At 71.1% G+C, this 113473-nt stretch carries 103 protein-coding genes, 1 tRNA gene and 4 pseudogenes (1 of these 108 cut by a window edge); 44 read left to right on the top strand and 64 right to left on the bottom strand.

Annotated features, from left to right (window positions below; all coding sequences use genetic code 11):
* Both ACZ7M2_RS05740 and ACZ7M2_RS05735 read right to left on the bottom strand, forming a co-directional pair.
* Positions 1-1125, bottom strand: the 5' portion of a protein-coding gene (locus ACZ7M2_RS05740) for a glycosyltransferase (RefSeq protein ID WP_471594256.1). The gene continues 72 nt to the left of window position 1, outside the view; 1125 of the gene's 1197 nt are visible here — the first part of the coding sequence; its start codon is at positions 1123-1125; its stop codon lies off the left edge, out of view.
* 41 nt (positions 1126-1166) lie between these two features.
* Positions 1167-1418, bottom strand: a complete 252-nt coding sequence (locus tag ACZ7M2_RS05735; RefSeq protein WP_471594255.1) for a hypothetical protein — start codon at positions 1416-1418, stop codon at positions 1167-1169.
* Positions 1419-1698: 280 nt separating this feature from the next.
* Between ACZ7M2_RS05735 and ACZ7M2_RS05730 the strand changes: the two genes are divergently transcribed.
* The 9 genes and pseudogenes from ACZ7M2_RS05730 (at position 1699) to ACZ7M2_RS05690 (ending at position 6925) form a co-directional block, all read left to right on the top strand.
* Positions 1699-1938, top strand: a complete 240-nt coding sequence (locus ACZ7M2_RS05730) for a chaplin (RefSeq protein WP_471594254.1) — start codon at positions 1699-1701, stop codon at positions 1936-1938.
* Between the two features lie 294 nt (positions 1939-2232).
* Complete coding sequence (locus ACZ7M2_RS05725; protein WP_471594253.1) at positions 2233-2988, top strand: hypothetical protein; 756 nt, start codon at positions 2233-2235, stop codon at positions 2986-2988.
* Between the two features lie 204 nt (positions 2989-3192).
* Positions 3193-3495 carry a hypothetical protein gene (locus tag ACZ7M2_RS05720; protein WP_471594252.1) on the top strand — a complete coding sequence of 101 codons (303 nt, stop codon included), beginning with the start codon at positions 3193-3195 and terminating at the stop codon, positions 3493-3495.
* Positions 3496-3598: 103 nt separating this feature from the next.
* Positions 3599-3838 carry a chaplin gene (locus ACZ7M2_RS05715; protein WP_471594251.1) on the top strand — a complete coding sequence of 80 codons (240 nt, stop codon included), beginning with the start codon at positions 3599-3601 and terminating at the stop codon, positions 3836-3838.
* Between the two features lie 186 nt (positions 3839-4024).
* Positions 4025-4522, top strand: a complete 498-nt coding sequence (locus ACZ7M2_RS05710; RefSeq protein ID WP_471594250.1) for a DUF5949 family protein — start codon at positions 4025-4027, stop codon at positions 4520-4522.
* Positions 4522-5106, top strand: a complete 585-nt coding sequence (locus ACZ7M2_RS05705; RefSeq protein WP_471594249.1) for a vitamin K epoxide reductase family protein — start codon at positions 4522-4524, stop codon at positions 5104-5106. The genes ACZ7M2_RS05710 and ACZ7M2_RS05705 overlap by 1 nt, the downstream gene beginning before the upstream one ends.
* A gap of 99 nt (positions 5107-5205) precedes the next feature.
* Positions 5206-5595, top strand: a pseudogene (locus ACZ7M2_RS05700) (hypothetical protein); the annotation flags it as partial.
* A gap of 54 nt (positions 5596-5649) precedes the next feature.
* A complete protein-coding gene (locus tag ACZ7M2_RS05695; protein ID WP_471594248.1) occupies positions 5650-6075 on the top strand; it encodes a tyrosinase family oxidase copper chaperone in 426 nt (141 codons plus the stop codon).
* Positions 6059-6925, top strand: a complete 867-nt coding sequence (locus tag ACZ7M2_RS05690; RefSeq protein ID WP_471594247.1) for a tyrosinase family protein — start codon at positions 6059-6061, stop codon at positions 6923-6925. The genes ACZ7M2_RS05695 and ACZ7M2_RS05690 overlap by 17 nt, the downstream gene beginning before the upstream one ends.
* A gap of 135 nt (positions 6926-7060) precedes the next feature.
* Here the strand turns inward: ACZ7M2_RS05690 and ACZ7M2_RS05685 are convergent, their stop codons facing one another.
* Positions 7061-7345 carry a chaplin gene (locus ACZ7M2_RS05685; protein ID WP_471594246.1) on the bottom strand — a complete coding sequence of 95 codons (285 nt, stop codon included), beginning with the start codon at positions 7343-7345 and terminating at the stop codon, positions 7061-7063.
* A gap of 250 nt (positions 7346-7595) precedes the next feature.
* Positions 7596-8480, bottom strand: a pseudogene (locus ACZ7M2_RS05680) (D-2-hydroxyacid dehydrogenase family protein); the annotation flags it as partial.
* 138 nt (positions 8481-8618) lie between these two features.
* Between ACZ7M2_RS05680 and ACZ7M2_RS05675 the strand changes: the two are divergent.
* From ACZ7M2_RS05675 to ACZ7M2_RS05660, 4 genes are all read left to right on the top strand, one after another.
* Positions 8619-9206 (top strand): hypothetical protein, encoded by a 588-nt coding sequence (locus ACZ7M2_RS05675; RefSeq protein WP_471594526.1) that lies wholly within the window; start codon positions 8619-8621, stop codon positions 9204-9206.
* Between the two features lie 30 nt (positions 9207-9236).
* A complete protein-coding gene (locus ACZ7M2_RS05670; protein WP_471594245.1) occupies positions 9237-9995 on the top strand; it encodes a YcnI family copper-binding membrane protein in 759 nt (252 codons plus the stop codon).
* Between the two features lie 247 nt (positions 9996-10242).
* The gene (locus tag ACZ7M2_RS05665; protein ID WP_471594244.1) at positions 10243-10953 is read left to right on the top strand and encodes a hypothetical protein; all 711 of its coding nucleotides are present in this window, start codon (positions 10243-10245) and stop codon (positions 10951-10953) included.
* 120 nt (positions 10954-11073) lie between these two features.
* Positions 11074-11706: a sigma-70 family RNA polymerase sigma factor gene (locus tag ACZ7M2_RS05660; RefSeq protein ID WP_060901944.1), complete on the top strand. Its 633-nt coding sequence runs from the start codon at positions 11074-11076 to the stop codon at positions 11704-11706.
* A gap of 122 nt (positions 11707-11828) precedes the next feature.
* On the opposite strand, the gene ACZ7M2_RS05655 is transcribed toward ACZ7M2_RS05660, so the two are convergent.
* From ACZ7M2_RS05655 to ACZ7M2_RS05640, 4 genes are all read right to left on the bottom strand, one after another.
* Positions 11829-13238 (bottom strand): Cys-Gln thioester bond-forming surface protein, encoded by a 1410-nt coding sequence (locus ACZ7M2_RS05655; RefSeq protein WP_471594243.1) that lies wholly within the window; start codon positions 13236-13238, stop codon positions 11829-11831.
* A gap of 275 nt (positions 13239-13513) precedes the next feature.
* Entirely contained in the window at positions 13514-13981 is a 468-nt protein-coding gene (locus ACZ7M2_RS05650) for a single-stranded DNA-binding protein (protein ID WP_471594242.1), read from the bottom strand.
* A 180-nt stretch (positions 13982-14161) separates the two neighbouring features.
* On the bottom strand, positions 14162-16267 hold the full coding sequence (locus ACZ7M2_RS05645) for a YfjP family GTPase (RefSeq protein WP_471594241.1): 2106 nt from the start codon (positions 16265-16267) through the stop codon (positions 14162-14164).
* Complete coding sequence (locus ACZ7M2_RS05640; protein WP_471594240.1) at positions 16264-17871, bottom strand: dynamin family protein; 1608 nt, start codon at positions 17869-17871, stop codon at positions 16264-16266. The genes ACZ7M2_RS05645 and ACZ7M2_RS05640 overlap by 4 nt, the downstream gene beginning before the upstream one ends.
* Positions 17872-18181: 310 nt before the next feature.
* Between ACZ7M2_RS05640 and ACZ7M2_RS05635 the strand changes: the two genes are divergently transcribed.
* A tRNA-Arg gene (locus ACZ7M2_RS05635) sits at positions 18182-18257 on the top strand.
* Positions 18258-18432: 175 nt separating this feature from the next.
* On the opposite strand, the gene ACZ7M2_RS05630 is transcribed toward ACZ7M2_RS05635, so the two are convergent.
* From ACZ7M2_RS05630 to ACZ7M2_RS05595, 8 genes and pseudogenes are all read right to left on the bottom strand, one after another.
* Positions 18433-19839, bottom strand: a complete 1407-nt coding sequence (locus ACZ7M2_RS05630) for a tyrosine-type recombinase/integrase (RefSeq protein WP_471594239.1) — start codon at positions 19837-19839, stop codon at positions 18433-18435.
* On the bottom strand, positions 19839-20036 hold the full coding sequence (locus ACZ7M2_RS05625) for a helix-turn-helix transcriptional regulator (protein ID WP_471594238.1): 198 nt from the start codon (positions 20034-20036) through the stop codon (positions 19839-19841). Before ACZ7M2_RS05625 ends, ACZ7M2_RS05630 begins: the two co-directional genes overlap by 1 nt.
* Positions 20033-21400, bottom strand: coding sequence for a replication initiator protein RepSA (gene repSA, locus ACZ7M2_RS05620; protein WP_471594237.1), 1368 nt, complete (start codon positions 21398-21400; stop codon positions 20033-20035). The genes ACZ7M2_RS05625 and repSA overlap by 4 nt, the downstream gene beginning before the upstream one ends.
* Positions 21401-21531: 131 nt before the next feature.
* Entirely contained in the window at positions 21532-21870 is a 339-nt protein-coding gene (locus ACZ7M2_RS05615) for a SpdD-like protein (RefSeq protein WP_471594236.1), read from the bottom strand.
* Between the two features lie 190 nt (positions 21871-22060).
* Positions 22061-22252 (bottom strand): mobile element transfer protein, encoded by a 192-nt coding sequence (locus tag ACZ7M2_RS05610; protein WP_471594235.1) that lies wholly within the window; start codon positions 22250-22252, stop codon positions 22061-22063.
* A 19-nt stretch (positions 22253-22271) separates the two neighbouring features.
* The gene (locus ACZ7M2_RS05605) at positions 22272-22916 is read right to left on the bottom strand and encodes a DUF2637 domain-containing protein (RefSeq protein ID WP_471594525.1); all 645 of its coding nucleotides are present in this window, start codon (positions 22914-22916) and stop codon (positions 22272-22274) included.
* Positions 22917-22961: 45 nt separating this feature from the next.
* On the bottom strand, positions 22962-23165 hold the full coding sequence (locus tag ACZ7M2_RS05600) for a hypothetical protein (protein WP_471594234.1): 204 nt from the start codon (positions 23163-23165) through the stop codon (positions 22962-22964).
* Positions 23166-23245: 80 nt separating this feature from the next.
* Positions 23246-23554, bottom strand: a pseudogene (locus ACZ7M2_RS05595) (plasmid transfer protein); the annotation flags it as partial.
* A gap of 37 nt (positions 23555-23591) precedes the next feature.
* Here ACZ7M2_RS05595 and ACZ7M2_RS05590 point away from each other — a divergent pair.
* Positions 23592-24005: a hypothetical protein gene (locus tag ACZ7M2_RS05590; protein WP_471594233.1), complete on the top strand. Its 414-nt coding sequence runs from the start codon at positions 23592-23594 to the stop codon at positions 24003-24005.
* 234 nt (positions 24006-24239) lie between these two features.
* Here the strand turns inward: ACZ7M2_RS05590 and ACZ7M2_RS05585 are convergent, their stop codons facing one another.
* The 3 genes from ACZ7M2_RS05585 to ACZ7M2_RS05575 form a co-directional block, all read right to left on the bottom strand.
* Entirely contained in the window at positions 24240-24467 is a 228-nt protein-coding gene (locus ACZ7M2_RS05585) for a hypothetical protein (protein WP_471594232.1), read from the bottom strand.
* Positions 24468-24796: 329 nt separating this feature from the next.
* Positions 24797-25258, bottom strand: a complete 462-nt coding sequence (locus tag ACZ7M2_RS05580; protein ID WP_471594231.1) for a hypothetical protein — start codon at positions 25256-25258, stop codon at positions 24797-24799.
* A gap of 399 nt (positions 25259-25657) precedes the next feature.
* Entirely contained in the window at positions 25658-25951 is a 294-nt protein-coding gene (locus ACZ7M2_RS05575; RefSeq protein WP_471594230.1) for a hypothetical protein, read from the bottom strand.
* Positions 25952-26348: 397 nt separating this feature from the next.
* Between ACZ7M2_RS05575 and ACZ7M2_RS05570 the strand changes: the two genes are divergently transcribed.
* Complete coding sequence (locus ACZ7M2_RS05570; RefSeq protein ID WP_471594229.1) at positions 26349-26930, top strand: IS5 family transposase; 582 nt, start codon at positions 26349-26351, stop codon at positions 26928-26930.
* Here the strand turns inward: ACZ7M2_RS05570 and ACZ7M2_RS05565 are convergent, their stop codons facing one another.
* From ACZ7M2_RS05565 to ACZ7M2_RS05550, 4 genes are all read right to left on the bottom strand, one after another.
* A complete protein-coding gene (locus tag ACZ7M2_RS05565) occupies positions 26931-27554 on the bottom strand; it encodes a hypothetical protein (RefSeq protein WP_471594228.1) in 624 nt (207 codons plus the stop codon).
* 782 nt (positions 27555-28336) lie between these two features.
* Complete coding sequence (locus ACZ7M2_RS05560) at positions 28337-31534, bottom strand: FG-GAP repeat domain-containing protein (RefSeq protein ID WP_471594227.1); 3198 nt, start codon at positions 31532-31534, stop codon at positions 28337-28339.
* A 1404-nt stretch (positions 31535-32938) separates the two neighbouring features.
* Positions 32939-33889 carry a nucleoside hydrolase gene (locus tag ACZ7M2_RS05555; protein WP_471594226.1) on the bottom strand — a complete coding sequence of 317 codons (951 nt, stop codon included), beginning with the start codon at positions 33887-33889 and terminating at the stop codon, positions 32939-32941.
* Positions 33890-34133: 244 nt separating this feature from the next.
* Positions 34134-34442 (bottom strand): DUF1876 domain-containing protein, encoded by a 309-nt coding sequence (locus ACZ7M2_RS05550; RefSeq protein WP_352050979.1) that lies wholly within the window; start codon positions 34440-34442, stop codon positions 34134-34136.
* Positions 34443-34763: 321 nt separating this feature from the next.
* Between ACZ7M2_RS05550 and ettA the strand changes: the two genes are divergently transcribed.
* The 3 genes from ettA to ACZ7M2_RS05535 are packed head-to-tail and all read left to right on the top strand — an operon-like array spanning position 34764 to position 37537.
* Positions 34764-36428, top strand: coding sequence for an energy-dependent translational throttle protein EttA (gene ettA / locus ACZ7M2_RS05545; RefSeq protein ID WP_470045830.1), 1665 nt, complete (start codon positions 34764-34766; stop codon positions 36426-36428).
* Between the two features lie 6 nt (positions 36429-36434).
* Entirely contained in the window at positions 36435-36845 is a 411-nt protein-coding gene (locus tag ACZ7M2_RS05540; RefSeq protein ID WP_329534131.1) for an acyl-CoA thioesterase, read from the top strand.
* A gap of 2 nt (positions 36846-36847) precedes the next feature.
* Positions 36848-37537 (top strand): DUF8010 domain-containing protein, encoded by a 690-nt coding sequence (locus ACZ7M2_RS05535; protein WP_471594524.1) that lies wholly within the window; start codon positions 36848-36850, stop codon positions 37535-37537.
* Positions 37538-37568: 31 nt separating this feature from the next.
* Here the strand turns inward: ACZ7M2_RS05535 and ACZ7M2_RS05530 are convergent, their stop codons facing one another.
* Complete coding sequence (locus tag ACZ7M2_RS05530) at positions 37569-37973, bottom strand: globin (protein WP_190168926.1); 405 nt, start codon at positions 37971-37973, stop codon at positions 37569-37571.
* A 122-nt stretch (positions 37974-38095) separates the two neighbouring features.
* On the opposite strand from ACZ7M2_RS05530, the gene ACZ7M2_RS05525 reads away from it, so the two are divergent.
* The gene (locus ACZ7M2_RS05525; protein ID WP_471594225.1) at positions 38096-39109 is read left to right on the top strand and encodes a methyltransferase domain-containing protein; all 1014 of its coding nucleotides are present in this window, start codon (positions 38096-38098) and stop codon (positions 39107-39109) included.
* Between the two features lie 69 nt (positions 39110-39178).
* Here ACZ7M2_RS05525 and ACZ7M2_RS05520 read toward each other — a convergent pair whose 3' ends face one another.
* The 14 genes from ACZ7M2_RS05520 to ACZ7M2_RS05455 form a co-directional block, all read right to left on the bottom strand.
* The gene (locus ACZ7M2_RS05520) at positions 39179-40600 is read right to left on the bottom strand and encodes an FHA domain-containing protein (RefSeq protein ID WP_471594224.1); all 1422 of its coding nucleotides are present in this window, start codon (positions 40598-40600) and stop codon (positions 39179-39181) included.
* A 73-nt stretch (positions 40601-40673) separates the two neighbouring features.
* A complete protein-coding gene (locus ACZ7M2_RS05515; protein ID WP_471594223.1) occupies positions 40674-42020 on the bottom strand; it encodes a vWA domain-containing protein in 1347 nt (448 codons plus the stop codon).
* A 117-nt stretch (positions 42021-42137) separates the two neighbouring features.
* Positions 42138-43571, bottom strand: a complete 1434-nt coding sequence (locus tag ACZ7M2_RS05510) for a PP2C family serine/threonine-protein phosphatase (protein WP_471594222.1) — start codon at positions 43569-43571, stop codon at positions 42138-42140.
* Entirely contained in the window at positions 43572-46163 is a 2592-nt protein-coding gene (locus tag ACZ7M2_RS05505; RefSeq protein ID WP_471594221.1) for a serine/threonine-protein kinase, read from the bottom strand.
* Between the two features lie 19 nt (positions 46164-46182).
* Positions 46183-47508: a hypothetical protein gene (locus ACZ7M2_RS05500; RefSeq protein WP_352050986.1), complete on the bottom strand. Its 1326-nt coding sequence runs from the start codon at positions 47506-47508 to the stop codon at positions 46183-46185.
* Positions 47509-47590: 82 nt separating this feature from the next.
* Positions 47591-48610, bottom strand: a complete 1020-nt coding sequence (locus ACZ7M2_RS05495) for a glutamate ABC transporter substrate-binding protein (protein WP_471594220.1) — start codon at positions 48608-48610, stop codon at positions 47591-47593.
* A gap of 29 nt (positions 48611-48639) precedes the next feature.
* A complete protein-coding gene (locus ACZ7M2_RS05490; RefSeq protein WP_471594219.1) occupies positions 48640-50148 on the bottom strand; it encodes a hypothetical protein in 1509 nt (502 codons plus the stop codon).
* A gap of 363 nt (positions 50149-50511) precedes the next feature.
* Positions 50512-51525 carry an N-acetylglucosamine kinase gene (locus tag ACZ7M2_RS05485; protein WP_471594218.1) on the bottom strand — a complete coding sequence of 338 codons (1014 nt, stop codon included), beginning with the start codon at positions 51523-51525 and terminating at the stop codon, positions 50512-50514.
* Complete coding sequence (locus ACZ7M2_RS05480) at positions 51522-52787, bottom strand: 6-phospho-beta-glucosidase (RefSeq protein WP_471594217.1); 1266 nt, start codon at positions 52785-52787, stop codon at positions 51522-51524. Before ACZ7M2_RS05480 ends, ACZ7M2_RS05485 begins: the two co-directional genes overlap by 4 nt.
* Positions 52788-52794: 7 nt before the next feature.
* A complete protein-coding gene (locus ACZ7M2_RS05475; RefSeq protein ID WP_067370324.1) occupies positions 52795-53688 on the bottom strand; it encodes a carbohydrate ABC transporter permease in 894 nt (297 codons plus the stop codon).
* A 5-nt stretch (positions 53689-53693) separates the two neighbouring features.
* Positions 53694-54635 (bottom strand): carbohydrate ABC transporter permease, encoded by a 942-nt coding sequence (locus tag ACZ7M2_RS05470; protein ID WP_099941407.1) that lies wholly within the window; start codon positions 54633-54635, stop codon positions 53694-53696.
* A gap of 15 nt (positions 54636-54650) precedes the next feature.
* Positions 54651-55988 carry an ABC transporter substrate-binding protein gene (locus ACZ7M2_RS05465; RefSeq protein ID WP_471594216.1) on the bottom strand — a complete coding sequence of 446 codons (1338 nt, stop codon included), beginning with the start codon at positions 55986-55988 and terminating at the stop codon, positions 54651-54653.
* Between the two features lie 82 nt (positions 55989-56070).
* Positions 56071-57282, bottom strand: a complete 1212-nt coding sequence (locus ACZ7M2_RS05460; RefSeq protein ID WP_471594215.1) for an ROK family transcriptional regulator — start codon at positions 57280-57282, stop codon at positions 56071-56073.
* A gap of 295 nt (positions 57283-57577) precedes the next feature.
* Positions 57578-58414, bottom strand: a complete 837-nt coding sequence (locus ACZ7M2_RS05455; protein WP_471594214.1) for a hypothetical protein — start codon at positions 58412-58414, stop codon at positions 57578-57580.
* Between the two features lie 356 nt (positions 58415-58770).
* On the opposite strand from ACZ7M2_RS05455, the gene ACZ7M2_RS05450 reads away from it, so the two are divergent.
* Positions 58771-59346, top strand: coding sequence for a hypothetical protein (locus tag ACZ7M2_RS05450; protein ID WP_471594213.1), 576 nt, complete (start codon positions 58771-58773; stop codon positions 59344-59346).
* Positions 59339-59647, top strand: coding sequence for a hypothetical protein (locus ACZ7M2_RS05445; RefSeq protein WP_471594212.1), 309 nt, complete (start codon positions 59339-59341; stop codon positions 59645-59647). The genes ACZ7M2_RS05450 and ACZ7M2_RS05445 overlap by 8 nt, the downstream gene beginning before the upstream one ends.
* Positions 59648-59715: 68 nt before the next feature.
* Here ACZ7M2_RS05445 and ACZ7M2_RS05440 read toward each other — a convergent pair whose 3' ends face one another.
* A complete protein-coding gene (locus tag ACZ7M2_RS05440) occupies positions 59716-60306 on the bottom strand; it encodes a Uma2 family endonuclease (RefSeq protein WP_471594211.1) in 591 nt (196 codons plus the stop codon).
* 242 nt (positions 60307-60548) lie between these two features.
* Positions 60549-61658 carry a mechanosensitive ion channel family protein gene (locus tag ACZ7M2_RS05435; RefSeq protein WP_471594210.1) on the bottom strand — a complete coding sequence of 370 codons (1110 nt, stop codon included), beginning with the start codon at positions 61656-61658 and terminating at the stop codon, positions 60549-60551.
* Positions 61659-61931: 273 nt separating this feature from the next.
* On the opposite strand from ACZ7M2_RS05435, the gene ACZ7M2_RS05430 reads away from it, so the two are divergent.
* Positions 61932-62468 carry an HNH endonuclease gene (locus ACZ7M2_RS05430; protein WP_067370302.1) on the top strand — a complete coding sequence of 179 codons (537 nt, stop codon included), beginning with the start codon at positions 61932-61934 and terminating at the stop codon, positions 62466-62468.
* 62 nt (positions 62469-62530) lie between these two features.
* Here ACZ7M2_RS05430 and ACZ7M2_RS05425 read toward each other — a convergent pair whose 3' ends face one another.
* From ACZ7M2_RS05425 to ACZ7M2_RS05405, 5 genes are read right to left on the bottom strand one after another with little or no spacing between them, the layout of a single operon-like run.
* Positions 62531-63160, bottom strand: a complete 630-nt coding sequence (locus tag ACZ7M2_RS05425; protein ID WP_471594209.1) for a hypothetical protein — start codon at positions 63158-63160, stop codon at positions 62531-62533.
* The gene (locus ACZ7M2_RS05420; RefSeq protein ID WP_471594208.1) at positions 63157-64551 is read right to left on the bottom strand and encodes a hypothetical protein; all 1395 of its coding nucleotides are present in this window, start codon (positions 64549-64551) and stop codon (positions 63157-63159) included. The genes ACZ7M2_RS05425 and ACZ7M2_RS05420 overlap by 4 nt, the downstream gene beginning before the upstream one ends.
* On the bottom strand, positions 64548-65327 hold the full coding sequence (locus ACZ7M2_RS05415; protein WP_471594207.1) for an ATP-binding cassette domain-containing protein: 780 nt from the start codon (positions 65325-65327) through the stop codon (positions 64548-64550). The genes ACZ7M2_RS05420 and ACZ7M2_RS05415 overlap by 4 nt, the downstream gene beginning before the upstream one ends.
* Positions 65328-65368: 41 nt before the next feature.
* The gene (locus ACZ7M2_RS05410; protein ID WP_471594206.1) at positions 65369-66400 is read right to left on the bottom strand and encodes a zf-HC2 domain-containing protein; all 1032 of its coding nucleotides are present in this window, start codon (positions 66398-66400) and stop codon (positions 65369-65371) included.
* Positions 66397-66987, bottom strand: a complete 591-nt coding sequence (locus tag ACZ7M2_RS05405; RefSeq protein WP_471594205.1) for an RNA polymerase sigma factor — start codon at positions 66985-66987, stop codon at positions 66397-66399. Before ACZ7M2_RS05405 ends, ACZ7M2_RS05410 begins: the two co-directional genes overlap by 4 nt.
* A gap of 326 nt (positions 66988-67313) precedes the next feature.
* On the opposite strand from ACZ7M2_RS05405, the gene ACZ7M2_RS05400 reads away from it, so the two are divergent.
* The 3 genes from ACZ7M2_RS05400 to ACZ7M2_RS05390 all read left to right on the top strand — a co-directional run bounded on the left by ACZ7M2_RS05400 (position 67314) and on the right by ACZ7M2_RS05390 (position 70143).
* Positions 67314-67553 carry a hypothetical protein gene (locus tag ACZ7M2_RS05400; protein WP_067370291.1) on the top strand — a complete coding sequence of 80 codons (240 nt, stop codon included), beginning with the start codon at positions 67314-67316 and terminating at the stop codon, positions 67551-67553.
* The gene (malQ, locus tag ACZ7M2_RS05395; protein ID WP_471594204.1) at positions 67554-69722 is read left to right on the top strand and encodes a 4-alpha-glucanotransferase; all 2169 of its coding nucleotides are present in this window, start codon (positions 67554-67556) and stop codon (positions 69720-69722) included.
* 181 nt (positions 69723-69903) lie between these two features.
* Positions 69904-70143, top strand: coding sequence for a hypothetical protein (locus ACZ7M2_RS05390; protein ID WP_054231770.1), 240 nt, complete (start codon positions 69904-69906; stop codon positions 70141-70143).
* 129 nt (positions 70144-70272) lie between these two features.
* Here ACZ7M2_RS05390 and ACZ7M2_RS05385 read toward each other — a convergent pair whose 3' ends face one another.
* A complete protein-coding gene (locus tag ACZ7M2_RS05385) occupies positions 70273-70866 on the bottom strand; it encodes a TetR/AcrR family transcriptional regulator (protein ID WP_471594203.1) in 594 nt (197 codons plus the stop codon).
* Positions 70867-70979: 113 nt separating this feature from the next.
* On the opposite strand from ACZ7M2_RS05385, the gene ACZ7M2_RS05380 reads away from it, so the two are divergent.
* Both ACZ7M2_RS05380 and ACZ7M2_RS05375 read left to right on the top strand, forming a co-directional pair.
* Entirely contained in the window at positions 70980-72497 is a 1518-nt protein-coding gene (locus tag ACZ7M2_RS05380; RefSeq protein WP_471594202.1) for an FAD-dependent monooxygenase, read from the top strand.
* 565 nt (positions 72498-73062) lie between these two features.
* The gene (locus ACZ7M2_RS05375; RefSeq protein WP_471594201.1) at positions 73063-73560 is read left to right on the top strand and encodes a hypothetical protein; all 498 of its coding nucleotides are present in this window, start codon (positions 73063-73065) and stop codon (positions 73558-73560) included.
* A gap of 38 nt (positions 73561-73598) precedes the next feature.
* Here the strand turns inward: ACZ7M2_RS05375 and ACZ7M2_RS05370 are convergent, their stop codons facing one another.
* Entirely contained in the window at positions 73599-74096 is a 498-nt protein-coding gene (locus ACZ7M2_RS05370) for a MarR family winged helix-turn-helix transcriptional regulator (protein WP_471594200.1), read from the bottom strand.
* 170 nt (positions 74097-74266) lie between these two features.
* On the opposite strand from ACZ7M2_RS05370, the gene ACZ7M2_RS05365 reads away from it, so the two are divergent.
* From ACZ7M2_RS05365 to ACZ7M2_RS05350, 4 genes and pseudogenes are all read left to right on the top strand, one after another.
* Positions 74267-75238, top strand: a complete 972-nt coding sequence (locus ACZ7M2_RS05365) for an EamA family transporter (RefSeq protein WP_471594199.1) — start codon at positions 74267-74269, stop codon at positions 75236-75238.
* Positions 75222-75487, top strand: a pseudogene (locus ACZ7M2_RS05360) (DMT family transporter); the annotation flags it as partial. The gene ACZ7M2_RS05365 and the pseudogene ACZ7M2_RS05360, both read left to right, overlap by 17 nt.
* A 73-nt stretch (positions 75488-75560) precedes the next feature.
* Positions 75561-76952 carry an RNA polymerase subunit sigma-70 gene (locus tag ACZ7M2_RS05355; RefSeq protein ID WP_471594198.1) on the top strand — a complete coding sequence of 464 codons (1392 nt, stop codon included), beginning with the start codon at positions 75561-75563 and terminating at the stop codon, positions 76950-76952.
* An 88-nt stretch (positions 76953-77040) separates the two neighbouring features.
* Positions 77041-77817 carry an SDR family NAD(P)-dependent oxidoreductase gene (locus ACZ7M2_RS05350; RefSeq protein ID WP_471594197.1) on the top strand — a complete coding sequence of 259 codons (777 nt, stop codon included), beginning with the start codon at positions 77041-77043 and terminating at the stop codon, positions 77815-77817.
* 22 nt (positions 77818-77839) lie between these two features.
* Here ACZ7M2_RS05350 and ACZ7M2_RS05345 read toward each other — a convergent pair whose 3' ends face one another.
* A complete protein-coding gene (locus tag ACZ7M2_RS05345; RefSeq protein WP_471594196.1) occupies positions 77840-79000 on the bottom strand; it encodes a hypothetical protein in 1161 nt (386 codons plus the stop codon).
* On the bottom strand, positions 78997-80268 hold the full coding sequence (locus ACZ7M2_RS05340; RefSeq protein WP_471594523.1) for a HesA/MoeB/ThiF family protein: 1272 nt from the start codon (positions 80266-80268) through the stop codon (positions 78997-78999). The genes ACZ7M2_RS05345 and ACZ7M2_RS05340 overlap by 4 nt, the downstream gene beginning before the upstream one ends.
* Before the next feature lie 382 nt (positions 80269-80650).
* Here ACZ7M2_RS05340 and ACZ7M2_RS05335 point away from each other — a divergent pair, with 382 nt between their 5' ends.
* On the top strand, positions 80651-82042 hold the full coding sequence (locus tag ACZ7M2_RS05335; RefSeq protein ID WP_471594195.1) for a M14 family zinc carboxypeptidase: 1392 nt from the start codon (positions 80651-80653) through the stop codon (positions 82040-82042).
* Positions 82043-82131: 89 nt separating this feature from the next.
* Here the strand turns inward: ACZ7M2_RS05335 and pepN (ACZ7M2_RS05330) are convergent, their stop codons facing one another.
* Positions 82132-84711 carry an aminopeptidase N gene (pepN, locus tag ACZ7M2_RS05330; RefSeq protein WP_471594194.1) on the bottom strand — a complete coding sequence of 860 codons (2580 nt, stop codon included), beginning with the start codon at positions 84709-84711 and terminating at the stop codon, positions 82132-82134.
* A 111-nt stretch (positions 84712-84822) separates the two neighbouring features.
* On the opposite strand from pepN (ACZ7M2_RS05330), the gene ACZ7M2_RS05325 reads away from it, so the two are divergent.
* Positions 84823-85347: a DUF1203 domain-containing protein gene (locus ACZ7M2_RS05325; RefSeq protein ID WP_471594193.1), complete on the top strand. Its 525-nt coding sequence runs from the start codon at positions 84823-84825 to the stop codon at positions 85345-85347.
* A gap of 51 nt (positions 85348-85398) precedes the next feature.
* Here ACZ7M2_RS05325 and ACZ7M2_RS05320 read toward each other — a convergent pair whose 3' ends face one another.
* Entirely contained in the window at positions 85399-86415 is a 1017-nt protein-coding gene (locus ACZ7M2_RS05320; RefSeq protein WP_352051014.1) for an aspartate-semialdehyde dehydrogenase, read from the bottom strand.
* A 294-nt stretch (positions 86416-86709) separates the two neighbouring features.
* On the opposite strand from ACZ7M2_RS05320, the gene ACZ7M2_RS05315 reads away from it, so the two are divergent.
* Positions 86710-87231, top strand: coding sequence for a sigma-70 family RNA polymerase sigma factor (locus tag ACZ7M2_RS05315; RefSeq protein ID WP_382117810.1), 522 nt, complete (start codon positions 86710-86712; stop codon positions 87229-87231).
* A gap of 1 nt (position 87232) precedes the next feature.
* Positions 87233-87970: a hypothetical protein gene (locus ACZ7M2_RS05310; RefSeq protein WP_471594192.1), complete on the top strand. Its 738-nt coding sequence runs from the start codon at positions 87233-87235 to the stop codon at positions 87968-87970.
* 110 nt (positions 87971-88080) lie between these two features.
* On the opposite strand, the gene ACZ7M2_RS05305 is transcribed toward ACZ7M2_RS05310, so the two are convergent.
* Together ACZ7M2_RS05305 and ACZ7M2_RS05300 are read right to left on the bottom strand one after the other, a co-directional pair.
* Positions 88081-91383, bottom strand: a complete 3303-nt coding sequence (locus ACZ7M2_RS05305; RefSeq protein WP_471594191.1) for a S8 family serine peptidase — start codon at positions 91381-91383, stop codon at positions 88081-88083.
* Between the two features lie 254 nt (positions 91384-91637).
* A complete protein-coding gene (locus ACZ7M2_RS05300) occupies positions 91638-92174 on the bottom strand; it encodes a CGNR zinc finger domain-containing protein (RefSeq protein WP_470045865.1) in 537 nt (178 codons plus the stop codon).
* 127 nt (positions 92175-92301) lie between these two features.
* Here ACZ7M2_RS05300 and ACZ7M2_RS05295 point away from each other — a divergent pair, with 127 nt between their 5' ends.
* The 5 genes from ACZ7M2_RS05295 (at position 92302) to ACZ7M2_RS05275 (ending at position 97459) form a co-directional block, all read left to right on the top strand.
* Positions 92302-92754, top strand: a complete 453-nt coding sequence (locus ACZ7M2_RS05295) for a VOC family protein (protein WP_352051019.1) — start codon at positions 92302-92304, stop codon at positions 92752-92754.
* Positions 92755-92778: 24 nt separating this feature from the next.
* Entirely contained in the window at positions 92779-93660 is an 882-nt protein-coding gene (locus ACZ7M2_RS05290; RefSeq protein WP_471594190.1) for a pyridoxamine 5'-phosphate oxidase family protein, read from the top strand.
* A gap of 36 nt (positions 93661-93696) precedes the next feature.
* The gene (locus tag ACZ7M2_RS05285) at positions 93697-94161 is read left to right on the top strand and encodes an NUDIX hydrolase (protein WP_352051021.1); all 465 of its coding nucleotides are present in this window, start codon (positions 93697-93699) and stop codon (positions 94159-94161) included.
* Positions 94162-94414: 253 nt separating this feature from the next.
* Positions 94415-96205: a TIGR03767 family metallophosphoesterase gene (locus ACZ7M2_RS05280; protein ID WP_471594189.1), complete on the top strand. Its 1791-nt coding sequence runs from the start codon at positions 94415-94417 to the stop codon at positions 96203-96205.
* Between the two features lie 114 nt (positions 96206-96319).
* A complete protein-coding gene (locus tag ACZ7M2_RS05275; RefSeq protein WP_471594188.1) occupies positions 96320-97459 on the top strand; it encodes a serine hydrolase domain-containing protein in 1140 nt (379 codons plus the stop codon).
* A gap of 166 nt (positions 97460-97625) precedes the next feature.
* Here ACZ7M2_RS05275 and ACZ7M2_RS05270 read toward each other — a convergent pair whose 3' ends face one another.
* Together ACZ7M2_RS05270 and pepN (ACZ7M2_RS05265) are read right to left on the bottom strand one after the other, a co-directional pair.
* Positions 97626-98702 (bottom strand): hypothetical protein, encoded by a 1077-nt coding sequence (locus ACZ7M2_RS05270; RefSeq protein ID WP_471594187.1) that lies wholly within the window; start codon positions 98700-98702, stop codon positions 97626-97628.
* A gap of 212 nt (positions 98703-98914) precedes the next feature.
* Entirely contained in the window at positions 98915-101494 is a 2580-nt protein-coding gene (gene pepN / locus ACZ7M2_RS05265) for an aminopeptidase N (RefSeq protein WP_471594186.1), read from the bottom strand.
* A gap of 173 nt (positions 101495-101667) precedes the next feature.
* Here pepN (ACZ7M2_RS05265) and ACZ7M2_RS05260 point away from each other — a divergent pair, with 173 nt between their 5' ends.
* The gene (locus ACZ7M2_RS05260; RefSeq protein WP_471594185.1) at positions 101668-102324 is read left to right on the top strand and encodes a mycothiol-dependent nitroreductase Rv2466c family protein; all 657 of its coding nucleotides are present in this window, start codon (positions 101668-101670) and stop codon (positions 102322-102324) included.
* Between the two features lie 13 nt (positions 102325-102337).
* Here ACZ7M2_RS05260 and ACZ7M2_RS05255 read toward each other — a convergent pair whose 3' ends face one another.
* A complete protein-coding gene (locus ACZ7M2_RS05255) occupies positions 102338-102574 on the bottom strand; it encodes a hypothetical protein (protein WP_168508690.1) in 237 nt (78 codons plus the stop codon).
* Positions 102575-102731: 157 nt separating this feature from the next.
* On the opposite strand from ACZ7M2_RS05255, the gene ACZ7M2_RS05250 reads away from it, so the two are divergent.
* Positions 102732-103388, top strand: coding sequence for a histidine phosphatase family protein (locus ACZ7M2_RS05250; RefSeq protein WP_471594184.1), 657 nt, complete (start codon positions 102732-102734; stop codon positions 103386-103388).
* 119 nt (positions 103389-103507) lie between these two features.
* Here the strand turns inward: ACZ7M2_RS05250 and ACZ7M2_RS05245 are convergent, their stop codons facing one another.
* The 8 genes from ACZ7M2_RS05245 to ACZ7M2_RS05210 all read right to left on the bottom strand — a co-directional run bounded on the left by ACZ7M2_RS05245 (position 103508) and on the right by ACZ7M2_RS05210 (position 112244).
* Complete coding sequence (locus tag ACZ7M2_RS05245) at positions 103508-104149, bottom strand: superoxide dismutase (RefSeq protein ID WP_471594183.1); 642 nt, start codon at positions 104147-104149, stop codon at positions 103508-103510.
* Between the two features lie 117 nt (positions 104150-104266).
* A complete protein-coding gene (locus tag ACZ7M2_RS05240; RefSeq protein WP_471594182.1) occupies positions 104267-105661 on the bottom strand; it encodes an amino acid permease in 1395 nt (464 codons plus the stop codon).
* A gap of 150 nt (positions 105662-105811) precedes the next feature.
* The gene (locus tag ACZ7M2_RS05235) at positions 105812-106702 is read right to left on the bottom strand and encodes a TauD/TfdA dioxygenase family protein (RefSeq protein WP_352051029.1); all 891 of its coding nucleotides are present in this window, start codon (positions 106700-106702) and stop codon (positions 105812-105814) included.
* 11 nt (positions 106703-106713) lie between these two features.
* Entirely contained in the window at positions 106714-108048 is a 1335-nt protein-coding gene (locus ACZ7M2_RS05230; RefSeq protein ID WP_471594181.1) for an LLM class flavin-dependent oxidoreductase, read from the bottom strand.
* The gene (locus tag ACZ7M2_RS05225; RefSeq protein ID WP_471594180.1) at positions 108045-108782 is read right to left on the bottom strand and encodes an ABC transporter ATP-binding protein; all 738 of its coding nucleotides are present in this window, start codon (positions 108780-108782) and stop codon (positions 108045-108047) included. Before ACZ7M2_RS05225 ends, ACZ7M2_RS05230 begins: the two co-directional genes overlap by 4 nt.
* Positions 108758-109609 carry an ABC transporter permease gene (locus ACZ7M2_RS05220; RefSeq protein ID WP_471594179.1) on the bottom strand — a complete coding sequence of 284 codons (852 nt, stop codon included), beginning with the start codon at positions 109607-109609 and terminating at the stop codon, positions 108758-108760. Before ACZ7M2_RS05220 ends, ACZ7M2_RS05225 begins: the two co-directional genes overlap by 25 nt.
* A gap of 5 nt (positions 109610-109614) precedes the next feature.
* Positions 109615-110700 (bottom strand): ABC transporter substrate-binding protein, encoded by a 1086-nt coding sequence (locus ACZ7M2_RS05215; protein ID WP_471594178.1) that lies wholly within the window; start codon positions 110698-110700, stop codon positions 109615-109617.
* A 338-nt stretch (positions 110701-111038) separates the two neighbouring features.
* The gene (locus tag ACZ7M2_RS05210; RefSeq protein ID WP_471594177.1) at positions 111039-112244 is read right to left on the bottom strand and encodes an ROK family protein; all 1206 of its coding nucleotides are present in this window, start codon (positions 112242-112244) and stop codon (positions 111039-111041) included.
* Positions 112245-112752: 508 nt separating this feature from the next.
* Between ACZ7M2_RS05210 and ACZ7M2_RS05205 the strand changes: the two genes are divergently transcribed.
* Complete coding sequence (locus ACZ7M2_RS05205; protein WP_101405161.1) at positions 112753-113343, top strand: biotin transporter BioY; 591 nt, start codon at positions 112753-112755, stop codon at positions 113341-113343.
* Positions 113344-113473: the final 130 nt, after the last annotated feature.

The following is a 113473-nucleotide window of genomic DNA, read 5'->3' as shown; positions in this document are numbered from 1 at the left end:
CAGCTCGCGGTACACCTCGGCGACCGCGGCGGTGGCGCGCCGTACGTCGTGCGCGGCCAGTACGTGGCGGCGCCCCTGGTGCCCGAGTGACGCGCGCAGTGGCGGATCGGCGAGCAGGGCGCGGATCGCCCGGGCCAGCGGGCCCGGTGCCCGCGCGGGGACCAGACAGCGGGTGTCGAGGCCCGGCGGCAGACTTTCCCGGGCGCCGTCCACGTCCGTCAGCACGACCGGACGCCCGCAGGCCATGGCCTCCAGCGGGGCCAGCGCCATGCCCTCCCAGCGGGACGGCAGCACCACCAGATCGGCGGCCTGGTACCAGGGCAGGGCGTCGGGGGCCGCCCCGGCGAACAGGACTCCCTCGGGCGCCGTGGCCCGTAGGCGCCCGGTGTCCGGCCCGTCGCCGACCAGCACGAGCCGGGCGCCCGGCACCTGCCGGACCACCGTCCGCCAGGCCTCCAGCAGGACGTCCTGGCCCTTCTGCGGGCACAGCCGCCCGACGCAGACGACCAGCGGAGCCGCCGGATCGCCACCGGCTCGGGTGAGCAGAGGGATTCCGGCCCGTACGGTCGCCACGGCCGCCGGGTGGAAGTGCTCGGTGTCGATGCCGTTGGGGATCACGGCCCAGTGGGCCCTGATACCGGCGCGCACGCCGGTCGTACGCTCCGCTTCACTCACACACACCACCCGGGACGCCCAACGCGCCCCCCACCGCTCCCACTTCAGCGCGAGGGCCGCTGTGACCCCGTCGACCGCCTCGAAGGACCAGGCGTGCGGCTGGAACACGGTCGGCACCCGGCCGCGCACGGCCAGCCGCCCGGCGAGCCCCGCCTTGGCACTGTGCGCGTGCACCACATCGGGCCGCGCCCGCGCGACGACCGGGGCGAGCCGCCGCACCTCCCGTGCCAGTCGCGGACCCGGCGCACGCGTCGCGGACCAGTGCCGTACGTCGCTGCCCAGGGCCCGCAGCGTGTGCGCGAGGTCGCTGTCCCGCGGGCAGGCCACCGTGACGTGCGCTCCGTCGGCGAGCTGTGCCTTCACCAGGTCGGTGAGCACTCGGGCGACTCCGCCGTCGACCGGCTGGGTGAGGTGCAGGACCCGTGGGGGGTCGGTCGATGGCAGGTGCATGCGCGGGTTCCTCGCTAACGGGCTGCGCTCACGGGCGCGCGTCACTGCTGCGCGTCGACGGCGGCGAGCAGCGCTCCGACCCAGGCCGCGTCCCGCTGCGAAACGAGCCGGACGCCCAACTGGTCACCCCTGCCTCGGATTTCACTCCCGAGATCGAGGAGGTCGGCGTCGCGGCTGGGAGTGTTCGAGTGGGCGGGCGCGCGTTCGATCAACAGGGTCAGGTGCCGCGGTGGCTCCGTCCACTTCTCGTGCGCCGTCGCGCGGCGCGGCAGCGGGCCCGGGGAATGACGCATGACCGGCGTTGCCCTTTCGGGAGAAAAGGTTCGGGACCTGCGGACGGGCGGATATCTGCGGATCTGATTCCGGCGTCTGATGCCAAGCAGCCTCAGGAGGTGGCCGACTCTAGTCGCTATCCGTATTAATTCGGAGAAACCTCACAAGTGTGTCGGAATAGTGAAGTCCGGTGGTCACGGGATCACTCCTTTGGAGGCACAACCCGCGCGTGTGCCGCGCGTTGATTCCAGCGCCGGGCATCCCGCCCGGAGGTTGGACAACTCCAAGGAGCACTTCTCCATGTCGCGTATCGCGAAGGGCCTGGCCCTGACCTCCGTTGTCGCCGCCGCCGTGGCGGGCACCGCCGGCATCGCCGCCGCCGACAGCGACGCGCACGGCGCGGCCGCCCACTCGCCGGGCGTCCTGTCGGGCAACGTCCTGCAGCTTCCGATCAACATCCCCGTCAACCTCTGCGGGGACACCGTCGACGCGGCCGGCCTGCTGAACCCCGCGTTCGGCGACCGGTGCGCCAACGACTGACGTCGGACCGGACCCTTCCGCCGGCCGTCCTCCCCCACGGGAGGGCGGCCGGTCCGCGTCTGCCCCGAGCGGCGGGAGGGCGCCATCGGGCGGCGGGAGGGCGCCCTCGAATGGAGGGACGGCGGCCCCGAATGGAGGGAAGGGGCGCCAAGGGCCCGGCATGGCTTCCCACCAGCGACGACGGCGGTGGCGCAGGGCCCAGGTCGTTACACGGGGCGTTCGATCGGTTGCAGGCGGCGACCGGTACTTCCACGGTGGGCATCAAGATCCGACGCACCATCGAAGGGAACATCCATGCGTGCTCTGCCCGCACGGCGCCTCGCGTCCTCCGTCCTCTGTGCCTCGCTCCTGCTCGGGATATCCGGGCCGGTCGCGCTGGCGGCCGACAGTGACTCGGCGCGTGGTCGCACCCATGCGGCGGCACCCGTCCCCGGTGCGGACGCGTTGCTGGCACAGGTGAAGTCGCTGGGCGCCATCGCCGGCGTCCTCGCCCCCGTCACCGATCTGCTCGATGCCGCGCTCAAGGCGGACAACGGCCAGCTCTCCGCCGACCAGGCGGCGAAGCTCGCCCAGGCCGTGAAGGACGCGATCGCCAAGGCCGCGGCGGCCGCTCCGGTCACCCCGCCGGCCACGACGACGCCCACGTTGCCCACTCTGCCGGCGCCGCCGACGCTGCCCGCCGTACCCACGCTGCCCTCGGTGAAGAAGAGCGCCGAGGCGCACGACGACAGCGCGGTCGCCGGGGACCAGGACAACAAGGCGCCGCGCGACAAGGGTTCGCGCGCCCCGGCCGCCCGGGACCTCGCGGGCGACGCGCTCACCGCCCTCCAGAAGGCGGTCGACGCGCTCGTCGCGGCGGCCACCTCGGGCGACGCCATCAAGGTGGTGCCCGCGGCCACGGCCGTGCTGACGAGTCTCGTCAACTTCGTGGTCGCGGTGGTCCTCGGTGGCGGCCTGCCCGCGGCGAACCTGCCCGGTCTGCCGCCGCTCCCCGCCTTGCCGACGCCCGCGCTGCCGACTCCTGCGCTGCCGAGCCTGCCGGCGGTCTGACCTCCGAGTCGCCACCCCGCCGTCGTGCCGATCCCAGCGGTCGGCACGGCGGCTGTTTTGTGTGGGTGCACGACGGCTGTTTTGTATGTGTGTATGTGCGCAGGAAATTTCTGCACACAGGGTTTCCGCCGCGTCCGGGGCTCGTTAGCCAGGGCAAAGCGAAATCTCTCTCTGGTGACTCGAGTTGCCGATGAAAGGAACACGATGAAGTCCCTGAAGGCTGCCGCTGTCGTTGCGGGGTCCCTGGTCATCGCCGGTGCCGCCGCGCCCGCCTTCGCCGCCCAGGCCCCCGACCTCACGCCCACCAGCCTCAACGGCGCCCTGGAGACCCTCACCAGCCAGCGCTCGCTCGACCTGGAGGATCTGCAGCCTCTGCGGCACCAGTCGGACGCCCTGGACACCGAGAACAAGAACTCGGTACTCAACACCGTGAATGGCGCGACGAAGGCGATCAACTCGGCCGGTGGCCCCGCAAAGCTTCTCGGCGGACTTCCCCTCCAGAACTGAACGGGTTCGGTGTGGAGTCCCGTTCCATTTCATCGCGTGTCTTTCCGGGAGACGGTCGGACGCATCCCTAGGCTGAAGCGCACCGCCAAGGAAAGGACGGACGATGAACACTGCCAAGAAGGCCGCACTGCTTTTCGCCACCGCCGGAATGGCCGCGGGTGCCGCGGCGGGCAGCGCCGTCGCCGACACCGGCGCCCAGGGCGCAGCGGCCCACTCCCCCGGTGTCGCCTCCGGCAACGTCATTCAGGTACCCGTGGACATTCCGGTGAACGTCTGCGGCCTCGGCGTCAACGTGATCGGTGCGCTGAACCCGACGGCCGGGGACAAGTGCGCCAACCGGTGACGCCGTACGGGGGCTGAGCCGAAAGTGACGCCGTACGCGGGCTGAAAGGGCCGATTCCGCACCGTGCGGAGTCGGCCCTTCGCATTGTTCGAGACCGTCCCTCGTTCGTGTGGTCGCCCGCCCGGTTGTCGCCCGTCCGGGTGATAAAGGGGCGGGGCCTTTCGGGTGCGTCGATAGGGTTCCGCGGTGACCTCAACCTCAAGCCAAACGCGCCCTTTCCGGGCCGCCGATCTCGGCACGCTCGCCGTCATGGCGTTCAGTGGTGAAGCCCCCGACGGAGACATGCCCTACCTCCTCGCCTACTCCCTGGGCGACGGCGCAGGCGGCCCGGAGGCCTCCAGGGTCGCCATCGAGCAACTGCTGCGCGACAACGGTCTGCCCGTCGGTGACACGCTCCTCGACGGGGCCAGGCAGCCCAGCCTGCCGCTCACCCTCCTCGTCGAGGCGGGCCAGGCCGTCGTCACCATGCCGTACCTCAACGCCCAGTGCCTCGTGCCGCCCGAGTGGCTCGTGGCGGTCGGCGAACGCGGCTACGCCTACTTCCTGTTCGCCACCCGCGCCTGGCCCGGCGCGGAGCCCGGCAAACCCGTCGCGCCGGAGGACCTGGCCGCCTTCGCGGGTGACGAGGGGACTCTGCTCAGCGCGGCGCACGTGCTCCTGCCGGCGCGCAGTCTGCGCGGCTGATGACACGGACCGCCGGTGGCAGCCGTGCGCTCGCCGTGCTGCTGGTGATCACCGGTGCGGCCGGTCTGCTCGCCGCGTGGGTCATCACGATCGACAAGTTCAAACTGCTGGAGAACCCGAACTTCGTGCCGGGGTGCAGCCTGAACCCGGTCGTCTCCTGCGGCAACATCATGAAGAGCGACCAGGCCTCGGCCTTCGGATTCCCCAACCCGATGCTCGGTCTCGTCGCGTACGGCATCGTGATCTGCGTCGGTATGAGCCTGCTGGCGGGCGCCGGATTTCCCGGCTGGTACTGGCTGACCTTCAACGCCGGCATGCTCTTCGGCGTCGGATTCTGCACCTGGCTGCAGTTCCAGTCGCTGTACCGGATCAACTCGCTGTGCCTGTGGTGCTGTCTTGCCTGGGTCGCCACGATCATCATGTTCTGGTACGTGACGTCATTCAACGTACGAAATGATTTCCTGCCCGCGCCCGATTGGCTGAAGAGATTCCTCGGTGAGTTCACCTGGGTTCTGCCGATTCTGCATATCGGGATCATCGGGATGCTTATTCTGACCCGATGGTGGGATTTTTGGACGAGCTGACTATTGGGCTCGTCGGGGGAATCTTGAACTGAAGGCGTTCTCAGGATCGTTACCCGGTACGGACGCAGACCCCGAATCCTGAAAGGGACCGTGCCTGAGATGAAGCCGACCACTCGAGGAACTCTTGCCGCCGTCGTCATGGGCGTCGTGGCAGTGATGGGCGCCGCCGCCGCGACTCCGGCCGTCGCGGCCGAAACGGTCCCCGTCCGCGTGCCTCTGGACGGTGCGAAGCGTGCCCTCGACCCGCAGACGCCCAAGATCGCCGGGGAGTTGCCGGTGCCCATGCCGGGCGGACCCGCGGGTGCCCGGCATGTCGAGGGACGGATGCTTCCGGAGCGGGCCGTTCCGCAGCTGCCGGTCGGCGCCGGACTGCCCGGGGCGGACTTCGAGGCGCCTCTTCCACACCTCTTCGGGCACGGCTTCGAGCACCTCGGGGTCGAGGCGCCCGCGGTCACTCTGCCCACGCTGGCACCCGGGCTGTCCTCGGACCCCTCCTGAAGACGCGTCATCATCACCGTCACCGCATCCGTTTGAGGAGAGAACATGTTCGTCGGCAGAGTGTCGAGCGGAGTTCCGGTGACCCGGCGGGGCGTGCTGCACGGCCTGCTGGTGTCGGCCGCCGTCGTGGCGCTGGCCCCGGTCGTCGCGGCCTCGCTGCCCGCGCGGCCACCCCGCCCCGAGGACCTCACGTTCGACGAGATGTACCACGGCCGCCACCTGATCGGCGCGAGGACCGGCAACGGCGTCCGGGCCGGAACCGGCGGCGGTCAGTGGCAGGTCACCGTGGACGGCCGCCCGCTGCACCTGATGCGCCGCGCGGACGGCAGCTACCTGAGCATGCTGGACCACTACCAGTCGTACCCGACCGCGCTCGCGGCCGCGCGCGCGGCCGTCGACGAACTGGGCCCCTCGGAGCAGCTGCGCGACACGGAAGCGGAGGGGAGCCCCCACCATGGCGTACACGCGTAAGGACGTCAGCACACTGACGGCCGCCGAGCGACGCCGCTTCGTCGCCGCGATGCTGGAGGTCAAACGCCGGGGCGAGTACGACGAGTTCGTGCGGATGCACATCAAGTACTACGTCGCGGACGGCGACAGCGGACTGCGCGCGGCCCACATGGCGCCCTCCTTCCTGCCCTGGCACCGGCAGTTCCTGCTCGAACTGGAACGGGCGCTGCGCCGCGTGGACTCCGGGGTGAGCGTGCCGTACTGGGACTGGACGCGGGACCGGACGCCGACCTCCGCGCCGTGGACCAAGGACCTGCTCGGCGGCAACGGGCGGCGCTCCGACCGCCAGGTCACGACCGGGCCCTTCGCCTACGCGAACGGGAAGTGGGCCATCACGGAGGGGGTGACCGACGGCGAGTACCTCACCCGCGACTTCGGCCGCCCCGGCAACCCGATCGAACTGCCCACCCGCCGCGAGCTGGACTCGGCGCTCGCGGACCCCGTCTACGACACGTCCCCCTGGAACTCCACCTCCTCCAAGGGATTCCGCAACAGGCTCGAAGGCTGGGGGAGCGGGTCCGGTGCCGCGTCCTGGCGCAACCACAACCGCGTGCACCGCTGGGTGGGCGGGGCCATGCTCGGCGGCGCCTCCGTCAACGACCCCGTGTTCTGGCTGCACCACGCCTTCGTGGACCTGCAGTGGTCCCGCTGGCAGCAGCGGCATCGCGGCGCCCGCTATCTGCCCGCCCGGCCGCCGGGTCCCGGCGACTCGCAGCACGGAAGGATCGTCGCGCGGCACGAGAAGATGCCGCCGTGGGGCGTGACACCGGACAAGCTGGAGGATCACAGCGGGATCTACCGGTACGTGTAGAGATGTACGCGTAGATATATGCGCGTAGTGATACCAGTACGCGTCGAGGCTGTGGCGAGGCCCCCGGCAGTGACCACTGCCAGGGGCCTCTCGCCCGCCTGCGTCGGCTGTCGACCTACGACCGCTGAGGGCGTGTCACTTGCCGTAGCCGCCCGAGCCGGGGTTACCACTGTCGTGGTCGCTGACGTTGGCGCAGGCGCTGCCGAAGGTCGGGTTGAGCAGTCCGGCGATGTCGACGGTGTCGCCGCACACGTTGACCGGCACGTGGACCGGGACCTGGATGAGGTTGCCCGACAGGACACCGGGCGAGCCGACGGCGGCACTCTGAGCGCCGGCGTCCGCCATGGCCAGACCGGCCCCGCTGAGCACCACGGCCCCCGTGCCGAGAGCGACACCGGCTGCCTTCGCGATGCGAGACATCACGTTCTCCTTTGACTCGGTGAGTGCGGCTGCTCGGACGCGACCGCACTCACCTTCAACGCGCCCGACCACGGCTGGTCACGGCGTTCACCGGGGGATCACCCTCTACGAACAGGGCTTTCGCCACGGCTCGCGGTGCGCCTTTGCCCGGCCCGGTCCGGCCCGGCCGCGAGGCTCAGCCGAGGCGGCGTACGGGGGCGCCCGCCAGGAAGGCCCGGATGTCCTCGACCGCCCCGCCGTAGTACGCCTCGTAGTTGGCCCGCGACACGTACCCGAGATGCGGGGTGGCGAGGAGGCGCGGGGCCGAGCGCATCGGATGGTCGGCCGGGAGCGGCTCGATGTCGAACACATCCACGCCCGCTCCGGCGATCCGGCCCTCGCGCAGCGCGGCGAGCAGCGCGTCCTGGTCGACGATCGCCGCGCGGGAGGTGTTGACGAGGTAGGCGGTCGGCTTGAGGAGGGCCAGCTCGGCGGCGCCGATCAGACCACGGGTGCGCTCCCCGAGCGCGAGGTGCACGGAGACGAAGTCGCTGCTCGCGAGCAACTCCTCCTTGGAGGCGGCCAGTTCCACCCCGACCTCTTCGGCGCGCTCCTTGGTGAGGTGCCGGCTCCACGCGCCGACCCGCATCCCGAACGCGAGACCCACCTGCGCCACCCGGCCGCCGATCTTCCCCAGCCCCAGCAGGCCGAGCCGCCGACCGTGCAGATCGGCGCCCACCGTGCTCTGCCAGGGGCCGCCCGACCGCAACGCGTCGTTCTCCGCGACGAGACCCCGTGCAAGCCCCAGCAGCAGCGCCCAGGTCAGCTCCACCGGCGGCGTCGAGGCACTCGGGGTGCCGCACACGGTCACGCCCCGCGCCTCCGCGGCCGCGTAGTCGATCACCGTGTTGCGCATCCCGGAGGCGATCAACAGCCTCAGCCGGGGCAACCGGGCCAGCAGCGACGCGGGGAAGGGCACCCGCTCCCGCAGCGTGACGACGATGTCGAAGTCCGCGAGTGCGGCGGCCAGCGCGTCCTCGTCGCCGAAGTGCTCCCGGAAACCGACGACCTCCACGTCGTCCGCCACCGGCGACCAGTCGGCGACCTCGGTCGCCACGCCTTGATAGTCGTCGAGCACGGCACAGCGAAGTGGCATGTCAGTTTCCTCCCGTCCTCTCTGGTTCGAACGGACCCTACCCGAGCGGCGTTTCGACGCTCCGGGGCGGCCTCGGAGGAAGCGGCTGCTCCGGAAGCCGCGACGGCCGTTCGCCCGCCATGGCAGTATCTGGGCTCCATGAGTGCGTCCCCAGAGGTACGGAGCCTGCGCGCGGCGGTGTTCGCCGTGCTGTGCGTGCTGCTGGCCGCCGGGGGGCACGGGCTCGCCACCGGTCAGGCCCCGCCGCTGTGGGCGGACAGCGCCGGGCTCCTCGCCGTCTTCTCGGCCGGCTGGCTGCTGGGCGGACGCGAACGCTCACTCGTCGGGATCGGCGGCGGCATGCTGGCCGCCCAGGCCGGGCTGCACCTCGCCTTCGAGGCGGCCGGCCCGCGGATGGCGATGGACATGCACGGCGCGCACATGGCGAACCCAGCAGGGCACGCCATGACATCGCACGCCACCGCCGCCCACGTGGTGGCCGCCCTCCTCGCGACCTGGTGGCTGCGGCGCGGTGAAGCCGCGTTCTGGTCCCTGCTGCGGCGCGCCGCGGCGCTCGTACCGGGGCTCGCCGCCTGGTGGCGGGTGCGCGCGGGGTGGTCCGCCGTACCGACCCGGCCGGCCGTCGTACGCCGGACCGCGCGGGAACCCCGGCCGCTTCGGCAACTGCTGCTGCGCCACGCCGTCTCCCGTCGGGGACCGCCGGCAGGGCTCGCGTACACGCCCTGACCGCATCCCCACCAGTACGGAGTTCCCCTGATGTCCCCGATTCGCACCACCCTGCGCCGCGCCGGCCTTGTCGCCGCCCTCACCACCGCCGGTGTCCTGGCCGCCGCGGGCGCCGCCTTCGCGCATGTGACGGTCCACCCCGAGACCTACGCCAAGGGAGCCACGGACGGTGTTCTCACCTTCCGCGTCCCCAACGAGGAGGACACCGCGAGCACCACGAAGGTGCAGGTCTTCCTGCCGACGGACCACCCGGTCCTCGGTGTGCTCGTCACCCCTCAGGAGGGCTGGACGGCGCAGGTGACGACCACGAAGCTCAAGACCCCCGTCAAGACCGACGACGGCACCATCACCGAGGCCGTCTCGGAGATCACCTGGACCGGCGGCCGGATCCGGCACGGCCAGTACCAGGACTTCAACGTCGCCTTCGGCCAACTGCCGGACGACACCGATCAGTTGAGCTTCAAGACCCTGCAGACCTACTCGGACGGCAACGTCGTCCGCTGGATCGAGGAGGAGAAGAAGGGCGCGGAAGAGCCGGAGAACCCGGCGCCGGTGCTCACCCTGACCGCCGAGGACGCGGAGACGGGTTCCGACGGGACCTCGGACTCGGCGTCGGGCTCCGCCCCGTCCTCGTCGTCGAGCTCGACGCCGGCCGCCGCGGCCGACTCGACGTCGAGCAGTGACTCCACGGCCCGTGGCCTGGGCATCGCCGGACTGGTCGTGGGCGTCCTCGGCCTGGCCGCGGCCGGCTACGCCCTCGCGCGCGGCCGGGGTGCCCGCTCAGAGTAGGCGAGCGGCCTCTCACCGGTTCTCGCCGGGTCTCACCGGTTCCCATCGGCTCTCACCGGCCGATGACCTCCGCTGAGCGGTTGCCGTCCCGCCGACCTCCTCCTCTGTCGGCGGGACGGAATCCCTCACCAGCCCGTTCGTGAACACCGCGCGTCCGGCGCGAGTTGAGCCCGCGCATGAGTGGGGGGTGAGAAATTTCCGTACCCTCCCATGAAGCCTGTTGCCCGGATGCGAGGATGAGCCCGCCATGACTGCTGGGTGGTGTTCTCGCACGGTACGGGCCGCGGTGTTCGCGGTCGTCTGTGTGCTGCTCGCCGCCCTGGGGCACGTGATGATGTCCGGCGGCACGGTGCCCTGGTGGGCGTTGGGCGCCTCGGGCGCGGTGATCGGTGGCGCGGGCTGGTGTCTGGCCGGCCGGGAACGCGGACTGCCCCTGATCGTGTCCGCCGTGGTCGCGGCGCAGGCGGCACTCCACTCGGTGTTCTCGCTCGCGCAGTCGTCGGGATCCCTTGGAGTGTGGGGCGCGGCGGCCTCGGTCTTCACCGGCCACGACATGAACTCCATGCCCACGGGTCCCATGTCCATGGGTTCCATGTCCCCGGACTCCGTGCCCATGGACTCGACCCGCATGGACGCCATGGACATGGGCGCCATGGACCACCTGGGGCACGCGGCGGACGGGACGTCGTCCTCGCTCGGGATGCTCGCCGCCCACCTGCTGGCCGCCCTGCTCTGCGGCCTCTGGCTCGCGCACGGAGAGCGCGCCGTCTTCCGTGTCCTGCGGGCCCTCGCCGGCCTGCTGGCAGCCCCGCTGCGGCTGCCGCTCGCACTGCCCGCGCCGGTGAGCCGCCCGCGTCCGCGCGTCCGCCGCGACCGCTCCGCCCGCGTGCCGCGCCGGCTCCTTCTCGTCCACGCGATCACTTCTCGAGGTCCGCCCGCCGGGACCGCTGTCGTCTGAAGACAGCCGGTTCCCCGAGGCCGCCCCTGTGCGCCCCGGGCCTCGGCCGTACGCCCTCGTGCGGCCGGTTTCGCTCACCGGACCCTCGGGCCGCCCTCGCGCGCCGGGTCCGGATCCCGGATGACCCGAGAAGGACACCAGGTGACCACTCCTGCCCTGCCCACCTCACGTGACGCCTCGCTGACGGCCTGGGCGCTGGCCGCCCGTGCCGGTGACCCCGACGCCGTCGACCAGTTCGTGCGCGCCCTGCACCGTGACGTACGCCGTTACGTCACCTATCTGGGCGCGGACCCGCAGACCGCCGACGACCTGGCCCAGGACACCTTCCTGCGCGCCCTCGGCAGCCTGCACCGCTTCGAGGGCCGCTCCTCGGCCCGTACCTGGCTGCTGGCCATCGCGCGCAGGGCCGTGATCGACAGCTTCCGCACCGCGGCGGCCCGGCCCCGGCTGGCCGACTCCGACGACTGGCAGCTCGCCGCCGAACGCGCCCAGCCGCGCGGCCTGCCGGGCTTCGACGACGGCATCGCACTTGACGAACTCCTGGCCGAACTGCCCGAGGAGCGCCGCGAGGCCTTCGTGCTGACCCAGCTCCTCGGACTGCCGTACGCGGAGGCGGCCCTGGTGAGCGACTGCCCCATAGGTACGGTCCGCTCACGCGTGGCCCGTGCCCGCAGCGCCCTGATCGCCTCGTTGTCCGACGCCGAACGCTGTGGACTGCCCGAGCGGCGCGAGCTGGTCGGCGCCATGGCCTGACGGGCGCGGCCGGAAAGGGGCGCGGCCCCGGTCGCCTGGGGGGCGGGCCGGGGCCGCGACTCACGGAGTCACCGTGCTGCGGTCACTCACTGTTGAGTTGCCAAGGTGCGGTGCCACAAGGCTCAGTTCTGCGCCGGTGCCTTCTTCTTGCGGAGGAGGAACACGGCCGCGCCGCCGATCACGAGCAGGGCGACGGCGATGCCCGCAATGACCGGGGTCGCGCCGGAGCCACCGGTCTCGGCGAGGTTGGTGCCCCCGGTGGAGTCGGCGCTCGCCAGGGCCGGGCTCGGCTCACCGACGGTCTGGGTCGTGATGTCGCTCGCGCTGCCCTGTGTCTTGCAGTCGAGCATGCCGGTGAAGTGCTTCTCGAAACCGTTCGGACCCGTCAGCGTGAAGTCGTACGCCTGGTCCTCCTGCAGCGGGACCGTCACCGTCAGCGACTTGCCTGCGGCGACGGTGTGCTCGGCCCCCTTCAGCTCGAAGGTGAACGGCGCGTCGCCCGTGACGGTCGCCGTGACGTCCACGCCGCCCTTGGCGCAGTTCGTCGTGGCGGACAGCGCCGGTATCGCGCCTTCCTTCGCCCAGTTCGCGGTCGCCGTCGCCGAGACCGTCGACTCGCTGGAGCCCGCGAGGATCTGTGTCTGGCTGCGGGTCCCCGAGGCGAAGGCCCGGCCGACCGGCACGGTCGTCGACGCCTGCACGGTCAGCGCCGCCGAACCGTCCGTGGCGTCCTTCGGCACGTCGAAGTAGAGCCGGCTGCCGTTCGTCGCCGAGGTGATCGCCTTGCCGTCCTTGCCGACGACCTTCACCCCACTGGCGGCGGCGTCCGCGGGCGGCGTCACCGTCACGCTGTCCGCGTCGGTGTGCACCGTGATCGGGCCGAGCCTCTCGCCGGCGTGACCGGAGACCGCGGGAGGGTCGAGGGTCAGCGAGGCCTTGGGCTCCGCCACGTTCCGCGCGTTCTTCTGCAGGTAGTCGGCGAGCTTCTCCGCCTTCGGGTCCACCGCATCCACGTCGGCGCCGTCCGAGTACCGCCAGATGGCCACCTGGGTGCCGGCCGCCGCGTCCTGCTCGGTGAGGCCGTGCGCACCGGCCATGTCTGCCAGCGCCGCGAGGTCGTTCACCTGTGGGTAGGAGTGCTGCAGGATCCAGCGGATCTTGCCGGCGTCCTTGTTGCCGTTCAGCGAGGTGCCGCTCCAGGAGGTCTCCCGGTACTGGGCGTCCCGCTGGGTCGGGTTGTGGAGGTCGATGCAGTACGTCTGCAGCATGCCGCCGCCGTCGACGGACATCTCGAACAGACCGGCGGACACCTGCTGGTCCACGCCGTTGTCGTGGACCACCGCGGCCCCGTACGTCTTCAGACCGCCGATCGTCGCGGTCGCGCCGCCCTCACTCTGCGGGGCATCGTCGGCGGCGGCCACGCCGGCGGTGGCCAGCGCCCCCGCGGCGACGAGCCCCGACACCAACGTCGCGGCGGCGAGGCGAGCGGCCCCTCGCCTGCGCGCGGACCACGCAGAGAACGAAGAAAACACAGAATTCCCCTTCGAGCAGGACCCGTTGACATGGGGGGACGGTCCCGCCAGCAGAATCAGAAGCCCCGTGAGCTATGCCCGGCATCCTAAGGACGTGGGCGCACCGCACTTCCCGGTCCTGCCGTCGGATAACCGATCCGAATCGGAATCGTTATCGGTCGGCGAGTCCGTGAGCTGCGCTTATCGACAAATCAATGGAGGCTGTCCGGAACGGATTTGTCGATAAGCCGCAGTTCGGTCAGGTTCGCCCGGCCAGGGCGATTCCATACCTGACGTCAGGTCACTCCGACGGGCTCAGGCTGCTGTTGGGAGGCATCGAGGGAACGACTCTCCGGCTCCGTCTCCCAGCTGGGCTCGGGCCGGGGGGACGCGGTCGTGTCCCCTTCCTTGTTCGGGCGCCGGAAGGCCGAGGTGCCGCGCGAGAGGTCGTGGCCGATGGCCACCGCGTCGATGTCCGCCGACGTCCAGCTCTGTCCTTCGCGTACCTCGGTACGCACCTTCAACCTGCCCTGCACGATGACGGGATCGCCCACCGACAGCGATGCGCCCACGTTGGTGGCGAGCGCGCGGTTCGCCCACACGGTGAAGAAATTGGTGTGCCCGTCCGTCCAGGCGCTCTTCTCGCGGTCCCAGTACCGCGCCGTCACCGCCAGGCGGAACCTCGCCGACGCGCCGTTCGCCAACTCCCGGTACACCGGCTGCGTCGCCACGTTCCCCACCGCGCACACCATTGTCTCGTTCATGCCCGACCCCTCTCCCGTACGAATGCGTCTGTCGCGGCGAGCGCATGCGCTGCGATCGCCGCGAGTTCAGACTGCCTTCGTCGGGCCGGGCCCGCTGAGCCCTGTGTGCTACCGGCCGGTTGTGGACAACCGCGTCACCCGAAGGGGTGGATGGGCTTCAACCCGTGGAGTGTTTCCTCGTCATCCGACCGGCGCCGACGCCCCCGTGACCCGCCCGTACTGCTCCCGTACCTCCCGATACCGCAGCAGCTCCGCCGCCACCGGATCGAGTACCCGTGCCCTCCCGCACCCGGCGGCGGCCTCGCGCAGTCGCCGTTCCGCTTCGAGTCCGTACCGCCTGGCCGGTCCGCGCGCCGCCATCCTGCTGCCCCACTCGACGGCCGGGCCGCCGATGATGCCCGCCAACATCAGAAGCACCGGCACCCCGAGGTTCGGCGCCATGAACCCGATGATCTGCCCCAGCAGCCACAGCCCGCCGATGATCTGAAGAATCGTCATCGAGGCCTGCGCGAGCACGGCGGCGGGCCACCAGCCGGGCCGCGGCGGCCGCCCCACCGGAGTCGTGGCGCGCGTCGCCATCTCGTCCAGCGCCTCCGGCAGCCCCTGCGCACCGCGCACGGCCGCCTCACGCACCGCCTGCGCCCAGGGCACGGGCAGCCCGCGGGCCGCCCGGTCCGCCACCGTACGCACCGCCTGTTCGACGCGCTGCCGGGCCGTGGCCTCCTCGTCCGCGGGTGCCCGTACCGACAGCCGGCCCGTCGCCGAGTCCCCCCGGTCCTGGACCCAGCGCCACAGCCGCAGCCAGGGGGTGCCGCACGCGCGGTTGGCGTTGCGGCGCCACGCGCGCTCGGCCGCCTGACCGGCCGCCGTGGCACCCACCGCGTCCGCGAGCCGGTCCGCGAACTCGTCGCGCGCCTCCTCGCTGAGCCCCGTGCGCCGCCCGGTCGAGTAGACGGGACGCAGTCGCGTGGCGGCCGCGTCCAGATCGGCCGAAATTCGACGGGCGGCGGCGCCCCGCTCGGCCAGGAACAGGCCGAGCGACTCGCGCAGTTCGCCGATGCCGTCCCCGGTGAGCGCGGACAGCGCCATCACGGTCGCGCCCGGTTCGCCGTACTCGCCCAGCGCGATCCCGTCCTCGTCGAGCAGTCGGCGCAGATCGTCGAGGACCTGGTCGGCGGCCTCGCCGGGCAGCCGGTCCACCTGGTTGAGGACCACGAAGGTGACCTCCGCGTGACCCGCCATGGGCCGCAGATACCGCTCGTGGAGCATGGCGTCCGCGTACTTCTCGGGGTCGACGACCCAGATGACTGCGTCGACGAGCGCCAGGATGCGGTCCACCTGTTGGCGGTGCTGGACGGCTGCCGAGTCGTGGTCGGGCAGGTCCACCAGGACGAGGCCGCGCAGTTGCGCCTCCGCCTCAGGGCTCTGCAGTGGACGTCTGCGCAGCCGTCCCGGGATGCCGAGCCGGTCGATGAGGGTCGCCGCGCCGTCGCTCCAGCTGCACGCGATGGGCGCCGCGGTGGTGGGCCTGCGCACGCCCGTCTCCGAAATGGCCACCCCGGCGAGCGCGTTGAAGAGCTGCGACTTGCCGCTGCCGGTGGCTCCGGCGATGGCGACCACCGTGTGCTCACCAGACAGTTTGCGGCGCGCCGCCGCCTCGTCGAGGACCCGGCTCGCCTCGGCGAGCGTCCCGCTGTCCAGCCGGGTGCGCGACTGCCCCACCAGCTCGCGGAGCGCTTCGAGGCGCGACCTCAGGGGTCCGTCGTACGCGAGCGGGAGCGGCGGCGCCTGTACGGCGGACTTGGTCTCCAGGACCAGGGACGGGGCCTGTGCCTCCTGGCCGGTGGTCGTCTCGGACACGCGGCGGGCGATCAGCCCGTCGTCCCAGGCGGTCTCCGACTCGGCACGGGTGCAGGCGTCGTCGGACTTCACACGCGTGTGCCCGGTGTCGTCCTTCACGCGTGTGTGCGTGCCGCCAAGTGGGGCATCGAAGGCGACCTCCTGGGCCCGTTCGGTGTCCTCTGCCTCCGTCTCCGCCTCGGCTTGCCCCTCCTGCTGCGCCTTCGTCACGGACTCCAGGGGAGCCTCCATCGCGGCCTCCCCGGCGGCGGGCTCGCCGTCCGCGGCTTCCGTGGCGAAGGCCTTCGGGGAGTCGGCCTCGGAACGAGAGCCTTCAGGGTGGCCGTTTTCGGGACTTCCCTGGCCGGACGTGCCGTCTTCGGGGGAATCGTCTCCGGTGTGGTCGGCGTGATCCGTGTGGTCTGTGACGGCAGTCACCGCGGTCACCTCTCCTTCTGCAGTACGGACAGCGCGGCGATGAGTTCGGCCTGGGGCTCTGGGCGTACGTCTAGGGCGTCGAGCGGGGCGAGACGGCGCTCGCGCTCGGTGTGCAGGGCCCTGTCGAGGTACTCGGCAAGGAGGCGCCCGCCCCTCTCGCGCAGCCGCAGGGCGCCGTGCGCGCCGAGCCGCTCGGCGAGCCCCTCGCCCGCGTTGCGTGCCCTGTGGCCGCCCAGGAGCGCGGTGGCCACCAGCGCGGCGACGACCTCGGCGTCCGGTGCCACGCTCTTGTCGAGGCGGCCGACCTCGTCCTCGGCGTACTCCTCCAGGACGCGCCGCCAGCGCCGTACGGACATCCCGATCCGGTGCTCGGCGCTCTCCAGCGCCGGATCTCGGTCCGTCAGCCCTGGAGCGCCCGCGGCCGGTTCGCGCCGCCAGGCGTCGTCCACTCGCTCGTCGGCGGCCGTGACGGCGCACAACAGGAGTGCGGCCAGGCTCTCGACGAGCGAGTCGAGCAGTTCACCCGCGGTGCAGTCGAGCGGGTAGGCGCGCCAGCGCTTGAGCGCGTCCCCGGAGAGCACGGCACCGGTTTGCAGACGCCCCTTCACGCGCGTGTACTCGCTGTCGTACGCCCCGTCGACGGCGGCGGTGAGCCGCAGCGCTGCCGCGTACTGCGCGGCGGCCGCACCGGCGAGCTCAGGCATCCGGGCCTTGAGCGAGTCGAGGACTCCTTGGGCCGTACGGGCCATCGCCGCGTGTCGGGCTCCGTGGTCCTGTGTCTGGTGGACGAGCCACGTGCGCAGCGGCGCGACGGCCGTGGCGGGCAGCAGGCCGCCGCCCCACGCGGACTCGGGCAGTTCCGGCACGGTGAAGCGGGGCACCTCGCCGAGCCCCGCCTTGGTGAGCAGGGCGCCGTACTGCCGCGAGACCTCGGACACCACCTGGTGGGGCACCCGGTCGAGAACGGTCACCAGGGTCGCCTTGTGCTCCTTGGCGGTACGCAGCAGATGCCACGGCACGGCGTCGGCGTACCGCGCGGCCGTGGTCACCATGACCCAGATGTCGGCAGCGCAGATCAGTTCGGCGGCGAGTACGCGGTTGTCGGCGACCAGGGAGTCGATGTCGGGCGCGTCGAGCAGGGCGAGGCCCCGGGGGAGGGTGTCGGCGGTTTCGATGCGCAGCACCCGTTCACCGCGCTCCATGAGGGCCTGGAGGTCGTCGCCGGGTTCCTGGTGGGGCACCCACGCACGCGTGAGGTCGGGCAGCACCCGCATTCCACTGAACCAGTGATGGTCCTCCGGATGGCACACCAGTACCGGCGTCCGGGTCGTCGGCCGCAAGACGCCGGCCTCGCTGACCCGACGTCCGACGAGGGAGTTGACGAGAGTGGACTTCCCCGCTCCCGTCGACCCGCCGATCACGGCGAGAAGTGGTGCTTCGGGTTCCCTCAACCGGGGCACCAAGTAGTCGTCTAGTTGTGCGAGCAGTTCGTCGCGGTTGGCACGCGCGCGTGGAGCCCCAGCCAGGGGCAGCGGGAAGCGTGCGGCGGCGACACGGTCGCGCAGGGCGGAGAGTGCGTCGAGCAGCTGAGGCCGTACGTCCAAGGTCACCACATGCGAAGAATGCCCAATTTTGGAGGCTTTCTGAAGCATATAACTATGTCTGCGCGCCGACAGGACACACGGGGCGGAAGGGACGACTGGGGCGCAGGCATAACGAGTGCACAACACCCGATGCGCGAGACGCCAAAAGCGGTGCACGATTCGTACCTGCCTGCGATTATCAGGACCGCTTCACTGAACCTCCACATTGAGCCACGGAGGCGAAGCGCCAGGGACGAGGACCCGGGAGCCCTATCCTTGTCCCCGGCAAGGTCACGGATCGGCCCACACCCGGGCACCACGAAACCGGCCACCACACCTGGCCCCCGTAGCTCAGTGGATAGAGCAGGCGCCTTCTAAGCGCTTGGCCGCAGGTTCGAGTCCTGCCGGGGGCGCCACTGAGAGCCCTCCCTTTGGGAGGGCCTTTTTGCTGGTCAGTGAGGGTTCCGCTGGACTCGGCGAAGCCCCGGGCACCCTCCTGACGATCAAGGGAGGGTTCCGGGGCTGTCCGGCTGTCACTGGGGTTTCGCGGGTGGCCGTGTCGAATACGTGTCGAAGTTCTCGGCCGGAGCCTCAGTCGGCGTCTGGCGTGTCGTCGGGCAGTTCGGGGAGATCCCCGGCGGCTTCGAGGCGCCTCTTCAAGTCAGGCAACTGCCCTGCGACGCATCGCGCGTAGGTGGCCAGCAGCACCGGGACGCTGTTCCCGGCCCACTCCGCCGCCTGGGCGGGCGGGACGCCGTCGTTGAGCCACTTGATCAGGCGCGTGTGCCGGTTGTCGTACACGCGCTTCCCCGTGGGCGACTCGAAGACGTGCGGGGGCAATACAGCCTTGCGCGCCCCGTGCCACGCCCGGCGGATGACGGAGCCCGCGAGAATGCCACCGGTCTCCCCCTGGAACAGCAGTTCCCCCGGCTTGAGCTTTTCGTCCTCGATGTGCTGCCGCAGGATGCGCGTAAGGGCGGGATGTCCTGGCACAGTGCGTGTCTCGCCCTCAGCACGGCCCTTCAGGTCACGCTCCTCGTGGATCTCCCCGGTGTCGGTCCACTGCTTGCCGACCTCCGGGGTCGCCGTGTGGATCAGCAGTTCACACCACTGGTCCCCGGCATCGGGACCGGGAAGCGTCACGTCTTTCACTCGCATGGCTATGGCTTCCTCCGGTCGCGGACCGCAGTAGTACAGCGTGGCGAAGAAGGCGTGCAGCCGCTTTCCTCCACGGGGCCGGCGCCGGATCCAGTCGAGGAGTGCCGCCGCCTGGTCCGAGTTCATCAAGGACCGCTTGTCCACGGCGTTGGTGGTCTTGGTGACAGCCGTCGACTCCTTCCCCTTGGGGAGGGGGTTGGTCCGCAGGATGCGCCGCCGGATCGCGTGCTTCATGGCGACGTTGAGGATGCGGCGATTGCGCTTGCGGGACCAGGCCGCGGCTTGCCTGCCGTCGAGGCGCGTGTCGATTGCTCGTAGGACCTCGTCGACCTTGTCCGGGTCCTCCCAGGCCGAGACGGGAAGCGAATTTCGCTCCACCCACCTGAGGATGCTCACCACGTCCCGGGGTGCCGCACCGCGTCGGTTCGTGTTGAACGCCCACTCGCGCAACGCGGTACGCACCAGCGCGGGTTCGAACTGAGTGGGTGTGACGCGCAGGAGTGCGATGGAGGTCGCGGTCAGGGTCTTGGCGGTGTTCTTGCGGCTGTTGCCGCCCAGTTGGGCCCAGCGCGCGTCCACGTACTCGACCGCGAACTTGTACCAACTCATGGCAGCCGACTTGGAGCGATGAGACACCGGCAGACCGGTCGCGATGACGAACGCCTCGCCCTTGCCGGTCGCTGTGATGAGTTGCGAGCGGAAGCCCTCGGCGAGCGCGACCGTGTCGAACGGCTCACGCCAGCGCTTGCCCTCAACGACCCAACGCACCGTGTAGGTGGTTTTCCTGGCGCCTTTGTACGTGAGGATCTTGTAGATCTTCACGTCGTACGTCGTCTCCATCAGGCGGCGTCCTCACGGTCGTCGAGCCAGTGGTCGAGGTCGCTCCGCCGAATCCTGAGGTCACCGTTCGGGAGCTTGATGCAGCGCGGCGCACGCCGCTTCGCCCGCCAGTCGTAGAAGGTCGAGCGTGAGACGCTCAGTTCCTCGCAGACCTCCGCGAGGGTGAGCATGATGCGTGCTCGGACGGCCGTGGTCACGTCGCGCTCCCTTCGCTCAGGAGGGCTTCGCGGGCGGTCTCGCGGTTGGTCTGGAGATCGCGGGCAATGGTCGCGGCGAGGGCGGCTTCACCGGGTGTGTGGCCGTGGCCGGCGTACTGCCAGTCGACCAGGACGAGGACGGTGTCCGGCTCGCGGTCGTCGAGGCCGAGGACCGATGCTTCCTGGGCGGCGCGGTAGTCGGCGCGTTCCTGGCGGAGGGCGCCGAGGGTCGTCGAGTAGTTACGCGACTTGGACGAGAAGTGCCCGCGGAAGCCGAGCATGTGCGCCCAGGCCCAGAGGCGTCGGTCCGGGTACAGGCCGTCCAGGTCTCGGCACGCGGTGATGAGCCGGCGGGTGTGGTCCGGGACCTGGTGGCGGTCGAGTTCGGAGAGTTCGCCGATACGGCGGTCCAGGGTGCCGGTGTTCTCAGCGGCCTTGGTCGCGTACTTGGCCACGTACGAGGCAACGGCCTGCTCGGTGATGTCGGAGCCGTCACCGAACGCCTTCACCGGCCGGACGTCGAGCTGTCGGCCCCAGCGGAACGTCCGGGTCGGCTGATCACCGGCGGGCGGAACCGAGACCGACGTGTACGAGTGCGCCGCGGCGGCGCGTATCGCGTCCGTGAGGAGGTCGACCGTGGCCCAGGCGGGCGGGGGAGTCCCGGGCCCCTCCGGGCCGTCGAGGCGTACGACCGCGTGGAAGTGCAGGGCCCCGCGCTTCTGGAACTCGGCGACCTTGCCGTACGAGACGCGAAGGTGCTCGGCGAGTTCGCGGCGGGGCATGCCTGCGCGGGCGGCGAGTTCGCGGCGAAGTCGGGTGGTGAAGCGCTGCCACAGCTGTCCGGCGTGATTGTTGAAGAGGACGGCGCCCGCGTAGTCGTAGGTGTCGGAGTCGAGGGCGGTGCCCAGGTCCGGGGCGTCGGATGCGTGAGCGGTGCCGCAGCGGCAGGTGCCCTGGTCGGGCCGGTTGTGGACCGGGCCGAACGAGGGAGCCGTGAGAGTGGCGAAGACGCGCGGGTGATCGCGGACGGTGGCGGGGACGTCACGGCGGTCGTCACCGGCCAGACCGGCGCGGATCAGGTGGTAGGTGTCGCCCGCGTAGGTCCAGGCGCAGGAGGGGCAACGAGAGGCGCGGCGGTTGCCGCAGGCGAGGCGGAGGCGTCCACCCGGCTCGTTCTCGGTGGAGTAGTGGTGCAGGGTCTCTCCGGTGGTCTTGTCCTTGGTGACCGTCCAGCCGGTGAGGTGGATGGGGTCGGAGCAGCCGCCGGTGCGGCGGATCTGGTCTTCCCAGCGGTCGTAGTCGGAGGCCGAGGCCACCCGGAGCAGGTCCCCGAGGGTGGTCGGGTCGATGAACGTGTCAGGCATGGGCGCCCTCGGTGTCGCGTGGGAGGCGCGGTGGGCCATGCTGGGGGTTCCTTCCGGATCTTCGGGTTCGGAGTGGGGCAGGGCTCCCGGGCGGCGGATGCTTGGCGGTATCAGGGCCGCCCGGGGGCCGGTCAGCGGCGCTTGCCCTCGGAGGCGATCAGCGAGCAGCGGATCACCAGGGCGCAGATGGCGACGGATGCGCCGGTGATGGCGACGGCGAGGAGCATCGAGACCAGGACAGCGCCGACGACCAGGGCCACGGCGGTGCCGCTGCCGACGAGGGCGACGACGGTGCCGGGGGTGAGCTGCACGGTCGGCCGGGCCGGGACCGGGGCCGGGGCCGGGGAGACGACCGGGGCGGGCGCGGGGGCCTGCGGGGTGTGCTGGATGGCGGCGGTCGGCTCGATGAGGGCGGGCGGGGTCACCAGGCCGGTCGGCTGGGGCATGGTCGGGACCTTGGGGCGGAACATGGGTGGTTCTCCTTTCGCGGGCGGTTACTTGACGGCGGTGTCGATGGCGGGGGCGAGCAGGCTGTCGGCGAGGAGGCAGCCGCCGAGGAGGAGCACGGCGACGAGCCACCAGGGCGGGCGGATGAGCTTGATGCCGAGCCAGCCGACGATGATCAGGGCGGCAGAGCGGGACCTGCACGGGGTGGGCTCCTTAGCGGGCGGTGCAGCGGTGGGTGCGGGCGGCGAGCTGGGCGGCGGTCTGGCTGGAGTAGTCGGCGGACCAGCCGCAGTGGTCGTTGGTGCACGCGGCGGCGTGCTTGGTGTGGCCGTGGCGGTCGCGGTGGGTGCCGATCTGCACGGGGCCGATCCGCATGACGGAGTGGAAGTGGTCGCGGGCGGGCATGGCGGTCAGTCCTTCCGGGTCAGGTGAGTTGGGCGGCGATGGCGGCGGCGAGCTGGGGCGGGACGCCGAGGCGGGTGCGCAGGGTGTCGGTGTCGATCGGGCTGCCGGTGCGGGTCTGGTGGTCGTTGGCGACCTTCCGGGCGTGGTCGACCAGCGCGGCGGGAACGGGCGGAGTTGGGACGGCGGGTGCGGTGGCTGGGGCGGGGTCGGCGGCGGGGAGAGCCGGGGTTTCCTCGGCGGCGAGGATCTCGGCGGGCTCCGGTTCCGGGATGGGGACAGGCATCGGGGGTTCGGGGATGTCCGGTGCCGGATCGGGGCGTGTGGGTGCCGGCGGAACCGGCGTCCGGTCTTCGGCGGAGTGGGCGAGGAGGGTGCCGCCGAGGAAGGCGAGGGCGGGCCATCCGGCGATGCCGAAGCGCAGCCAGGCCGGGGGATTGGCGAGGTCGAGGAACCCGGCGGTGGCGACGTTGGCGCCGAGCGAGGCCACGAGGGCGATCAGGAACCAGCACCAGGCCAGCCGGGACGGACCGTCACTGCGGAGTCGTCGCCAGGCGGCGACCAGGAGGAGATCCACCGAGATCGGGTAGGCCCACGCCTTCCAGCCGTCCTGTCCGGCCGCGTCGGCGAGGTCGTGCAGGTGGGCGAAGGAGAGGGCTCCGGCGATGACGGCCTGGAAGGACGGCGTCCACGCGGAGGGCGGTGTGGGCCATCACGAGCCGCCGGGGTAGTCGGGGCCGTCGGTGGGGTCGTAGCCGGGCGGGAACGTGCCGGGCGGCGGCTCCGGCAGGGAGGCGGCCAGCGACGGGCCCACAGCCTCGATGAAGCTGTCGTCAGCGCCGAGCATGTCGGCGTAGAGGGCGAGTTGGCCGAGCATCAGGACGGTACGGGCGAAGTCCTCGCAGTCGGGGCACATGAATTGCTCTCCCTTCAGCAGGCATGGAGGCGGTAGGGACCTGGCGCGAGACGGTCACGCCGACCGGCAAGCGGAGAGGGTCAGGCCGTAGCGGGAGCGGCCTTGGAGAGCGGCACCCGGTCCGAGGGCAGCGCGGCGACCGCGGGCCGGAAGGGCGCCAACGCGGGGAGGACCGGGGTGCGGTCGGCGTACTTGTTGCAGAGGTTCACGGCCTCGCGCAGCGAGGTGTGCGGGGCGCGGATGCGGGCCCAGCCGCCGGAGGAGTCGCCGGTGACGGCGATGCCCGGGGTGTCGGTGGGGATCTGGATGGCGGCGAGGACGGCGTCCGGGGAGATGTCCCCGAAGGCCATGTTCGCCGAGGATTCGTCGTTGACGCGGTGGGCGGTTTGATTGCAGTTCCTCCCATGTCTCCGGCGATACTCGGCCATGAGCAGATTCGCCGAGGTCATCGTGTTGGCCAGCAGCGCAGAAGAGATCATGGAACCGTTGACACAGCCGGACCCCAACCGAAAGTGGCGTGGCCAATTCACGGATATCGGGCATGGCATGTTCGGTGGCTGGGCCATTGAGTTCATACGACGGAGCAGCTGGGTCGGACTCCTGGAACACCTGGAGTCTCAGCCTTGGCCATCCCCGCACTCTGTGCAGGTGCTGATCCACGACGAGGAAGATGACTGCTTTGGCTTGTGGATGATGCACGACGGCCGACTTGTGGAGGTGCCGCTGCCGCGCACCAGCCGCTACTTCTGGCGAAACCACTACACGGGCGAAGTCGATCCAGACTGCCCCGGAATTCTCATGCGCACGGACAAGTCCGATGGCTCGCCCGAAGGGGACTGAGTGCCGGCCGTCAAACTGTCCTGTCCAGGCAGGCTGCCCCGGGCTGCGGTACGGCAGTGAAGTACTGCAACCTCCGCACCCACGACCGACCGCCACCAGACCCAAGCACTCGGCTGGCGTGCCTGGCAGACCTCAGCGACCGCCCCGCCCATAGTTCGCATCGAGCGAAGTACGGGTCGGCCGGCCATCCGGGTCACCGACTCACGTCAGCCCCACTGGATTTCGCGCTTTCCGCTACTTGTCCGCTCGGTAGAGCTTGATGTCCTTGTTGACGAACAGGTGGACATAGCCGCACCGCCAGCAGATCAGGCCGGTGGCGTTCTCGTCGGCCCAGGCCAACTTCATGAACTCCATACCGGTGCTGTTCAGCAGGACACCCCGCTCCCGGAACAGATCCCCTTGGCAGACCTGGCAGTTGAGCCAGACATCTCCCACCGCTGCACGTACCGGCTTCTTCGCCATCGCGTCAACGCCCCCGTCCTTGCCGTGTGGTCGGAGCCGAGACTACGGGGCAGTGTGAGCCGCTCACAGCCCGGGTGAGCTCGCAGTGGGGTCGACTGCGCGGGATCCCATCTGGCGGCCGAGAGCGCGACAGAGGGGCGCATGTGCCCTCTGCGTGCCCGATCGAGCAGCGACCAGCGGGGAACAACGGGGAGCGCTGGCGAGTGACCCGAGAGCGGGCAGGTCAGCATCTCGTCAGGTCAGGCCGCATCCGCATACGCGATCTTCCAAACTGGTGCAGTCCGCCGACTCCGGCAGGCTGATCTGGGCTCTCAGCCTGAACCGGGACGTCAGGCCGGGTGACTCCGAGACGCCTTCCACAAGCGAAGAGCACGGTGTCTCAGAGGCTGCGACCTTCCTGGCGCATCCTTCAGTTGCCGAAGAGCATCGCCCATGGCTACAGCTGGATAACCTTCCTCAAGCCACGACAGTCCGCAGTTCGCCCAATGCTCACTGCCTTCGAGCAACGCGCACCGGACTACTTCATCCCACAGCGGCGTTCCTTTTGCTGTCAGCGCCCCCTGGGCTGGCGAGTCCTGCACGTGCGCATAGGGCTTCTCCAGCGCAGGCAAGAGCCAGGGAATCACTTGATCGGCATTCTGTGCCGGCTCGCCCGGACGACCAACCACCCAAGAGGTCGGAGTTACGCCCAGATACGCACCGATGTGACCGATACGCAGCACAGGTTGCCAGTCGCCGACAGATTCCACATGGACATCCAAGCTGACGGCGCCGGTTGACAGCAATGTCACGGGAGCCTTCCGTATATCGCGCCTTCCAAACCGGCGACCGTGCCAGTGCACATCCGGGGCCGTCTGTGGGCCGTTCGGAGGCGACGGACAACGATCAACGCTGACGGCCATCGACAGCAGTGAGCAGCCCTTGTCAAGACCACGTGCGGCGGCTGACACCAGCGGCTGACACCAACAATCACGAACAGCAGCGGTCGACGCCGGACCTCAGTGGACGATCGGCCGAGGCGCAGGCCCGGTTGGCCGACGTCGACGGTCCCCCGTGATCGACCTGATAAGGATGAGGCCAGATCTCGAAGCCGGCATCCAGCACGGGCGCCGTCCTCGCTGATGGACGGCGCCCGCCAGCTTGACTCAGTCATGGAGACTCCGTCGGCCTTACGGGCACGGTGGCCAAACTCAGCCAGCACCCGTCGGGTCTGCTTCTGTTGGTGCGCCACGGCCTACGGTCAACGCCCAACGCACGGCTGAGGACGCCTCGACGGACACGACTCCACTGCGCTCCACCCCGGACAATGCCACCTCGTTGGAGACGGTGCTGACCTGGTCAGCACCACACTCCAGGGGGAAGGAGACCTGCACGGGCCGCACCGTCACCGTGATCTTCCCCTCGCCCTGGCAGCTCGCCGCGATGGTGAGGGCGTCACCTTTCTTGCCCTTGCTGTAGGGGAAGCTGGCGTTCCCTGTGGTCACCTTCTGGCGGCCGGCGAGTGATGCCCCAGGGTCCAACTCCGGCGGCTTCAACAGGGAAGGCTGTGTGGTGCCGGGCACGCTGCCGTTCGTTGCCGGGCCCGGCGTCACGGAGTCCTGGGGCCGCGCGGGCCGACTGGCGTCCGAATGATCCGTCGTGCACGCGGCGACGGACAGAAGTACAGCAGCACACGCGATGCTCACCACCGCACGGGTTCGGCAAGACATATCAGCTCTCCGAGACAGCCCAGCCGACACAATGCGGCGTGAGGATGATGACCCTGCGCTTGCTGTCCGACCGGCAGTTGTCGAGATCATGTCAGCGCTCCTGGCGAACCACCAGCCTTCACGCCCTTTCTGAGCAAAGCCTGAGCTAGCCGATCAACCAGCGCGCATATGGGTGACCGGCCCGGAGCACGCCGGTCACGGCCTCGGCCATCCCGAGGTCTCATCGCGCGGAACGAGACCGGGCCGTACGAAAGCGGGTGCGGGAGGCGAGGGCCTGGGCCGCTCGCGCGGCGGCTTCACCAGCAAGGTCCACCTGAGCGCGGACAGCCGCTGTCGCCCGCTGTCCCTGATCGTCACGCCCGGGCAGCGAGCCGACTGCACCCAGTTCGTTCCGGTGCTGGAAAAGATCCGGGTCCCCCGCCTTGGACTGGGCAGACCCCACAAGAAGCCCGACAGCGTCGCGGCCGACAAGGCCTACAGCAACGGCCCTTGCCGTCAGTACCTGCGGCGGCGCGGCATCCGACACACGATCCCGGAGAAGACCGACAGTCAGGCCGGCCGCCTGCGGAAAGGATCGCGAGGCGGACGGCCACCGGGCTTCGACGAGGACCGGTACGAGAAGCGCAACACCGTGGAGAGGGCCATCAACAAGCTGAAGAACTCCCGCGCCGTCGCCACCCGTTACGACAAGCGCGGATACGTCTTCCTCGGTACCGTCACCGCGGCCGCCCTCGTCATCTGGCTCCGCACGTGATCAGCCGTCGTCCGGGGCCACCTCGTCAAAGCGACCCGAAAGGCCCCCTGCACGGCTGGCGAGCCAGACGGCGACACGCTGCTTTTCCTCGCGGTTTGCATAGGGGCTGTCGTAACGCGTGATCCACTCCAGGTGTCGCAGGATGTTCTCCGAGCGGTCCGGGTGGCGCACAACGAGCACATCGATGCCGCTCTCGCCCGTCGAGGCGCAGACGTACACGCTGCCGTCCAGGGCCATCATGGCGAAGCCCGGGTGGCCCGAGTGCACGCCGAGGAACGCCGATGCCGCGCCTCGGCCCATGACGTCCCAGCGATCCAGCAGCCGGACCCGGGTCCAGAGCGCCGGTGCATGGTAGCCGTGCAGGCGCTGCAGGGCGGCGCGGTGTGAACGGGTGCCCTGCGGAAGCTGCACGAGGAACTCGCACCGGTGGTCGAAAAGGCCCGAGGAGACCGCCAGGTCGTACCAGTCCGCATTGAGCCGCTCGACCAGCCGCGAGGTGTCGTATCGGTGCGAGAAGCCTCCGGCCACGTCCTCCGCACCGTATCCGCGGACGAACGGCATCGTGCCCGCCGGCACGGCGTTGGGGATCACCTCGAGGCCGGCCCGCCGCAGAGGCCGGTACACCTTGCGGTCACGCTCCTGAATACCCATCGATCCATGTTTTACCAGGGGCCAACAACCCCCGGCCCGCCAATTTCCTCTACGTCCACGTGATCGACCGGACAGCTCCTAGCTGACTGGCATTGGTCTAGCAGTCTAGCGGCCCTGTATGACGAGGTTGACGGATCGTCAGAAGTTACGCATCAGGAGAACTTCTTCTCCTTGGACTGCTGACCTCGCTCAAGCCCGAACCATCGGTGAAGCGCTGTCGCCTACAGGAGCTCCTCATCCCCAGGCTTACAAAGCAGTAGCCAATGAGCTACATCGGAGCGGGCGGGCTCGTCGAGGCTGCTGTGGAATCCGCCATGGTAGGCGTGGGGTGCAGCTCCGTTGCAGGGACCATCGCGCATGTCGGCAGGGGCCCCGCGGTCTGCAAACCTGTCGACGGATGGGCGCTGGCGCTCCTCCAGGTGAATGCCGTCATGCCCGATGGGCGGACCCCGTGGGCCATGTGTGGGCCAGGAGGTCAGCCGAGAGCGACTAGGACGGCGTTCGCGCAGGTCACATGCGGTGTGGACGCGGCCAGAGTGACGCTCTTGAAAACCGTCGTGGCAGCGATGTCACCACGAGTACGAATCCCACAATCTCCGCACATTCCAGCGAACGCACCCGCCAGGGGGTGCCCTGGACACGGGGGCACCCCTCTGACATTCACCGCACCCTGTGTCGCGCAGCATTGCGGTCGCCCTCATCAGGCCTGCAGCTCCCGGTGGAGGCGCAGGCCTGGAGGCTGTTGTTCCCGACCGTCAGTACAGCGCCTTGTAGACGCCCCAGCCGCTGCCGATCTTCACACGTCCGCCGAAGCCGCCCCTGCCGTTGCCCGCCCAGCGGTACAGGTTGCCCGCGGTATCGCGGGTGAGGAGGTCGTTGCGCCCGTCCTGGGTCAGGTCGCCGACACCGACCAGGGCGTTGTACGTGTTGAAGCCCGAGGCGATCTTCACTCGCCCCCCGAAGCCGCCCTTTCCGTTGCCGTACCAGCGGTAGAGGTTCCCGGCCTTGTCCCGGCCCAGAAGGTCTCCGGTTCCGTCGCCATTGAGGTCGCCCACTCCCACCAGCGCCGTGTAGCCGGACAGCCCGGTGCCTATGCGCACCCGAGACTTGAACGTGCCCTTGCCAGTGCCGGCGTGGAACCACAGGGCTCCGGACCGGTCACGGGTCAACAGGTCGGAGCGGCCGTCGCGGTTGAGGTCCCCGGACGAGGTCAGCAGGTTGTACGTGTTCCAGCCCTTGCCGATGACGGTGGACTTGTTGGTATCCCGGGCGAAGTACACCTGCCCGATGCCCCAGTACGCCCGCAGCTCGCCGGCGGAGTTGCGGACCAGCATGTCCGCGTACCCGTCGCCGTTGATGTCGCCGACCGGCACCAGGGTGGAGGAGGTCGGCCAGTCCGCGGTGTAGCTGCGGTTGTAGAAGTGCCCCTGGGGGTGCCCCTCCCACGAGTCGGTCTGGCCGTCCTTGCGGACCGCCACCATGTCGGGGAAGCCGTCGCAGTCGTAGACGTGGGTCGGCAGGGCGCCGCACATCACCTGGAGGGTGCCGCTTCCCACCCGCACCGGCGCGGTCCCGCCGCCGACGCGGGCGGTCAGCTGCCAGGTGTAGGTACCACTCGGGGGGAGAGCGCCGTTCGACTCCCTGCCGTTCCACGAGGCCCCGATGGCGTCGCGACCGCGTACGGCTCCGCCCCGCAGCGTGGCCACCCTGCGCCCGGTCGCCTTCTGGGCGATGTCCACTTCCCAGGAGTCCACGGGGCGGCTCAGCTCGAACGAGGCCGTCCAGGTCGAGTAGTACGACGAAGTCGTCCTCGGCGCGACGCTCCCGGAGGTGTATTCCTCCCCCATGACCGGGGCGGAGTCCGGCACGCCGTCCGCCGTCACGTGCACGCGGCGGTCGGCGTCCACGTAGGCGACGTGACCGCTGTACTTGTCCACGGTCCACGTGATCCTGCGGTCGTCCGCGAGCGTCCCGGCGGGGAGGGCGGCGAAGGAGCGCTCCGCGAGCGGGCTGCCGGTGTGGAAGTCAGTCAGCTTGAGCTCGCCCGCCGCACGGTCGTGCCGGATCACGTAGCCGTCGCCGAGCATGGCGGGGCCCGACGGCACGGCGAAACCACGGTTGTTCGTCAGGTCGTACACCCCGGCCTGCTTATCGGCAGCGCAGGACCAGTAGAGCCATCGCGCGGTCGCCTGCAGCTCGGTGGGCACGCAGGCGGCGCCGGTCCGCACGGTGCGCACGGGCTTGCCGGGCGTGGTGGCGTCCGAGGTCAGCCGCTCCGCGGTCAGCGTGCCGGGGCCGGCGGCGGTCGCGCTCCACAGGGTGGAGTACCAGAGCGCCGCGGCCTGCACCGGGCGGCTGCGGATCACCTTGTTGTAGCCCGGGTAGATCAGGTACTGGGTCTTCGGGGAACCGCCGTCCACCACCACGTACGAGGGGGAAGCGTCCCGGACCTGGCCGCCGCTGCCGGGCAGCTGCATCTGCATGTGCGAGGTGTAGGGGTCCACCCGGGTCTCCAGGTACGTCCGCCCGCCCGTCTCGGAGAGGAAGGACGCCCCGTACCCGTTGCCCTCCACGATCCGTACGCAGTCTTCACCCGTCGCGCAGCGCACGGTGGACGAGGGCATGCCCACGGGCAGGGGCTCGGCCGCTCCCGCGACGGGGACCGGCCCGGTGCCGATGTCCTGCTGGTGGATCGAGATCTTGCCCTCGGTGCTGTCCACCCGGTCGAGGGTGCCTCGGTACAGGCTCAGTCCCAGGAGCTTGGCGGTCACCGGGGGCAGCGGCTGGGCCACCTCGTGTGCCGGTGTCTCGTCGGGGCGCGCGGTGAAGCGGTGCACCGCCCAGTCGCCGCTGCCGGTACCGCCGACGAACAGGGCGCTTCCGTCCGCCGCCTGCGGCGGGGAGTCCGATACGAGCGCGAGATGGTCGAGTACGGTGCTCGGCTCCGCGCCGTCGAGCGGCCGGGCGGTCAGCCGCCGGCCGAGCGTGGTGCCCGAGGTGGTGTCCGGGGCCGAGGTCAGGAGGGTGTCGCCGAGCAGGACCAGGGGGTACGCGTCGTCGGGGAGCGGGAACTCCTGCGTCCCGGAGGAGAAGTCCCCTCGCGGCAGCCAGCGCAGGCTGGCGTAGCCGTGCCCCCACCAGGCGATGCGATCGGCGCTCAGCAGGATGTTCAGGCCCTCGCCGCTCATCGCCTCGGGGAGCGGGGTGATCACGGCGGTCGTGGGGTCCAGTAGGCCGTAGCGGTACGCGCCGTCCTGACGGAAGGAGATCACCGCGCCGCGGTCGTCCGTGGCCTGCTGCTGCAGGGAGAGGCTGTTCAGCTGGGCACCCGTGGGCAGGCCGGTGATGTGCAGCGGCTGCGCGGGGTCGGCTCCCGGGTCCAGGAGCACTCCGGCGGAGCTGGTGGTGCTGGCCGCGGACTCCAGTGCCAGCACCTTGCCCGCGACGGTCCCCCGGAAGGTATAGCGCGCCGGGAGCCGCACGTCCCGGCGCTCACCAGTGTGCGGATCGAGCAAGGAGTACCAGGCGGCGCCCCAGGCCGGGCTCGGTGAGATGGCGAGCAGGTCGCCTCCGGCGCCGACGGGGCGTACGAGCGCATTGGCCGGCAAGGTCTGCAGGCCGGGCACCTGCGTCGAGGTGCCGCTCGCGAAGTCAGTCCAGGTGTAGCCGTCCCGGCCCTCCTGCTGGTGCAGAAAACCGGTGCTGCCCACCGCCAGCGGGGTGTCCACACGGGGTGTGGCCCGGTCGGCGGGCGGGATCACGACCTCCTGGGACGAGTCCGCCGCAGTCGCCACCTGGGCGGCCTGCGCGGGCGGCGCGGCCACGGCGAGCGGGATGACTGTTCCCGCGACCGCCAGAATCGTGGCGGCCGCACCGGCCGCGAGGCCCGCGCCACCTCTGCGGCGGCGGCCTCCATGCAGTGGTTCAGTCGACGTCCGGGTCAGTGCCCCCACGCCCCCCTCATTGATGTAATTATCTGCCGCCGCGCGGCGCCCCGTTCGTGGCCGGACGCGCTGCCGCGTCAGTCCCCGGTGGCTGCGATGGATCTCGTCAGCCACTTGCGCGGTAAACGCTAGTCGATCAACGAGGTCCCAGTCTGCCTTGACGGAATTACGATCTGACAATCCGACGATGCCCCGGCGGGGGCGGCCAGAGAGCAGCCATCCGGGGGCCGGTGGTAACCGAAGGCGGTGACGCCCGTTAACGCCGGCGCCGACCGGTACGGACGTGTCGACCTCGGCGAACGCACTCGCCGGGGTCCTCGCATGTCGACCTGAGCCTCTGACTCCGTTCGGGACGACGAGGCTCCAGCCGCTGCTACTCCGCATCATCCCCAAATCTGGTTGCAAGGCCTGCATATTTCATCACTATCTCGACGGGCGTCGGTCTCGGTGTGCCCATGCCTCGCATCACCGGCGCCCGATTGCGTACCCCAGTGAAGGCCCTCGTTGTCCTGGTCTTTGTCCAGTGCGCGGATGGCCGTTGGCGTTCGTAGCTGTACGTGCACTCCTTCTGAACTGGCGCTCGTACACCGGCGAACGCCACCGACCGGGGACGCGGACAGTTGGAAAGCGTTCACCCAGAAGAACGCTCCCGACGTACTGACCCGCGTGCGCCTGCATCGCCTGACTCCGCTGACCGAGCGCCCTGCTCCGTGTCGGCTACGTGCCACACGCTAGATGCCCGGACACGAAGCGACCCAACGGGAGAGGGGCACACCGTGGGTGAGTGGAAGCAGGGGAAATGCGGTTGGCCGACGGCGACCAGAGGGCGGTGTCAGAACAAGACGTTGAAGGGCACGGCACGTTGCCACCTCCATCAGGGTGACTGGACGAAGCGTGGCCAGGCCGAGTTGAAGAAGCGTGCGAGCAGGCGTCGCAAGAAGTGATCCGCACGCGGTCCGGGGCCTCTCGGCGACTGTTTGGAGGGGGGTGGTGTCGAAGCTTCACGAGCTCCCGGACCGACGTGGCTCGGAGATCTCTTCTGAGCCACCCCCCCTTGGTCGCGCGCTCTCCTTGCCGAGACAGCAGACCGACCCAACGCTCAGCAGCGTACGGGCAGAACTCGAACCCGGTGAGCGGACTGCGCAGGAGCGAGGGCGGTACGCTCGCCGGCGTGTCGAACGGCACCACCGGGACCGTACTGACCGCCTCGGACGGCCTCGCACCGCCACCGCCACCGCGGTGCGCGGCAACCGGCTGTACGTCACCGATGGCGGGCTCTACGAGCCCCACGACGCGCAACTGCAGAGCGGGAAGAGCGACCTCGGTGCGCTGCTCTCCCCCTGGGCATCCAGGTCCTCGTCGAAATCCCCCGGACGGCCGTCCGGGAGTGACGCCCAGTGCCCTCCCGTACCGCTACGCGGAGGTCCGCGTGGTGGTCGCGGCGATGGTTTCCAGCGAGCTGATGAGCAGGTCCCACAGGCGCTCGGTGTGCAGCTTCGTCGCCACGGAGGTGTTCGCCGGGCCGGAGCGACCGCGGAAGTCGGTGACCGTCATGCCGTAGGTCGCCGTACCCCGTAGCTCGACCTCGACATGGGCCGGGGTGACCTCCATGAGGCTCGGGTCGATGGCCCGGCCGACCGCGCACGCGTCGTGGATGGTGGCCATCGCGCCGTGCACCTTGCCGACGTTGGCGTTGTAGTGGTCGAGGAGATCGACGACGAACCGGGACACGGGTGTGCCCAACGCCCCGATGCGGGCCAGCAGTTCAGGTGTGGCGGCGGCCTGTGCCGTCAGATCGAGGCCCACCATGGTCAGGGGCCAGCCCGCCGAGAAGACGACCGCGGCCGCCTCGGGGTCGGCGTGGATGTTGAACTCGGCCGCCGGTGTGATGTTGCCGCGGGTGTACGACCCGCCCATCAGGACGACCTCCTTGACCAGTTCGGCAATACGGGGCTCCCGGCGCAGCGCCAGCGCGATGTTGGTCAGGGGCGCGGTGGGGACGAGGGTGATCTCACCCGGGTGGGCGAGGACCGTCTCGATGATCAGATCGACGGCGTGCCGGGGGTCGGTCTCCATGGCCGGAGGGACAAAGGCGGGGCCGTCCATTCCGGTGTCCCCGTGGATCTCGGCTGCGAGGGTCTGGTCCCGGACGAGGGGACCGCCGGCACCGGCCGCGACCGGAACGCCGCGCAGGCCCGCCAGGGTGCAGACCTGCCGAGCGTTCAGGGTGACCTTCTCGATGGTCTGGTTGCCCGCGACGGTCGTGATGGCGACGATCTCGACGTCGGGGTTCCCGGCGGCGAGCAGGATGGCGATGGCGTCGTCGAGCCCGGGGTCGCAGTCGATGATGATCTTCTTGGGCATGGGCGTCCTTCGGGGTGGGACGGGGATGCGGGCCGGATCACTGAGAACAGCATGCGCCAGGCCCACCCTGCCCTGGTCGGCCACACGCCACTCCTGCCGGCCCCACCCCGCCCCTGTCGCGAAGGCTCACCTCAGCCGATGCAGGTGACTCACCTCGGCCGTGCGATGTGACTCGCCTCAGCCGATGCGAGGCCGCTCACCTCGGCCGATGCGAGGCCGCTCACCTCAGCCGATGCGAGGCCGCTCACCTCAGCGGATGCGAGGTCCTCCCCGACGCCTCGTCGATCTCGTCGTGCGCCTTGGTCAACAGCTTCATCGCCAGTTCGTTGAGCGCCCGCGCGCCGGCGACCTCCTCGCCGACTCTCGGCTGGTTGGAGTCGGAGGGGTGGCGGCTGGCGTACCCGTGAGCGCGTACCTCGTTCCCGTCGGGGAGCCGGAGGAGAGCGGCGGCGCGGGTGCGGTGGTCGTCCTCCTCGAACTCGATCTCGACGTGCCAGCCGACGGCGGTCCGTCCCTGCGCGGCGGCCGGTTGCGACTGTGTCATCTGTGTCATTGCGATCACCTCCGAGGCGGGCCCCAGTCCCTGATACGGGCCTCGGCCCCTACTACCAGAGTGTGCTTCTTCCCCCGACTCCGCACGGGATGAGGCCCGATGGCGACAAGGAGTGACCGAACGGCTACCGACCGCCCGCGCCTTGGCCGTTGAACCGCCAGTGCCGAGCTCGTTGGGCCAGTGACGGGCCGGCTGTCGGCGCGCTCGGTGAACGGCCAGGTCACGGCCCCCTGACTGAACGGGTTTCCTTCGAGGGGTAGCCGTCAGGCAAGATGGGGTGTATCTGCCCACTGCCGATTTCAAGCGTCCGGACGGTTTCTCTTGGCTGAGTACATTTACACCATGCGCAAGACGCGCAAGGCGCACGGCGACAAGGTGATCCTCGACGACGTCACTTTGAGCTTCCTCCCGGGCGCGAAGATCGGTGTGGTCGGTCCGAACGGTGCCGGTAAGTCCACCGTTCTCAAGATCATGGCGGGCCTTGAGCAGCCCTCCAACGGTGACGCGTTCCTGTCGCCCGGCTACAGCGTCGGCATGCTGCTCCAGGAGCCCCCGCTCGACGAGTCCAAGACGGTCCTGCAGAACGTCCAGGACGGCGCCGCCGAGATCATGGGCAAGCTGCACCGCTTCAACGAGGTCGCCGAGCTGATGGCGACCGACTACTCGGACGCGCTCATGGAGGAGATGGGCAAGCTCCAGGACGACCTGGACCACGCCAACGCGTGGGACCTGGACACCCAGCTGGAGCAGGCCATGGACGCCCTGGGCTGCCCGCCCGGCGACTGGCCCGTCACCAACCTCTCCGGTGGTGAGCGCCGCCGCGTCGCGCTGTGCAAGCTGCTGCTCGAAGCCCCCGACCTGCTGCTCCTCGACGAGCCCACCAACCACCTGGACGCCGAGTCCGTGCAGTGGCTGGAGCAGCACCTCGCGAAGTACGCGGGCACTGTCGTCGCCGTCACCCACGACCGGTACTTCCTCGACAACGTCGCCGAGTGGATCCTCGAACTCGACCGCGGCCGCGCGCACCCCTACGAGGGCAACTACTCCACCTACCTGGAGAAGAAGGCCTCCCGCCTCAAGGTCGAGGGCCAGAAGGACGCCAAGCGCGCCAAGCGGCTCAAGGACGAGCTGGAGTGGGTGCGGTCCAACGCCAAGGGGCGTCAGGCCAAGTCCAAGGCGCGTCTGTCGCGCTACGAGGAGATGGCCGCCGAGGCCGACAAGATGCGGAAGCTGGACTTCGAGGAGATCCAGATCCCGCCGGGCCCGCGTCTGGGCTCCATCGTCGTCGAGGTCAACAACCTCTCCAAGGCCTTCGGCGAGAAGGTCCTCATCGACGACCTGAGCTTCACCCTGCCGCGCAACGGCATCGTGGGCATCATCGGCCCCAACGGCGCCGGCAAGACCACCCTCTTCAAGATGATCCAGGGTCTCGAGACCCCGGACTCCGGCACGATCAAGGTCGGCGAGACCGTCAAGATCTCGTACGTCGACCAGAGCCGCGAGAACATCGACCCCAAGAAGTCGCTGTGGGCCGTCGTCTCGGACGAGCTGGACTACATCAATGTGGGCCAGGTCGAGATGCCGTCGCGCGCGTACGTCTCCGCCTTCGGCTTCAAGGGTCCCGACCAGCAGAAGCCGGCCGGTGTCCTCTCCGGCGGTGAGCGCAACCGGCTCAACCTCGCCCTCACCCTCAAGCAGGGCGGCAACCTGCTGCTCCTCGACGAGCCGACCAACGACCTCGACGTCGAGACGCTGTCCTCGCTCGAGAACGCGCTGCTGGAGTTCCCGGGTGCGGCTGTGGTCGTCTCCCACGACCGCTGGTTCCTGGACCGGGTCGCGACGCACATCCTCGCCTACGAGGGTGACTCGAAGTGGTTCTGGTTCGAGGGCAACTTCGAGTCGTACGAGAAGAACAAGATCGAGCGTCTCGGCGCGGACGCGGCCCGCCCGCACCGTGCCACCTACAAGAAGCTGACCCGGGGCTGATCGATCTTGCGGCACATCTACCGCTGCCCGCTGCGCTGGGCGGACATGGACGCGTACGGCCACGTCAACAACGTGGTCTTCCTCCGGTACCTGGAGGAAGCCCGTATCGACTTCCTGTTCCGCCCGGAGAAGGACTTCAAGCAGGGGTCCGTGGTAGCGCGCCACGAGATCGACTACAAGCGGCAGCTGGTCCACCGGCACACGCCGGTGGACATCGAGCTGTGGGTGACGCAGATACGAGCCGCGTCGTTCACGATCGCCTACGAGGTCAAGGATCCGGACCAGGTCTATGTCACGGCCTCGACGGTGATCGTGCCGTTCGACTTCGAGACGCAGCGCCCGCGCCGGATCACGGCCGAGGAACGAGAGTTCCTGGAGTCGTACCGGGACGACGTGGACGAGGCCGTCGCGGCATGACCGTGACCGCGCTGCACCTCACCGACGAGAGGGAGGCGGCGGACCTCGCCGCCTTCCTCGCCCGGCTGATCCACTACGACCGCGCCGCCGCCGTACGCCTCCAGGCGTCCGGCACGGCGCTCGCGGTCTTCGGCCGGCCGCCGTCGTTCGAGGTCCTCGCGATCCGTGCGGCGCGGCTCGCCAAGCCGTACGAGAACGGTCTCGAGGTCACCCTCGACGTGACCGTCTCCGCCGGTGAACTCTTGGAGTCCGTCGACGAGTCGGCGGCCACCGTCAGCGTTCCCGGGGCCGTCACCGGGCCGCCGTGGGCCGGGGTCCTGCCGCCCCGCGGAGGCTGGCAGCCGGAGCCGGGACTGCCCGGACCGGACGCCGTGCGCGCGATGATCGCCACCGCGGTCGCCGAATTCCGGTCCCGTACGCGGGAGTTGGCGCCCGAGGCCCGTACGCGCGCCGAACTCGACCGCATCGGACGGGAGATCTGGTCCCGGCCGATCGGTGACACCGGCCTTCAGATACGGGCCGTGCACGCGGCGCAGTCGCTCGGGTTCCTGCTGCCGGTGCGGCAGGCCGACCCGGGTGAGAGTCCGTTGGGGCTGTACTCGTCCGGGGCATGGCTGCGGCTGCGTACGCCCTACGGATCGATCGCCGTCCGCAGGGCGGGACTCGGGGCACTGGCCGTCAGCGTCCGCTGACCCCCCCCGGGGGAGGGAGGGGAGGGCGCTCTCAGCCGGCCGTGTTGATCATCGACGCTGCCGCGTACGTCAGGTAGTTCCAGAGCGTGTGCTCGTGCTCCTCGGAGAGGCCGAGTTCGTCGACGGCCACCCGCATGTGCGCCAGCCAGGCATCGTGTGCCGCCTGGTCGACGGCGAACGGGGCGTGCCGCATCCGCAGCCGGGGGTGACCGCGGTTGTCGCTGTACGTCGTCGGGCCGCCCCAGTACTGGATCAGGAACAGCGTGAAGCGTTCCTCGGCCGGGCCCAGGTCCTCCTCGGGGTACATGGCCTTCAGCAGCGGGTCCTCGGCCACTCCCTCGTAAAAACGGTGCACGAGGCGCCGGAAGGTCTCCTCGCCGCCGACCTGCTCGTAGAAGGTCTGCTCCTGAAGCGTGCCGCGCCGAATCTCTTTCACCTCACCATCGTCTCAGACCGGGTGACCGAGGACGCAAGGCTTAGGACCAGCGACCCAGCGCCCCCTGAGGCCCGGCGGGTGCGGTGTTCGCCTCGCGGCCTGTCCCGCCGCACAGTGGAGGTATGAGCGCGCACGCTCTCGACCACGACCACGACCACGACCACGATCGCGATCACGACCTCGACAACCTCGCCGCCCTGGCGCGGGCCGCCCTGGTGCGCGAGATCGACCGGAGCGGGGCCTGGGCCGCCGACCCGGTGTGGCGGGCGGCGTTCGAGGCGGTCCCGCGCCACGTCTTCGTGCCGTACTACTACGTCGGTGCCGTGGGCGGCTTCGAGCGGGTGTGGGGCGAGGATCCCGACCCGCGCAGCCGGGAGCACTGGGTGCGCGGCGCCTACGCGGACGCCCCGCTGGCCACCCGGGTGCGCGACGGCGAGCTGGTCTCCTCCAGCAGCCAGCCGTCGCTGATGGCGATGATGCTGACCGCGCTGGAGGTACGGGAGGGGGGCGCCGTCCTCGAGATCGGCGCCGGCACCGGCTACAACGCGGCGCTGCTCGCCCACCGTCTCGGCGACCGCCTGGTGACCACGGTCGACCTCGACCCGGAGATCACCGAGTCCGCGCGCCGGCATCTGGCCACCGCCGGGTACCACCCGACCGTCGTCACCGCGGACGGCGCCCGCGGGGTCCCCGAGCGCGCCCCCTTCGACCGGATCATCGCCACCTGCACGCTGACCTCGATCCCGCGGCCGTGGCTCGCCCAGTGCCGTCCCGACGCCCGCATCCTGGCGCCGCTGGCCACCGGCCTGATCGCGCTGCGCGTCCGGGACGCCGGGCACGCCGAGGGGCGCTTCCTGCACACACCGGCCTACTTCGTGCCCCTGCGCGGCGCGAGCCGGCCCGAGGAGTCGGAGCCGCAGGACCTGCGCGGGCTGCCGCGCCGGGCCCGCGGCGACGAGCTGTTCCGGTTCCTGCTGACCCTGGCAGGGAGCGGACTCGACCCGTACGAGGCGTACGAGCTGTGGGAGCGCGAGATGCGGCCCGTGCGCGAGCGGTACGGGGTCACGGTCGACGGCGCCGACGCCTGGGCGTGGCTGGACGACCCCGAGGGGCCGTACGCCTGGCCGCTGCCGTGACTCCCGCAGTGACTCCCGCAGTGGCTTCTGCCGGGATTCCCGCCGTGACTCCTGTCGCGGCCTCCGCCGTCAGCCTCGCCTGATGGTGATCGTCGTCCAGGCGCCGACGTGCACCCGGTCGCCGTCCTGGAGCGGGATCGGCACGAAGGGCTGGATGGGCTCCTCGCCGCCGTTGACCGTGGTGCCGTTCGTCGAGTTCTGGTCGACGACCGCCCAGCTGCCGTCCGGCTGCTGGACCAGGACCGCGTGCTGGTGCGAGACGCCCGGGTCCTCCGGGGGCACCGACAGGTCGATGTCGGGGGTGTCGCCGGTGGAGTGCCGGCGGCGGCCGATCGTCATCTGGTTGCCGGTGAGCGGGCGCTGCTGCTCCGGTGAGTACGCGGGCAGGTTCAGGCCCGCGGCCTCGGGGCCGGAGCGCTGCATCATCGCCATGAAGTACTCGCGGTCGGGACCGATCGTCGCGCTCCAGGACAGCGGCTGGCGCTGCTGCTGGTAGTCGGGACCGGGGCCGGGCGGGGCCTGGGTCGCGCCGGGCTGCGGATAGCCGTAGCCGCCGCCCTGACCCATACCCGGACCACCGGGACCACCGGGACCAGGGCGTCCGCCGGGCGAATTGCCCGACGGCGGGGAGATCACCCAGTCGTCGTCACCGCCGCCGAAGGACGGGCCGCCGGACTGCGGACCGCCGGGCCCGGGCGGGCCCTGCTGCGGGTATGTGGGCGCGGCCGGCTGCTGCGTGAAGGCCTGCGGGGCGCCGGGGCCACCGGGACCGCCGGGCGTGGGCCCGAGCGGCGGTGGAACCGGACGGGACGGGTCCGCACCGAAGCCACCGGGACCAGGACCGGGACCACCGAAGCCACCGGGACCACCGGGGCCGGCACCGGGACCGCCGGGGCCGGCACCGGGACCGCCCGGGCCGGAAGGGCCACCCGGACGGGACGGGTCGCCGCGGAAGCCCGACGGATCCTGGCCGTAGGGCGGAATCGGTTCCGCGGGGCGGTTCATCTGCGAGGGCCGCGAGCTCTGGTAGTCGAACGGGTCGTGACCGGGACCGGTCGCGGGGCCGGGACCGCCAGGCTGCCCCTGCCCCTGCGGGGGCTGCTGGAAGCGCAGCGCCGGATTGGGCATTCCCGGCGCGGGCGACTGCGGACGCGGCGCTGCCGGGGTGTACGAGGTCGCCGTGTTCGTCAGGAAGTTCCACCGGCACTCCTCGCAGAACGGCGCACCGCCCTCACGGGGTGTACGGCACTGCGGGCAGAGCTCCGCCTCGGGATGGGGCACGGCGGACAGGTGCGGGCGCCCACCGGGGGCGCCGGGTCCACCCGGGCCCCCGGGACCGGGCGGCGGGGGCGAGCCGGGCGGCGGATAGCCGTAACCGGCGGCGGGTGGCGGCGGTGGAGGGGGCGGAGGCACGGCACCGGCCATGCGGTGACCGCAGACCTCGCACCAGTCGTCGGAACCCGACTGGTGTCCGTTCGGGCAGGTCGGCATGTCGGCGCTTCCCCCTCTCCTTTTCCGGCCGTTATGACCGGGTTTCTCCAGTTCCCAGCGGGAACCGGGCTCGCTACTTCTTTACACGAACAGTCTTTGTGGACCGTGTCTCAAGGGTCATTTCGTCGGCCTCTTCGACCCTTGCCTTCAATCGCACAGTACCTGCCGCGGCGTCGACCACGTCCACCACCTTCGCAAGCAGTTTCGCAGTATCGGCGTTGCCCGAGGCGCTCGCGAGCTGAACGGCCCGGCCCAGCTTGGCCGTTGCCCCGTCGACATCTCCCGATTTGCGCAGATCCAGACCCTGTTGGATGACTCGCGCCAGTTCCGCCTGACCTGTGTAGTGCGCGACCTGGGAGTTGATCCTCGTCGAGGCCACCATGTCGTCGGTCCACACCGCCTTGACGAGCCCCTGGGCGCCGAGGTTGTGCACGCCCCCGTCGCCCTGCGGCACGACGAGCGAGACCCGGGCGGCCAGCATCTCCTGGCCCACTCCGGCCGAGGGGACCTCGACGCACACGTGGTAGTCGCGGGACTCGTCGCCCCAGGACCCGGTGGGGTAGTCGCCGGCGCGCGGACCCGCCTCGGTGCGACGGTCGGTCAGCTCCTCGACCGTGGGGGCCACTTGCTTGACGAACTTGATCTCGGTGCCGACCGGTGTCCACAGGCGCAGCGCGACGTCCGCGACCTCCTTGCCCATGGCCGTCTCCATCATCTGTGTGAAGTCGGCGGACAGTGCGGCCGGGTCCGCGACGATGTCGGCGGTGCCGAGCAGGGCCGAGGCGATCCCGGTGACCTCCTTGACCTCCCAGTCCGTACCCACTCCACGCGCGTCACAGGTGAAACGTCCGGCACAGGAGTCCAGGGCGGCCTTGAGGTCCTCCGGCGACTCGTGTTCGTTGCGGCCGTCGGTGAGCAGGATGCCGTGCCGTATCGACACCTCGGCCGAGGACAGCAGTCGGTCGGCGAGGCGCAGCCAGGTGCCGATCGCCGTACCGCCGCCCGCGCTCAGCCTGCGCAGCGCCTCCTTGGCCTGGCCGCGGGTCGCCGCGTCGGCCACCGCGAGGCGCCCGCCCGCGGGGTAGACCTCCTTGGCGACGTGCGTGCCGCCGATCACCGCGAAGTGCACGCCGTCGCGCAGGGTGTCGATCGCGGCGGCCGTGGCCTCGCGGGCGTTGCGCATCTTGGTCGGCGGGTAGTCCATCGAGCCGGAACAGTCGACCATGATCGCCACGGCGGCGTCCGGGCCCCGGCCCGCCGCGTACAGGTGGGGCGCGCCGACCGCGCTCCCGACGGTGCCGCCGCCGGTGGCGCTCACCGTGACGATGGCGTTGACCTCACGGCCGCCCTCGGGCAGGTATTCGTTCTGGTACACGTCGACCGAGAACTGTGGCACGTTCGACTTCGAGAAATTGGCCATGCCTTCTTCGTCCCCCTCAGGACCTCCGGCGGTTGGCGGAGGCGATGACTGTATGCGGACCGGTCCCCTCCGGTCCGAGGCCGTCCCCGTGGGCACGGATTGCGCCTTTTCGCGGCCTCAGGCCGATCCTGCCCCCTGCGGCCGGGCCGGGAACGGCACGACGGCCACTGTTACGTTGTCGTGGCCTCCGCCGTCCAGGGCGTGACCCACCAGGACCTGGGCGCTGTGCAGGGGCCTTTCGGCGGCGTCCAGCGGCACGACCTCGGCCATCTCCTCGGCCGCCTCCGCGTAGTTCCACAGTCCGTCGGTGCACACCACCACCACACCCGGCCGGTCCGGCTTGAAAGAAGCGGTGTGCGGCTCCAGTTCGTACGCGTCCGCGCCGAGCCAGCCCGTGATGGCGTGGGCGCGCTCGTCGGCGTACGCCTGCGCCTCGCTCATCAGGCCCGCGGCGACCATCTGCGCGGCCCAGGAGTCGTCCTCGGTGAGCCGGGCGGGGGGTGAACTGCGGTCGACGGGGACCCAGTAGGCGCGGCTGTCGCCGACCCAGCCGACGATCAGCAGGGCGGGGGTGACGACGGCGCCGACGAGGGTGCAGGCGGGCGCGTTCTGGTGCGGGGCGTGCTCCTCGTGCGCGGGGGGCGCCTCGGCCAGCGAGTTGACGGCCTCGGCGGCCGCGAGGATCGCCTCGTGCATGGCCTGCTGCGGGTGGGTGCCGAGCGGCAGCGCCGCCAGCAGCGCCTCGCTCGCCGCCCGGGACGCGGCGAGCGAGGCCTCGTCGGGGCGGGTCGCCGAGGAGACCCCGTCGCAGACGATCGCGACGACCGCGGGGGAGCCGTCCGGCAGCGCGGTCGAGGAGATCGCGAACGCGTCCTCGTTGCGGTGGTGGCGCAGACCCCGGTCACTGACCGCGGCCACCGCACCCAACTCCTGCTCCATGTGGTCCCGTTCGCGCGGCTGGGCGTGCCCGCAGTTCTCGCAGTAGCCGTCGCTGTCCACATGGCCCGAGCGGCAGGCGACGCACAGTTTGGTGCCCGCGGGGGGCGTGACGGGTGCGCCGAGGTCGGCGGTCCGCGGATCGACGACGGGCCCGGCGGGGGCTTCGGCCGGCGGGGCGAGCGGGTACTCGTCGGGCTCCGGTGGCCGGTCGAACCGTACGCCCGAAGGCTGTTCACCCGAGGGCTGTTCACCCGAGGGCTGTACGCCCGAGGGGTGGTCGCCCGGCTGCTGGGCTGCCGTGGACTCCGTGTCCGGGTGGGGGAGTTCGGAGCCACCCGAGTCGGTGCCCCGGATGTCGGCCGCCCGGTGCACCGGCGCGGGCGTGTCGGAGCTCGCCGGCTCCGGCGCGAGGGGCCAGTCCAGGGAAGCGGCGGCCTCGGAGGGGCGTGTCGACGAGCCGTTCATGGCGATCGTGGCGTGGTCCTGGGGCGGTGCGGGCACCGCCGACAGGTCGTACCCGCACGCACCGCAGAAACGGTCACCCGCCTCCAGGGGCTCCTCGCAACTGGGGCACCGCGAAAGGGCCGTCGGCTGGGGCATCTGGGACATCAATCACACCCACGTCCGGGGGCGGTAACGGTTGGCACGTTCCACCAGGTCGATCCTTTCCTCGCCGCCCCGCGCGAGGCGGGCCAGCGTGCGGTACGAACGCTCCAGTGCGAAACGCAGACCGCGCTCGTCCACCTCACTGCCGAGCAGCACCGGTCCGCCGCCGGAGTGCGGGGCGGAACTCCGGCTACCGGAGAGTACCCAGTCCAGGGCGCAGCCCAGGACCTCCGTCGACAACTGCTCGCGTCGCACCGCGTCCAGACCGTATCCGTCCAGAGCCTCGACCTGTCCGGCCGCAGCTGTCAGATCGTCCAGGAACGCCGCTGCCGCCGCCTCCTCGGCCAGCCGCTGCCGCAGCCGTGCCCGCACCGCCGCGACCCGCGCCGCCGTGTAGTGGATCGACGACTCCGGTACCGACTCCAGTGTGCGTACGGAGCCGCTGCGGTCGCCCGCCGCGAGCTGTACGCGGGCCAGGCCGAACGCCGAGCTGACATAGCTGGGGTCGGTCGTCCACACCAGGCGGTAGTACTCGCCCGCGTTGTCCAGCTGCCCGAGCACCTCCGCGCACAGGCCGAGGGCCAGCTTCGGCGCGGGCTCGCCCGGGAAGGCGTCGTAGATCGCGTCGAAGGACAGTGCCGCGGTCTCGTGCTCCCCGGTCGCCAGGGCCGCGACGCCCCGGTACCAGACCACCCGCCAGTCGTCGGGATGGTCCGCCTCCAGCGCCTCCAGTGCCCTGCTCGCACTGGCCAGTTCGCCCATCTCCAGCCGGGCCCGCAGCTCGCGCAGGCGCAGCTCCAGGGAGCCGGTGGGCGCCGCGTGCAGCGCGGTGATCAGCTCCGCGGGAGCCGAGGCCATCAGGCCCGCGAGGAAACCGGCGTTGGGGTCGCCCGGGTCGACCCGGGGAACCGGCAGCGCGAGCGCGGTCGCCGCGGCGTTCAGCGGCTTGACCAGAGCGGCCGGGACGGGAGCGGCCGGGACGGGAGCGGGTGCCAGGGGGAGCGGCGGGGTCCCGTTCACCCCCGCTCCGTTGCTGCCGGGGGGTGGCGCGGGCGCGCGCTTTCTCCCCCGCAGGGGCACCGCGCGTGCCCCCAGTCGTGACACGTCCCCGTCCAGCTTTCCGAACAACTCCGCGTCCGTGACCTTCAGTTCCGGCCCGAACAAGGTGGACAGGGCCGGGCGCGCCCGCCCGGTCTGGAGGGACACGACCTCCCTGAGCACGCCCGTCAGCTGCTCCGCCATTTCCTGCGCGGACGCGAACCGGCGCGCCGGATCGGGGTCGGTGGCGCGCACCAGGAGCCGGTAGAAGGACTCGTACGTGCGGAAGACCTCGATGTTGTCCGGGTCCGGCAGGGAGTCCACGAAGACGTTCGTGTACCCCTGGAAGTCGAAGGTCAGCACGGCCAGGGTGCGGGCGACCGTGTAGAGGTCACTGGCCACCGAGGGACCGACCTCGGCCACCTCCGGCGCCTGGTAGCCCACCGTGCCGTAGATGGCCGACTCGTCGTCGTCCATCCTGCGCACCGCGCCCATGTCGATCAGCTTGAGCTGGTCCTCGGTCTGGATCGCGTTGTCGACCTTGAAGTCGCAGTAGAGCAGATTGCGGCTGTGCAGATGGCCGAGCGCCTCCAGGGCCTCGATGCCGTACGCGCAGGCCTGCCCGACCGGCAGCGGATCGCGCTTGCCGTCCGTCGTCCGGCGGTCGTTGGCGATCTCCTTCAGCGACTTGCCACCGACGTACTCCATGACGATGTACCCGTCCAGCGAACCCGTCCGCTGGTCCAGGTGCTCCACGAAGTTGTAGATCCGCACGATGTTGGAGTGCTCGATCTCCGCGAGGAAGCGCCGCTCGGAGATCGCCGCCGCCATCGCGTCCTGGTCGCCGGTGTCGAGCAGGCCCTTGAGGACCACCCAGCGGTCGGAGACGGCGCGGTCGACGGCGAGATAGACCCAGCCGAGCCCGCCGTGCGCGAGGCAGCCCACCACCTCGTACTGGCCGTGCACGATGTCGCCCGTGTGCAGCTTCGGCACGAACGAGTACGGGTGACCGCACTTGGTGCAGAACCCCTCGGTGCGCCCCACCCGCTCACCGCGCGAACGGCCCACCGGTGCCCCGCAGTCGGAGCGCGAGCAGAACCGCTTCCGCTCGGGCACCTCCGGGTTCTCCAGCACCATCGCGCGCGGGTCGGGCCGCGGCACGTCCGGCACCTGTACCAGCCCGACGCCGAGCCGTCCGCGGCCACTGGAGGCGGCGGTCGAGCCCGAGCTGCGCACCGACACCGAGCGGGCGCTCGCGTTGCCGGACAGCGAGCGCGACAGGCGCCCGGAGACCGAGCGCCGCGACTGGGAGGAGCGCGAGGACGTACGGGAGCTGGAACTGCGGGAACTCGCCCGCGAGCTGCTGCCGGAGCCGCGCGAGCCCTTGCCGCCCGCGGTGATTCCGGTCGGGGGCGAGCCCACCATGCCTCCCCCAGAGGGGGGACCCCCAGCCGAGACGACGGGCGCCAGACCGCACGTGTCGCAGTACAGCTCGCCGCCGCCCACGTCCTCGTACGACCCCGGGCAACCGGGCCGCTGGCACTTCTGCTGCTCACTCACACTGCATCACCTTCAACGCTCACGCGTGTGGCCCCCTACGGTCGGTGGGCCCGCCCTGTTCGGGCACCCGCGGGCTGAGCAGATCGACGGCGGCCCGCTGATAGCGCAGCACCGCCTCCTCCGCCACCCGCAGATCGCAGGGCGCGCTCCACAGCATGCGTCGGGCCGCGTCGTAGCGCTCGATGAGGAACGGGTCCTCCGCGAGGCCGTGCCGGGCCACCTTCGCCTTGTACGCGTCGAGGCGGCCGCGCAGCTCCGCGCGGACCGCGAGCGGCGCGGTGACCGCGGTCAACGACTCGCGGGCGCGCAGCAGCTCGTCCTCGGCCTTCTCCTCCAGCGCCTCCAGGAGGGGCGACAGACGGTGCCACTGGGCGTGTCTGCGGTACTCCGCGGCCGCCGCCAGCTGCTCCTGCAGCACCGTCGGCGGCCCGCTGACGGCCGGCACCTCGGACGCGGCGATCTTCGCCAGCACCTCACCGCGGGCACTCCTCGCCTCCGCGAGCGTGCGGTCGGCGCGACTGAGCACGTCCCGCAGTCGCACGAGACGGGCCTCCGCGTCCTGGCGGACGGTGAGCACCGCGTCGATCTCCCGGCGCACGTCCTCCAGAGCGCGCGCCTCGCGGTCGTACGTCGTCGTGTCGGGGCGTCCGCCGCCGGGCGCCGAACTGCCCTTCGTGGGCACCCAGAAGGCCAGCGGGTCGGAGACGACCTGCTGACGCAGGGTGCTCAGCGTCCGGGTGATCCGCTCCAGGTCGTCGCCCGCCGGGTGCTCACCGGGGCGTACGCCCACGGAGTGCGCGAGCTGGCGGGTGCGCTGGAGCTCCGCGGCCAGTAAATCGATCCGGGCGGGCAGCGCGGACCAGACGGCGTCCGCTGCGACGACCATGTCGAGCGAGGACGCGTACAGCTCGTTCATCCGCTCCACCAGTGCGACCAGCGAGAACCGCTCGCTGAGCCTGCCGGTGCCGGAGAGCGTCGGCGCGTTCGCCGCGGCGGTGGCCGAGCCGGCGACCGTGATGCCCGCGCCGCGCAGCAGTTCGGTCAGGTCGACCAGGTCCTCGCGGCTCGACCAGCGTCGCCGGGAACGGATGTCGCGGGCGGAGCGCAGCGCGTCCGTGTACGCGTCGAAGTACGCCCACAGCAGCGTGATCGACGCGTCCGCGGTCGACCAGCGCTCCTTGGTCGTGCCCGTGAGCTCGGCGCCTTCGAGGAGTCTGCGGCCCGCGTGGTCCTGCAGGGCGAGGAGCGAGGTCTCGATGGCCTCGTGCTCCGCGCCGAGCCGCGCCAGCGCACGGTCCACCTCGTCCCGGTCCATCACCGGCTCGGGGGGTCCCGTGACGCCCATCGATCACCTCTCGCTCTCGGTCGTGCCCGTCGCTTGTGTTCTCGCCGGCCGGGTCGTCCGCGCCGCCGTTACCCGGTTTCCGTTACTTGTAGTGCGCCGTGGGCGGGGTCGCCGACGGGGAGTCCGCCTTCAGGGTCGCGGACAGCCACTTGGTGTACGAGGCCTGCCAGCCGCCGCTCTTGCGGTAGTCCACGAGTACCTGGTTGACCCGGCGTACCAGATCGTCGGCGCCCAACTTCATCGCCACGCCGTAGTAGTCCTCGGTGAAGGTCTTGCCCTTCAGCTCGACCGTCGGGTCCTGCGCCGCCTGGCTGGCGGCGAGCGCGCCGTCGGTCACCACGGCGTCGACCTGACCGAGCTGCAGCCGCACCAGGCAGTCGAGTTGGTTGGGGACGGTGGTGGTGATGTCGGCGGAGGAGGTGAGCGCGCCCGCCTTCTTGTCGGCCGACAGCTTGTCGTACGCCGTCGAGCCCGCCGCCGAGCAGATCCGCTTGCCCGCCAGCGTCTCGTCGTACCCCTTGATGCCCGAGGTCTTGGGAGCCAGTACCTGCTGCCCGGTCAGGAAGTAAGGGGCCGAGAAGGCCACGTCCTTGAGACGGGAGCAGGTGATCGTCATGGTGCGCACCACCATGTCCACCTGACCGGACTTGATCGCGGGGATGCGCTGGTTGGTGGGGATGGCGTGGAAACGGACGGCGTTCGGGTCGCCGAGGATCTCCCTCGCGATCTCGTGCGCGAGATCGATGTCGAAGCCCTCCAAGTCGCTGCTCTTCGCCGTGTTGTTCGGATCGCGGTAGCCCCAGCGGTAGCTGTTCTGGTCGACGCCGACCGACAGATAGCCGCGCTGCTTGATGGCCGTGATCGTCTTGCCGCTGTCGTCGGAGGACGGGGAGGGACTCTGGTCCTGCGGGTCGGTGCACGTGTCGGCCCTGGCCTGGATGCCCTGGCCCACGCCCTGGCCGCCGGTGCCCGTGCTGCCGTCCCCGCGGGCGCTGCTCAGCGGCAGCAACAGGGCGAAGACCGCGGTGACGACCAGGGCGAGGGCCATCGCACCCACGCCGCCCCAGCCCTTCAGGCTCGCCCTCAGACGTCGTGCGGTCATCGCCATGCCCCCTTTCACCGCTCCCCCTCTCACCGGTACTCCGAAAGCCTGCGCCCGATGCCCAGCAGGGCGCCCGCCGCGGCCAGCACCGCGAGGACGGCCGCGCCCGCGGGGAGCCCGCTCATCGCGTCCCGGCCGTTGCCCGCCGCCTGCTTGAACTCACTCTCCTCGTGCGTCAGCGCCGCCGCGAGGTTGGTGTCCACGCCGTCGAAGCACTCACCGGTCGGCTTGTCGGCCGCCGAACCGATCACCTTGTTCAAAGCGCCCTGGTAGTCGCCCGAGTCGTCGGCCGTGCGGGCCTCCTGGTGGCGGGACTTCCAGACCTTCATGTTGGCCGTCGCGGCCTCGACGGGCTTCTTGCCCGCCGTGTCGTCGGCGAGGCCCTCGGCCACCGCCAGGCCCTTGGTGAGGGTCTTCATGTCCTGCTGGAAGTCGTAGTCGTAGAGGTCCATGACCTCCGTCGCGGACACCTGCTTGGTCTCCGCGCCCCGGCTGACCAGCGTCAGGTTCTCGTTGCCCCGCGCCTTCAGGGAGGCGATCCGGGCGTCGTGCAGCACGTTCAGTGAGCGGACGCCGTGGTCGTACGAGGAGTTCAGCCCGACCCGGGCCACGCTGTGCCCGACGACCAGCCAGAGCAGCACCACCGCGGAGGCGGCCGTGGCGGCGACCAGTCCCTGGTTCAACACCCGGTTCGTACGGTGGTAGTGGCGTCGCTGGGCCCAGAGGAGCCCGCCGAGCGCGAGGACGCCGAGACCGATCGCGGCCCACGGGTAGGGCTTCGCGTCGGCGTAGTCGGCGCTCAGCCGGGCGTTCTCCCGCTTGTAGAGATCCTCGGCCGCGGGGAGCATCTGCTGCTGCATCTTCTCGTTCGCGTACCGCAGATACGCGCCGCCGAGCGGGTAGCCCTGCCGGTTGTTGGCGCGGGCCCGCTCGATCAGGCCCTTGTACTCCGGCAGCAGCTTGTTGAGCTTGGCGATCGTGTCCGTGGACGGGGATCCCGGATCGGAGTTGGCGGCGGCGGTGATGAGCCCCTGTGCGGCCGTCCGGATGTCCGTCTCGTACCGGTCGCGGGTGTCCGCGCTCTCCTGGCCGCCCGCGAGGAACCCGCTGGAGGCCGCGGTGTTGGCGTCCGCGAGCGAACGGTAGATGTCCGCGGCGCCGGCGCTCAGCGGCTGGCTGCTGTGCAGCACGTCGTCCGCCGCGCTCGAACGCTCCGTCATCTGCCAGGCGGTGACCGCGCCGAACGCGACGACCAGGAGGGCGAGGACGGCGCCGATGAGACGCAGCCGGCCCGGTTCCGTCGTCGCCGCGGCGCGCAGGTGGTCCACGCCCTCCGCCCACGCGGTGCGGCGTGCGGGGGCGGCGTCGGGCGCGGTGGGTCTGCCCGGTGGCGAGGGGGGCCCGGACCGCGGCGCCGTCGCTGTCGCCGTCGCGCCGTACTGGGCCGTTGCCGCGCCGGACTGCGGCGGGACGGCCGGCATCGTGGGCGTGGCCGGCTGCCCCGGTGGCGCCGGGCTGCCCTTCGGCGGTTGTGTCACTTGACCTCCCCCATGGTCATCCGTCGGTCACCTCCCCCGCGTGCGCGGGAGCACGAAGAGAGGTGCACGGCCGCAAGTATCGCCGCCGGGACTGACATCCGCACAGGCCTTGACTCGATCTTGTTCGGATTGCAGCCCACCCTTCGTACCGCGGTGGCCCGTTCGGACGGCAGCGCGATGCGCGGGCGCTCCGCGCTGCCCCCCTGACCATGAATACGCGGCCTGTGTGTGTTCGGTTCCCTTTCGAATGTGCCGGTATTGGGGTGTGTGCGAAGGGTGCTTTCCGGGTGCGGGTGAGTGGGGGCTGGTCGCGCAGTTCCCCGCGCCCCTGAAAGCCTGGGGGCGTCCGGCGTTCGGTGCTGCTCAACCCCCCTCGTAGAAGGCCCGTACGCGGGTGTGGACCTCGGTGGGGGCTTGGACGTGGTCCAGGCCCAGGAGGGCGGCGCCCAGCACGGGGCGGGACGAGATCACCTGGGGGACCGCCTTGGGAGCCTGGGCCGAGAGGAGTTCGCGGATCCGGTCGTCGAGTTGGGGATGGCGGGCGGCAAGGACGCTGCCCCCCAGAAGGACGGGGGTCTCCTCGGCGAGGAGGCCGAGGCGGGTCAGAGCGACCGCGGCCATCGCGACGACCTCGTCCGCGAGCCGGTCCACGAGAGCGCGAGCGACCTCGTCACCCTCCGCCGCCGTCGCGAACAGCACCGGAGTCAGTTCATGCCGGCGGTCGTGCTCGATGTGCTCCAGGTGCAGCGCCTCGATCAGGGCGTACATGGAGGACAGACCGAAGTGGGCCGGGAGGGTGTGGGACAGGGCCGTGGGCCCGCCCCGGCCGTCCTCCGCGCGGGCCGCGAACCACAGGGCCTCCTCCGCCAGGCCCCAACCACCGCCCCAGTCCCCGGAGATCCGGCCGAGCGCCGGGAAACGGGCGGTGCGGCCGTCGGGACGCATGCCGACGCAGTTGATACCCGCGCCGCACACCACGGCGACCCCGCGCGGCTCCGCTATCCCGGCGCGCAGGATCGCGAACGTGTCGTTGCGCACCTCCACGCTCGTGCCCCACGCGCGCGCGTGCAGCGCGGCCGCCAACTGCTCCTCCTCCACGGGAAGATCGGCGTTGGCGAGGCAGGCCGAGACATGGGCCACGGAGTCGACGCCCGCCTCGGCGAAGGCGCGGGAGACGGCCTCGCCCACGGTGTCCACGGCCGTGGCGACCCCGACCGTCGGCGGTCGGAACCCCCCGCCGCGCGCGGCCCCGACCACCCGCCCGTCCACGGACACGACAGCGACGTCGGTCTTGCTGTTCCCCGCGTCGATGGCCAGGACCATGCCCGCGGGGCCGGATCCGGCGGCCGTCCCGGCGCCGGGTCCGGATGACGTCATGCCCACGCGAGGTGCTCCCGGTTGTGCGCGATCAGTTGGTCGGTGAGGGCGTCGGCGTACTCGTACTGGCCGATGAGGGGGTGGGCGAGGAGGGTCCGGAAGACCCGGTCGCGGCCGCCGCGCAGGGCGGCTTCCAGGGCCAGGTCCTCGTAGGACGTCACGGCCGCCATCAGCCCCGCGTACAGGGGGTCGACCGGCAGGACCGGCAGTGGCGTCGGGCCGTGCGGACCGACGGCCGCCTGCACCTCGATCACCGCGTCGTCCGGGAGGAAGGGCAAGGTGCCCTTGTTGTAGGTGTTGACCACCTGGTACGGGCTGCCGCCCCCGCCGAGCAGCGCGGCGGCGAGGTCGACGGCCGCCTCGGAGTAGTACGCGCCGCCCCGCTTGGCGAGCAGCTCCGGCTTCTCGTCGAGCGCCGGATCGCCGTACATCTTCAGCAACTCCCGCTCCATCGCGGCGACCTCCGCCGCCCGTGACGGCTTCGTCCGCAGTTGTCGTACGACCTCGTCGTGCGCGTAGAAATAGCGCAGGTAGTAGGAGGGGACCACGCCCAGGCGGTCCACGAGGGTGCGCGGCAGGCGCAGGTCGTCGGCGATCGTGTCGCCGTGTTCGGCCAGCAGCTTCGGCAGGACGTTCTCGCCCTCGGGGCCGCCGAGGCGCACCCCGGTCTCCCAGCTGAGGTGGTTGAGACCCACGTGGTCCAGATGGACGTCCACGGGGGCGACCCCGAGCATCCCGGCGAACTTCCGCTGGAAACCGATCGCCACATTGCACAGCCCGACCGTCCTGTGCCCCGCCTGGAGCAGCGCGCGCGTCACGATCCCGACCGGGTTGGTGAAGTCGATGATCCAGGCGTCGGGGTTGGTACGGCGGACGCGCTCCGCGATGTCCAGCACCACCGGCACCGTGCGCAGCGCCTTCGCCAGACCGCCCGCGCCCGTCGTCTCCTGGCCGATGCAGCCGCACTCCAGCGGCCAGGTCTCGTCCTGCTCGCGGGCCGCCTGGCCGCCGACGCGCAGCTGGAGCAGGACCGCGTCGGCGCCCTCGACGCCCGCGTCCAGGTCGGAGGTCGTGACGATCCGGCCGGGGTGCTCCTGCTTGGCGAAGATGCGTCGCGCCAGGCCGCCCACCAGCTCCAGGCGGTCGGCGGCCGGGTCGACGAGGACCAGTTCCTCGACGGGCAGGGTGTCCCGCAACCGGGCGAAGCCGTCGATGAGTTCGGGTGTGTAGGTCGACCCTCCGCCGACCACGGTGAGTTTCATGTGTGTGTCAACCCTTCACTCCGGTGAGCGTGACGCCTTCGACGAACGCCTTCTGTGCGAAGAAGAACACGAGGATCACGGGGGCCATGACCAGCACGGTCGCGGCCATGGTGAGGTTCCAGTCGGTGTGGTGCGCGCCCTTGAACGACTCCAGGCCGTAGGAGAGGGTCCAGGCGCCGGGGTTCTCGGAGGCGTAGATCTGCGGGCCGAAGTAGTCGTTCCAGGCGTAGAAGAACTGGAAGAGGCCCACGGCGGCGATTCCCGGCTTCGCCATCGGCAGGACGACCTTCAGCAGGGTCTTCAGGTCCCCGCAGCCGTCGACCTTCGCCGCGTCGAGGTACTCGTTCGGGATGGTCATCAGGAACTGGCGGAGCAGGAAGATGGAGAACGCGTCACCGAAGGCCATCGGGATGATCAGCGGCCACAGCGTGCCGGACAGGTCCAGCTGTTTCGCCCAAAAGAGGTACATCGGGATGATGACCACCTGCGGCGGCAGCATCATCATCGAGATGACCAGCATCAGTGACAGGTTCCGGCCGCGGAAGCGGAACTTGGCGAGGGCGTACGCGACGGGGATCGACGACACGACCGTCAGGACGGTGCCGGCACCGGCGTACAGCAGTGTGTTCTTCCACCAGGTGAGGAAGCCGGGGGTGTCGAAGACCTTGCGGTAGTTGCCCCACTCCCAGGTGTGCGGGATGAGATCGCGGCTGAGTGCCTGCGAGTCGCTCATCAGGGAGGTCAGGAAGACGAAGACGAAGGGGAGGACGAAGAAGAGGGCGGCGGCCACGCCCAGGGCGTGGATCGCGACCCACTCCAGGAGCGCCTTGCGGCGGGCGGTGCGCTCGGCGGGCGAGACCGGGGCCCGCAACTCCACGGGCTTGTCGAGTACTTGTGTCATGGCTGTCAGTCACCTGCCTGGATGAGACCGCCCCGGCGCCGCATCAGGAACGCGGTGAACACCATGGACAGGGCGAAGAGCACGAGCGCGACCACACAGGCGGAGCCGTAGTCGAAGCGCTGGAAGCCGAGGTTGTAGACGAGCTGCGGCAGGGTGAGCGTCGACTTGTCGGGGTAGCCGGGCTCGAACTGCGTACCGGCGCCCTGGATGACGCCCGACGCGACCTTCCCGGCGATCAGTGGCTGGGTGTAGTACTGCATGGTCTGGATCACGCCGGTGACCACGGCGAACATCACGATCGGCGAGATGTTCGGCAGCGTGACGTACCGGAACCGCTGCCAGGCCGAGGCACCGTCCAGCTCCGCCGCCTCGTACTGCTCCGTCGGTACGTCGAGCAGTGCGGCCATGAAGATGACCATCAGGTCGCCGATGCCCCACAGGGCCAGCAGGGTGAGGGCCGGCTTGGACCAGCTGGGGTCGTTGAACCAGCCGGGGGCCGGGATGCCGACCTTCTCCAGGATCGAGTTGACCGGTCCCGTACCGGGGTTGAGGAGGAAGGCGAAGGCCATGGTCGCGGCGACGGGCGGGGCGAGGTAGGGGAGGTAGAAGAGGGTGCGGAAGACACCCGTGCCCGTCTTGATCTTCGTGATCAGCAGGCCCACGCCGAGTCCGAAGAGGACTCGCAGGCTGACCATGACCAGCACCAGCCACAGGGTGTTGCGCAGTGCGGGCCAGAACAGCGGGTAGTGCTCGAAGACGTAGGTCCAGTTCTTCGTCCCGCTCCACGTCGGCGGTTTGAAGCCGTCGTAGTGCATGAACGAGAAATAGACGGTCGAGAGCAGCGGATAGGCGAAGAAGACGGCGAAGCCGATCAGCCACGGCGACATGAAGGCGAGGGTGCGCAGCGCCGATCGGCGCCGCTTCGATGCGAGGGTGACGGTGCTCATGTCCGTGCCCGTCTGCTACTTCGCCTGCGCGATGTCCGTGTCGATCTGCGCGGCGGTCTTCTGCAGACCCGCCTTCAGATCCTTAGCCTTGCCGCTCTCGTAGTCGTATCCGAACTGCTGGATCGTCACGAGGTAGGTGCCGCCGTTGATGGACGCGGGAGTCGTCGTCGAGTTCGGGTTCGAGGCGATGTCGAGGAACGTCTTGAAGCGCGGGTCGTACTTCAGCTTCGGCGACTTGAGTGCGGCCAGCGTGGAGGGGACATTGTGAATGGCGTTGGCGAAGCCGACCACCGCGTCCGTGTCCGTGGTCATGTATTTGACCAGTTCCCAGGCCGCGTTCTGCTTCTTGCTGGTGGCCGCGATGCCCGCGATGGTGCCGGTGATGTAGCCCTTGCCGTACTGGTCGGCCTGGTCGTCGGGAACGGGCAGCGGGGCGACGCCGATCTCGAAGTCAGGCTTGGCGTCCTCGGCCATGCCGAGCCGCCATTCGCCGTCCAGCTGCATGGCGACCTGGCCGGTGTGGAAGGGGTGCTTGGGGCCCCATTCGTCACCGAGCTTGGAGCGGTACTTCTCCAGCTTCTGGTAGCCGCCGAGTTCGTCGACGAGCTTCTTCTGGAGGGTGAATCCGGCGGTGAAAGCGGGGTCCTTGGCGAGGTTCGACTTGCCGCTGCTGTCGAAGTACGTCGGGGAGAACTGGCCGAAGTAGTGCTCGGTGGTGGACTCCCAGCCGTGGTAGTTCGGCATGAAGCCCAGCTGGGAGTAGGAGTCGCCGTTGGAGACGGTGAGCTTCTTCGCGTCCGCCTCGAATTCGGACCAGGTCTTCGGGGGGCTGGAGATCCCGGCCTTCTTGAATTCGTTCTTGTTGTAGTAGAGGCCGTACGCGTCACCGAGCAGCGGAACCGTACAGCGGTTGCCGTCGAACTGGGTGTACTCGTTCATCGCCTTCGGGAAGGTCGTCGCCGGGTCGATTCCCGCCTTCTTGAAGAAGGGGTTGAGATCGACAAGGGCGCCGGAGGAGCAGAACTTGCCCACGTTGTTGGTGGTGAACGAGGAGATCACGTCGGGAGCCTTGTCGCCGCCGGAGCGCAGAGCCTGGTTGATCTTGTCGTCGGTCATGTTGGCGACGATGTTGACGTGGATGTTGGGGTGCGTCTTCTCGAAGCCCGCGACCAGGGCCTTCACACCCGCGATCTCACCGGGCGCGCTCCAGGCGTGCCAGAAGTTGATCGTCGTGTCCTTGGAGGCGTCGTCGCTCGCGCCCGAGGACGACTGGCCGGTGCAGGCGGTGGTGAGGAGGGCGAGCGAGGCGGAAGCGGCGAGAGCAGTGGCGACTTTCCTGGATATTCCGGGCATGGCAGGGTCTCCCTACGGCAGGGCGGCGGTGGTGGTGTTCGCGGGACGGTTCGCGGGACGGGGGTCGGTCGAGGGGTGGGACTCAGCGGGAGGTGTCGAAGACCTCGTCGCGGGTGGCCGCCAGCGCGCTCTCCAACGCGCCGCGCAGCACGGGGTGTTCGTGTACGTCGCCGACCACGAGGCGCGGTCGGGAGGCGGCCAGCTCCTCCAGCTCGGCCTGCACCAGGACGCGCAGCGGTTCGCCGCCGGCGGTGAGCGAGGCGCCGCTGAGCACGACGAGTTCGGGGTCGAGCACGGAGACGAGTGAGGCGAGACCGGTGGCGAGACCGGTCGCGTACGTCTCCAGGAGCCGCAGGTGCGGCCCCTCGTTGATGCGGGCGGCCTGTTCGACGAGGGCGGCGGCGACCTCGGCGTAGGGCCCGGCCGGCACCGGCTGGATGCCCAGCTCGCGGGCGAGCTTGGGAATGGCCTGGGAGCCGGCCAGCTCCTGGTAACCACCGCTGTTGGCCTTGGTCACCTGGCGCACGAGGGGTGCGCCGGGCACGGGCAGGAAGCCGACCTCGCCCGCGCCGCCGGTCCAGCCGCGGTGCAGTCGGCCGCCCAGGACGAGGGCGGCGCCGAGGCCGCCCTCGTTCCAGAGCAGTACGAAGTCCTCGTGTCCGCGCGCCGCCCCGAGCCGCTGCTCGGCGATGGCCACGAGGTTGACGTCGTTCTCGTACTCGACGGGCATCGGCAGCGCGGCCGCGAGCTCGTCGAGGAGGCTGGGGGAGTGCCAGCCGGGCAGGTGGGAGGCGTACCGCAGACGGCCGGTGTTGGGGTCGAAGGCGCCGGGTGTGCCGATGACGAGCCGGTGGACGTCGCCGCGGGCCAGTCCCGCCGCCTTCACCGCGCCGTCGAGGGCGTCGGTGACCTGGCGTACGACGGGCTGCGCGGGGTGCCGGCCCGGGGTGGGCAGCTCGTACTCGCCCACGGTGCGGCCGGTGACATCGGCGACGGCGGCGAGGATGCGCTCGGGCGTGACGTCCAGGCCCGCCGCGTGGGCGGCCCTCGGATTGACGGCGTACAACTGGGCGTTGGGACCCGGCCGGCCCTCGCTCGTGCCGGTGGCCAGCACGAGTCCGGCGGCTTCCAGTCGGGCGAGGAGCTGGGAGGCGGTGGGCTTGGACAGCCCGGTCAGCTTGCCGATCCTGGTCCGCGAGAGCGGTCCGTGCGCGAGCAGCAGATCGAGGGCGGCGCGGTCGTTCATGGCGCGCAGGACGCGCGGGGTGCCCGGCGTACCGGCGGATCCTGCCATGTTTGTCGACACCTGCCTTTCAACTGCCCAGTCGCTCAGCTTCCCAGGGTGGCCGCGGGGAAGTCCACTGCAAGATCATTGTTAGGAAAGTTTCCTATTGGTGGGAGGAAGGTAGGCCGAGGGCCGCGGAGGCGTCAAGAGAAACCGCCCCCGAGGCAACAGAGTCGTTACCTGGGCCTGAGGTCCGCATCCTCGCCCCGGACTTCCCCGGACGCATGAAGTCGCCCCCGCCGCAGACGAATCCGTCTGCCGCGGGGGCGACTTGGGGTGAGTCGGGGGAGGACCCCGTCCTCGGTTACTTCACGTCGACGTAGTCGCCCGTGGACGTGGCGGCGCCCGTGGTGGTCGTGCCCGCGAACTTGTAGCGGTACGAGCCGTCGGCGGAGGCCTTGACCGTGGTGGTCAGGGCGCCCCTGGCGCCGGAGGTCACCGTCTTGACCGTCTTGTAGGCGGTGGCGCCCTTGGCCTTGAACTGGAGGGCGACCGGCCGGCCCGTGTAGCCGGTGTAGGTGGTCGTGTCCCAGTCGGCACGGGTCAGGGCGCCCTTGACGGTGAGGGTCCTGCCCTTCTTCACCGGCTCGGGGGTGGCGTTGGTGGTGAGCTTGGCGGCGCGCTTGACCTGGACGGAGCCGAGGGGGCCCCAGAGGTCGAAGCCGTACTCCGTGCTGATGTGACCGTCGGAGGCGTCGTTGTCCTGGGACGTGCGGCCGTAGAAGCCGGCGGCCTTCCAGGTGGTGGCGTCCGCCGCCTCGTACAGGTAGTCCTGCGGGTCGAGGGCGATGACCTCCGTGCAGGACTCCGTGACCGTGGTGGCGGTCGTGGTCGTCGCGGTGCAGGTCGGGACGTCGTCGGGCTCCATCTCGTTGTAGATCTTCGAGAGGGAGGCGCCGCGGTAGAGCATGATGCCCGCGGCGCTCGTCTTGTAGTCGATGACGAGATCGGCCGGACGGGTCAGGGTGTACGTGATCGGAACCTTCACCGTGCTGGTGGTGCCGACAACGATCGCCTTGCCGCTGTTGACCACCACCTTGGAGAAGGTGAGGTCCGGCGTGGCGGCCGACGCGGACGGCACGGCCAGGGCGGACAGGGCCAGGGCACCGGAAACGGCAGTGCCTATGGCGAACTTGCGCATGGATTCCCCACATTCGAGGCGGGCCCCTGGGCGTGGAGCTCCAGAACAAGGGCCGCTGTTGGGGCGACAGTAGACGGCCTCCGGATGTGGCCGAAATGCGGGGGGTGTGTGAATGAGATTAATTTCGAGGACGCGCTCCGGACGCATCACGGCTTCGTCACGATCGGCAGATGTACAGGTGGGAGGGGGTACGGAGCTTTGGGGTGATCTGCGTCGCCGGGGACGGTAATGCGACGCCGAAGGGGGATGGTGGCGGGGGCGATATCCGGTCACCTTCACAGGTTCCTGTTCATAGGATCCGGCCACATGAGAGTGAACCGTTCGGTGCGGGGTGGGGCGGGGCGGGGGCCTCGCTCATGAAGCTCGTGAAGCTGCTGATGGCGTGCTGGCGCGCGGCCGCGGCCAAGTGTGTGCCGCTGGCGCTCACCATGATGTTCATCGACCTCGTGAACGACGGTTTCACGTGGGATTCCGTGAGCGGGGAAGTGGTCTTCGGCCCTCTGGCATGGGCGATCATCACGCTCGCGGCGGCGGCCGTCGGGGTGTGGTCCCTGCGGCAGCGGGCCGGTGCGACCGGCATCCCGCTCTCCGTCGAGGCGCTGGACGACCGGCAGACGCACGTACTGCGCCCGGTGTCGGCCTCGGACGGGTGGCAGGAGCGGGTGCGCGAGGAACTGGCGGCATCGGAGCGGGCGTTCCTCGTCGCCGAGAAGGGGCATGAGGAGATCCACTTCCGGTGGCGTCCCGGGCGGGGGAAGCAGTCGGTCTGGGGATCGATGTCCTTCGACGCGCCCTCGGGAGACGTCCTCCTCGACGTCCGGGACGGGGAGGGACTCCTGGGGGTGGCCGGACTGGGCAAGGGGTCCTCGTTCGCCGCGGTGTGTCAGATAGCCAGGGTCACCGGGCTGGAGTCCGGGAGCGCTCGTGGCTGAGCCGTCGTGGTACGGCGTCCGGTGTGTCTTCCGCCATCGTGAGCTGGGCGTCTACGAGGAGCGGGTGACGCTGTGGACCGCTCACTCGCCGGACGAGGCCATCGGACGTGCGGAGGTCGAGGCGCTGGAGTACTGCGCGGCGCTGGGGGAGACCGAGTACACGGGCTTCGCCGAGTCGTTCCGGATGGACGGGACACCCGGCGAGGGGGCCGAGGTCTTCTCACTCATGCGGGAGAGTGACCTGCCTTCCGGCGCCTACGTGGGGAAGTTCTACGCGACGGGGCGTGAGCGGACCGGTTGACGGCTGAGCGTGGGTCCCGACCTGGTGAACTGTGATGTCGTTTCCCCGCGCGGCGAGATCGTGTCGCCTCAGCTCTCCAGGAACGGAGCCGTCTCAAGTGTCGGATACGGCGCGGGGAGCGGGAGCGGATCGCCCAGGTCGACCTTGGTCTCGGAGTCGTAGTACGCCTTGGTGGGGTCGTCGCCGGGCAGGACCGGGTCGGTGTGGCAGTGGGCCGTCTTGGCGTTGCGGTTGATCAGGACGTAGACGGGAACGCCCGCGGCGGCGTAGGTGCGCAGCTTGGGGCCGGTGTCCGTCTCGTGGTTGGTGGAGGTGCCCTCGCCGACCAGCGCGATCATGTCGATGAGGTACCAGCCCCTGTGGGCCTTGAGGTACGAGTCGTCGAGTTCGCTCGGCTTGCGGCGGCGGACGTAGAGGTCAGGGATGAGCAAGGACATGGTGGTGCCGTCCTTGTGGGCTGCTCGGTAGCCGTTGCCCATGCCCACCAGACGGTGTCCGGCGACGCGGAACTGGAAGAAGAGCTCCCCCGTACCGTCGTTGTGGTTGTCGTTCGGTGCCGGCGGCACGATGGCCATCCCCTCGACGTACTCGGGTCGAATCGGCGTCTGTGCCGCCTCCTCGATCGCGATCAGCAGACCGATGGGGTCCTGCTGCGTCATGACCGGCTCCGTGATGGCTTCGGGCTCATCGCTGTTCTCCTCGCCACGTCGATGCCAGGCTCCGCCCGCTCTGGGTGCCCCGGCAGAACCATGGAGCACCGGTACGCCGTACGACCCGGGAACGGCGTGAGCGTTCACTCGAACGAGCGTGCTGAACCGTTACGGCGGTCAAGGTGTCGTACAGGCGAGGGGGCGACCCCCGGAACACCCGGGTGCCGCCCCCTCGCACGTACGGCCAGGGCCTACTTCGGCGCGCTCGACGCGGCCGGGGCCGAGGCGGGGGCCGGGATGGGGGCGGTCGCCTCCGACTGGGGAGAGGCCGGGTTGCCGAGGACCGACGGGGCCGCCACCGCGGCGGTCGGGTCGATGGGCTCCTCCTCCAGAGGCGCCGTGGGGCCGCCCACGATGCGGATGTCCGCGGCGTCGAAGGCGCGCTTGATGCGCCAGCGCAGCTCGCGTTCGACGCTCATCGCCTTGCCGGGCATGGTCTTCGCCGAGACGCGGACGACCATCGAGTCGAGCAGGACGCTGTCGAGGCCCAGGACCTCGATCGGGCCCCACAGGCGCTCGTTCCAGGGCTCTTCCTTGGTCATCGCCTCGGCGACCTCGTCGAGGGTGCGCTTCACCTTGTCCAGGTCCTCGTGCGAGCGGACCGTGACGTCGACGCCGGCCGTGGCCCAGCCCTGGGAGAGGTTGCCGATGCGCTTGACCTCGCCGTTGCGGACGTACCAGATCTCGCCGTTGTCGCCGCGCAGCTTCGTCACGCGCAGGCCCACCTCTATGACCTCGCCGGAGGCGACGCCCGCGTCGATCGTGTCGCCGACGCCGTACTGGTCCTCAAGGATCATGAAGACGCCGGAGAGGAAGTCCGTGACCAGGTTGCGGGCGCCGAAACCGATCGCCACACCCGCGACACCGGCGGAGGCCAGCAGCGGGGCCAGGTTGATCTGGAACGTGCCCAGGATCATCAGCGCGGCGGTGCCCATGATCAGGAAGGAGGCGACCGAGCGGAGGACCGAGCCGATCGCCTGCGAGCGCTGCCGGCGGCGCTCGACGTTCACCAGCAGGCCGCCCAGGGCCGTGCCGTCGACCGCCTGGACCGTGCGGGTCATGCGATCTATCAGCTTGGTGATCGCCCGCCGCACCACCACTCTCAGTACCCCGGCGATCACCAGGATCAACAGGACGCGCAGACCGATCGCCAGCCACGTGGACCAGTTCTGCTGGACCCAGCTGGCGGCGTTGGTAGCGCTCTGCTGGGCGTCCTGAAGCGTGGCGGTCGTCGGGTCCGTCGTCGCCGAGGGGGACGGCGACGGGGTGGACCCCGAGGCCAACAGGGCGGTCAAGAACACGGAAGGTACCTCCAGGCGTAGCGGTCCGCCCGCGGCTCGGGGACATGTGAGGGCAGCGGCGGGCAGAACCACCACACTAACGGGGCATCGTGTGTGGATCGTTGCAATGTTCGAGGGAGAGACCGTACTCACCTGGGGATGAAAGAGGGTGTGGTCGAAAACACTCCCAGCCCGTTACCGGGACATGGTGGCGCTTCCACCAGGCAAGAGGGGAGACTGACTGCAGATCGTCCCGGCGCGAGCCACGCGCCGCCGGCGTACAAGGAGGCATCCGTGCCGCACGTCCTGGTCCTCAACGCGTCGTACGAGCCACTCGGCGTCGTACCGCTCCGCCGCGCGCTCGTCCTCGTCCTCGAGAACAAGGCCATCTGCCTCGAGGAATCCGGCGCCTTTATGCACAGCGCAACCGTTACTGTCCCCGCGCCCAGCGTGGTCCGGCTGAAGAGGTTCGTACGGGTCCCTTACCGGGGGCCCGTTCCGCTGACCCGTCGGGCACTGTTCGCCCGCGACGGCGGCCGGTGCATGTACTGCGGTGGCGTCGCAACCAGCGTCGACCACGTCATCCCGCGCTCCCGCGGAGGTCAGCACGCCTGGGACAACGTGGTGGCGTCATGCCGCCGCTGCAACCACACCAAGGCCGACCGCCACCTGGTCGAGATCGGCTGGCGCCTGCGCCACAAACCCGCCCCGCCGACGGGGCTCGCCTGGCGCATCATCGGAACGGGGCATAGGGACCCGCGCTGGCTGCCCTACCTGCAGCCGTACGGCGCGGAGGATGCGATGGCCCGGATCGACGGCATTTCCGCCTGACGATCCGGGCCTTTGTGTTCCCCCGGCCCCGGTACCCGTGGTCCGCCCCGTGCGGCCCCGCGTCAGCCGCGGGGTCCTTCGGGGCGGGCGCCGCGCACCGCGTAGAGTGCCGAGCCCAGTACGTGGAGTGCGAGGGCGGCGGCCCAGGCGCCGGCCTGTGGGCCCGTCTGCATCGGCCAGGTGAGGATTGTCTCCCCGCTCATGCGCGGCGAGGCGGCCGACAGGTACACGGCGCTGAAGTACAGCATCGTCGGCATCCAGCTCGCCCGGGCGCCGAACAGAACCGCCCCGGCCGCCGTGATGCCGACGGCGCCCAGTGTGTTGCGGACCATCCCCGCTGAACCGAACACCTGTGCTTGTCCCGGTACGGCGAGCGCGAGCATCGTCGCCGCGAGCGCGGTGAGGACCAGCAGATGAGCCAAGCGCCTCGGCCACCAGGGGCGTACGGCGGTGTCGTCCAGGTCCCGCGCGTACGAGTGGAGACTCAGCCCGATCGCCGCCGAGGCCAGCAGCGGGGCGAGGGAGAGCAGCGGGACCCTGCGGTACGGGTCGAGGAAGGCGTCCGGGCGGCCCGCGACCCAGAGGGTGAGGAGGGCGGCACAGGCGAACGCGGCCAGGGTGGTCGGGAGGCCGCGGGAGCGGACGTAAAGGGCGAGCGCGGTCGGCGGGGTGACGCTGCGCGGGGAGTTCACAGGGACGGGACCTCGCTCGGGTTCGGGTCGCAGTCGTGGGCCGTGGCGAAGTAGCGGCCGAGCAGGGCGCGGCGCTCGTCGTCGGGCATGGCGGTGAGGTGCGCGTACGCCTTGTCCTCGGCGCGGAACGTCGCGAGTTCCTTCGTGTCACCCTGCTGCCGGGCGACCGCCACCTGGCGCTTGCGCAGGTTCTCGTGACCGGAATCCGGGGCCAGCCAGCGCAGGACCACCGTGTCGGTGACCCGAACCCGCTGCGCGGACGGCGGCTCCTCGCACTCCGGGCGGACCAGCAGCGCGGCGGCCTCCCAGGCGTACCGCTCCGGATCGGTCACGTTGCCGCGGACGGCGCTCCAGCCGAACGGGGTCAGCATCGGCAGTTGTGCCTCGTCCCCGCGCGAGGAGCGCGGCAGATCCTCGAAGCGCACCGGCAGGTTCCGCACGCCCTTCAGCCGGCCGGTGAGACCGGACAGCGCGTGGGACACCTCCGGCAGCATGCCCGGGTGGACGGCGTTGACGCAGACACGCGGGGTGGTGGAGTCGTCGCACACCTGGCGGTGGGCGAGCGGGTTGTCGCGCAGCATGCCGTCGCCCGTGTGGACCAGGACGACCGCGGCGCCGAACGCGGCCGCGAGCGGCAGCAGCGCGGTGGCCCGGCGGTACGCGGCATGGGCCAGGGCCGCGGTGGCGGCGAGCCCGGCCGGCCACAGGGCCGATACGAGCGGGTACCACCAGACCGGGACGTCGTCGTCGCCGACCGGGCTCAGGTAGGCGGGGGCGAGGCCGTGGAGGTCCGACTCGGAGAGACCGAGGGTGCCGTACAGGACGTATCCGCAGATCGCGAGAGTGGGAGCGGTCAGCCGCCAGGGCAGCAGCCGCCCGGCCACCTGACCGAGCAGCGTGCACGCGGCGATGGAGAGCGCGGCCCCGGCGAAGACGGTCGGGACCGGGCCGCCCGCCGACGCGTACGGCGCGCAGGCGAGCAGCACGCCGGCCACCGCCACGAGGTAGGCCGCCGCCAGCCAGCAGGCGAGCGGCAGGGCGGCCGTCAGGAGCTGGGCGAGCGGGGTACGAGCGGTCGAGGCCCGCAGCTCCGTCATCCGCAGCCGCCGCTCCCGGCCGCCCTGCCATGCGCCGGCCGCGAGCGCGAACGGAACGCCGATCACGCCGGCCGCGGTGCTCAGCTTGCCCGTCGTCACACCCCAACTGCCCTGCCACTGCGCCGATGTGGCGGCGAGCGTCCAGGCGAGAGCGAGCAGCAGTGCCCCGGCCGCCCAGGGGGCGAACCCGCGCAGGGACTCGACGCGGAGGGGGTGGGGGGCGGAACCCGCTCTCCGGGCGGGCGCCTCCCGGGGCGGCGCGTGCTCCTCGTGGGGCTGGATGCGTACGTTCACCGGGCGGCCCTCGTCGAGGCGCGGTGGCCGCGCAGGACCGTGGTGTAGCCGCGCTCGATCGCGTTGCCGTCGGACTCGTGGCCGTCGGCGCCGAGGGCGGCGAGGGACTGGGGTGTCCCGCGGTAGGCGACGCGGCCGGCCTCGATCAGGGTGACGTCCGTGCAGGCCGCGGCCACGTCCTCCACCAGGTGGGTGGAGACGATCACCGTGGCGGTCCGGCCCAGCTCCCGCAGCAGCGCCCGGAACTCCACGCGCTGCTCGGGGTCCAGACCCGCGGTGGGTTCGTCGAGGAGCAGGACACGGGGGTCGTTCACGACGGCCTGGGCGATGCCGACGCGCCGGATCATGCCGCCGGACAGCGTTTTGACCTTCGCGTCGATACGGTCGGCGAGCCCGACCCGGGCGACGGCGTGCTCGACCGCGGCCGGGGCGGCAGCGGCCGGTACCTCCTTCAGCCAGGCCACGTACGCCACGAACTCCCGCACCGTGAACCCCGGGTAGTACCCGAAGTCCTGCGGCAGATACCCCAGTTCGCGGCGGACCGCAGCGCGCTTGTGCCGGTGACGGAGGTCGTTGCCGAGCATCCGCACCCGGCCCGCGGTGGGCTCCGCGATCGTCGCCAGGACCCGGATGAGGGAGGTCTTGCCCGCGCCGTTGGGGCCGAGCAGACCGTGGACGCCGGGACCGAAGTCCAGGTCGACGGCGTCCAGCGCGGTGGTCCTGCGGTGCCGCACGGTCAGCCCCGAGACTCGTATGGAGGCGGTCGCGGTACCCATGGCGTCGTCCGTCGTCGAAGTGCCGGGCCTGCCAAGGGGGTTCACATCGTCTCCAGACGGTCGTACGCGGAACGGCGCGCGGCGAGGAGGAGGGCACAGAGCGCGGCCGCGGCCGCCCAGCCCCACTGCGGCGAGGCTCCGGTGAAGTAGAGGGAGAGTCGCTGCGCGAGACGGGCCGTCAGGCCGGGGTCGGGGGCCGTGAGGAGGGGCGCCGCAAGCGCGAGCAGCCAGCCGCCGCCGACCACCGCGGAGGCGGTACGGCAGCCCACGTACCCGGACAGCGCGAGCGTGGCCAGTGTCAGGGCGAGCGCGGGCAGCAGCCAGGCGGCCGCCGCGGGTGCCTGCGGCAGGCGCGGGTCGGTGGCGGGGAGCAGCAACCCCGCCGACGTCAGCAGCGGCACGCTCACCGCGAGTACGGCGGCCGTCCGCATCAGCATCAGCCGCAGGCCGCCGGAGGGCGATGTCGCGACGATCTCGTGCAGTGGATCGGCGTGCCGCCCGTACGAGAGGGCGACCCCCGCCACGGGCACGATCGGAGCCACGGCCAGCAGCAACGGCCGTGTGCCGTCGAACCCGCCCCCGTAGGCGAGCGCGAGCGCCCCCACGGCGACCAGCGCGACGGCCCCCGCCCAGGCCCCGCGCAGGGCGGGCCCGGCCGCCCAGAGGATCCACCCGAGCCGCCCCCCGACGGCTCGGGGGCGCCTTGAGGCGGCGGGTGCGGGCGGTGCGGTCGGTACGGGGGGTGCGGTCGGTACGCCGGGTACGGAAGGTGTGGTCGGTACGGAAGGTGCGGTCGGTACGGCGGCGGGGGTCGGCGCCGTCGCGGAGGGCGAGGTGGCCGTCGCGTGCCGGGCCGCCGTGGCCGGCGCCGACTCGAGTACCGCCGTCAGCACCGCGTCCCGCACCTCCGCGAGCACCGCCCCCGCCGCCCCCTCCCGGGCCGCGCGCGAGACCCGCGCGGCGCACGTGCCGCAGCCTTCCAGGTGTTTCTCCAGGGACCAGGCGTCCGTCTCCGGAAGGGAACCGTCCGAGTAACGGGCGACGACGTCGTCGGACGCGTGCCAGCCGGTCATGCCGTGCCTCCCAGCAGCGATGGGTCCAGGAACGGGGCCGAGGGCGGATTCAGGTGCGCGAGCGCCGCGCGGAGTTCCGCGCGGGCGCGCCTCGCCCGGGTCTTGACCGTGCCCTCCGGGATACCGAGCAGCCGGGCGGTCTCGCGCGTGGTCAGCCCGTCGACGACCGTGGCGCGCAGCACCTCGCGGAGTTCGGGCGAGATGCGGTCCAGGGCCGTACCCACGTCCCCGTACTCCAGGCCCGCCAGTACGCGCTCCTCGGCGGAGGGCGCGGGCACGGGCGCCGTGTACTCGACGCGCTCGGCCCGCTCCTGCACCCGCCGCGCGTCGACGAGCCGTCGCGCCGCGATCGTCCACAGCCAGCCGCCCGCCTCCGCGCCGTGGTGCGCGGCCGCCGACCGCCACACGGTCACGAAGGTGTCCTGCAACACCTCCCGCACGACCTCGGGATCGCCGCACCGCCGGGTCAGCCGTGTGTGCAGCCAGCCGGCGTGCCGGTCGTACAGCGCGGCCATCGCCGCCGAGTCCCCGTCCGCCACGGCCCGCAGCAGCGCCGCGTCCGTCACGTCCTCCCGGTGGCCCCCCATGGGGCGGAACAGTCTCACACCCTGTCTATCGGCCCCCGCGAGCCCATCGGTTCACACCACGGCACATCGCTTCACGGCAGTCCCGAGCACTCCTGAGCAATCCTGAGCAGTCCCGAGTAGTCCCGAGCCGTCCGGCGCGCCGCGTCCCCCGTGCCGCGTCCCGCACGCCGGCACTCGTGCGGGCCCGCGCGCCGTGCCGAGCGCCCCCGCGCCGGGTACGGTCTGTGACCAAACGCACCTTGTCCGTCCTCGTACGTCTGCCCCGGCGCCCGCTGGGTAGAGCTGCGGTATCCCGCTTCCCGCCGTACGACGACAAGGAGACCCCCGTGGCCGCATCGGCACACCTTCTGCTCTCGGCCCTCTCCAAACGCCCGACGGAGCCCTCCGTCGAGCCCCACGTGTGCGTCTTCAGCGCCGAGGGCTCCTCCGCCGAACCGCCGCTGACCAGCGAACCTCCCCTCCCCGACGCCGAGCCGCTGACCAGCGAACCGCCGCTGGCCGACGCCGCGCACCTGACCAGCGAGCCCGTCTCCACCGGCGCCGCCACGGACATCTCGGGGGTATAGATGGCGCCTCGCCCGCCCGCGGACCGCTCGCCCGCCGGCTCCTCGCCGGCCGGTCCTCCCGACCCGCACGCACCGCTGGCGCGGCTCGCCGCACTGCACGGCGTCGCCACCTCCTACCGCCCCTCCCCGGACCGTACGGTCGCGGCCACGGACACCGCGGTCGCCCTGGCCCTGGCGGCGCTCGGCGTCGACGCGAGCACCCCGGACGCCGTCCGCGCGGCCCTCGCCGCCCGGGAGGCCGAGACACGGGAGCGGCTGCTGCCGCCGACGGTGGTGTGCTGGGGCAACAGCCCGCCCGCCGCGCTCGCCGGACTGCCGACCGGCACCCGGCTGCGCATCACCACCGAACAGGGCGAGACCCGCGCCGCCGCCGAGCAGCTCCCGCCCGGTGTCCATACCCTGCACGCCACCGCCCCCGACGGCCGCACCGCCGAGGCCCACCTCGTCGCCGCCCCCGCCCGGCTGCCCGCGCCGCCCGGACGCACGTACGGACTCCTCGTCCAGCTCTACTCCCTCCTCTCCCGGCGCTCCTGGGGCATGGGCGACCTCGGCGACCTCGCCGAACTCACCGCCTGGGCCGGCCGGGCGCTCGGTGCAGGATTCGTGCAGGTCAACCCCCTGCACGCGGCCGTACCCGGCATCCCCACCGACCCCTCCCCGTACCGGCCCTCCTCCCGCCGCTTCCCCGACCCGGTCCATCTGCGGGTCGAGGACATCCCCGAGTTCGCCTACGTCGACGATCCGGGCCGGGTGGGGGCGCTGCTGGAGCGTGCCGGGCGACTGCGCGAATCCGTGCTCCACAAGGGCGCGTTGATCGACCGCGACGCCGTGTGGGAGCTCAAGCGCGAAGCGCTGGAACTGGTGCACGAAGTGCCGCTCGGGCCCGGCCGACGCGCCGCCTACGTCGACTTCCTCGCCGAGGAGGGCGAGGCGCTGGAGGACCACGCCACCTGGTGCGCGCTCGCCGAGGCGTACGGTCCCGAGTGGCAGCGGTGGCCGGTGGGCCTGCGTGACCCGCGCTCACCCGAAACCACCCGCGCCCGCGGCGAGTTGATGGACCGCGTCGACTTCCACAGCCGCCTCGCCTGGCTCACCGATGCCCAGCTCGCCACCGCCCAGCGCTCCGCGCGCGACGCCGGGATGGCGGTGGGCCTCGTGCACGATCTCGCGGTCGGCGTGCATCCCGGCGGAGCCGACGCCTGGGCGCAGCAGGAGTACTTCGCGGCCGGCATGTCCGTCGGCGCGCCCCCGGACGCCTTCAACGCACGCGGCCAGGACTGGGGCCTGCCGCCCTGGCGCCCGGACCGCCTCGCCGCCTCGGGCTACGCCCCCTACCGCCGCCTTCTGCGCGCCCTCCTCCGGCACGCGGGCGCCCTGCGCATCGACCATGTGATGGGCCTGTTCCGGCTCTGGTGGGTGCCGCAGGGACAGCCGCCCACCGAGGGCACGTACGTCCGCTACGACGCCGAGGCCATGCTCGCGATCCTGACCCTGGAGGCCTCGCGGGCCGGGGCCCTGGTGATCGGCGAGGATCTCGGCACGGTGGAGCCCGGCGTACGAGAGACGCTGCACGAGCGCGGGGTGCTCGGCACCTCGGTGCTGTGGTTCGAACGGGACTGGGACGGCGACGGGAAGCCCCTGCCCCCCGAGCGCTGGCGCCCCGACTGCCTGGCCACCGCCACCACGCACGACCTGCCGCCCACGGCCTCCCGGCTCACCGGCGACCACGTCGAACTCCGCGACCGGCTCGGCCTGCTCACCGGCTCCCTGGAGGACGAGCGGACCGCGGCCACGGCGGACACGGGGGAGTGGCTGGCGCTGCTCGCCCGCCTCGGGCTGCTGCACGGGGCGGGCGACGCCGGTTCGGCGGTGTCGGAGGAGGCCGAGATCCAGGCCGTGCACCGCTTCCTGCTGCGCACCCCGGCCCGCATGATCGGCGTGTGGCTCCCGGACACGGTCGGGGACCGGCGACCGCAGAACCTGCCGGGCACGTGGGACCAGTACCCGAACTGGCGACTGCCCATCGCCGACGCCGAAGGCCGCCCGGTGACCTTGGAGGAGCTGGCGGCCTCGCCCCGGCTGTACGCGTTGATCGACGTGCTGCGGGGACGGTCCGGGGGGCGCGGTGGACGTGAGGGCCGCGTGAGCGATGGCTGGGGGAGCGATTGACCGGAGGAGCGATTGACCGGGGGAGCGATGAACGGGGTGACGGTGGGAGTGTGAGCGGGCGTGACGGAGGCGTGTGAGCGGGCGTGACCGAGACGGGTGAGCGGGGCGTCAGGGCGGGGGTGCGGCCTCCGTACGGCACCCCGGGCGCGCGACTCATTCAGGTGTTCGCTACGTTTGCACCGTGGACAAGAAGAACGCCCTGCGCGCCGGCGCCCTGGCTTCCGGTACGACGCTGATGATGCTGCTCATGTCGTCCCCCGCGCTCGCGCTGACCCGCGACGACGGTGACGACCCCGGCAAGGGCCTGAGCGTGATCGAAACGCTCGGCCTCTACGTCGTGACGCCGATCGTCCTGTTCCTGGTCATCGCGGGCCTCGTGATGGTCCTGGACAAGTCTGACAAGCAGCCGAAGCGGACCTGATTCCGGCTCGCTTCCTGAAGCCCCGGCCGCGCGCCGAGGCCTGGATCCTTCTCGATCGAGGGAGTCCGCGCACCCACCGGGTGCGGGGGCTCCCTCGACGTGTTTCCGGGGAAGCCTTTTCGGGGCCCGTCACGGATGCGGCGCCGTGAGATACCGCTGCACCGTCGGCGCCAGCCACGCCACGACCTCTTCGCGCGGCAGCGCGACGGCGGGCGGGAACCGCAGGACGTAGCGGGCCATCGCCATGCCCAGCACCTGTGAGGCGGTCAGCGCGGCCCGCGCCGGCGCCTGCTCCGGGTCGGGGCACACGCGCAGCGTGACCGGCAGGAGCTGGTCACGGAAGATGCCCTGCATGCGCGCGGCGCCGTCCGGATTGGTCACGCCGACCCGCAGCAGCACGGTGAGGACCTCGTTCTCCTCCCAGAGGTCGAGGAAGTGGCCCACCAGGACGCGGCCCACCTCGTGCGGGTCCAGCCCGTCCGGGCCCGGCAGCCGCAGGTCGACGTCGAGGACCGCGGCGAACAGTCCTTCCTTCGAGCCGTAGTACCGCATCACCATCGACGGATCGATCCGTGCGTCCTTGGCGATCGCGCGGATCGTGGCGCGCTCGTAGCCGTCTGCGGCGAAGCGTTCGCGCGCGGCGGTGAGGATGGCGGTGCGGGTGGTGTCCGAGCGGCGGGCCGCGGGGGACGGGGCGGGTGCGGGGAGTTCCTTGTCGGGCATGCCAACAACCGTAGGCCAACAGCTGTTGACAGTCCAGAGAGGGCTCCCTATGTTGGTAAACAAGCGTTGGCCAACAAACGTTGACCAACAAGTGTTGGCATCAGGAGGCCGCCATGAACGGCAAGACGAACGGCAAGGTGAACGGCAACGCGAACGGCACCACCGCGTCCCGGAACGTGATCGTCGTCGGCTCCGGCCCCACCGGCCTCCTGCTGGCCGGAGACCTCGCCGCCGCCGGTGTCCCCGTCACCCTCGTCGAGAAGCGCCCGCACGGGATCAGCAACCTCTCCCGCGCCTTCGTCCTGCACGCCCGCACCCTGGAGCAGCTCGACGCCCGCGGTCTCGCCGACGAGCTGGAGAGTCACGGCCGGACCGTCGACCGCATCCGCCTCTTCGGCCGGCTCTCCGTCGCCCTCGACACGCTCCCCTCCCGCTTCAACCACCTGCTCGTGATCCCGCAGTACGAGGTGGAGCGCGCGTTGGAGCGGCGGGCGGTCGAGGCCGGGGTGCGGTTCGTGTACGAGACCGAGGTGACCGGACTGCGCCAGGGTGCGGCGGGCGTCACGCTCGAGGTCCGCGGTGCGGACGGGGCGGCGGGGGAGCTGGCGGCCGCGTACGTCGTCGGGGCGGACGGGATGCGCAGCGCGGTGCGTGAGGCGGTGGGGCTGCCGTTCCCCGGGAAGTCGGTCATCCGGTCCGTGGTCCTCGCCGACGTCCTGCTCGCCGAGGAGCCGGAGTCGATCCTCACCGCCAACGCCGTCGGCGACGCCTTCGCCTTCATGGTGCCCTTCGGCGACGGCTACTACCGCGTGATCGGCTGGCACCGCGGCCGCGACGTCCCCGACAGCGCGCCGCTCGAACTCGACGAGGTCAAGGAGATCGTCCGGCTCTCCCTCGGCCATGACTACGGCATGCACGACGCCCGCTGGATGTCCCGCTTCCACAGCGACGAGCGCCAGGCACCCGCGTACCGGGTCGGGCGGGTCTTCCTCGCCGGTGACGCCGCCCACGTCCACACCCCGGCCGGCGGGCAGGGCATGAACACCGGCCTCCAGGACGCGGCGAACCTCAGCTGGAAACTCGCGCTGGTCGTCAACGGCCACGCGGACACGGGCCTGTTGGACACCTACCAGGCCGAGCGCCACCCCGTCGGCAAGGCGGTGCTGCGCAGCAGCGGCGGGATCGTCCGGCTCGCGATGGCCAAGCGCCCCTGGACGCTGGCGCTGCGCTCCGCGCTCACCACGGTCCTCAACGGCGTCGGCCCCGTGGGCCGGAAGGCGGCGGGCCAGATCACCGGCATCGGCTTCGCCTACCGGGCCCCACGCGGCTCTCACGCCCTCGTCGGCACCAGGGTCCCCGACGTCGCCCTGAAGGACGGCCGCCTCTACGAGGCCCTGCGCGGCGGCCGATTTGTCCTCGTCGCACCGACGGCGGCCGTCCGGGCGTACGACCTCAACGACCTCAACGGCCGCAAGGACCGTCTCACCGTGGAGAGCTGGGCGAGCGACCGGCGTACGATCCTGCTGGTGCGGCCCGACGGATATGTGGCCTGGGCCGCCGAATCCCCCGACGCGGCGGCCGTCGAGAGGGCGTTGGCGGCGGCGCTGGGCGAGGATCAGCCGTCGAACTGATCACGACCGATGGTGACGCGTCGTTCGACGGCGCGGGTCCGAGCTTTCCCCCGGCCGGTCGGGCCGCCCTCGTGTTGCGCGTTGGGGTCCGCGCTCTGAGGAACACGTGTACTTGCGCATAAAACAGAAGATCGTCACGCTCGCGACCGCGGACCGGGCCCGACGAAGCGACCGCGATCGGCAGCCGCAGGCGCCCCCGGTCGCCGCCGCGCGCGCATGCGACCTGGATCCGGCATGTCCCGGCCGCGGGCGGGTCCGGGCGGCCGGAGGATCTCGATCAGGTGATCCTCGGCTGGGGGCCGGAGTTCGCCGCGGCCCTGGGGCGGCCGGCCGGTTCCGGGGACGCCGACGTCTCCCTCCCGGCCAGTAGCGTTTCGTCAAGTTCTGCTTCTACTGGTCGGCGTCTGAGCTGTTCGGGTCGGGCCGCCCGACGCTGATGAACCATCATCCAATGATCATTGAAGACGGATCCTGGATCTCAACCCGTGGGTTGAGGCGGAAACCCACCCTCGGCTCCACCCTGGAGCCGAGGTGGTTCCGCGTCGTGAAGCGCAAGCTCATGGGCATGACGACGACCGATTACGTGATCTCCGCGTCCCTCGTCCTCCTCGTGATCCCGCAGATCCGAGGCGTTCGGCAGACGCTGCACAACACGCTGCTGCCGCTCGTGGCCGTCGCCGCCGCGGCCGCCTACTACCTCAAGTCCTTCCCGACCCAGGGGCACGACCTCGGACTCGACATCGTCGGTGTCGTCGCCGGCGTGGTCCTGGGCGTCGCCTGCGGCGCGGCCACCCGGCTGAGCCGCGCCTCGGACGGGATCGCGTTCGCCCGCGCCGGGGCACTCGCCGCACTCCTGTGGATCGTCGGCATGGCCTCGCGCGCCGGGTTCGAGTACTGGGCCACTCATAGCGGTTCCGGGAGCCTGGTGCGGTTCAGCCAGGACAACCTGATCACCGGTTCCGCCGCCTGGACCGCCGCGCTGCTGCTGATGGCACTGGCTCAGGTCCTGGGCCGGCTCGCCGTGATACGCGTCAGGTCGAGCCGGGTCGCCACGGCGAGCTGAGGCCCGCAGGGCCGGGCTCGGCCGGCCCGGCCGAGACCCTAGGCGCCGGTGCCCATCAGCAACTCGCGCAACAGTGCGGCCAGTTGACCGGCTCGCTCCTCGTCGAGGTGGGCCAGGGCCTCCGTCTGGACGGCGAGTCCCGCGACGACGGCCTCGTCGATGAGCCGCAGCCCCTTGTCCGTGAGCGTCACCTGGAGTCCGCGCCGGTCGTGCGGGTCCGGGGAGCGCCGTAGCAGCCCCGCGCGTTCCAGCTTGTCCAGGCGCCCGGTCATTCCGCCGGTGGTGAGCATGAGCGTTGCCGAGAGCTGCCGGGGCGAGAGGGTGTGCGGGGCGTCCGAGCGACGCAGGGTCGCGAGCACGTCGAACTCCCCGCGCGAGATCCCGTAGGGCGCGTACGCCTTCTCCATCCGGTCGCCCATCGTGCGGGCGAGCCGGAAGACGCGGCCGAAGACCTCCATCGCGGCGGTGTCGAGGTCCGGCCGGACGGTGGCCCACTGCTCGATGATCGCGTCGACCGGGTCCTGGGGCGTCTTCATGGGGGCGAGTATCCGCCGAGGGGTCGATTGCCCGCAAGAAAGTAGCTGACGAGGAAGTAGCTGACGAGGGAGTTGCTTTGTGGTGAGTAGCTCAGCGAAAAGTAGCTTGACTGAAAGCCGCTTAGGGCTAATCTACTTTTCACTGACCTACTTTGGAATCGGGTGCCCTCATGGCCGCGAACGCGAACCGTCCCGCTCTCATAGCCCTGACCGCGCTGGCCCCCGTCTCCTGGGGCAGTACCTACGCCGTCACCACCGAGCTCCTCCCCGCCGACCGCCCCCTGTTCACCGGGGTGATGCGAGCCCTGCCCGCCGGGCTGCTGCTCCTCGCGCTGGCCCGGGTGCTGCCGCGCGGCGCCTGGTGGGGGAAGGCGGCGGTGCTGGGCGCGCTGAACATCGGCGCCTTCTTCCCGCTGCTGTTCCTCTCCGCGTATCGGCTGCCCGGCGGTATGGCGGCGGTCGTCGGCTCGGTCGGGCCGCTGTTCGTCGCGGGCCTCGCGGCGCTGCTGCTCGGTGACCGCCCGACCCTGCGGACGCTCCTGACCGGTATCGCCGCGGCCCTCGGTGTCAGCCTCGTCGTGCTGAAGGCGGCGGGCGCGCTGGACGCGGTGGGGGTCCTCGCGGCGCTCGCCGCGACCGCGTCGATGTCCACCGGCACGGTGCTCACCAAGCGGTGGGGCAGGCCGGACGGGGTCGGTCCGTTGGCGCTCACCGCCTGGCAGTTGACGGCGGGCGGGCTGCTGATCGTCCCGGTCGCCCTCCTGGTCGAGGGGGCGCCGCCCGCGCTGGACGGCCGGGCGGTCGGCGGATACCTCTACCTCGCCCTGGCGAACACGGCGGTGGCGTACTGGCTCTGGTTCCGGGGCATCGGCCGGCTCAGCGCCACCCAGGTCACCTTCCTCGGCCCACTGTCGCCGCTGACCGCGGCCGTCATCGGCTGGGCGGCGCTGGGGCAGTCGCTGACACCTGTGCAGGTGGCGGGGATGGTACTGGCGTTCGGGGCGACGGTGTTCGGCCAGGTCGGGCCGCGTCAGCTCGGGCCGCGGGGCGGGCGGCCGGCTCCCGCTGGATCGTTCAGTTCTTCTGAAAGGAATGATCGAAAAGATTCGATGGACGTGACGGTTCCTGCCTTGCGACGGTAGTCGGTCCGTCCTGGCAGGGGTCGCCACCGTGGTCTGGTCCGGCAGCTTCGTCGTCTCGCGCGCGCTGCACGACAGCGTGCCGCCGGTGCGGCAGGCGCTGTGGCGCTGGGTGATCGCGCTGGCGGCACCTTGGTCGACCAGGCCGGCAGCGCCACCTCCGCCACCAACATGGGCATGATCATGGCCGCGTCCCCGGTGCTGATGGCGTTGTACGAACGGATCGGTGGCATACGACTGGGGGAGCGGCGATAACGTCACGTCGTCCGCGCGTGACGTAATTCCCATCCCCATCCCCCCATCCCCCCGATTCCTGGAGGTTCCTGTGGTCGACGGTGTGTGTCCTGGCTGTGGGAAGGCGCTGGCCGGGCGGACCGGGCGCAAGGGGCGGAGTTCCGTGTACTGCTCGGCCGCCTGTCGGCAGAGGGCGTACCGGGAGCGGCGGGCGGCGCCCGCGGACACCGCCCAGGGGCTCATCGAGGAGGTCGGGCGGCAGGTCCGTGAGCTGGTCCCGGCTCCGCCCGCCGTCTTCTACTCCGGGGTGAGCGAGCTGGCCACCTCCGTGGGACGGTTGCGGCGCATCGCCCGGACGGCCCGCGACACGGCGGATCCCGGTACGGCGGATCCCGGTACGGCGGACCCCGGTACTGCGGACCCCGGTACTGCGGACCCCGTCATGGACGAGCGCGTCATGGACGAGCCCGGTGCGGTGGATCTCGTCACGACCGGCACCGTTACGGAAGTGGGCCTCGCGGAGAGCGACTTCGCCGCGCTCGTCGAGTCGTACCGGCGTGAACTGCGCGTGCACTGCTACCGGATGTCGGGCTCGTACGACGATGCCGAGGACCTCGTGCAGGAGACGTTCCTGCGGGCCTGGCGGGCCCGGGACGGGTTCGCGGGGCGGGCGAGCGTACGGACGTGGCTGTACCGGATCGCCACCAACGCCTGCCTGGACTTCCAGCGGCGCACGGCGCGCCGCCCACAGCGGTACGAGCCGCTGCCCGGGATGAACCACGGCGGCGCCGAGCCCCCGGCCCGCGTCACCTGGCTCCAGCCCTACCCCGACGACGACCTGCCCTCGACCGAGGAGCAGCCCGACGCGTTCGCCGTTTCCCGGGAGACCATGGAGCTCGTCCTCCTCGCCGCGATCCAGCATCTGCCGCCCCGCCAGCGCGCCGTCGTCGTCCTGCGCGACGTCCTGGGGCTGGCCGCCGCGGTACTGGACATGACCGTCGCCTCGGTCAACAGCGCGCTGCAACGGGCCCGGCCCACCCTGCGCGACCACCTGCCCCGCCGCCGCGCCGAGTGGACCGCGGAGGCGGACGTCCGTGAGCGCGAGATCCTGGCGCGTTACATGGCCGCCGCCGAACGCCTCGACCTCACCGAGGTCGCCACCCTGCTCAGCGAGGACATCACGCTCACCATGCCGCCGAACCCGTTCTGGTTCGTCGGCCGCGAGGCGCTCGTGGAGTTCCTGTCCGTCAGCCTCGACCCCGCCTCCCCGATGTTCCTCGGCCACTGGCGCCACCTGCCCGCCCGCGCCAACGGGCAGCTCGCGGCGGGGGGTTACGTCCGGCGCCCGGGTACGACCGTCTACCGCGCGCAGGTCCTCGACGTCCTCCGTATCGAGGGCGACCGGATCGTGGAGATCACCTCCTTCGAGCCGCATCTCTTCCCGGCGTTCGGACTGCCGCTGCGGCTGCCCGCCGACCGATGAGTGAGAGACGGCGCGTACGTCTGCATGACCGACTCGTACGGCTGACTCGTACGGGCCGCTCTGACAATCCACCTCACGGAGGTTCACCATGCTGCTCACCGACAAGACCGCGGTCATCTACGGCGCCGGCGGATCCATCGGCGGCGCCGTCGCCCGTACCTTCGCCCGCGAGGGTGCCCACGTGCACCTCGTGGGGCGTACGGCGGCGACGCTCGACGCGGTGGCCAAGGACATCGAGGCGGAGGGCGGCCACGCCGGGACGGCGGTCGTCGACGCGCTCGACGAGGCGGCGGTCGAGGCGCACATCGCGTCGCTCGACGCCGTCGACATCTCCTTCAACCTCGTCACCCGGGGTGATGTGCAGGGTGCCTCGCTGCTCGACATGCCCGTCGACGACTTCGTACGCCCGGTCGTCACCGGCATCCGCGCCAACGTCGTCACCGCCCGCGCCGCCGCCCGCCGTATGGCCGAGCGGGGCTCCGGCGTGGTCCTCACGCTCAACAGCGGTTCGGCGCACGGCAGTCCGATGATGGGCGGAACGGGTCCGGCCGACGCGGCGATCGACACGCTGGTACGCAACCTGGCGATGGAACTGGGGCCGCGCGGGGTGCGGGCCGTGGGCCTGTGGGCGGCCGGCGTGCCCGAGACGCTGACCCGCGAGAAGCTCGCCGCGGTCGACAGCGCCATGGCCCTCGACGAGAACGCCCTCCAGGGCCTGCTCGCGAACCTGGCCGGAATGCGCATGACCCGCCGCAACCCCACCCTCCCCGAGATCGCCGCGACCGCCGCCTTCCTCGCCTCCGACCAGGCGGGCGGCATCACCGGCACCTTCGTCAACGTCACCGGCGGGATGTTCCCGGGCTAGGACGACCGGCTAGGACGACCGGCTAGGACGACCGACGGCCGCGGCGGTCGCGCCACCACGTGCGGGCCCACAGCACATGCACCCCGCCGAGCGCGACCACGACGGCCGTCGCGTCGAGGCGCACGGCGGGGGAGTGGCCGGGGCCCAGGTGCGCCACCGCGCGGGCGAACAGGGTGATGTCCGCGGGCAGGGTGATGCTCGCGAGGAACGCGAGACACAGCGTGGTGCCGACGACGAGCACCACGCTGTACGCGCGCACCGCCCGCCGTTCGTGGGCGGGGAGTTCGAGGCTGGGGTCCGGGGCGGTGGTACGGCGCAGCGCCCGTCGTGCCGCGTACTTCGTGTACGCCACCCCGTCCCCGTACAGATCGCGGCAGCGCGTCAGGTCCTGGAGCACGAAGTACAGGTCCGTTCGCATGAAGACCATGAGCTGGAAGGGGAGGGGGAGCAGGGCGAGCAGGGCGACGGCGGCCAGGATCCGGCGGGGGGTGCCGTGCGTGGCGCCCGCGGCGAGGGCGGCCAGGGAGGCGACGGTGAGGTTGGTCGCGATCCCGGCGAGGTAGGCGGTCAACCGGTGGCGGCGCGGAGCGAGTTCGATGCCGCTGATGTCCGTCTGCATGACCAGGAACTGCAGGCGCGTGCCGAGGCGCATCCGGCCGGGCACGCCGGTCGCCCGGGCGGTCACCAGGTGCGCGCACTCGTGGAGCAGCAGGAGCGTCCAGCCGAAGCCCGCGCCGAGTGCGATCACCGCGCTGCCGTGCGGGCTCCAGAGGAGGGTGTGGTAGCTGAGGGGAACGGGCGGGCGGGCGAGGAGGGTGGTGGTGATCAGCAGGGCGATGAGGGCGGGCAGGGCCGGGCTGAGCGCCCAGCGCACATGGCGGGGCCTGATCCGGGCGAGCGTCGGCTTCGGCGGGGGTGGCGAGTCCACTTCCCGTCCGTCCACCTCGGCGACGAACCCCAGGTCCACCAGCGCCTCGACGAAGTCGGCCACGTCGATGTCGTCGCCGGTGGTCTCCCGCAGCCGTTGTCCGACCTCGGCGGTGCTCAGCCCCTGCCCGAGCAGGTCCAGCGCCTGCTTGCCGACCTCGGGCAGCGCCACGAACCGGCCCGTCGCCAGCCGGCCGACGATCCACTCGTCGCCGTCGGGGCGGGAGTCGAGGGTGTGCAGGCGCACGCGGTTCACGCGCGCTCCCCGGCCGCGCCGGTGGCTCCGCTCGTGCCGATGACTCCGCTCGTGCCGGTAGCTCCGTCGGCGGGTCCGTCGCCGCACGCCGGGCAGTCGGGCCGCCGGGGGAATCGCTGCAGCACCGGGTCGCCCGGCAGCATCAGGTTCATCCCGAAGCGGAAGCCGGGGTCGAGCGCCGGGACGCCGGTCAGGAGGGCCAGGGCCGCGTGGGCGAGCAGTCCGCCGGACAGGCCCGCGGTGACCGCGGTCGCGGGGTTCCACGGCAGGTGCGGGGAGGCGACCCCGTCGTCCTGGCCGGGCGCCAGGCGCAGCTCGCGGCGGGCCACCTCACCGGCCCGCAGACACTCCCAGCAGGCACCCCGGCCCGGTACGTGGACCCCGGCCGTCACCAGCGGGCCGCGGTAGCCGGCGTCGACCCAGGGCAGGCCCGCGGCCAGACAGACACGGTTCGCCCAGCGACGGATGTCGTCGGGACGGTCGGCGGCGAGGACGAGAAGGTCGTACGAGCCCCGCGCCGGGGGAGGGACGTCGGGTGCCCCGGCCTGTATCGGCTCGCTCGGGGCTTGGGGCGGTCCGCCCTGCTCCGACGGGCTCGGGGCTTCGGGGGCCCCGGTCCGTATCAGCTCCGCCAGGTCCGCCGGATGTCGTATCTCCCGGCGCTCCCCGGTCACCGTCACGTCCGAGTTCAGCGCCCGCAGGGTGGCGAGCGCGGCCGTCACCTTCGGGCGGCCGAGGTCGGACTCGCGGAAGAGGGGCTGGCGGTTGAGGTTGGACAGCTCCACCACGTCCGGGTCCACGCAGTGCAGACGGCCGACCCCGGAGGCGACCAGGCTCTGCGCGGCGTACCCGCCCGTGCCGCCGACGCCGACCAGCAGCACCCGGGCCCGGCGCAGCCGGAGCTGGGCGTCCCAGGGGCTCGTCCGGGGGCCGAGGTCCATCCAGCGCAGCAGCGGCACCCCCCGGCTGTAGCGCAGCCGTTCCCGCTCGGACACCGGCACGGGCGCCGCCGCGTCCTCCACGAACCCGGCGTCGAGCAGGTCCGCCATCGCCTGCCGGGCGTCCTCGGGCGTGAGGTCGGGAAGTTCGGGATGCGCCCGCAGCACCTCGCCTACCACCGCCGACGGCTCCCGCGTTCCGTCCATCGTCTCGACCAGCGTCCAGACCCAGCCCTGCGGGTCCTCGATCTCGGCGCCGATACCGTGGATGACGCTGCCGATGCGGACGTTGCCGTCGATCGTGCGGTACGGCCGGTGCTCGGGCTTGATCCGGGGCCTGCGGAGCGTGTCGACCGGCACCGTCACCAGGACCCCTTCCCGTTACAGGTACATGCCTTGACACTCTGGTCCCCCGAGTCGAGCCTTGACAAGACGCGGTCGGCGATCGCGCCCGCAACGCTCAACGTCCCTATTGACGAGAGGAGTTGGGGTGCCCACCAAGATTGTGATCCGCCCGTTGGACAAGAAGGAGACCACGGGCGACAGCAGCGGAGGCAACGGCGGCTGATCCGTTTCGCCGGACAGGTCCCAGGCCACCGCAGAGCCCACACAGAGAGGGGGCCACATGGCCGCCAAGATCGTGATCCGTCCGCTGGACAAGAAGGAGACCACCGGGGACAGCAACGCGAACGGCACCTGACCGGAGCCCGGCATGCGGGGAACCCCGTATCCCACCCTCGGTGAGCTGCTGCGACGCGCTCGCGCGACGGTGGCGGCACGGCCCGGTGCACTGCGGTTGCGTGCCGTCGGGACCTCGCGTGCCGGCCGGCCGCTGTGGCTGCTGTCGGCCGGACACGGCCCCCGGCACATCCTCACGGTCGCCGGCGCGCACGCCAACGAACCGGTGGGCGGGGTCACCTCGCTCTCCCTGGCCGAGAGGTTCGCGCGGGAGCCCGCGCTGCTCCAGGAGTCCGGCTGCACCTGGAACTTCCTGCTCTGCCTCGACCCGGACGGCGCGAGCCTCGCCGGACGATGGCTGACCGCGCGGCCCGCCGAGGGACGGTCCGCCGACGCACGGCCTGATGAGAGGCTGCCCGGCGAGGGGCTGCCCGGCGAGGGGCTGCCCGGCGAGGGGCTGCCCGGCGAGGGGCCGCCCGGTGAGGGACGGCCTATTGAGGGACGGCCCGGTGAGGGACCGGCGGCCGAGGTCTCGCCGACCCTCCGCGGCTACTACCGGCGCTTCTACCGGCCCGCCTTCGCCGCGCAGCCCGAGTTTCCGCCCGTCGCGAGTGACCCGCGTCCGGTGATGCCGGAGTCCGAGGCGCTGGTGCGGCTCATCGACGAACTGCGCCCGGTCGTGCAGTTCTCGCTCCACGGCGTCGAAGTGGGCGGATCCTTTCTGCAGTTGACTCGCGCGGTGCCGGGGGCGGCGGCCGCCTACCGTCGGATCGCGGCGGACCTCGGCATTCCCCTGGAACACCGGCCGTTCGACGGCATGGGATGGCTGGCCGAGAGCCCGGGCGTGCTCGTCCTGCCGGACAGCGGCCCCACCGAGGAACGGGACCCGTCCGGCTTCACCTCGCAGGCGACCTGGCTGTACGCGATGCGACACGGAACCGTGTCGGCGGTCGTCGAGGCGCCCTTCTGGAGCGTGGCGGGCGTCAGCGATCCACGGCCCGTCGCCGAGCCCCGGCGCGAGGTCGCGGAGGCGAGCGAGATCCTGCTCGGCCGGGCCAAACAACTGGAGGCGGTGGTCGGGGAACTGGGGCCCAGAGCACCCGATACCCCCGAGGAGATCGCCCACTTCACCGCCGCCCGCGAGCTCATGGACATCGGCCCCGGAGTCGTGGACACCTGGAACTCCGCCGAACTCGCCACCAGCGTGGGCAACGCCGTCTCGCTCGGCGTCGCCGCCCGGCGCATCCCGCTGCGCGCGGCGGCCATGATGCGGCAGGCCCTGGGCGGCGCCCCCGCGCTGGACACCCTCGTGGAGGCCTGGGCACGTGAGCTGGCGAGCACCTTCGACGCCCGCTGGGTCCCCGTGGCCGACCAGACCGAGCTCCAGATCCGCACGATGCTCGCACTCACCCGCGCCCTGGTGTGACTCCGGGCGCCCACCCGCGCCGGCACGCCCGCTCACGCGAAAGGGGGCTCCCGGCACGACGCCGGGAGCCCCCACTCACGTACGACCGACTACGCGGACGCCGCCGCCGCGTCCGCCGCCTGGGCCTTCAGCGCGCGCTCGACCCCGGAGCGGGACTCCGAGATCAGGCGCCGCAGGGCCGGGGTGGGCTCGGCCGCGGCCAGCCACGCGTCCGTCTTGGCGAGGGTCTCCTCGGAGACCTGGACGGACGGGTAGAGACCGACCACGATCTGCTGGGCGATCTCGTGCGAACGGGCGTCCCAGATGTCCTTCACCACGGAGAAGTACTTGTCCGTGTACGGGGCGAGCAGTTCGCGCTGGTCGGTCTGCGCGAAGCCGCCGATCACCGCTTCCTGCACGGCGTTCGGGAGCTTGTCGGACTCGACGACCGCGGCCCAGGCCTCCGCCTTCGCCTCCTCGGTGGGACGCGAGGCCCGGGCCGTCTCCGCGTGCCGCTCACCGGCCGCCGTCTTGTCGCGCTCCGCCTCGGCGCCGATCTCCGCCTCGTCGTAGCGCCCGACCGCCGCGAGCCGCTGGACGAACGCCCAGCGCAGCTCGGTGTCGACGGCGAGGCCTTCGATGGTCTCCCGGTCCTCCAGCAGGCCCTCCAGGAGGTCCAGCTGCTCCGGCGTACGGGCGGTCGCCGCGAAGGCACGCGCCCAGGCGAGCTGGTGGTCGCTGCCGGGCTCGGCGGCGCGCAGGTGCGCGAGCGTCGCGTCCGTCCAGCGGGTCAGCAGCGCCTCGCGGACCGTCGGGTCGGCGTACAGCTCGATCGCCATCTTCACCTGGCGCTGCAGCGACTGCACGACACCGATGTCGGACTCCTTGCCGATGCCCGACAGGACCAGGGACAGGTAGTCGCGGGTGGCGAGCTCACCGTCGCGGGTCATGTCCCAGGCCGAGGCCCAGCACAGGGCACGGGGCAGGGACGACTCGAAGTCGCCGAGGTGCTCGGTGACGAAGGCGAGCGAGTCCTCGTCGAGGCGGACCTTGGCGTACGACAGGTCGTCGTCGTTGAGCAGGAAGACCGCCGGGCGGCGCTTGCCGACCAGCTCCGGTACGGCCGTCAGCTCGCCGTCGACGTCCAGCTCGACACGCTCGTCGCGCACCAGCCTGCCGCTGTCGTCGTCGAGGTCGTAGAGGCCGATCGCGATGCGGTGCGGGCGGAGGGTCGGCTCACCCTTGGCACCCTCCGGGAGCGCCGGAGCCTCCTGACGGATCGCGAAGGAGGTGATGACCCCGTTCGCGTCCGTCTCGACCTCCGGCCGCAGGATGTTGATGCCGGCGGTCTGGAGCCACTTCTCCGACCAGGTCTTCAGGTCGCGCCCGGAGGTCTCCTCCAGGGCGCCCAGCAGATCGCTGAGGCGTGTGTTGCCGTAGGCGTGCCGCTTGAAGTACGCCTGCACGCCCTTGAAGAACTCGTCCATGCCGACGTAGGCGACGAGCTGCTTCAAGACGCTCGCCCCCTTCGCGTACGTGATGCCGTCGAAGTTGACGAGGACGTCGTCCAGGTCGTTGATCTCGGCCATGATCGGGTGGGTGGAGGGCAGCTGGTCCTGCCGGTACGCCCACGTCTTCATGGAGTTGGCGAAGGTCGTCCAGGAGTGCGGCCAGCGCGACTGGGGGGCGTAGGCCTGGCAGGCCGCCTCGGCGTAGGTGGCGAACGACTCGTTCAGCCACAGGTCGTTCCACCACTCCATGGTGACCAGGTCGCCGAACCACATGTGGGCCAGCTCGTGCAGGATCGTGGCGGCCCGCACCTCGTACGAGGCGTCGGTCACCTTGGACCGGAACACGTACTGGTCGCGGATCGTCACCGCGCCCGCGTTCTCCATCGCGCCGGCGTTGAACTCCGGCACGAAGAGCTGGTCGTACTTCTTGAACGGGTACGCGTAGTCGAACTTCTCCTGGAACCACTCGAAGCCCTGCCGGGTGACCTCGAAGATCGCGTCCGAGTCGAGGAACTCGGCGAGCGAGGGCCGACAGTAGATGCCGAGCGGCACGCTCTGTCCGTCCTTCTCGTACACGCTGTGCACGGAGTGGTACGGCCCGACGATCAGCGCGGTGATGTACGTGGAGATCCGCGGCGTCGGCTCGAAGACCCAGGTGTCGTCCTTGGGCTCGGGCGTCGGGGAGTTGGAGATCACGGTCCAGCCGGTGGGCGCCTTCACGGTGAACTGGAAGGTGGCCTTCAGGTCGGGCTGCTCGAAGCTCGCGAACACCCGGCGCGCGTCCGGGACCTCGAACTGGGTGTAGAGGTAGGCCTGCTGGTCGACGGGGTCGACGAAGCGGTGCAGGCCCTCACCGGTGTTGGTGTACGCGCAGTCGGCCACGACACGCAGGACGTTGCGGCCCTCCAGGAGCCCCGGAAGCGCGATCCGCGAGTCCTCGAAGACCTCGGCGGGGTCGAGAGGGTCCCCGTTCAGGGTCACCTCGTGAACGGCGGGAGCCACCAGGTCGATGAAGGTCTCCGAACCGTTCTCCTCGACGTCGAAGCGCACCGTGGTAACGGACCGGTAGGTGCCGCCCTCCTGCGCGCCCGAGAGGTCGAGATCGATCTCGTACGAGTCAACGGTGAGCAGCTTCGCCCGCTGCTGCGCCTCTTCCCGGGTCAGGTTTGTGCCAGGCACGCGGTCATCTCCTCGTTATGTGACGGTTGCGCCATCCTTCCATGGGACCTGCACGGATGCGATGTCCGCTTCCCGCCGGTGCCAGGCAGGCGCGGGCGCGAGCCTGGAGACATGACGACGCACACGACTACGGACGCGACGACGGACATGACGACATACGCGACGAAGTACACGGCACGTCCCATCGACCCGGCGGTCCTGAAGGATCTCCGCACAGCTGACGACGCGGACCGTCCGATGGTTCCCTTCGCGGACGAGGAGGGCGGCGCGCCGCTGCGCTGCTGCCTGCGCCGCAGCGAACCGGGGGAGCAGATCGCCCTCGTCTCCTACGCGCCCCTGCGCCGCTGGGCCGCCGGGGCGGGCGTCGACCCGGGCGCGTACGACGAACAGGGCCCGGTCTTCATCCACGCCGACGACTGCCCGGGCCCCGACCTGCACGGCCACCCCTTCCCGGGCGCTCACCGCACGGTCCGCCGCTACTCCGCCGAGGGCCACATCCTGGGCGGCCGTCTGGTCGAGAGCCACGAGGCCTTCGACGAGGCCTTCGCGGAGGCCTTCGCCGACCCGGAGGTGGCACTCGTCCACGTACGGGCGGTGGAGTACGGGTGCTTCCTCTACGAGGTGCGGCGGGCGTGAGAAGGGGCGGTCACCGTGCGGTGACCGCCCCCGGGGCACGTGGTGCGGGCGTCAGCCCTTGAGCTCCGCCGCCACCAGCTCCGCGATCTGGACCGCGTTCAGTGCGGCGCCCTTGCGGAGGTTGTCGTTGGAGACGAAGAGGGCGAGACCGTGCTCGGCCGTCTCGTCGGCGCGGATGCGGCCCACGTAGGACGCGTCCTTGCCGGCGGCCTCGAGCGGGTTCGGGATCTCGGAGAGGGTGACGCCCGGGGCGCCGGCCAGCAGCTCGGTCGCGCGCTCCACGCTCAGCGGACGCGCGAAGCGGGCGTTCACCTGGAGGGAGTGGCCGCTGAACACCGGGACGCGGACACAGGTGCCGGAGACCTTGAGGGCGGGGATCTCCAGGATCTTGCGGGACTCGTGGCGGAGCTTCTGCTCCTCGTCCGTCTCGTGCAGGCCGTCGTCGACGATCGACCCCGCGAGCGGGAGCACGTTGAAGGCGATGGGGCGCTTGTAGACCCCCGGCTCGGGGAAGTCGACCGCGCCGCCGTCATGGGTCAGCTTGTCGGCGTCCGCGGCGACCTTCAGTACCTGGCCGTGCAGCTCGGCCACGCCCGCGAGGCCGGAACCGGACACCGCCTGGTACGTCGCGACGACCAGCGCCTCGAGCCCCGCCTCCTCGTGCAGCGGCTTCAGGACCGGCATCGCGGCCATCGTCGTGCAGTTCGGGTTGGCGATGATGCCCTTGGGGCGGTCGGCGATCGCGTGCGGGTTCACCTCGGAGACCACCAGGGGCACCTGCGGGTCCTTGCGCCACGCAGAGGAGTTGTCGATCACGACCGCGCCCTGCGCGGCGACCTTCTCGGCCAGCGCCCTGGAGGTCGCGCCGCCCGCGGAGAACAGCACGATGTCCAGGCCGGAGTAGTCCGCCGTCGCCGCGTCCTCCACCGTCACACCGTCGAGCACCGTCCCGGCCGAACGCGCCGAGGCGAACAGCCGCAGCTCCTCGACCGGGAACGCCCGCTCGACGAGGATCCTGCGCATGACCGTGCCGACCTGACCGGTGGCTCCGACGATTCCGACCCTCACGGCGACTCCCTTAGCGTGCGTTTTACGTGGTCCAGCGCTTCCATCATGCGTCTGACCCGTCCCCGCGTGTCCAATCCTTTGCTCGTGCCGCCCGAGGAATGGGACACGTCCGCTCTTCGGCATTGCCGCGGCATCCGAAAGAAAACCGTCCGTCGGCCGCCGGGAACCGCAAGCCGTACGGCGTGGGCGTCCTCACCGGCCCCGGCCCGGTGTGACGTACGACTCCTTCACGTGTGGCCGAACGTTTCGGCCTGCACCGGCGTCGTAGAGGAAACGCGGGAGGGGAGGGGCGGAGTGCTGCGCAGAAAGGCACGCCGGGTCCAGGGAGCGGACGATCCCCTGGACGCGGCCCAGGAACGCCGGGTGCGGGCGGTGCTCGCGCTCGGTGGCGTACCGCAGGCGGACCTGCCGGACGGGGTGCAGCAGGTCCGCCTGCGGTTGCTGGAACGCGCGGCGAAGGGGGACGAGGCGCCGCGTGACGTGTCCGCTTGGGCGGCGGTCGTCGCCTCGAACCTGGCGATGGACTGGCACCGGGCCAAGCGGCGCCAGGAGCGGCTCGGCGAGCGGCTGGCCTCGCTGCGGCAGCCCGCGGACGCCCGTGACGAGGACTCCAGCGTGCTCTCGCTCGCCGTGGCGCAGGGCCTGGACGAGCTGCCCGACGCCCAGCGCCAGGTCCTCGTCCTGCGCTTCTACGCCGATCTGTCCGTGCGCGGGATCGCCGAGGAGCTCGGCATCCCGGAGGGCACGGTCAAGAGCAGGCTGCACTCGGCGGTCCGCGCCCTGCGTGCCCGCCTGCACGAGGACGAGGTGGTGTGACGTGGCCGAGTATGAGGGAGTGGACGCGCTGTTGGCCGCGATCACTGACGAGGCGCTGCCCGAAGGGGCCGGCGACGACCCGGAGTTCATGGCCGAGCACCGGAAGGCGGTAGCCGATGTGGCGCTGCTACGGGAGCAGTTGGCGGCCATCGGGGACGCGCTGACGGACCGTGCGGAGGAAGCGAAGCCGGTCCCGGTACGGGCCCCCAGAAAGCACACCCGCCGCCCCGAGGGCGCCCCCAGGAACCGCGGGCGCCGTCCCCTAGCCCTGGTCCTGGGCACCCTCGTCGCGGCCACCGTGGCCGCGATGGTCGTCGGCATGGGCTGGATCCTCGCGCACAACGGGGCAGGCGCGTCGGACGCCAGCGGGGCCAAGGCGGCCGACAGCGGGACCGCGGGCGGCAGTGCCTCGCTCGGCGCTCCCGGCTATCTGGCCTGCGCCCGGCTCGTCGCGGAGGGCACGGTCGCCCAGGTCGAGCCGCTCCCCGGCACCACGGAGAACCGGATCACCCTCCACGTGGACCGCTACTACAAGCCCGAGAAGGGGAAGGCCGAGGTCGTCCTCCTCCTGGACGAGGACGTGGCTCCCCGGCCGCGCGAGGGCGAGCGGGTACTCGTCACCCTCCAGGACGATCCGGCGACACCGACCGGCTGGACCACGGGGGAGAAGGCCATCGCCGACGAACGGGCGTGGATCGTGAAGGCGCTGCCCGCGTCCCGCACCCTCACGTGCCCGTGAAGAAGGCACGTGCCCGTGAAGAAGGCACGTGCTTGTGAAGAAGGCACGTGCCCGTGAAGAAGGGCGGGCGCCCGTTTCCGGACGCCCGCCCCTCCTAGGTCAGCCGGTTGCTACGGGGTGACCTTCTCGATCTTCACGCTGCCGAGGCCGGCGGCCGTGCCGCGGGCGTTCACCAGCTGGACCTGGCCGAAGAACTCGCGTCCCTCGGGGGCCGGCGCGGCCGCGGTGACCTCGCCGGACACCGTCGCCGTACCGCCCGTGGCGAGCTTCACCGGCGCCGACTCGTCGACCTTGACCGAGCCGAGCGCGGAGGAGAAGAACACGTCACGGTAGTCGTACGCGGTCGAGCCCGACGGGACCGAGTAGCCCACGACCTCGATGGTGTAGGTACCGGCGGCGGGGTTGGGGATGGAGACCGCCTCCTCCGAGTCGCCGTCCGCGGACTGCGCGACCTGCTTGCCCGCGGAGTCGTACACCGTCAGGTCCAGGTCGGCGGCCGTGTCCGAGACGTTGCCGATGGCGACGTCGAGCGACGCGGCGCCGGCCGGCACCTCGACCGTGCTGGTCTGGGTGGCGCCGCCCGCGATGGTCGGCCGGGCCGTCTTCGAGGAGCCGAGCGGGCCGCCCTTCAGGGTGCCGTCGAGCGCCGCGAAACCGTTCGTCACCTTCCAGGAGGCGGTGACCGGCGTGCCGACCTTGGCCTCGGGGACCGTCACCACGGCCGGGTCGAAGGCCGCGCCGAGCACGGTGGCCTCCAGCTTGTACGGGTTGTCGAGCAGCGGCGAGGTACGGCGCGCCTCGACCTCGACCTCCCAGACACCGGGCTGCGGGTCCGCGTACGACCGCACGTCGGGCCTGCAGCCGTTGGTGTTCGGGTAGTTGCTGTAGCAGTACGGCGTGCCGGTGTCCTCGACCGGGACACCGTAGGGGTGGATGGAGATGAACCGGGTCTGGCTCAGGTCCTTCAGCCCGCCGATCGCGACCTCCAGCGCCTTCGCGCCCTCGGGCACGGTCAGGAAGTACGACCGCGTGCTGTTGCGCTGCACCGAACTCGACGCGGAGTAGCTGTACTTGAGCGGCGTGGAGACCACGACCGTCGTCAGGATCTGCTTGTCGACGCCCTCGGTCCGCGGGTCGTCGACCTCGAGGATCGCGCTCTTGATGCCGGCCGAGGAGGCCTTCGCGGCGACCTTGACGGTGACCGGCTTGTTCAGTTCGAGCCTGACCTCGTCGGAGCCGACGATCCGGAAGGTGTCACCGGCGTTGTTCTCGAAGTGCAGCTCGTGGCGGATCGCCTTGTCCGGTCCGGACGTACGCGTGATGGTGATGTCGTACGACTTCTTCACGCCGACCTTGAGGCCGCCCTCGCGGTCGTAGAGGCCGGTGCCGAAGCCCGGGGTCTTCAGGGCGTAGTCGATCGCGGTGTCGACGGGGGCCTTGACGGTGTAGTCGTGGGCGGTCGCGTCGTCCTTGATCGACTTCCACGCGTCCACGATGTCGATGAGGCCCGCGCCCTCCTCGTACGCCTGCACACCCTTGATGTGGTCGGCGGTCGAGGTGAGGGCCGTGCGCAGCTTGGCGGGCGTCAGGGCGATGCCCTTCTGCTTGGCGGCGCTCAGCAGCAGCGCGGACGCGCCGGCGGCCTGCGGGGAAGCCATCGAGGTGCCCTGGAGCATCGAGTAGCCGGCCGGCAGGGAGTAGCCGGCCTGGGCGACCGGGGAGCCCGGCAGCCAGGTCTGCGTGGTGTTGATCGCGGCGCCGGGCGCGGTCAGCGTCGGCGTGAAGCCGCCGTCCTCACGCGGACCGCGCGAGGAGAACGGCATCATCGCGTACTTCTTCTCCACGACGGAGCCGTAGTTGGCGGCCCAGGTGTCCTTGGAGATGGACGCGCCGACCGAGATGACCTTGTCGGCCAGGCCGGGGTCGCCGATGGTGTTGGCGCCGGGGCCGGAGTTGCCCGCGGAGATCACCAGCTGGACACCGTAGGTGTCGATGAGACGCGTGTAGAGCTCGGAGCGCGCGTTGTTGCCGTCGTTCAGTGCGGGCAGGCCGCCGATGGACATGTTCACGATGTCGACGCCGTGGTTGACGACGAGGTCGATCATGCCCTCGGTGAGCGCGACGTTGGTGCAGCTCGGGCCGAACACGCAGGCGCGCGACGAGACGATCTTCGCGCCGGGGGCGGCGCCGTTCATCTTGCCGCCGAACAGGCCGTTCGCGGAGGTGATGCCGGCGACGTGCGTGCCGTGCTCGCTCGCGATCAGACCGATGTTGACGAAGTCGGCCTTCTTGCCGACCCAGTCGCCCCCGTAGGGGTCCATCGGCACGTCCTTGCGGATCTGCACGACGAACGGCTGGCTCTCGACGACGTCGGTGGCCGGGTTGTCGGTCCCGAAGTGACCGATCTGGTAGCCGTCCTTGTACGGCTTCATCGCGGTGTCGTCGCTGAAGTCGTGGTTGTTGTTCACGTCGACGGTGACGGTGCCGGCCGCCGGGTCGTACAGGACGCCCCACGCGTCGGTGGTGTCGCCGTCACGGTTCACGTCACCCGCGGCGTCGCCGCCCGCGGTCGCGGACTCCCGGAACGTGCTGATCTCGTACGAGCCCGCCGGGGCCGTCCAGCTCTGGCCGCCGTAGGTGAAGGCGGGCCCGGAGACCGCGCTGACCATGGGCCGCCAGCTCAGGTCGTTGTCGAGGATCGGGTCGGTCGAGGTGACCCAGTCGACGATCTTGCGCTCGCCGGTGGTGGTCTTCTGCAGCGCCGGGTGGCTCAGGTCCACACCGGAGTCGAGGATGCCGATGGTGACGCCCCGGCCGTCCGCCTTCGGGTTCTTCTTCACGAAGTCGACGGCGCCCGTCTCGAAGGACGGGTTGTACGGGTTCTCGGCGGGGGTGTTCTTGTCGGGCGCCGCGTAGGTCTTCGTGGCCTTCGAAGAGGCGCCCTTGACCGTGTCGGCGCTCGGCGTCGGGTCGTCGAGCGCGATGTCCTGGCGCAGGTCGATGCCGTGCACCGAGGCCAGCTTGGTGGCGGCGGCGATGGCCGCGTCGGCCTTGGCGGTCGGGACGGTGGCCCGGACGTAGCCGACCTTGTCGTACGTCTGGCCGACGGAGCCGCCCTTGACCGCGTCCATCTCCTGGGCGACCTGCTCGGTCTGCCCGGGAGCGGTGGCGATCATCATCGTGACGTTCTTCGCGCCGTCGGCCTTGGCCTCGGCGAGGAGGTCCGCGTCGTCCGAACCGAGCTTGGCGCTCGCGGACTTGGTGCCCGGATCGGGCGTGGCGGGTGCGTGGTCCGCGGAGAAGGCCATGGGTATCGGCCCGGCCGCGGAGAGCGCGGCCACCAGGCCCGCGGCCACGGCGATGCGGGCCACGCGTCTCGCGCCCGATATCGGTGCGCGCTGAGGATCGGTCATCAGCATCCCTTGTAGGTAAAGGAACGGGCGTGGAGTGACCGGTCCCGACGTTCCACGGGACGCGATCACATCAGTCCGGTATGTGGACCCGGATGACCGCTCAGCTTTACCTAAGGGGCAGTTGTTTGGGGAGAGTTGACCGGGGCGGGATGGAGCCATGGCGTACTTCCGCCATGCGTCACGACGGTCAAAGCGCAATATGACCGGACATCGACAAGCGTGGTCCGACCAATCCCCGCCCGCCCGTCGCCCGCTCAGGCCTCCCGCGTGCGCGCGTAGTGGCGGGACGCCTTCGCGCGGTTACCGCAGGCCGCCATCGAGCACCAGCGGCGGGTGCCGTTCCGTGAGGTGTCGAAGAAATGCAGGATGCAGGTGTCGTGGGCGCAGCGGCGGATGCGGTCGGGGGCGGTGTCGAGCAGCCCGAGGTAGTCGCGGGCGGCGAGCCAGGCGGGCCCCCAGGACGGGTCGCCGAACTCCGCTTCCTCGCCGGGCCCCCGGCCGGTCAGCGTCAGGCGGACGCGGCCGTGCGCGAGGACGGCGTCGATCCGGGCGGCAGCTTCCTCCAGGGTGCCGTCGACGGCCGAGCGCAGGGCGTCACGGGCTTCCCGTACATGCAGCAGCACGGCGTCGTCGGCCGGGAAGTCCAGCCCGTTCGCCGCCAGCCACACCGCCAGGCCCCCGGTGTCCGTGAGCAGGTCCTGCGTCACTCCCTCGCGGTTCCAGCGGGTGTTGAGCAGGTCGAGCGAGACCGGCTCCCCGGTGAGCGGGCGGGGATCGGCGGTGGTGGGCATGAGGAGCTCCCTTCGGCGCTAACCGCTCAAGAGTAAGTCACTGGTTGACGCTCCCCAATCTAACCCCTAATGTCGATGACAAGGGTTAGCTCCTCTGTGGGGGCGGCCAACGACAGACGGGACCGTCATGACCTTGCGCACCGGCCACATCGGCCTGAATGTCACCGACCTCGACCGCTCGCTCGCCTTCTACCGCGACGTCCTCGGCTTCGGAGTGATCGCCGAGGGCAAGGAGGAGGAACGGCGGTACGCGTTCCTCGGCTCCCTCGCCGGAGACGGCCGCCCGGTGCTCACCCTCTGGCAGCAGGCCCAGGGTTCGTACGACAACGCCCGCGCCGGCCTGCATCACCTCGCCCTCGAAGTGGACTCGGTCGACCAGGTCAGGGAGTACGAGACGGCCCTGCGGGACTACGGCGTCGACTTCGCGTACGAGGGCGTGGTCGCCCACCGGGAGGGCTCGGCGTCCGGCGGCATCTTCTTCCACGACCCCGACGGCACCCGCCTCGAGATCTACGCGCCGAGCGGGGCGGAGGGGGCCCCGGTGCCCTCTGACACCGCCCCTACCTGCGGTTTCTTCTAGGGTCTGTGGAGAGCGGGGCGTGTCATGACGTACCACTCCGGCTCACGGGCCGTACAGGAGCGGGTGGGTGTGCGGGAGGCCGCCGACCATGTGGGGCGGTCCGTCGGGCAGGGTATCCGCCCCGTGGCCGCCGCCTTCCTCGAACTCCAGCCGATGCTGGTGCTGGGCGCGGCCGACCCGGTGGGCGGCGCGGTGTGGGCCTCGCTGCTCACCGGCGAGCCCGGGTTCGTACGGGCGACGGGTGTCCGGCAGATCTCGGTCACGGGCGGCGGTCCGCGCGAGAGCGACCCACTGGCGCGGGCGCTCGCCACCCTGGGCACCGCCGTCGGCATGATCGCGCTCGACCCGCGCACCCGCCGCCGCATGCGCCTCAACGGCCGGGCCCGCCCGACCCCCCGTGGCTTCGCCGTCGAGGCCGACCAGGTCTTCTCCAACTGCCCGAAGTACCTGCAGAAGAGGGAGTCGTACGAGAAGGTTGAGCGTCCGCCCGGCACGCCCCGCAGGTCCGCCGGACTCTCCCCCGGGCAGCGGCGGTTCGTCGAGTCCGCCGACACCTTCTTCCTGGCCACCGTCCACGCGCACGGCGCCGACGCCAGTCACCGGGGCGGCAATCCCGGATTCGTCCACGTCAGCTCACCGCACGAGCTGTACTGGCGCGACTACCCCGGCAACTCCATGTTCCTGACCCTCGGCAACCTGGAGACGGACCCGCGGGCGGGGCTGCTCTTCCTGGACTGGGCGGCGGGGACGGTGCTGCAGCTGACGGGCACGGCGCGCGCCCAGTACGCGGCCGACGGGGAGCGCACGGTCGGCTTCACCGTCACCGAGGTCGTTCAGACACCTGCCGCCAGCCCGATCCGCTGGTCGCCGCCGGAGTACTCGCCGGCCAACCCGCCCCTGCCGTAGGCGACTTGCCCCGCTCCTGTGCCGTAACGTCTGGGCATGCCGAAGCAGTTGAGGGTGGCGGCCTACGCCGTATGCGTGCGAGACGGGCGGATGCTGCTGGCCCGCTGGGTCGCGGGTGACGGAAGCAGGCGGTGGACCCTGCCGGGCGGCGGCATGGACCACGGCGAGGACCCCTACGACACCGTCATCCGCGAGGCCGAGGAGGAGACGGGCTACGCCGTCGAGCCCCTCGCGCTGCTCGGCGTCGACTCCGTACTGCGTTCGCACCCGCGCCGACTCGGCTCACCCAACGACTTCCACGCCCTGCGGATCGTCTACGAGGCCCGTGTCACCGGCGGCGAGCTGCGCCACGAGACGAACGGTTCCACCGACATGGCGGCCTGGCACCCGCTCGACGAGGTACCCGCCCTCGACCGGGTCGCGCTGGTCGACGTGGGACTGCGGCTGTGGCGGGAACGACCGCCCCTCGGCCGCGTCGGCTCCGAGGCGGCGGGAGAGTAGCGGCGGGGGATCGCCGGGACTGGTCCCCTACCCCGGAAAATGAACACGGAGTGACCGCGTCCCGGCCGTTCGGAGAGGGGTCGTGGACGCGCAGGGTGTTCCAAGATCCACGTACGGTGATCGGCGTCGCCCGTTGCCGCCTCGTTAACGTCCAGGTCACCCCCGGTGCCAACGATCCAGTATGAGCGGGGAGTTACCGCAACGAGCCCCCCGCGACCACTGCCGACGCGTTCGCACTCGGGGAGATCGCGCCATGTCGCGCATACGCTCTGTCGCCACTTCCGCCGCCATGAACCGCCGTACCCTGCTCGCCGCCACCGGGGCGGTGACCCTCTCCGCGGGCATCGGCTACGCCCTGCGGCCCGACTCCGAGGCGCACGCCGCCACCACCGGCACCGGTGAGTCCGCCGTCGCCGTGTCCCTCCCCCACTCTCGGCTTCGCTCGAGCGGGGGGACCCCCATGGCGCCCGCCGCGCCCCTCGCTCCCTACGAGCGCGGCACCACCCTGGAGAGCGTGGCCGCGCCGCGCTCCGGCTCGGGCGGCTACCAGCGGCTCGGTGACGGCCCCGCCTGGAAGCGGGTCGTTCGCGGCGACCTGGCCGCGGCCAAGTCGGGCCGGGCCGACCGGCGCACCGCGCTCGCCGCGTTCGTGCAGTTCACCGACCTGCACCTGATCGACGTCCAGCACCCGCTGCGGCTCGAGTACCTGCGCACCGGCGCCGCGAACGCCTGGCGTCCGCACGAGTCGCTCACCGTGGCCGGCGCCGTCTCGCTCGTCGAGCGGGTCAACGCGCTGCGGGGCGCCCCCGTCACCGGCTCCCCGCTGCACTTCGTCATGACCACCGGGGACAACACGGACAACAACTCCAAGACGGAGCTGGACTGGTTCCTGAAGGTCATGAGCGGCGGCCGGATCAGCCCCAACAGCGGCGACCCGCGCCACTACGAGGGCGTCCAGAACAGCGGCCTCAAGCTGTACTGGCAGCCGGACGCGGCCCTGCGCGACGCCGACAAGCAGCGCGGCTTCCCGCACCTGCACGGATTCCTCGCGGCCGCCATCCGTGAGCTGCGCAGCCCCGGCCTCGGCCTGCCCTGGTACTCCACGGTCGGCAACCACGACGCGCTGCCGCTGGGCTGCTACCGGCACGGCGACTCCTACCTCGCCGAGTTCGCCGTCGGCGGCAAGAAACTGATGACGCTGCCCGCCTCGGCGAGCGTCGCCCTGCGCGCCGCCATCAAGAACGACAAGGACCCCAAGGGCACCCAGCTCAGGGACCTCCTCAAGACGCACGCGCGGCAGCTGCGCTCGGTCACCCCGGACGAGTCGCGCGCCCCCTTCACGCCCGCCGATTACCTCAAGGCGCACCTCGACCCCGCGCACACCGGCCCCGGTCCGATCGGCCACGGCTACTCACAGGCCAACCTCGCCGCGGGCACCCAGTACTACGCCTTCCGCATCTCCGACGACATCATCGGCATCAGCATCGACACCACCGACCCGGGCGGCCACTACATGGGCTCCATCGGGACGACCCAGCTGCGCTGGCTGGACAAGACGCTGAGCGACAACAAGGACTCGTACGCCATCGTCTTCAGCCACCACACCAGCAAGTCGATGACCAACCGCCGCACCGACCCCGCGCACCCGAGCGACAAGCGCCACGGCGGCGAGGACGTGGTCGCCACGCTCGCCAAGCACCGCAACGTGCTGGCCTGGGTGAACGGCCACACCCACAAGAACGAGATCATCGCGCACTCCGCGCCGAACCACGGCTCCTTCTGGGAGATCAACACCGCCTCCCACGTCGACTTCCCGCACCTCGCCCGCATCATCGAGGTCGTCGACAACAAGGACGGCACGCTCTCCCTCTTCACCACCCTCATCGAGTCGGCGGCCCCGCACCGCACGGACTTCTCCGACCTCAGCCAGACCGGCCTCGCGGCCCTCTACCGCGAGCTCGCCTTCAACGCCCCGGGCCGCAGCACCGAACTGGCCGGCGCCTCGCGGGACCGCAACACGGAGCTCGTACTGAAGAAGGCCTGAGGAAACCCGAGGAACGGCCGAAATCCACTCAACCGGCGTACAGGCGGGCAACCTTCACATCAGTCCGCCGAGTCCCTCCCCCCGACCAGGGTTCACCGGTGAAGGGGGAACGACATGTCAGCGCGTACGGGACTGGTGGCGGCGACGGCGGTGGCGCTTGCGGCCGCTCTGGCGGGGCCCGCGGTGGCGGCTCCCGCCGGGGCCGCTCACCACGGCGCGACCCGCGCCGCCATGGACGCCGCGGTGAAGGCCGGCGTGCCGGGCGTGACGGCGACGGCGCGGGACGCCGGCGGCACGTGGTCGGCCACGGCGGGCGTGGGCGACGTGCGGACGCACACGCCGCGCGGCACGGCCGACCACTACCGCGTGGGCAGCATCACGAAGACGTTCGTGTCGACGGTGCTGTTGCAGCTGGAGGCGGAGCGGCGGCTGTCGCTGGACGACAAGGTGGACAAGTGGCTCCCGGGCGTGGTCCGGGGCCATGGCCACGACGGACGCCGGATCACCGTCCGTCAGCTCCTCAACCACACCAGCGGCATCTTCAACTACACGGCGGACGACGACTTCGCCCGCACGTACTTCCTGAAGGACGGCTTCTTCGAACACCGCTACGACACGAAGACACCCGAGCAGCTCGTGGCGATCGCGATGACCCACAAGCCGCTCTTCGCGCCGGGCGCGTCCTGGAGCTACTCCAACACCAACTACGTGCTGGCCGGCATGGTGATCGAGAAGGTCACCGGCCACTCCTACGCCACGGAGATCCGCCGCCGCGTCATCGAACCGCTCGGCCTGCGCGCCACGTCCGTCCCCGGCACCAGGACGACGCTCCCACGGCCCAGCAGCCACGCGTACTCGAAACTGGCCCGGACGACGACGGGCCCGACGTACGACGTCACGCGGCTCAACCCCTCCCTGGCCTCCTCCGCCGGGGAGATGATCTCCGACTCCGCCGACCTGAACCGCTTCTACGCGGCCCTGCTGGGCGGCCGGCTCCTTCCGCCGAAGCAACTGAACGAGATGAAGACCACGGTGAAGGCCGACGAGATCCCGGGCGCCCGCTACGGCCTGGGTCTCATCGACCGCAAGCTCAGCTGCGGGGTCCATGTGTGGGGCCACGACGGCGGCATCCACGGCTCGACGTCCTCCGCCGTGACGACGGCGGACGGCCGCCACTCCCTGGCCTTCAACTTCAACGGGGACTGGTCGGGGGACAGCGATGCGGTGATCGAGGGCGAGTTCTGCGACAAGTAGGCCCCCGAACAGCCTTCTCGACGCCGGTCACCGCAGCCCTCCGGTCGGGAGGCCTTCCGGCTCAGCGTGCCGTCCTCCCGGACCTCACGGGCAACCCGCACGAGGAGGGGCCGCCGGATCGCCGGCGGCCCCTCCTCTCCCCTCCTGGTACCGCCCCGGTCCGTCGCTACCGGGGCAGGACGACGACATACGCCGCCGGATCCCGGTCGTTCGCCGCCATCAGCGCGGTGCGGACCACCGCCGCCTGCTGCTCCATCGCGGCGCGCAGCTTCCGCGGGGTGACGTGGACGACCGTGATACCCAGCCGCTCCAGGTGCTCGCGCTTGCGGGCGTACTCCGACCAGAGGGCGTCCTCGTCCTGCCCATGGCCTTGCCGATGTCCCGGCCGGGGCGCCCGGGTGTCCAGCTCCAGGGCCACCGCCTGCTCGGGCCAGTACGCGTCGAGGCCGCCCAGGTGAGGCCCGCCCGGCAGGCGCAGGTCGACGTTCCAGACCGGGGCGGGCAGGCCGTACTCCCGCACCATCCGGTAGAGCCGGTCCTCCGCGATCGCCCGGCCCTCCGCCAGCAGCGAGTCCACCGCGTCCACCACGTGCGGCCGGCTCAGCAGCCGCGCCTGCGTCAACTCACGCACCACCGCGGCCGGTTCGCAGTGCCCGGCGCGCACCGCCTCCGTCAGCAGCCGCCGTACCGTGCCCGTGTCCGACAACTCCGCCACCGCGTCGGCGAGGGCGCGCGGCACCGGGGCGACCGGGACACCGGTGAGGTACGAGGGGGCGGGCAGCGAAGGCGTACGGACGATGTGGGCGCAGCCGTGCGAGCGCAGTCGGCGCAGCCGGGGGACCAGGACGTCGATCTTGTCGAGGGCGGTCAGCGGGGGCGACGAGGTGAACCCGTGCAGGGTCAGCGCCGCCAGGCCCGTGATCAGCGCGTCCGCGTACGGCCGCGGGGCGTGCGGTTCCTCGGCGCCCGGCTGGACGGGGATCCCCGGCGCCGGCTCATGGGCCGGGGTGCGACCCGCGAACAGCAGGACGGCGTGCAGGCGTTCCTCGGAGGTGGGCGGCCCCGGGTGGAGGAGGAAGACGCCGGGGAGGATCTGCTGCCAGGGACCGCCCGGCCGGCACTGCTCGGTGGTGTCGGCGGCCGTGATGCCGTGGGTGCGCAGCTGAGCGGCGGTCAGGACCCGCCGCTGCGTGTGGGACAGGTGACGGAGGGGGCGGGGGGACAGTGGGGTGTTGTGGTTCATGACCGGGGGTTTCCCGCGCCCGATCCGTCCCCTAACCGCTGTTACACGCCCGTCGACAAATCCGGACAAGCTCGCCCTAAAGTACGGGCGTTCGACTGCCGAAAGACGCTGGTCCGGATCGGGGTTACGGGGCCCGGTGCGCGGGTTCGGTAACGGGGCTCCGGGCGGCCGCACGGGCGGCCCGGAGCCCCGTCATTTCCCGGCCGTCGTCGCTACGAGCCCGCCGCCGTGTCGCACGCCTGTCCCCGCAGGGTGCGCGCCAGGTCGTCCCGTGCCTCGAGGACGAGACGGCGCAGGGCGGGTGCCGCGTCCTCGTGGGCGGTGAGCCAGGCGTTCGTCGCGTCCAGGGTCTCCTGGGAGTCCCGCAGGGACGGGAACAGGCCCTTGACCACATCCATGCCGATCTGGATGGACCGCTCGGCCCAGACGCGCTCGATGGCCGCGAAGTACTTCGCGGCGTAGGGAGCCAAGAGCTCCCGCTGGGAGGGCTGCGCGAAGCCCGCGATGGTCGCCTCGACCAGCGCGTTGGACAGCGCGTCCGACTCGACGACCTGCGCCCAGGCCTGGGCCTTGACCGCCGCCGAGGGGCGGGCGGCGAGGCAGCGGACCTGGTGACGCTTGCCGGAGGCCGTGTCGTCGCGGGCCAGTTCGGCCGCGAGGAGGGACTCGTCGGCGACGCCGTGCGCGGCCAGCGGTTCCAGGAACGCCCAGCGCAGCTCCTGGTCGACGTCCAGGCCGTCGACCTTGGCGGTGCCCTCCAGGAGGTGCAGCAGCAGTTGCAGATCGGCCTGGTCGGAGGCGACCGTCGCGAAGAAACGGGCCCAGGTCAGCTGGTGCTGGCTGCCGGGCTCGGCGAGCCGCAGCTCCTTCAGGGCGCCCTGGGCGAGCAGCCGGCCGCCCTCCGCACGCCAGTCGGGGGCCGCGTAGTGGACGAGCGCCGAGTGCGCCCAGGCGTGCAGCATCTGCAGGACGCCGATGTCGGACTCGCGGCCCGCGAAGCGCAGTACCAGGCCCACGAAGTCCCGGGCCGGCATCAGCGCGTCCCGGGTGAGGTTCCACAGCGCCGACCAGCACAGCGCGCGGGCGAGCGGGTCGGTGATGTCGCCGAGCCTCTCGCGCAGCGTGGCCAGCGAGTTCTCGTCGAAGCGGATCTTGCAGTACGTGAGGTCGTCGTCGTTGACGAGGACCAGCTCGGGGGCGTCCGCGCCGACCAGCTCCTCGATCACCGTACGGGGGCCGACGACATCGGCCTCGGCGCGCGCGTACCGCACCAGGGACCCGTCGGCCTCCTCACGCCGGTACAGGCCCACCGCGACGCGGTGCGGGCGCAGTTCGGGGTGCGACTCGGGAGCCTCCTGGAGCACGGCCAGCTCCGTGATGCGGCCCTCGGCGCTCAGGATCACCTGAGGGGTGAGGGAGTTCACCCCGGCCGTCTGGAGCCAGGCCCGCGACCAGGTGGCCAGATCGCGCCCGCTGGTCTCCTCCAGCGCCGACAGCAGATCGCCGAGGCGCGTGTTGCCGTATGCGTTGCGCTTGAAGTAGCGGCGCGCGCCCTCCAGGAACGCGTCCTGGCCGACGTACGCGACGAGCTGCTTGAGCACGCTCGCCCCCTTCGCGTACGTGATCCCGTCGAAGTTGAGCTTGGCGTCCTGGAGGTCGCGGATGTCGGCCGTGATGGGGTGGGTGGAGGGCAGCTGGTCGGCGCGGTACGCCCAGGCCTTGCGGCGGTTGGCGAAGGTGATCCAGCCGTTCTCGAAGCGGGTCGCCCCGACCAGCGCGAACGCGCCCATGAAGTCGGCGAAGGACTCCTTGAGCCACAGGTCGTCCCACCACTCCATGGTGACGAGGTCGCCGAACCACATGTGCGCCATCTCGTGCAGGATGACGTTGGCCCGGCCCTCGTACGACGCCTGCGTCACCTTGCCGCGGAAGATGAACTCCTCGCGGAAGGTGACGAGCCCCGGGTTCTCCATCGCGCCGAGGTTGTACTCGGGCACGAACGCCTGGTCGTACTTCCCGAACGGGTAGGGGAAGTCGAAGTGGTCGTGGAAGAAGTCGAGCCCCTGCTTGGTCACCAGGAACACGTCGTCGGAGTCGAAGTGGGGCGCAAGACCCTTGCGGCACATCGCGCCGAGCGGGATCTCCAGCGTCGTACCGTCGTCGAAGGTGCGCGTGTAGCTGTCCGTGACGTAGTGGTACGGGCCCGCCGCGAACGCGGTGATGTACGTGGAGATCGGCTTGGTCTCGGCGAACCTCCACACACCGTCGACGAGATCACCGACGCCGTTGCTCCAGACCGTCCACCCCTCCGGGGCCCGCACCTCGGAGCGGAAGGGGGCCTTGAGGTCCGGCTGCTCGAAGTTGGCGAAGACGCGCCGGGAGTCGGCGGGCTCGTACTGGGTGTAGAGGTAGACCTCGCCGTCCTCGGGGTCGACGAAGCGGTGCATGCCCTCGCCGGTGCGGGAGTAGGCGCACTGCGCGTCGACGACCAGCTCGTTGTCGGCCCGGAGGTCCTCCAGCCGGATGCGGGAGCCGTCGAAGACCTCGCCGGGGTCCAGGTCCTTGCCGTTGAGCGACACGGCCGTGACGCTCGGTGCGAGCAGGTCGGCGAAGCTCGCGGCGCCGGGCTCCGCGCAGCGGAAGCGGATCGTGGTCACCGAGCGGAACGTGCGCGGCTCGGCCTCGATGTCGCCCAGGGCGGAGCGCAGGTCGAGGGAGACCTCGTAGCCGTCCACGGACAGCAGCGCTGCCCGCTCCTGGGCCTCGTCGCGGGTCAGATTCTCACCGGGCACGGGCGGCACTCCCTCGGGGCGTCACGGAATGGACATGGATACTGCGGAACGGACAGGAGCGATCCTGCCATGTGCCCCTGACGCGGGACACCCGGGAATGAGGCGTGACACCCGGGAATGAGGCGAGCGGCCTCCGGCGTTGCTGCGGGAAACACCGCTTTCCGAGGAGAACCATGCCCGAGACCGCCTCCACCAAGACCCCCGTCGACTTCTGGTTCGACCCGCTGTGCCCCTGGGCCTGGATGACCTCGCGCTGGGTGCTGGAAGTGGAGAAGGTCCGGGACATCGAGGTCCGCTGGCACATCATGAGCCTCGCGGTCCTCAACGAGGACAAGCTGGACCAGCTGCCCGAGGAGTACCGGGACATGCTCGCCACCAAGGCCTGGAAGCCGATCCGGGTGGTCACCGCCGCCTGGCAGAAGCACGGCGAGGACATCCTCGGCCCGCTCTACACCGCGCTCGGCACCCGTATCCACAACCAGGGCGAGGGCCCGACCATCGAGGCGATCGCGGGCGCGCTCGAGGACGTAGGCCTCCCGGCCTCCCTGCTCGACTACGCCGACCAGGAGAACTTCGAGTTCGACGCCGAGCTGCGCGCCTCCCACAAGGAGGGCATCGACAAGGTCGGCCAGGAGGTCGGCACCCCGGTGATCGCGCTCCCCGGCGACGACGGCGAGCAGATCGCCTTCTTCGGCCCGGTCGTCACGCCCACCCCGCAGGGCGAGGCCGCGGCCAGGCTGTGGGACGGCACGCTGCTGGTCGCCTCGACCCCCGGCTTCTACGAGATCAAGCGGACCCGCACGAAGGGCCCGGACTTCAGCAACCTGTAAGGGCCACCAGGAGTCATTCCGGTTCGGGCATCTTCTGCGGCGGGTCGAACGGCTTGACCCTCAACGCCGTGCGGATGTTGCGGCAGTCGAAGTCGGTTCGCCCGCAGATCCAGTAGTCGTCCACATACGCGTTCGGCTTCTGGAGGTTCGCCAGCTTGCGGATGATGTCCCGCTCCCGGTCGTCCCGGGGCTGGCGGTGCGGCTGGTAGGACCCACACGTGTAGCAGGGGTACGTCATTTCCCTCGGCATCCCGCAACGATGCCCCGGAAGCCCGCATACCGTAAGGCCCCGTGAGGCTCCTTTCCGCTCCTCACGGGGCCTTCGCGGTACCGCCGGACAGACCCGGACGGCGGGCTTGCGGCGGAGCGCGCACGCGAGCGTGCCCCGACCGGAATACTGGCGGGTCATGAGTACGACGAGCATGACCCACAGCGCCGTGAGTCCCGCAGCCTCAGTGAGCACGACCCTGCTGCTCGCCCGGCACGGCCGGACCGTCTGGCATGCCGAGAACCGCTACGCCGGAGTGAGCGACGTCCCCCTCGCCGACGAGGGCCACGCCCAGGCCGAGACGCTGGGCCGCTGGGTCGCCGCGCACCCCGTGGACGCCGTCTGGACGTCGACCCTCTCGCGCGCCGTCGCCACGGCCGAGCCCGCCTGCCGCGCCCTCGCTCTCACCGCGCACCGCGAACCCGCCCTGCGCGAATGCGACTTCGGGGTGGTGGAGGGCCACACCCTCGCCGAGTTCGAGGCCGAGAACCCGGCGAGGGCGAAGGCGTTCCGGGTCGACCCGGTGTCCTACCCCTTCCCGGAGGCGGAGGACCCGCGCACCGCGGCGGCCCGCGGGGCGGCCGTCCTGCGCCGGATCGAGGCCGCGCACCACGGCGAACGCGTCCTGGTCGTCGCCCACAACACGCTGCTCCGACTGGTGCTCTGCTCGCTGCTGTCCATCCCGCTGGGCGAGTACCGCAGGGTCCTCCCGCGGCTGCGCAACGCCGCGATCACCGAACTCCGCATGACGGACGGAGCCGCCGCGCTGCTGTCGCTCAACGTGCCCTGCGAGTGACGCGGCCCGGGTACACAGGAGGACCCCCGCGAGTCACGTCCTCGCGGGGGCCCTCCGTTTCTCCGCCTGCCACGTGAAAGGTGAGAAGACGATCACGAGCAGGACGCTTTCTGTCTGCCTCAGGGGGCCGGAAGCAACACGTTCGCGCGAGACCTGGCCGCCTTGTGACGCCGGGCCACGTCCTGCCAGTCGACGACCTGCCACATCGCGTCGATGAAGTCGACCTTCTGGTTGCGGTACTGGAGGTAGAAGGCGTGCTCCCAGGCGTCGAACACCAGGATCGGCACCGAGCCCTGCCCCACGTTGCCCTGGTGGTCGTAGATCTGCTCGACGAGGAGGCGACCGCTGAGCGGCTCGTGGGCGAGGACGCCCCAGCCGGAGCCCTGGGTGGTCGCGGCGGCCTTCGTCAGCTGCGCCTTGAACCCGGCGAAGGAACCGAACGACTCGGTGATCGCGTCCGCGAGCTCTCCCACACCGTCCACGGCGAGGGGCTCACCGCCGCCGTTCCCGGTCATGTTGGTCCAGTAGATGCTGTGCAGGATGTGGCCGGAGAGATGGAAGGCCAGGTTCTTCTCCAGACCGTTGACCGCTCCCCACGACTCCTTGTCACGCGCCTCCGCGAGCTGCTCCAGCGTGTCGTTGGCCCCCTTGACGTACGCCGCGTGGTGCTTGTCGTGGTGCAGCTCGATGATCTCGGGGCTGATCACGGGTGCGAGCGCGGCGTAGTCGTACGGCAGCTCAGGGAGTGTGTAGACGGGCATGGTGGGGTCCCCTCCGGCCTCGTAAGACCTTATTGCACATAACTTGCAACTGCACGCTAGCAACAAAAAGGCCCTCGTGCGGGTCGCACGAGGGCCTTTCGGGGGAGCGGGAAGCGGTCAGCGGGCCGCGCGTGCCCGCTGCCAGGCGTATCCGACGGCCGCCAGGAACAGCGTCATCCCGCCCGTCGAGTAGAGCTGCACCCGGGTGTCCGGCTGCCGGGCCATCAGGACGAAGATCGCGGCCATGCCGGCCAGCGCCACCCAGGTCAGCGCCGGGAACAGCCACATCCGCACGACCAGCTTCTCCGGTGCCTCGCGCTCCACCCGGCGCCGCAGCAGCAGCTGCGAGACCGCGATGAAGATCCACACGACCAGGATCACCGCGCCGATCATGTTCAGCAGCCAGGGGAAGACGTCGTCCGGCCGCCAGTAGCTCAGCAGCACGCACACGAAGCCGAAGACGCAGGAGACGAGCACCGCGACCCGCGGGACCCCGGCCGAGACCCTGCCGAGGGGCTTCGGACCCTGGCCGCGCTCCACCAGCGAATAGGCGATGCGCGAGGAGCCGTAGATGTTGGCGTTCATCGCCGAGAGCAGCGCGACGAACACGACCACGTTCATCAGCTGACCGGCGCCGGGGATGCCCAGGTGGTCGAGGGCGGCGACGTAGGGGCCCTTCTCGACGACCTCCTTCGAGTCCCAGGGGACCAGCGTGACGATGACCGCCATGGAGCCGATGTAGAAGAGCGCGATGCGCCACATCGCCGTGCGGACGGCGCGCGCGACGCCCTGGACCGGGTTCCGCGACTCGGCCGCCGCGATGGTGACCGTCTCCAGACCGCCGTACGCGAAGACCGACGCGAGCAGACCGACGACCAGCCCCTCGCTGCCGTGCGGGAGGAAGCCGCCCTGGCCGGTGAGGTTCGAGGCGCCGGGGGAGTCCGTGCCCGGCAGGACGCCCGCGATGGCCAGTACGCCAAGGACCAGGAACAGGCTGATCGCGCCGACCTTCAGTGCGGCGAACCAGAACTCGAACTCGCCGAAGTTCTTCACGGCGGCGAGGTTCGCGACACAGAAGACCACCATGAACAGGGCGACCCAGGCCCACTCGGGCGTACCCGGCAGCCAGCCGGTGACGATCTTCGCCGCCCCGATCCCCTCCAGCCCCACGGCCGTGCAGAGCAGCACCCAGAAGGACCACCCCGCGGTGAAGCCCGCCCACGGTCCGATCGCCCGCTCGGCGTGCGCCGAGAACGAGCCCGAGGACGGATACGCGGCGGACATCTCGCCGAGCATCCGCATCACGAGCATGACCAGCAGACCGGAGACCGCGTACGCGATCACGATCGACGGTCCGGCGGCGGCGATCCCCGCGCCGGACCCCACGAACAGACCGGCGCCGATCACACCGCCGAGGGCGATCATCGACAGATGGCGCTGCTTGAGGCCGTGGGACAGCGGAGCGGGTGCGTCGGGAGCGGTGGGTGGGGTGTCGAGGGTGGTGCGGGACATGAGAGCGGGTGGTCCCTTACGTGCGAGTGGGCAAAAACGCCCACAGTCTGGGCAGCCTCTCCGCTCAGGGGGAGAGGCTGCCCACTATGCGGACACCCGCGGTACGGAGCGTGAGATTTCCTTTACTCGGCCACCGACGTGCAGTGCGTCTTACCCGGCCACGGACGTGTAGTGCGAGGCGTCGCCCTCGATCGAGTAGCTCTCCTTGCCCTCGATGCCGACCGGCACATCACCAGCGACGGTCACCCGGTGCAGGCGGCGCGGCCGGCCGTCGTAATTGTCGATCGCGTAGTGCTGGGTGATCCGGTTGTCGAACAGGACCAGCTGGTTCGGGGACCAGCGCCAGCGCAGGATGTTCTCGGGCCGGGTGACGTACGACTGGAACAGGTCGAGCAGCTTGCGGGACTCGCCCACCGACAGCCCGACGATCCGCTGCGCGAACCCGCCGATGAACAGCCCGCGCTCACCGGTCAGCGGGTGGACCCGGACGACGGGATGGGCGGTACGGAACTTGATGGACGTGAACCGGGCACGCTGGGCGGCCTGTTCCTCGTCGATCTGCTCGTCCGGCACCGCGTAGTCGTAGTCGTTGGTGTGCTCGGCCCACAGGGTGTCGGCGAGCGCGCGCAGCGGGGCGGGCAGGTCCCGGTAGGCGGCCGCCGAACTGGCGATCAGGGTCTCGCCGCCGTACGGCGGGATCGTGATGCTGCGCAGGGTGCTGGCCTGGGGCGGGTTGAGGACGAAGGTCACGTCGGTGTGCCAGTGGTTGGCGCGCCCGCGCTCGCTGTCGACGGGGAGCACGTTCGGGGCGCCGTCGACGGCGGCCACCGTCGGGTGGGCGGTGGTGAGGTCGCCGAAGTGGCGGGCGAAGGCCTGCTGGCCCTCGTCGTCGAGGTGCACGTCGTCGAAGGCCAGGGCCTTGTGGACGTCGAGGGCCTCGCGGATCGCGGTGACCTGTTCCTCGTCGAGCGGCTTGGAGATGTCCACGCCGGAGACCCGGGCGCCTATGTTCGCGGTGACCTTGCTGATCTCGAGGGACATGCGGGGTCCTTTCAGACGAGAGCGGGCTGGAGGTACTGGTTGGCGGGGCGGGGGAGGCCGTAGCGCTCCCGGAGGGTCCGGCGCGGTCCGTACTCCGTGCGGAGCAGGCCGCGGGCGCGCAGGATGGGGACGACGTGGTCGACGAACAGACCGAGGCCGGAGGGAAGTACGGCGGGCATGATGTTGAAGCCGTCGGCGGCGCCGCGCGTGAACCACTCCTCGATCGCGTCGGCGACCTGCTCCGGTGTGCCGGCGAAGGTGAGGTGCCCGCGCCCGCCGCCGAGCCGCCCGATCAGCTGCCGCACGGTGAGCCGTTCGCGGCGGGCGAGTTCGACGACGAGGGTGTAGCGGCTCTTGGCGCCCTCGATGACGTCCTCGGGAGGCAGGTCCGCGGGGAGCTGGGCGTCCAGCTCCAGGGTTCCGGGCTCCAGCTGCAGCAGGTGCTCCAGACGGTCCACGCCGTGCGTGTACACGATGTGGTCCTCCAGGATCTGCTCGTTCGCCCGCGCCTCGGCCTCCGTCGAGCCGAGCACCGGGACGATGCCGGGCAGCACCTTGATGTGCTCGGGGTCCCGGCCGGCCGCTGCCGTACGGGACTTGAGGTCCGCGTAGAAGGCCTGGGCGTCGGCGAGGGTCTGCTGTGCGGTGAACACCGCCTCCGCGTAGCGCGCCGCGAAGGTCTTGCCGTCCTCGCTCGACCCCGCCTGCACGAGCAGCGGGTAACCCTGCGGCGAGCGGGGCACGTTGAGGGCCCCCTCGACACTGAAGTACGTGCCCTGGTGGCGCGGCGGGTGGATCTTGGCGTCGTCGCCCCACACGCCGGCCGTCTTGTCGGCGACGATCGCGTCGTCCTCCCAGCTGTCCCAGAGCTTGAGCGAGACGTCCAGGAACTCGGCGGCGCGCGCGTACCGTTCGGCGTGCGCGGGCTCGGCGTCGAGGCCGAAGTTGCGGGCGGCCTCCGCACCGGCCGTGGTGACGATGTTCCAGCCCGCCCGACCGCCGCTGATGATGTCGAGAGAGGCGAACTTGCGGGCCAGGTTGTAGGGGGAGTTGTAGGACGTGGACGCCGTGGCGATCAGACCGATGTGCTCGGTGGCCGTCGCCAGTGCGGTGAGCAGGGTGAGCGGTTCCAGGGCACCGGCCGGGCGTTGGGCCAGGTTGCTCCACAGCTGGGGTCCGTCGGCCAGGAAGAGGGAGTCGAAGGTGCCGCGCTCGGCGGTCCGGGCCAGCTCGACGTAGTGGGCGAGTTCGACATGGGCGTACGGGTCGCTCTCCGGCAGCCGCCACGACGCCTCGTGATGGCCGGTGTTCATCAGGAAGGCGTTGAGGTGGAGTCGGCGGGTCATGCGTGGTCCTCCGTCACACCGAGGGCGGCAAGAAGGCGCTCCCGGTACTCACTCAGTACCGGCTCCCGGTAGGAGCGCGGGTGGGGGCGGTCGATGGTCAGGTCGAGACCGATCCGGCCCCGGTCGAGCACGAGGACGCGGTCGGCGAGCACGATCGCCTCGTCCACGTCGTGGGTGACGAGCAGCACGGAGGGCCGGTGACGCTCCCACAGCTCGCGCAGCAGGACGTGCATCCGGATCCGGGTCAGCGCGTCCAGCGCGCCGAACGGCTCGTCGGCCAGCAGGAGTTCGGGCTCACGGACGAGTGAGCGGGCCAGGGCGGCACGCTGGGCCTCGCCGCCGGACAGCTCGTTGGGCCAGGCGCGTTCGCGGCCTTTCAGACCCACCTCGGCCAGGGCTTCACGGCCCTTGTCGGCCGCTTCCTTGCCGTTCGCGCCGAGCAGCACGTTGTCGAGGACCCGCCGCCAGGGCAGCAGCCGGGAGTCCTGGAAGACGACCGACACCCGGTCCGGGGCGGTGAGCCGGCCGCTTCCGACGACCTCGTGGTCCAGGCCCGCGATGGCCCGCAGCAGCGTGCTCTTGCCGGACCCGCTGTGCCCGAGCAGGGCCGTGAACTGTCCGGCGGGCAGGTCGAGGTCGATGTCGTCGAGGACGGTACGGCCGTCGAACGACCGGCTGAGACCCCGGAGTCGGACGGCCGGGGCGGCGGTCAGCTGCTGAGTGTGCGGCGCCATGACAGCACCCTCCGTTCGACGAGACGGACCGCGCTGTCGGAGACCAGGCCGAAGACGCCGTAGATCAGCAGGCCGACCAGGATGACGTCCGACTGGCCGTAGTTCTGGGCCTGGAACATCATGTAGCCGAGTCCGCTGGTGGCGTTGATCTGCTCCAGGACCACCAGGCTCAGCCAGGAGCCGGTCACCCCGAGGCGCAGTCCGACGAAGAAGCCGGGCAGTGCGCCGGGGATGACGATCTGGCGGACGAACTGGAGCCTCGACAGGCCCTGGACCTCGGCCAGCTCGACATAGCGGTGGTCGATGCCGGACAGCGCGGCGTGCAGGTTGAGGTAGATCGGGATGTAGACGACGATCGCGATGATGGCGATCTTGAAGGTCTCGCCGATGCCCAGCCAGAGGATGAACAGCGGGATGAGGCCCAGGGTCGGGATCGCCCGGTTGAGCTGCACGGTCCCGTCGATCAGCGCCTCGCCGATCCGGCTGAGCCCGGCCGCCAGCGCGAGGACCACACCGGCGGTCAGGCCCAGCGCGAAGCCGTATCCCGCGCGTTCCAGGGAGGTGCCGACGTCGGTGGGGAGCGTGCCGTCGGTCCACAGGTGACCGGCGGTCTTCAGGACCGTCCAGGGCGCCGGGATCGCACCCGGGTCCAGCTGTCCGGCGGCGGAGGCGGCCGCCCACAGGGCGAGGAGGAGGGCGGGGCCGATGAGCCGGGAGGCGGGCAGGCGTTTGCCGGGGGCGAGGCCGCGGCGCCGGCTGCGCCGTACGGCACGCGTCTCCTCGGCGGCGGTCACCGGCACGGTGGTCGTGGTCGTGGTGGTCGTCATGGCCGTCACCTCCGGTACTCCGCCGGGACGGCCTTCGCCGCGATGCCCTCGAAGCGCCGGTCGAAGAGCGAGCCGACCTTGAACGCCTTCACGAAGCCGCCCTCGGCCAGCAGATCGGCGGTCTCCTGCTCCCACTTCACCGCCTCGTCCCAGCTCGGCGGGAACAGCGGCTTGTTGGCGAGCTCGGTGATCGACCGGGCCTGGGCGAGCGTGAGGTTCTGCGTCCTGACGTAGAACTCCTCGTTCCAGGCGTCCGGGTGCTCGTACGCCCACACCTGCCCCTGCGCCCAGCGCGGGATGTACGCCGCGACGGCCGCCGCCTTCGCCGGGTCGGCCAGCACGGAGGTGGGCGCCCACAGCAGGTTGAGCAGGTCGACCACGTCGGTGGTGATCGCGCGGGCGCCCTTCGGCGCGTACTGCTTGAGGTACGCCGGTGCCTGGCTGTTGGCGAGTGGGGCGATGTCGACCTGGCCCGACTGCAGGGCCGTGAAGAACTGGTTGCTGGTCAGCGGGACCAGCTTCACCTCGTCGTACGCGAGCCCGGCCCGCTTCAACGCCCGTAGCAGGACGACGCCTTGGGCCTGGCCCTGGGAGAACGCCAGCTTCTTGCCCTTGAAGTCCGCGATGGTGTGGATGTCGCTGCCGGGCTTGGTCGCGAAGAGGTAGTTGGGTTTGCGGGTGACGTCGATCGCGACGATCTTGGCGTCGTAGCCCTGGTAGTGCGCCTGGATCGGCGGGATACCCGCGTTGTTGGCGACGTCCAGGGACTTGGCGCGGAAGGCGTTGATGACATCGGGTCCGGCGCCGATGTTCACCCAGCTGGAGACGGTGAACGGCAGGTCGGTGAGGCCCGCGAGCTTGAACTGGAGCTGCTGGACGTTCTGGTACGAGGCGATCTTGAGGCTTGTACCGGAGGGGACCGTGGCGGACAGCGGGGCGGACAGGGACCCCTTGGACTCGCTGTCGGCGGCACTGGCCCCCGCGCAACCGCTCAGTCCGGCCGCGGCGGCCACGCCGAGCAGGGAGGACAGGAACAGCCGCCGGTCCACACCGGGCGCGAAAGGGGACGACGAAGGAGACAGTGGTGGCATGGGAGGACTCCGGGGATCCAAGTGGCGGAAATGCGCGCGGAATTCCGGGCAGGGGGAATTCACCAGGGGAAGGAAGTGAAAGAAGGGGAATACGCGCGCAGAGAGGAGGCGCACGCCGGGGCGCGGCAGAAGAAACCGGGTGATCGTCTACGCGTCTACGCGTCAGCAGGTCAAGGCGCCGACGCGGCAGTGACCCGGCGTCAGCAACAACGCGTGCGTGCGACCCGCATAAGGTCGACGACGCGGCACTTGGTCAGCGGAACCTGCACCCGCGAGCTGCTCATGAGGAGGATGCTCCTGTCCGCGTACGACCGCTGTCAACATTCCGAGTCTCTGAATTAATTCGTCCCCGGTGACAGGCTCAGCGGATCCCGGTACACCACGTCGAGTGCCACCGATCCACCCGCCACGGCGAGCACGGATTCCGGGAAACTGGTCGGCAGGACGGAAGCCGCCCGGTCCGCGCCCACCTCCGCGCGCAGCGCCCCGAGGCAGTCCTCCCGATGCACGGTCCCGACCTCCGCGACGACGACCGTGTCCGGGTTGAGCACGTCCAGCAGCAGTCGGGCCGCCCGCCCGACCGTCCGGGCCCGCTCCAGCAGCAGACGTACGGCGACGGGGTCGCCGTCGGCCGCGGCGCCGACCACGTGCATCGGGTCGGCGGCGGTGATGACCCCCTCCTCCCGCGCCCGCCGGCACAGCGTCCGCTCGCTCAGCTCGGCCTGAAGGCAGCCGGTCCGGCCGCAGTCGCACCGCTCCGAGCCGCCCGGCAACGGCAGATGGGCGATCGCCCCGGCCTGGGAGCGGGGGCCGTGGTGCACCTCGTCGTGGGTGGCGAAGGCGGCGTCCACCACGTTGCCGACGAACAGATGCAGCACGCTGCGGCTGCCGCGCGCCCGCCCGAACAGCCGCTCTGCGTTGACCAACGCCCGCGCGTGCCCGTCCACATGGACCGGCAGCCCGGTCCGCGTGCCGAGCGCGCCCCGGACGTCGACGTCACGCCAGCCGAGCAGCGCGTGCTCCACGACCGTCCCGGAGTCGCGGTCCACCCAGCCGCCGGCCGCGACGCCGACGCCGAGGGGGGTGCGGCCGGGGTGGTCGGTGAGCAGGGCGGCCAGCCCCGCGGCGGCGTTCGCGAGTACGCCGTCGGGCTCCGTGCCGTCGTCGTGGGCGATCCGTCGCTCCGTGACGACCCGGCCGCGCAGGTCGAGCAGGGCGACGGTGGTGTACGGGACGGCCACGTGGACCCCGCCGACCACGAACCGGGAGTCGTCCAAGTGGATGGGGACGTGGGGACGTCCGACGCCGTTCGACCGCCGGGGCGTCGGAGCCTCCCGGATCAGGCCGAGCGCGGCGAACCGGGCGCAGTAGTCGGTCACCGAGGCAGGGGAGAGGCCGGTCAGCCGGGCGACGGTGCTGCGCGCGACCGGGCCGTGTTCCAGGACGGAGCGCAGGATGACGCTGGCGCTGGTGCGGCGGCGGTCGCCGGCGGTGGCGCGGTGGGGTGTCGCGCGAGGGGAGGGGGCCAGGGAGGTACGAGGCATGGCGCTTCCTAGGAGCGTGTCCGAAACGGTCGCGTCTTGGCGAGCCGGATGCGCTCCGCCCGCCCTACCCGGGGCGACAGGTGGCGGTGCCCTGGCGTCGCAGGTCGACATAGCGACGCGACGCGAAGTTCTCAGCCTGGGCAACCATGCCCTGAAGAGTAGGTCGTCCCCCCGATTCCGGCCAGAGGAGCCGTCTCCCGACCCGCGGCCCGCCCGAGGTCTCAGGGGCGCGGGGAACCGCGCGACCGGCCCCACCCACCCGCGGACGGACGAAGACGCCCAGCGGGGCGAATTGGTGGGACCCTACAGGCCGCGCTCGAACCTCTCCGCGGACAAAACCATCCCACCTCAGTGACCAGCATCACGCCCCGATAGGTGTATGCGGCCTCCTTTGTAAGGGCTCCACCAAGTCCCGGATCCCCGCTTTGTCGATCGCACACGGTGATCCACCCGCGCCCCTGGGATAGCGTCACCGTGTCCCGACCCCCCGTCACCCGCCGGAGTCCCCATGAGCACCGCTGCCGCCACCCCCCGCCAAGGCATCCGCCCCGGCGAGGTCCTCGCCGACCTGCTCCCGGCCTCCCGCGTCAGGGACATCACCCTCGTACTCGGCGGAGCGGCCCTCACCGGCCTCGCCGCCCAGATCTCCCTGCCCGTGCCGGGCTCCCCGGTCCCGGTGACCGGCCAGACCTTCGCCGCCCTGCTCGTCGGCACGGCCCTCGGCGCGGGCCGCGGCTTCCTCTCGCTCGCGCTCTACGCCCTCGTCGGCATGGCCGGCATGCCGTGGTTCGCCGACGGCGGTTCCGGCACCGCCGCCCCGTCCCTCGGCTACATCCTCGGCATGATGCTCGCCTCCGCCGCCGTGGGCGCCCTCGCCCGCCGCGGCGCCGACCGCTCGTTCCTGCGCACCGCGGGCACGATGCTGCTGGGCGAGGCGATCATCTACGCGGTCGGCCTCCCCTACCTGGCCGCCGCCACCGGCATGTCGCTGAGCGCGACCCTCGCGGCGGGGTTCACCCCGTTCCTGATCGGCGACGCCCTGAAGGCGGCGCTGGCGATGGGCGTCCTGCCGACCGCCTGGAAGTTCCTCAACCGCTGAGGCCGTAGTCCCCTCGCAAGAGGCTCGGGGGGGGGGGGGTTTTTTTCGGACCAAGGAGGGTCCTTCTTTTCTTCCCGTTCCTGCCTTGGGGGGCGAATCCGTGTCCACCACACCCCCCCCCCCCCTACCG

Source organism: Streptomyces sp. NPDC111507 (assembly GCF_055638955.1).
This window is presented reverse-complemented; position numbering and strand designations above follow the sequence as displayed.

What these genes read in the sequence shown, in the direction of transcription:
- ACZ7M2_RS05665 (WP_471594244.1), top strand. Translation starts at nt 10,243, where the DNA reads ATGACTGCTGGGTGGTGTTCTCGCACGGTACGGGCCGCGGTGTTCGCG.
- ACZ7M2_RS05440 (WP_471594211.1), bottom strand. Translation starts at nt 60,306, where the DNA reads ATGACGCAGCAGGACCCCATCGGTCTGCTGATCGCGATCGAGGAGGCG.
- ACZ7M2_RS05210 (WP_471594177.1), bottom strand. Translation starts at nt 112,244, where the DNA reads ATGCCTCGTACCTCCCTGGCCCCCTCCCCTCGCGCGACACCCCACCGC.
- ACZ7M2_RS05375 (WP_471594201.1), top strand. Translation starts at nt 73,063, where the DNA reads ATGACGACGACCGATTACGTGATCTCCGCGTCCCTCGTCCTCCTCGTG.
- ACZ7M2_RS05245 (WP_471594183.1), bottom strand. Translation starts at nt 104,149, where the DNA reads ATGCCCGTCTACACACTCCCTGAGCTGCCGTACGACTACGCCGCGCTC.
- ACZ7M2_RS05470 (WP_099941407.1), bottom strand. Translation starts at nt 54,635, where the DNA reads ATGAGCACCGTCACCCTCGCATCGAAGCGGCGCCGATCGGCGCTGCGC.
- ACZ7M2_RS05240 (WP_471594182.1), bottom strand. Translation starts at nt 105,661, where the DNA reads ATGTCCCGCACCACCCTCGACACCCCACCCACCGCTCCCGACGCACCC.
- ACZ7M2_RS05715 (WP_471594251.1), top strand. Translation starts at nt 3,599, where the DNA reads ATGAACACTGCCAAGAAGGCCGCACTGCTTTTCGCCACCGCCGGAATG.
- ACZ7M2_RS05480 (WP_471594217.1), bottom strand. Translation starts at nt 52,787, where the DNA reads ATGAAACTCACCGTGGTCGGCGGAGGGTCGACCTACACACCCGAACTC.
- ACZ7M2_RS05475 (WP_067370324.1), bottom strand. Translation starts at nt 53,688, where the DNA reads ATGACACAAGTACTCGACAAGCCCGTGGAGTTGCGGGCCCCGGTCTCG.
- malQ (WP_471594204.1), top strand. Translation starts at nt 67,554, where the DNA reads ATGGCGCCTCGCCCGCCCGCGGACCGCTCGCCCGCCGGCTCCTCGCCG.
- ACZ7M2_RS05610 (WP_471594235.1), bottom strand. Translation starts at nt 22,252, where the DNA reads ATGCCCGCCCGCGACCACTTCCACTCCGTCATGCGGATCGGCCCCGTG.
- ACZ7M2_RS05410 (WP_471594206.1), bottom strand. Translation starts at nt 66,400, where the DNA reads ATGACCGGCTGGCACGCGTCCGACGACGTCGTCGCCCGTTACTCGGAC.
- ACZ7M2_RS05725 (WP_471594253.1), top strand. Translation starts at nt 2,233, where the DNA reads ATGCGTGCTCTGCCCGCACGGCGCCTCGCGTCCTCCGTCCTCTGTGCC.
- ACZ7M2_RS05555 (WP_471594226.1), bottom strand. Translation starts at nt 33,889, where the DNA reads ATGCCCAAGAAGATCATCATCGACTGCGACCCCGGGCTCGACGACGCC.
- ACZ7M2_RS05495 (WP_471594220.1), bottom strand. Translation starts at nt 48,610, where the DNA reads ATGACCGCACGACGTCTGAGGGCGAGCCTGAAGGGCTGGGGCGGCGTG.
- ACZ7M2_RS05325 (WP_471594193.1), top strand. Translation starts at nt 84,823, where the DNA reads ATGACGACGCACACGACTACGGACGCGACGACGGACATGACGACATAC.
- ACZ7M2_RS05350 (WP_471594197.1), top strand. Translation starts at nt 77,041, where the DNA reads ATGCTGCTCACCGACAAGACCGCGGTCATCTACGGCGCCGGCGGATCC.
- ACZ7M2_RS05515 (WP_471594223.1), bottom strand. Translation starts at nt 42,020, where the DNA reads ATGGCCAATTTCTCGAAGTCGAACGTGCCACAGTTCTCGGTCGACGTG.
- ACZ7M2_RS05405 (WP_471594205.1), bottom strand. Translation starts at nt 66,987, where the DNA reads ATGGGGGGCCACCGGGAGGACGTGACGGACGCGGCGCTGCTGCGGGCC.
- ACZ7M2_RS05305 (WP_471594191.1), bottom strand. Translation starts at nt 91,383, where the DNA reads ATGACCGATCCTCAGCGCGCACCGATATCGGGCGCGAGACGCGTGGCC.
- ACZ7M2_RS05280 (WP_471594189.1), top strand. Translation starts at nt 94,415, where the DNA reads ATGTCGCGCATACGCTCTGTCGCCACTTCCGCCGCCATGAACCGCCGT.
- ACZ7M2_RS05295 (WP_352051019.1), top strand. Translation starts at nt 92,302, where the DNA reads ATGACCTTGCGCACCGGCCACATCGGCCTGAATGTCACCGACCTCGAC.
- ACZ7M2_RS05485 (WP_471594218.1), bottom strand. Translation starts at nt 51,525, where the DNA reads ATGACGTCATCCGGACCCGGCGCCGGGACGGCCGCCGGATCCGGCCCC.
- ACZ7M2_RS05250 (WP_471594184.1), top strand. Translation starts at nt 102,732, where the DNA reads ATGAGTACGACGAGCATGACCCACAGCGCCGTGAGTCCCGCAGCCTCA.
- ACZ7M2_RS05465 (WP_471594216.1), bottom strand. Translation starts at nt 55,988, where the DNA reads ATGCCCGGAATATCCAGGAAAGTCGCCACTGCTCTCGCCGCTTCCGCC.
- ACZ7M2_RS05600 (WP_471594234.1), bottom strand. Translation starts at nt 23,165, where the DNA reads ATGTGCCCCGACTGCGAGGACTTCGCCCGTACCGTCCTGATGCTCGGC.
- ACZ7M2_RS05230 (WP_471594181.1), bottom strand. Translation starts at nt 108,048, where the DNA reads ATGACCCGCCGACTCCACCTCAACGCCTTCCTGATGAACACCGGCCAT.
- ACZ7M2_RS05220 (WP_471594179.1), bottom strand. Translation starts at nt 109,609, where the DNA reads ATGACGACCACCACGACCACGACCACCGTGCCGGTGACCGCCGCCGAG.
- ACZ7M2_RS05720 (WP_471594252.1), top strand. Translation starts at nt 3,193, where the DNA reads ATGAAGTCCCTGAAGGCTGCCGCTGTCGTTGCGGGGTCCCTGGTCATC.
- ACZ7M2_RS05205 (WP_101405161.1), top strand. Translation starts at nt 112,753, where the DNA reads ATGAGCACCGCTGCCGCCACCCCCCGCCAAGGCATCCGCCCCGGCGAG.
- ACZ7M2_RS05290 (WP_471594190.1), top strand. Translation starts at nt 92,779, where the DNA reads ATGACGTACCACTCCGGCTCACGGGCCGTACAGGAGCGGGTGGGTGTG.
- ACZ7M2_RS05455 (WP_471594214.1), bottom strand. Translation starts at nt 58,414, where the DNA reads ATGCGCAAGTTCGCCATAGGCACTGCCGTTTCCGGTGCCCTGGCCCTG.
- ACZ7M2_RS05215 (WP_471594178.1), bottom strand. Translation starts at nt 110,700, where the DNA reads ATGCCACCACTGTCTCCTTCGTCGTCCCCTTTCGCGCCCGGTGTGGAC.
- ACZ7M2_RS05255 (WP_168508690.1), bottom strand. Translation starts at nt 102,574, where the DNA reads ATGCCGAGGGAAATGACGTACCCCTGCTACACGTGTGGGTCCTACCAG.
- ACZ7M2_RS05615 (WP_471594236.1), bottom strand. Translation starts at nt 21,870, where the DNA reads ATGTTCCGCCCCAAGGTCCCGACCATGCCCCAGCCGACCGGCCTGGTG.
- ACZ7M2_RS05695 (WP_471594248.1), top strand. Translation starts at nt 5,650, where the DNA reads ATGTTCGTCGGCAGAGTGTCGAGCGGAGTTCCGGTGACCCGGCGGGGC.
- ACZ7M2_RS05275 (WP_471594188.1), top strand. Translation starts at nt 96,320, where the DNA reads ATGTCAGCGCGTACGGGACTGGTGGCGGCGACGGCGGTGGCGCTTGCG.
- ACZ7M2_RS05225 (WP_471594180.1), bottom strand. Translation starts at nt 108,782, where the DNA reads ATGGCGCCGCACACTCAGCAGCTGACCGCCGCCCCGGCCGTCCGACTC.
- ACZ7M2_RS05690 (WP_471594247.1), top strand. Translation starts at nt 6,059, where the DNA reads ATGGCGTACACGCGTAAGGACGTCAGCACACTGACGGCCGCCGAGCGA.
- ACZ7M2_RS05585 (WP_471594232.1), bottom strand. Translation starts at nt 24,467, where the DNA reads ATGGCGAAGAAGCCGGTACGTGCAGCGGTGGGAGATGTCTGGCTCAAC.
- ACZ7M2_RS05450 (WP_471594213.1), top strand. Translation starts at nt 58,771, where the DNA reads ATGAAGCTCGTGAAGCTGCTGATGGCGTGCTGGCGCGCGGCCGCGGCC.
- ACZ7M2_RS05235 (WP_352051029.1), bottom strand. Translation starts at nt 106,702, where the DNA reads ATGTCCCTCGAGATCAGCAAGGTCACCGCGAACATAGGCGCCCGGGTC.
- ACZ7M2_RS05300 (WP_470045865.1), bottom strand. Translation starts at nt 92,174, where the DNA reads ATGCCCACCACCGCCGATCCCCGCCCGCTCACCGGGGAGCCGGTCTCG.
- ACZ7M2_RS05365 (WP_471594199.1), top strand. Translation starts at nt 74,267, where the DNA reads ATGGCCGCGAACGCGAACCGTCCCGCTCTCATAGCCCTGACCGCGCTG.
- ACZ7M2_RS05630 (WP_471594239.1), bottom strand. Translation starts at nt 19,839, where the DNA reads ATGGAGACGACGTACGACGTGAAGATCTACAAGATCCTCACGTACAAA.
- ACZ7M2_RS05685 (WP_471594246.1), bottom strand. Translation starts at nt 7,345, where the DNA reads ATGTCTCGCATCGCGAAGGCAGCCGGTGTCGCTCTCGGCACGGGGGCC.
- ACZ7M2_RS05675 (WP_471594526.1), top strand. Translation starts at nt 8,619, where the DNA reads ATGAGTGCGTCCCCAGAGGTACGGAGCCTGCGCGCGGCGGTGTTCGCC.
- ACZ7M2_RS05730 (WP_471594254.1), top strand. Translation starts at nt 1,699, where the DNA reads ATGTCGCGTATCGCGAAGGGCCTGGCCCTGACCTCCGTTGTCGCCGCC.
- ACZ7M2_RS05370 (WP_471594200.1), bottom strand. Translation starts at nt 74,096, where the DNA reads ATGAAGACGCCCCAGGACCCGGTCGACGCGATCATCGAGCAGTGGGCC.
- ACZ7M2_RS05415 (WP_471594207.1), bottom strand. Translation starts at nt 65,327, where the DNA reads ATGGGTACCGCGACCGCCTCCATACGAGTCTCGGGGCTGACCGTGCGG.
- ACZ7M2_RS05385 (WP_471594203.1), bottom strand. Translation starts at nt 70,866, where the DNA reads ATGCCCGACAAGGAACTCCCCGCACCCGCCCCGTCCCCCGCGGCCCGC.
- ACZ7M2_RS05520 (WP_471594224.1), bottom strand. Translation starts at nt 40,600, where the DNA reads ATGCCGACCTGCCCGAACGGACACCAGTCGGGTTCCGACGACTGGTGC.
- repSA (WP_471594237.1), bottom strand. Translation starts at nt 21,400, where the DNA reads ATGCCTGACACGTTCATCGACCCGACCACCCTCGGGGACCTGCTCCGG.
- ACZ7M2_RS05735 (WP_471594255.1), bottom strand. Translation starts at nt 1,418, where the DNA reads ATGCGTCATTCCCCGGGCCCGCTGCCGCGCCGCGCGACGGCGCACGAG.
- ACZ7M2_RS05500 (WP_352050986.1), bottom strand. Translation starts at nt 47,508, where the DNA reads ATGGGCGTCACGGGACCCCCCGAGCCGGTGATGGACCGGGACGAGGTG.
- ACZ7M2_RS05270 (WP_471594187.1), bottom strand. Translation starts at nt 98,702, where the DNA reads ATGAACCACAACACCCCACTGTCCCCCCGCCCCCTCCGTCACCTGTCC.
- ACZ7M2_RS05650 (WP_471594242.1), bottom strand. Translation starts at nt 13,981, where the DNA reads ATGAACGAGACAATGGTGTGCGCGGTGGGGAACGTGGCGACGCAGCCG.
- ACZ7M2_RS05590 (WP_471594233.1), top strand. Translation starts at nt 23,592, where the DNA reads ATGAGCAGATTCGCCGAGGTCATCGTGTTGGCCAGCAGCGCAGAAGAG.
- ACZ7M2_RS05525 (WP_471594225.1), top strand. Translation starts at nt 38,096, where the DNA reads ATGAGCGCGCACGCTCTCGACCACGACCACGACCACGACCACGATCGC.
- ACZ7M2_RS05550 (WP_352050979.1), bottom strand. Translation starts at nt 34,442, where the DNA reads ATGACACAGATGACACAGTCGCAACCGGCCGCCGCGCAGGGACGGACC.
- ACZ7M2_RS05335 (WP_471594195.1), top strand. Translation starts at nt 80,651, where the DNA reads ATGCGGGGAACCCCGTATCCCACCCTCGGTGAGCTGCTGCGACGCGCT.
- ACZ7M2_RS05380 (WP_471594202.1), top strand. Translation starts at nt 70,980, where the DNA reads ATGAACGGCAAGACGAACGGCAAGGTGAACGGCAACGCGAACGGCACC.
- ACZ7M2_RS05660 (WP_060901944.1), top strand. Translation starts at nt 11,074, where the DNA reads ATGACCCGAGAAGGACACCAGGTGACCACTCCTGCCCTGCCCACCTCA.
- ACZ7M2_RS05705 (WP_471594249.1), top strand. Translation starts at nt 4,522, where the DNA reads ATGACACGGACCGCCGGTGGCAGCCGTGCGCTCGCCGTGCTGCTGGTG.
- ACZ7M2_RS05460 (WP_471594215.1), bottom strand. Translation starts at nt 57,282, where the DNA reads ATGGCAGGATCCGCCGGTACGCCGGGCACCCCGCGCGTCCTGCGCGCC.
- ACZ7M2_RS05670 (WP_471594245.1), top strand. Translation starts at nt 9,237, where the DNA reads ATGTCCCCGATTCGCACCACCCTGCGCCGCGCCGGCCTTGTCGCCGCC.
- ACZ7M2_RS05260 (WP_471594185.1), top strand. Translation starts at nt 101,668, where the DNA reads ATGCCCGAGACCGCCTCCACCAAGACCCCCGTCGACTTCTGGTTCGAC.
- ACZ7M2_RS05285 (WP_352051021.1), top strand. Translation starts at nt 93,697, where the DNA reads ATGCCGAAGCAGTTGAGGGTGGCGGCCTACGCCGTATGCGTGCGAGAC.